This window comes from Streptomyces sp. NPDC104096 (assembly GCF_055584385.1).
In genome coordinates, this window is sequence record NZ_JBVJMD010000022.1 from 1 (window position 1) to 114,376 (window position 114,376).

General features: G+C 72.3%; 104 protein-coding genes and 1 pseudogene (1 of these 105 cut by a window edge). 71 read left to right on the top strand and 34 right to left on the bottom strand.

The genetic code is table 11. From position 1 onward, the window contains the following. The 3 genes from ACZ60B_RS22445 to ACZ60B_RS22455 all read left to right on the top strand — a co-directional run. A partial coding sequence (locus ACZ60B_RS22445; RefSeq protein ID WP_469389592.1) for a site-2 protease family protein occupies positions 1-1,293 on the top strand: 1,293 nt, incomplete at its 5' end. 74 nt (positions 1,294-1,367) lie between these two features. Continuing rightward, positions 1,368-2,273: a tRNA (adenine-N1)-methyltransferase gene (locus ACZ60B_RS22450; RefSeq protein WP_351602679.1), complete on the top strand. Its 906-nt coding sequence runs from the start codon at positions 1,368-1,370 to the stop codon at positions 2,271-2,273. 220 nt (positions 2,274-2,493) lie between these two features. Continuing rightward, positions 2,494-3,084 (top strand): hypothetical protein, encoded by a 591-nt coding sequence (locus ACZ60B_RS22455; RefSeq protein WP_469389788.1) that lies wholly within the window; start codon positions 2,494-2,496, stop codon positions 3,082-3,084. A 58-nt stretch (positions 3,085-3,142) separates the two neighbouring features. Here the strand turns inward: ACZ60B_RS22455 and ACZ60B_RS22460 are convergent, their stop codons facing one another. Beyond that, the gene (locus tag ACZ60B_RS22460; RefSeq protein ID WP_469389594.1) at positions 3,143-3,442 is read right to left on the bottom strand and encodes a ferredoxin; all 300 of its coding nucleotides are present in this window, start codon (positions 3,440-3,442) and stop codon (positions 3,143-3,145) included. Between the two features lie 249 nt (positions 3,443-3,691). Here ACZ60B_RS22460 and arc point away from each other — a divergent pair, with 249 nt between their 5' ends. From arc to prcA, 6 genes are all read left to right on the top strand, one after another. Next, complete coding sequence (gene arc, locus ACZ60B_RS22465) at positions 3,692-5,458, top strand: proteasome ATPase (protein ID WP_450667385.1); 1,767 nt, start codon at positions 3,692-3,694, stop codon at positions 5,456-5,458. A gap of 232 nt (positions 5,459-5,690) precedes the next feature. Beyond that, positions 5,691-7,202 carry a depupylase/deamidase Dop gene (gene dop, locus ACZ60B_RS22470; RefSeq protein WP_469389597.1) on the top strand — a complete coding sequence of 504 codons (1,512 nt, stop codon included), beginning with the start codon at positions 5,691-5,693 and terminating at the stop codon, positions 7,200-7,202. Between the two features lie 188 nt (positions 7,203-7,390). After that, the gene (locus ACZ60B_RS22475) at positions 7,391-7,609 is read left to right on the top strand and encodes a ubiquitin-like protein Pup (RefSeq protein ID WP_469389599.1); all 219 of its coding nucleotides are present in this window, start codon (positions 7,391-7,393) and stop codon (positions 7,607-7,609) included. A gap of 31 nt (positions 7,610-7,640) precedes the next feature. Further along, positions 7,641-8,234, top strand: a complete 594-nt coding sequence (locus tag ACZ60B_RS22480; protein ID WP_469389601.1) for an endonuclease VII domain-containing protein — start codon at positions 7,641-7,643, stop codon at positions 8,232-8,234. Continuing rightward, entirely contained in the window at positions 8,186-9,031 is an 846-nt protein-coding gene (gene prcB, locus ACZ60B_RS22485; protein WP_469389603.1) for a proteasome subunit beta, read from the top strand. The genes ACZ60B_RS22480 and prcB overlap by 49 nt, the downstream gene beginning before the upstream one ends. Before the next feature lie 60 nt (positions 9,032-9,091). Then, positions 9,092-9,862, top strand: a complete 771-nt coding sequence (gene prcA / locus ACZ60B_RS22490) for a proteasome subunit alpha (RefSeq protein WP_469389605.1) — start codon at positions 9,092-9,094, stop codon at positions 9,860-9,862. 91 nt (positions 9,863-9,953) lie between these two features. On the opposite strand, the gene ACZ60B_RS22495 is transcribed toward prcA, so the two are convergent. Next, complete coding sequence (locus ACZ60B_RS22495; protein WP_469389607.1) at positions 9,954-10,973, bottom strand: LacI family DNA-binding transcriptional regulator; 1,020 nt, start codon at positions 10,971-10,973, stop codon at positions 9,954-9,956. A gap of 119 nt (positions 10,974-11,092) precedes the next feature. Here ACZ60B_RS22495 and ACZ60B_RS22500 point away from each other — a divergent pair, with 119 nt between their 5' ends. The 11 genes from ACZ60B_RS22500 to ACZ60B_RS22550 all read left to right on the top strand — a co-directional run bounded on the left by ACZ60B_RS22500 (position 11,093) and on the right by ACZ60B_RS22550 (position 22,717). Beyond that, positions 11,093-12,352 (top strand): MFS transporter, encoded by a 1,260-nt coding sequence (locus ACZ60B_RS22500; RefSeq protein ID WP_469389609.1) that lies wholly within the window; start codon positions 11,093-11,095, stop codon positions 12,350-12,352. Positions 12,353-12,361: 9 nt separating this feature from the next. Then, the gene (gene pafA, locus ACZ60B_RS22505; protein ID WP_067429457.1) at positions 12,362-13,723 is read left to right on the top strand and encodes a Pup--protein ligase; all 1,362 of its coding nucleotides are present in this window, start codon (positions 12,362-12,364) and stop codon (positions 13,721-13,723) included. Positions 13,724-13,850: 127 nt separating this feature from the next. After that, positions 13,851-14,855: an FKBP-type peptidyl-prolyl cis-trans isomerase gene (locus ACZ60B_RS22510; protein ID WP_469389611.1), complete on the top strand. Its 1,005-nt coding sequence runs from the start codon at positions 13,851-13,853 to the stop codon at positions 14,853-14,855. A 58-nt stretch (positions 14,856-14,913) separates the two neighbouring features. Next, positions 14,914-15,285: an FKBP-type peptidyl-prolyl cis-trans isomerase gene (locus ACZ60B_RS22515; protein ID WP_385528523.1), complete on the top strand. Its 372-nt coding sequence runs from the start codon at positions 14,914-14,916 to the stop codon at positions 15,283-15,285. Positions 15,286-15,414: 129 nt separating this feature from the next. Next, positions 15,415-16,368, top strand: a complete 954-nt coding sequence (locus ACZ60B_RS22520; RefSeq protein WP_469389614.1) for a helix-turn-helix transcriptional regulator — start codon at positions 15,415-15,417, stop codon at positions 16,366-16,368. An 18-nt stretch (positions 16,369-16,386) separates the two neighbouring features. After that, entirely contained in the window at positions 16,387-17,385 is a 999-nt protein-coding gene (locus ACZ60B_RS22525) for a helix-turn-helix transcriptional regulator (protein WP_351607771.1), read from the top strand. Between the two features lie 58 nt (positions 17,386-17,443). Beyond that, positions 17,444-17,734 carry a hypothetical protein gene (locus tag ACZ60B_RS22530; protein ID WP_152895484.1) on the top strand — a complete coding sequence of 97 codons (291 nt, stop codon included), beginning with the start codon at positions 17,444-17,446 and terminating at the stop codon, positions 17,732-17,734. Positions 17,735-17,835: 101 nt separating this feature from the next. Continuing rightward, a complete protein-coding gene (locus ACZ60B_RS22535) occupies positions 17,836-18,030 on the top strand; it encodes a hypothetical protein (protein ID WP_469389616.1) in 195 nt (64 codons plus the stop codon). Positions 18,031-18,291: 261 nt separating this feature from the next. Next, positions 18,292-18,567, top strand: coding sequence for a Sec-independent protein translocase subunit TatA (tatA, locus tag ACZ60B_RS22540; RefSeq protein WP_469389618.1), 276 nt, complete (start codon positions 18,292-18,294; stop codon positions 18,565-18,567). 47 nt (positions 18,568-18,614) lie between these two features. Further along, complete coding sequence (tatC, locus tag ACZ60B_RS22545; RefSeq protein WP_469389620.1) at positions 18,615-19,565, top strand: twin-arginine translocase subunit TatC; 951 nt, start codon at positions 18,615-18,617, stop codon at positions 19,563-19,565. Between the two features lie 299 nt (positions 19,566-19,864). Further along, positions 19,865-22,717, top strand: coding sequence for a DEAD/DEAH box helicase (locus ACZ60B_RS22550; RefSeq protein ID WP_469389622.1), 2,853 nt, complete (start codon positions 19,865-19,867; stop codon positions 22,715-22,717). Here the strand turns inward: ACZ60B_RS22550 and atzF are convergent. From atzF to ACZ60B_RS22570, 4 genes are all read right to left on the bottom strand, one after another. Next, positions 22,699-24,435 (bottom strand): allophanate hydrolase, encoded by a 1,737-nt coding sequence (gene atzF / locus ACZ60B_RS22555; protein WP_469389624.1) that lies wholly within the window; start codon positions 24,433-24,435, stop codon positions 22,699-22,701. The two genes, ACZ60B_RS22550 and atzF, sit on opposite strands and share 19 nt — an antisense overlap. Positions 24,436-24,553: 118 nt before the next feature. Next, entirely contained in the window at positions 24,554-28,072 is a 3,519-nt protein-coding gene (locus tag ACZ60B_RS22560) for a 5-oxoprolinase/urea amidolyase family protein (RefSeq protein ID WP_469389626.1), read from the bottom strand. Continuing rightward, positions 28,069-28,674, bottom strand: a complete 606-nt coding sequence (locus ACZ60B_RS22565) for an urea amidolyase associated protein UAAP2 (protein ID WP_469389628.1) — start codon at positions 28,672-28,674, stop codon at positions 28,069-28,071. The genes ACZ60B_RS22560 and ACZ60B_RS22565 overlap by 4 nt, the downstream gene beginning before the upstream one ends. Then, positions 28,671-29,495: an urea amidolyase associated protein UAAP1 gene (locus ACZ60B_RS22570; protein ID WP_469389630.1), complete on the bottom strand. Its 825-nt coding sequence runs from the start codon at positions 29,493-29,495 to the stop codon at positions 28,671-28,673. Before ACZ60B_RS22570 ends, ACZ60B_RS22565 begins: the two co-directional genes overlap by 4 nt. Positions 29,496-29,696: 201 nt before the next feature. On the opposite strand from ACZ60B_RS22570, the gene ACZ60B_RS22575 reads away from it, so the two are divergent. From ACZ60B_RS22575 to ACZ60B_RS22600, 6 genes are all read left to right on the top strand, one after another. Then, positions 29,697-30,323, top strand: a complete 627-nt coding sequence (locus tag ACZ60B_RS22575) for a TetR/AcrR family transcriptional regulator (protein ID WP_469389632.1) — start codon at positions 29,697-29,699, stop codon at positions 30,321-30,323. A 257-nt stretch (positions 30,324-30,580) separates the two neighbouring features. After that, on the top strand, positions 30,581-32,203 hold the full coding sequence (locus ACZ60B_RS22580) for an ATP-binding protein (RefSeq protein ID WP_469389634.1): 1,623 nt from the start codon (positions 30,581-30,583) through the stop codon (positions 32,201-32,203). Then, entirely contained in the window at positions 32,200-32,607 is a 408-nt protein-coding gene (locus ACZ60B_RS22585; protein WP_450667367.1) for a roadblock/LC7 domain-containing protein, read from the top strand. Before ACZ60B_RS22580 ends, ACZ60B_RS22585 begins: the two co-directional genes overlap by 4 nt. Next, the gene (locus tag ACZ60B_RS22590) at positions 32,604-33,038 is read left to right on the top strand and encodes a DUF742 domain-containing protein (RefSeq protein WP_469389637.1); all 435 of its coding nucleotides are present in this window, start codon (positions 32,604-32,606) and stop codon (positions 33,036-33,038) included. The genes ACZ60B_RS22585 and ACZ60B_RS22590 overlap by 4 nt, the downstream gene beginning before the upstream one ends. After that, on the top strand, positions 33,019-33,639 hold the full coding sequence (locus tag ACZ60B_RS22595; RefSeq protein WP_469389639.1) for a GTP-binding protein: 621 nt from the start codon (positions 33,019-33,021) through the stop codon (positions 33,637-33,639). Before ACZ60B_RS22590 ends, ACZ60B_RS22595 begins: the two co-directional genes overlap by 20 nt. Before the next feature lie 56 nt (positions 33,640-33,695). Further along, positions 33,696-35,225, top strand: a complete 1,530-nt coding sequence (locus ACZ60B_RS22600; RefSeq protein WP_469389641.1) for a cytochrome P450 — start codon at positions 33,696-33,698, stop codon at positions 35,223-35,225. Here ACZ60B_RS22600 and ACZ60B_RS22605 read toward each other — a convergent pair. Further along, on the bottom strand, positions 35,219-36,202 hold the full coding sequence (locus ACZ60B_RS22605; protein WP_469389643.1) for an RluA family pseudouridine synthase: 984 nt from the start codon (positions 36,200-36,202) through the stop codon (positions 35,219-35,221). The two genes, ACZ60B_RS22600 and ACZ60B_RS22605, sit on opposite strands and share 7 nt — an antisense overlap. 79 nt (positions 36,203-36,281) lie before the next feature. On the opposite strand from ACZ60B_RS22605, the gene ACZ60B_RS22610 reads away from it, so the two are divergent. Further along, positions 36,282-36,863, top strand: a complete 582-nt coding sequence (locus ACZ60B_RS22610; protein ID WP_469389645.1) for a GNAT family N-acetyltransferase — start codon at positions 36,282-36,284, stop codon at positions 36,861-36,863. 65 nt (positions 36,864-36,928) lie between these two features. On the opposite strand, the gene ACZ60B_RS22615 is transcribed toward ACZ60B_RS22610, so the two are convergent. The 3 genes from ACZ60B_RS22615 to ACZ60B_RS22625 form a co-directional block, all read right to left on the bottom strand. Then, on the bottom strand, positions 36,929-38,485 hold the full coding sequence (locus ACZ60B_RS22615) for an amino acid permease (RefSeq protein WP_469389647.1): 1,557 nt from the start codon (positions 38,483-38,485) through the stop codon (positions 36,929-36,931). A gap of 243 nt (positions 38,486-38,728) precedes the next feature. After that, positions 38,729-39,574 (bottom strand): siderophore-interacting protein, encoded by an 846-nt coding sequence (locus ACZ60B_RS22620; protein ID WP_469389649.1) that lies wholly within the window; start codon positions 39,572-39,574, stop codon positions 38,729-38,731. A gap of 152 nt (positions 39,575-39,726) precedes the next feature. Next, complete coding sequence (locus ACZ60B_RS22625; protein ID WP_469389651.1) at positions 39,727-40,656, bottom strand: 5'-3' exonuclease; 930 nt, start codon at positions 40,654-40,656, stop codon at positions 39,727-39,729. Between the two features lie 213 nt (positions 40,657-40,869). On the opposite strand from ACZ60B_RS22625, the gene ACZ60B_RS22630 reads away from it, so the two are divergent. The 4 genes and pseudogenes from ACZ60B_RS22630 (at position 40,870) to ACZ60B_RS22645 (ending at position 46,054) form a co-directional block, all read left to right on the top strand. After that, positions 40,870-42,033 carry a betaine/proline/choline family ABC transporter ATP-binding protein gene (locus tag ACZ60B_RS22630; protein ID WP_469389652.1) on the top strand — a complete coding sequence of 388 codons (1,164 nt, stop codon included), beginning with the start codon at positions 40,870-40,872 and terminating at the stop codon, positions 42,031-42,033. Further along, a pseudogene (locus tag ACZ60B_RS22635) lies at positions 42,026-43,819 on the top strand (ABC transporter permease/substrate binding protein); the annotation flags it as partial. The gene ACZ60B_RS22630 and the pseudogene ACZ60B_RS22635, both read left to right, overlap by 8 nt. 912 nt (positions 43,820-44,731) lie before the next feature. Further along, the gene (locus tag ACZ60B_RS22640) at positions 44,732-45,307 is read left to right on the top strand and encodes a helix-turn-helix domain-containing protein (RefSeq protein ID WP_469389653.1); all 576 of its coding nucleotides are present in this window, start codon (positions 44,732-44,734) and stop codon (positions 45,305-45,307) included. Between the two features lie 3 nt (positions 45,308-45,310). Next, positions 45,311-46,054: a helical backbone metal receptor gene (locus tag ACZ60B_RS22645; protein WP_469389654.1), complete on the top strand. Its 744-nt coding sequence runs from the start codon at positions 45,311-45,313 to the stop codon at positions 46,052-46,054. Here the strand turns inward: ACZ60B_RS22645 and ACZ60B_RS22650 are convergent. Next, positions 45,966-47,129: a TDT family transporter gene (locus ACZ60B_RS22650; protein ID WP_469389656.1), complete on the bottom strand. Its 1,164-nt coding sequence runs from the start codon at positions 47,127-47,129 to the stop codon at positions 45,966-45,968. The genes ACZ60B_RS22645 and ACZ60B_RS22650 overlap by 89 nt on opposite strands. A gap of 71 nt (positions 47,130-47,200) precedes the next feature. On the opposite strand from ACZ60B_RS22650, the gene ACZ60B_RS22655 reads away from it, so the two are divergent. Further along, positions 47,201-48,169: a LysR substrate-binding domain-containing protein gene (locus tag ACZ60B_RS22655; protein WP_469389658.1), complete on the top strand. Its 969-nt coding sequence runs from the start codon at positions 47,201-47,203 to the stop codon at positions 48,167-48,169. Between the two features lie 33 nt (positions 48,170-48,202). Here the strand turns inward: ACZ60B_RS22655 and ACZ60B_RS22660 are convergent, their stop codons facing one another. Together ACZ60B_RS22660 and ACZ60B_RS22665 are read right to left on the bottom strand one after the other, a co-directional pair. Continuing rightward, positions 48,203-48,889: a gamma-glutamyl-gamma-aminobutyrate hydrolase family protein gene (locus ACZ60B_RS22660; RefSeq protein WP_469389660.1), complete on the bottom strand. Its 687-nt coding sequence runs from the start codon at positions 48,887-48,889 to the stop codon at positions 48,203-48,205. A 198-nt stretch (positions 48,890-49,087) separates the two neighbouring features. Next, complete coding sequence (locus ACZ60B_RS22665) at positions 49,088-49,849, bottom strand: FadR/GntR family transcriptional regulator (RefSeq protein WP_469389662.1); 762 nt, start codon at positions 49,847-49,849, stop codon at positions 49,088-49,090. A gap of 74 nt (positions 49,850-49,923) precedes the next feature. Here ACZ60B_RS22665 and ACZ60B_RS22670 point away from each other — a divergent pair, with 74 nt between their 5' ends. Genes ACZ60B_RS22670 through ACZ60B_RS22680 form a run of 3 tightly spaced genes read left to right on the top strand, consistent with a single transcriptional unit; the run spans position 49,924 to position 53,554 of the window. Next, positions 49,924-51,294, top strand: a complete 1,371-nt coding sequence (locus ACZ60B_RS22670) for a glutamine synthetase family protein (RefSeq protein ID WP_469389664.1) — start codon at positions 49,924-49,926, stop codon at positions 51,292-51,294. Further along, a complete protein-coding gene (locus ACZ60B_RS22675) occupies positions 51,261-52,766 on the top strand; it encodes an aldehyde dehydrogenase family protein (RefSeq protein ID WP_469389790.1) in 1,506 nt (501 codons plus the stop codon). Before ACZ60B_RS22670 ends, ACZ60B_RS22675 begins: the two co-directional genes overlap by 34 nt. 5 nt (positions 52,767-52,771) lie before the next feature. Further along, entirely contained in the window at positions 52,772-53,554 is a 783-nt protein-coding gene (locus ACZ60B_RS22680) for a 3-oxoacyl-ACP reductase (RefSeq protein ID WP_469389792.1), read from the top strand. Positions 53,555-53,614: 60 nt separating this feature from the next. On the opposite strand, the gene ACZ60B_RS22685 is transcribed toward ACZ60B_RS22680, so the two are convergent. Further along, positions 53,615-54,817 carry an amino acid deaminase/aldolase gene (locus ACZ60B_RS22685; protein ID WP_469389666.1) on the bottom strand — a complete coding sequence of 401 codons (1,203 nt, stop codon included), beginning with the start codon at positions 54,815-54,817 and terminating at the stop codon, positions 53,615-53,617. Between the two features lie 1,281 nt (positions 54,818-56,098). On the opposite strand from ACZ60B_RS22685, the gene ACZ60B_RS22690 reads away from it, so the two are divergent. After that, entirely contained in the window at positions 56,099-57,583 is a 1,485-nt protein-coding gene (locus tag ACZ60B_RS22690) for a hypothetical protein (RefSeq protein WP_469389668.1), read from the top strand. Then, positions 57,580-58,773 carry a type VII secretion-associated serine protease mycosin gene (gene mycP / locus ACZ60B_RS22695; protein ID WP_469389670.1) on the top strand — a complete coding sequence of 398 codons (1,194 nt, stop codon included), beginning with the start codon at positions 57,580-57,582 and terminating at the stop codon, positions 58,771-58,773. The genes ACZ60B_RS22690 and mycP overlap by 4 nt, the downstream gene beginning before the upstream one ends. A gap of 45 nt (positions 58,774-58,818) precedes the next feature. On the opposite strand, the gene ACZ60B_RS22700 is transcribed toward mycP, so the two are convergent. Continuing rightward, entirely contained in the window at positions 58,819-59,832 is a 1,014-nt protein-coding gene (locus ACZ60B_RS22700) for a serine hydrolase (RefSeq protein WP_469389672.1), read from the bottom strand. A gap of 150 nt (positions 59,833-59,982) precedes the next feature. On the opposite strand from ACZ60B_RS22700, the gene ACZ60B_RS22705 reads away from it, so the two are divergent. Continuing rightward, the gene (locus ACZ60B_RS22705) at positions 59,983-60,714 is read left to right on the top strand and encodes an SseB family protein (RefSeq protein WP_469389674.1); all 732 of its coding nucleotides are present in this window, start codon (positions 59,983-59,985) and stop codon (positions 60,712-60,714) included. 68 nt (positions 60,715-60,782) lie between these two features. Here ACZ60B_RS22705 and ACZ60B_RS22710 read toward each other — a convergent pair whose 3' ends face one another. Continuing rightward, entirely contained in the window at positions 60,783-61,160 is a 378-nt protein-coding gene (locus ACZ60B_RS22710; protein WP_469389676.1) for a DUF1844 domain-containing protein, read from the bottom strand. 361 nt (positions 61,161-61,521) lie between these two features. Here ACZ60B_RS22710 and infC point away from each other — a divergent pair, with 361 nt between their 5' ends. The 10 genes from infC (at position 61,522) to ACZ60B_RS22760 (ending at position 72,699) form a co-directional block, all read left to right on the top strand. Further along, the gene (gene infC / locus ACZ60B_RS22715) at positions 61,522-62,238 is read left to right on the top strand and encodes a translation initiation factor IF-3 (protein ID WP_450665947.1); all 717 of its coding nucleotides are present in this window, start codon (positions 61,522-61,524) and stop codon (positions 62,236-62,238) included. Between the two features lie 110 nt (positions 62,239-62,348). Beyond that, positions 62,349-62,543 (top strand): 50S ribosomal protein L35, encoded by a 195-nt coding sequence (rpmI, locus tag ACZ60B_RS22720; RefSeq protein ID WP_055528302.1) that lies wholly within the window; start codon positions 62,349-62,351, stop codon positions 62,541-62,543. A gap of 98 nt (positions 62,544-62,641) precedes the next feature. Continuing rightward, on the top strand, positions 62,642-63,025 hold the full coding sequence (gene rplT / locus ACZ60B_RS22725) for a 50S ribosomal protein L20 (protein ID WP_162469411.1): 384 nt from the start codon (positions 62,642-62,644) through the stop codon (positions 63,023-63,025). A gap of 147 nt (positions 63,026-63,172) precedes the next feature. Then, entirely contained in the window at positions 63,173-64,033 is an 861-nt protein-coding gene (locus ACZ60B_RS22730; RefSeq protein ID WP_469389679.1) for a TrmH family RNA methyltransferase, read from the top strand. A gap of 91 nt (positions 64,034-64,124) precedes the next feature. Continuing rightward, positions 64,125-65,261 (top strand): sensor histidine kinase, encoded by a 1,137-nt coding sequence (locus ACZ60B_RS22735; RefSeq protein WP_469389681.1) that lies wholly within the window; start codon positions 64,125-64,127, stop codon positions 65,259-65,261. 132 nt (positions 65,262-65,393) lie between these two features. Further along, complete coding sequence (gene pheS / locus ACZ60B_RS22740; protein ID WP_469389682.1) at positions 65,394-66,515, top strand: phenylalanine--tRNA ligase subunit alpha; 1,122 nt, start codon at positions 65,394-65,396, stop codon at positions 66,513-66,515. After that, positions 66,515-69,031: a phenylalanine--tRNA ligase subunit beta gene (pheT, locus tag ACZ60B_RS22745; RefSeq protein WP_469389685.1), complete on the top strand. Its 2,517-nt coding sequence runs from the start codon at positions 66,515-66,517 to the stop codon at positions 69,029-69,031. The genes pheS and pheT overlap by 1 nt, the downstream gene beginning before the upstream one ends. Before the next feature lie 291 nt (positions 69,032-69,322). Then, complete coding sequence (locus ACZ60B_RS22750; RefSeq protein ID WP_469389687.1) at positions 69,323-70,414, top strand: PP2C family protein-serine/threonine phosphatase; 1,092 nt, start codon at positions 69,323-69,325, stop codon at positions 70,412-70,414. Between the two features lie 260 nt (positions 70,415-70,674). Next, positions 70,675-72,012: a transcriptional regulator gene (locus tag ACZ60B_RS22755; RefSeq protein WP_450665953.1), complete on the top strand. Its 1,338-nt coding sequence runs from the start codon at positions 70,675-70,677 to the stop codon at positions 72,010-72,012. A 141-nt stretch (positions 72,013-72,153) separates the two neighbouring features. Then, positions 72,154-72,699, top strand: coding sequence for an NUDIX domain-containing protein (locus ACZ60B_RS22760; RefSeq protein ID WP_469389689.1), 546 nt, complete (start codon positions 72,154-72,156; stop codon positions 72,697-72,699). Between the two features lie 26 nt (positions 72,700-72,725). Here the strand turns inward: ACZ60B_RS22760 and ACZ60B_RS22765 are convergent, their stop codons facing one another. Both ACZ60B_RS22765 and ACZ60B_RS22770 read right to left on the bottom strand, forming a co-directional pair. After that, a complete protein-coding gene (locus ACZ60B_RS22765) occupies positions 72,726-72,983 on the bottom strand; it encodes a hypothetical protein (protein WP_469389691.1) in 258 nt (85 codons plus the stop codon). A 208-nt stretch (positions 72,984-73,191) separates the two neighbouring features. Then, on the bottom strand, positions 73,192-74,052 hold the full coding sequence (locus ACZ60B_RS22770; protein WP_469389693.1) for a 3-hydroxybutyryl-CoA dehydrogenase: 861 nt from the start codon (positions 74,050-74,052) through the stop codon (positions 73,192-73,194). 173 nt (positions 74,053-74,225) lie between these two features. Here ACZ60B_RS22770 and ACZ60B_RS22775 point away from each other — a divergent pair, with 173 nt between their 5' ends. Beyond that, positions 74,226-75,536, top strand: a complete 1,311-nt coding sequence (locus ACZ60B_RS22775) for a glycoside hydrolase family 10-like protein (RefSeq protein ID WP_469389695.1) — start codon at positions 74,226-74,228, stop codon at positions 75,534-75,536. Between the two features lies 1 nt (position 75,537). Here ACZ60B_RS22775 and ACZ60B_RS22780 read toward each other — a convergent pair whose 3' ends face one another. Together ACZ60B_RS22780 and ACZ60B_RS22785 are read right to left on the bottom strand one after the other, a co-directional pair. Then, positions 75,538-75,732 carry a DUF1918 domain-containing protein gene (locus ACZ60B_RS22780; protein WP_152893464.1) on the bottom strand — a complete coding sequence of 65 codons (195 nt, stop codon included), beginning with the start codon at positions 75,730-75,732 and terminating at the stop codon, positions 75,538-75,540. Between the two features lie 26 nt (positions 75,733-75,758). Further along, on the bottom strand, positions 75,759-76,751 hold the full coding sequence (locus ACZ60B_RS22785) for a DMT family transporter (protein ID WP_469389698.1): 993 nt from the start codon (positions 76,749-76,751) through the stop codon (positions 75,759-75,761). On the opposite strand from ACZ60B_RS22785, the gene ACZ60B_RS22790 reads away from it, so the two are divergent. The 3 genes from ACZ60B_RS22790 (at position 76,750) to ACZ60B_RS22800 (ending at position 79,451) form a co-directional block, all read left to right on the top strand. After that, the gene (locus ACZ60B_RS22790; RefSeq protein ID WP_469389700.1) at positions 76,750-78,216 is read left to right on the top strand and encodes an aminotransferase-like domain-containing protein; all 1,467 of its coding nucleotides are present in this window, start codon (positions 76,750-76,752) and stop codon (positions 78,214-78,216) included. The genes ACZ60B_RS22785 and ACZ60B_RS22790 overlap by 2 nt on opposite strands. Before the next feature lie 17 nt (positions 78,217-78,233). Then, the gene (locus ACZ60B_RS22795) at positions 78,234-78,740 is read left to right on the top strand and encodes a GNAT family N-acetyltransferase (protein ID WP_469389702.1); all 507 of its coding nucleotides are present in this window, start codon (positions 78,234-78,236) and stop codon (positions 78,738-78,740) included. 117 nt (positions 78,741-78,857) lie between these two features. Beyond that, positions 78,858-79,451 carry a histidine phosphatase family protein gene (locus tag ACZ60B_RS22800; protein ID WP_469389705.1) on the top strand — a complete coding sequence of 198 codons (594 nt, stop codon included), beginning with the start codon at positions 78,858-78,860 and terminating at the stop codon, positions 79,449-79,451. Here the strand turns inward: ACZ60B_RS22800 and ACZ60B_RS22805 are convergent. Beyond that, positions 79,433-79,879: a DUF6314 family protein gene (locus ACZ60B_RS22805; RefSeq protein ID WP_469389794.1), complete on the bottom strand. Its 447-nt coding sequence runs from the start codon at positions 79,877-79,879 to the stop codon at positions 79,433-79,435. The two genes, ACZ60B_RS22800 and ACZ60B_RS22805, sit on opposite strands and share 19 nt — an antisense overlap. A gap of 118 nt (positions 79,880-79,997) precedes the next feature. Further along, positions 79,998-80,255, bottom strand: coding sequence for a hypothetical protein (locus ACZ60B_RS22810; protein WP_469389707.1), 258 nt, complete (start codon positions 80,253-80,255; stop codon positions 79,998-80,000). A 185-nt stretch (positions 80,256-80,440) separates the two neighbouring features. On the opposite strand from ACZ60B_RS22810, the gene ACZ60B_RS22815 reads away from it, so the two are divergent. Continuing rightward, positions 80,441-82,924 (top strand): alpha-L-arabinofuranosidase C-terminal domain-containing protein, encoded by a 2,484-nt coding sequence (locus ACZ60B_RS22815; protein WP_469389709.1) that lies wholly within the window; start codon positions 80,441-80,443, stop codon positions 82,922-82,924. Here the strand turns inward: ACZ60B_RS22815 and ACZ60B_RS22820 are convergent. After that, on the bottom strand, positions 82,911-83,348 hold the full coding sequence (locus ACZ60B_RS22820; RefSeq protein ID WP_469389710.1) for a carboxymuconolactone decarboxylase family protein: 438 nt from the start codon (positions 83,346-83,348) through the stop codon (positions 82,911-82,913). The genes ACZ60B_RS22815 and ACZ60B_RS22820 overlap by 14 nt on opposite strands. Before the next feature lie 397 nt (positions 83,349-83,745). On the opposite strand from ACZ60B_RS22820, the gene ACZ60B_RS22825 reads away from it, so the two are divergent. From ACZ60B_RS22825 to ACZ60B_RS22870, 10 genes are all read left to right on the top strand, one after another. Further along, positions 83,746-86,601 carry a YfhO family protein gene (locus ACZ60B_RS22825; RefSeq protein WP_469389713.1) on the top strand — a complete coding sequence of 952 codons (2,856 nt, stop codon included), beginning with the start codon at positions 83,746-83,748 and terminating at the stop codon, positions 86,599-86,601. Between the two features lie 23 nt (positions 86,602-86,624). After that, entirely contained in the window at positions 86,625-87,575 is a 951-nt protein-coding gene (locus ACZ60B_RS22830) for a glycosyltransferase family 2 protein (RefSeq protein ID WP_469389715.1), read from the top strand. Continuing rightward, positions 87,575-88,069 (top strand): GtrA family protein, encoded by a 495-nt coding sequence (locus ACZ60B_RS22835; protein ID WP_469389717.1) that lies wholly within the window; start codon positions 87,575-87,577, stop codon positions 88,067-88,069. The genes ACZ60B_RS22830 and ACZ60B_RS22835 overlap by 1 nt, the downstream gene beginning before the upstream one ends. Positions 88,070-88,114: 45 nt before the next feature. Beyond that, positions 88,115-89,143: an N-acetyl-gamma-glutamyl-phosphate reductase gene (gene argC, locus ACZ60B_RS22840; RefSeq protein WP_469389719.1), complete on the top strand. Its 1,029-nt coding sequence runs from the start codon at positions 88,115-88,117 to the stop codon at positions 89,141-89,143. Continuing rightward, positions 89,140-90,291 carry a bifunctional glutamate N-acetyltransferase/amino-acid acetyltransferase ArgJ gene (gene argJ, locus ACZ60B_RS22845; protein WP_469389721.1) on the top strand — a complete coding sequence of 384 codons (1,152 nt, stop codon included), beginning with the start codon at positions 89,140-89,142 and terminating at the stop codon, positions 90,289-90,291. Before argC ends, argJ begins: the two co-directional genes overlap by 4 nt. Further along, the gene (argB, locus tag ACZ60B_RS22850) at positions 90,288-91,193 is read left to right on the top strand and encodes an acetylglutamate kinase (protein ID WP_450665969.1); all 906 of its coding nucleotides are present in this window, start codon (positions 90,288-90,290) and stop codon (positions 91,191-91,193) included. The genes argJ and argB overlap by 4 nt, the downstream gene beginning before the upstream one ends. Next, positions 91,190-92,377 carry an acetylornithine transaminase gene (locus ACZ60B_RS22855; protein WP_469389723.1) on the top strand — a complete coding sequence of 396 codons (1,188 nt, stop codon included), beginning with the start codon at positions 91,190-91,192 and terminating at the stop codon, positions 92,375-92,377. Before argB ends, ACZ60B_RS22855 begins: the two co-directional genes overlap by 4 nt. 19 nt (positions 92,378-92,396) lie before the next feature. Next, a complete protein-coding gene (locus ACZ60B_RS22860) occupies positions 92,397-92,936 on the top strand; it encodes an arginine repressor (protein ID WP_152887942.1) in 540 nt (179 codons plus the stop codon). A gap of 143 nt (positions 92,937-93,079) precedes the next feature. Further along, positions 93,080-93,667, top strand: a complete 588-nt coding sequence (locus ACZ60B_RS22865) for an RNA polymerase sigma factor (protein WP_469389725.1) — start codon at positions 93,080-93,082, stop codon at positions 93,665-93,667. After that, positions 93,657-94,424, top strand: a complete 768-nt coding sequence (locus ACZ60B_RS22870) for a hypothetical protein (RefSeq protein WP_469389727.1) — start codon at positions 93,657-93,659, stop codon at positions 94,422-94,424. The genes ACZ60B_RS22865 and ACZ60B_RS22870 overlap by 11 nt, the downstream gene beginning before the upstream one ends. Positions 94,425-94,531: 107 nt before the next feature. On the opposite strand, the gene ACZ60B_RS22875 is transcribed toward ACZ60B_RS22870, so the two are convergent. From ACZ60B_RS22875 to ACZ60B_RS22910, 8 genes are all read right to left on the bottom strand, one after another. After that, positions 94,532-95,407, bottom strand: a complete 876-nt coding sequence (locus ACZ60B_RS22875; RefSeq protein WP_469389729.1) for a serine/threonine-protein kinase — start codon at positions 95,405-95,407, stop codon at positions 94,532-94,534. Further along, on the bottom strand, positions 95,404-97,242 hold the full coding sequence (locus ACZ60B_RS22880; RefSeq protein ID WP_469389731.1) for an ABC transporter ATP-binding protein: 1,839 nt from the start codon (positions 97,240-97,242) through the stop codon (positions 95,404-95,406). Before ACZ60B_RS22880 ends, ACZ60B_RS22875 begins: the two co-directional genes overlap by 4 nt. Before the next feature lie 86 nt (positions 97,243-97,328). Further along, positions 97,329-97,526: a hypothetical protein gene (locus ACZ60B_RS22885; protein WP_469389733.1), complete on the bottom strand. Its 198-nt coding sequence runs from the start codon at positions 97,524-97,526 to the stop codon at positions 97,329-97,331. A 110-nt stretch (positions 97,527-97,636) separates the two neighbouring features. After that, a complete protein-coding gene (locus tag ACZ60B_RS22890; RefSeq protein ID WP_469389797.1) occupies positions 97,637-98,377 on the bottom strand; it encodes an FAD:protein FMN transferase in 741 nt (246 codons plus the stop codon). 67 nt (positions 98,378-98,444) lie between these two features. After that, positions 98,445-99,245, bottom strand: a complete 801-nt coding sequence (locus ACZ60B_RS22895) for an FMN-binding protein (RefSeq protein WP_469389735.1) — start codon at positions 99,243-99,245, stop codon at positions 98,445-98,447. Between the two features lie 19 nt (positions 99,246-99,264). After that, the gene (locus tag ACZ60B_RS22900; protein WP_469389737.1) at positions 99,265-100,647 is read right to left on the bottom strand and encodes a ferredoxin reductase family protein; all 1,383 of its coding nucleotides are present in this window, start codon (positions 100,645-100,647) and stop codon (positions 99,265-99,267) included. A 59-nt stretch (positions 100,648-100,706) separates the two neighbouring features. Beyond that, entirely contained in the window at positions 100,707-101,186 is a 480-nt protein-coding gene (locus ACZ60B_RS22905) for an FMN-binding protein (RefSeq protein ID WP_469389739.1), read from the bottom strand. Positions 101,187-101,193: 7 nt separating this feature from the next. Then, complete coding sequence (locus tag ACZ60B_RS22910) at positions 101,194-102,546, bottom strand: ferredoxin reductase family protein (RefSeq protein ID WP_469389742.1); 1,353 nt, start codon at positions 102,544-102,546, stop codon at positions 101,194-101,196. Positions 102,547-102,705: 159 nt separating this feature from the next. Here ACZ60B_RS22910 and ACZ60B_RS22915 point away from each other — a divergent pair, with 159 nt between their 5' ends. Both ACZ60B_RS22915 and ACZ60B_RS22920 read left to right on the top strand, forming a co-directional pair. Continuing rightward, positions 102,706-103,446 (top strand): response regulator transcription factor, encoded by a 741-nt coding sequence (locus ACZ60B_RS22915; protein WP_469389744.1) that lies wholly within the window; start codon positions 102,706-102,708, stop codon positions 103,444-103,446. A gap of 4 nt (positions 103,447-103,450) precedes the next feature. Further along, entirely contained in the window at positions 103,451-105,055 is a 1,605-nt protein-coding gene (locus ACZ60B_RS22920; RefSeq protein ID WP_469389746.1) for a sensor histidine kinase, read from the top strand. On the opposite strand, the gene ACZ60B_RS22925 is transcribed toward ACZ60B_RS22920, so the two are convergent. Continuing rightward, positions 105,042-105,746: a L,D-transpeptidase family protein gene (locus tag ACZ60B_RS22925; protein ID WP_469389748.1), complete on the bottom strand. Its 705-nt coding sequence runs from the start codon at positions 105,744-105,746 to the stop codon at positions 105,042-105,044. The genes ACZ60B_RS22920 and ACZ60B_RS22925 overlap by 14 nt on opposite strands. A 118-nt stretch (positions 105,747-105,864) precedes the next feature. Beyond that, positions 105,865-106,713, bottom strand: coding sequence for a hypothetical protein (locus ACZ60B_RS22930; protein ID WP_469389750.1), 849 nt, complete (start codon positions 106,711-106,713; stop codon positions 105,865-105,867). A 230-nt stretch (positions 106,714-106,943) separates the two neighbouring features. Here ACZ60B_RS22930 and argH point away from each other — a divergent pair, with 230 nt between their 5' ends. The 4 genes from argH (at position 106,944) to ACZ60B_RS22950 (ending at position 111,778) form a co-directional block, all read left to right on the top strand. Then, positions 106,944-108,374 carry an argininosuccinate lyase gene (gene argH, locus ACZ60B_RS22935; protein WP_469389752.1) on the top strand — a complete coding sequence of 477 codons (1,431 nt, stop codon included), beginning with the start codon at positions 106,944-106,946 and terminating at the stop codon, positions 108,372-108,374. Positions 108,375-108,536: 162 nt separating this feature from the next. Next, positions 108,537-109,508 (top strand): aldo/keto reductase, encoded by a 972-nt coding sequence (locus ACZ60B_RS22940; RefSeq protein WP_469389753.1) that lies wholly within the window; start codon positions 108,537-108,539, stop codon positions 109,506-109,508. A gap of 150 nt (positions 109,509-109,658) precedes the next feature. Then, complete coding sequence (locus ACZ60B_RS22945; protein ID WP_469389756.1) at positions 109,659-110,270, top strand: TetR/AcrR family transcriptional regulator; 612 nt, start codon at positions 109,659-109,661, stop codon at positions 110,268-110,270. After that, complete coding sequence (locus ACZ60B_RS22950; RefSeq protein ID WP_469389758.1) at positions 110,267-111,778, top strand: MFS transporter; 1,512 nt, start codon at positions 110,267-110,269, stop codon at positions 111,776-111,778. The genes ACZ60B_RS22945 and ACZ60B_RS22950 overlap by 4 nt, the downstream gene beginning before the upstream one ends. Positions 111,779-111,957: 179 nt before the next feature. On the opposite strand, the gene ACZ60B_RS22955 is transcribed toward ACZ60B_RS22950, so the two are convergent. Then, positions 111,958-112,737: a lysophospholipid acyltransferase family protein gene (locus ACZ60B_RS22955; protein WP_469389799.1), complete on the bottom strand. Its 780-nt coding sequence runs from the start codon at positions 112,735-112,737 to the stop codon at positions 111,958-111,960. Between the two features lie 310 nt (positions 112,738-113,047). Between ACZ60B_RS22955 and ACZ60B_RS22960 the strand changes: the two genes are divergently transcribed. Continuing rightward, positions 113,048-114,250: a glycerophosphodiester phosphodiesterase gene (locus ACZ60B_RS22960; protein ID WP_469389759.1), complete on the top strand. Its 1,203-nt coding sequence runs from the start codon at positions 113,048-113,050 to the stop codon at positions 114,248-114,250. Positions 114,251-114,316: 66 nt separating this feature from the next. Further along, positions 114,317-114,376, top strand: partial view of an RNA polymerase sigma factor gene (locus tag ACZ60B_RS22965; RefSeq protein ID WP_469389761.1) — the beginning only. The gene runs 447 nt beyond the window's last position; 60 of the gene's 507 nt are visible here — the first part of the coding sequence; its start codon is at positions 114,317-114,319; its stop codon lies off the right edge, out of view.

Genomic DNA, 114,376 nt, shown 5'->3' on the forward strand with positions numbered 1-114,376 from the left:
ACCGGACCCGAAGCGCCCGCCCCCGCACCCGGCGTGCCCACACCCCCCACCGGCACCGACCACGACACCCCGGACACCCCCGGCCGACGCACCCTCGCCCACTCACCCACCGGCCACAACCGGCCACCCCGACGCGCCCCCGAACCCCGCGGCGGACTCCTCATGGGACGCCCCTTCGGCGTACCCGTCTACGTCGCACCCAGCTGGTTCCTCGTCGCCGCCCTGATCACCTGGGTCTTCGGCAACCAGCTCGACCGCGTCCTGCCCGAACTCGGAGCCGCCCGCTACCTCGTCTCCCTCTTCTTCGCCGTCGCCTTCTACGCCTCCGTACTCGTCCACGAACTCGCCCACACCGTCGCCGCCCTCCGCTTCAAACTCCCCGTCCGCCGCATCCAGCTCCAGTTCTTCGGCGGCGTCTCCGAGATCGAGAAAGAAGCCGAGACCCCCGGCCGCGAATTCGTCCTCGCCTTCGTCGGCCCCCTGCTCTCCCTGATCCTCGCCGGCGTCTTCTACCTCGCCATGCGACCCGTCCAGCCCGGCACCGTCCCCGGCGTCCTCCTCGCCGGCCTGATGATCTCCAACCTCATCGTCGCCGCCTTCAACCTCCTGCCCGGCCTCCCCCTCGACGGCGGACGCATGCTCCGCGCCGTCGTCTGGAAAATCACCGGCCGCGCCATGAGCGGCACCGTCGCCGCCGCCTGGGTCGGCCGCGCCCTCGCCGTCTCCGTCCTCATCGGCCTGCCCCTGCTCACCCAGTCCGGCGCCCTAGGCTCCACCGCCGAGGACAGCGTCGGCATGGACACCGTCTTCGACGCCCTCCTCGCCGCCATCCTCGCCGCCATCATCTGGACCGGAGCCGGCAACAGCCTGCGCATGGCCCGCCTGCGCGAACACCTCCCCGAACTGCGCGCCCGCAACCTCACCCGCCGCGCCGTCCCCGTCGAGACCACCACCCCCCTCTCCGAAGCCCTCCGCCGCGCCAACGACGCCGGCGCCCGCGCCCTCGTCGTCGTCGACGCCGCCGGCGAACCCCTCTCCCTCGTCCGCGAAGCCGCCATCGTCGGCGTACCCGAACACCGCCGCCCCTGGGTCGCCGTCAGCGGCCTCGCCCAGGACCTCACCGACGGCATGCGCGTCTCCGCCGAACTCTCCGGCGAAGAACTCCTCGACGTCCTGCGCGCCACCCCCGCCACCGAATACCTCGTCGTCGAGGACACCGGAGAGATCTACGGCGTCCTGTCCGCCGCCGACGTCGAGCGCGCCTTCGTCAAAGCCATGGCCCGCCCCAGCTGAGACCCGCCCCACAGCCCCCCCGTCACACCACCCGCATGGTCGGCGACCCCTCCCAGGACCGGTAGGCTGGTCACATGTCCGAACCGACCGGTGCCGCCCGCAGGCGCGGGCCCTTCAAGGTCGGGGACCAGGTTCAGCTGACCGACCCCAAGGGCCGCCACTACACGTTCACGCTCGAAGCCGGGAAGAACTTCCACACCCACAAGGGTTCCTTCCCGCACGACGAACTGATCGGCTCACCCGAGGGCAGCGTTGTCCGCACCACCGGTAACGTCGCCTACCTCGCGCTGCGCCCCCTGCTCCCCGACTACGTCCTGTCCATGCCCCGCGGCGCCGCCGTGGTCTACCCCAAGGACGCGGGGCAGATCCTCGCCTTCGCCGACATCTTCTCCGGCGCACGCGTCGTGGAAGCGGGCGTCGGCTCCGGCTCGCTCAGCAGCTTCCTGCTGCGCGCCATCGGCGACCAGGGCATGCTGCACTCCTACGAGCGCCGCGAGGACTTCGCCGACATCGCCCGGCAGAACGTCGAACGCTACTTCGGCGGCCCCCACCCCGCCTGGCAGCTCACCGTCGGCGACCTCCAGGACAACCTGAGCGACACCGACGTCGACCGCGTCATCCTCGACATGCTCGCCCCCTGGGAATGCCTCGAGGCCGTCTCCAAGGCCCTCGTCCCCGGCGGCATCCTGTGCTGCTACGTCGCCACCACCACCCAGCTCGCCCGGACCGTCGAGTCCATCCGCGAGATCGGCTGCTTCAACGAGCCGACCGCCTGGGAGACGATGATCCGCAACTGGCACATCGAGGGCCTCGCCGTCCGCCCGGACCACCGGATGATCGGCCACACCGGCTTCCTGCTCACCGCCCGCCGCCTCGCCGACGGCGTCGAGCCGCCCATGCGCCGCCGCCGCCCCGCCAAGGGCGCCTACGGCGAGGACTACGCCGGCCCCAACGCCGACGGAGGCGCCGCCGGCCGCTAGCCGACACCTCGAGGCGGCCCGCCCCAACAACACCGCGCCGTGGCCGAGTTCCCGCACCACACCCCGGAACTCGGCCACGGCGCCCTTGCGTTGCCCACCCACCACCGGCCGACGCCGGCCCGCGGAAACCTCCCACCCCGCCGTTCCCCCGCACTGTGACGTGTGGCACGATGCTGGCCACCCCACCCCGGCACAGTCCTCGCAGGAGACGCACCCAGTGCTGCAACAATCCGTCGTCCCGGAACTGGCACCCGACCACACCCGGCCGATCCACTGGGTCGCCACCGCGACCGCCGTCGCCGGCGTCGTCGCCTTCACCTCACTCCTGCAACCCCACCCCGCGACCGCCGCCCAGAGCCCCGGCACCGACCCCACGGGCGCCCCCACCAGCGCCTCCGCGAGCGCCACGCCACCGGCCACCACCGGCGTCGACTTCCCCCTCGACTGCGGCCCCGTCACCGCCGTCGTCCAGCGCAGGGCGAGCGGCGACCTCGACGGCGACGGCCGCCCCGAGACCGTCGCCACCGTCCACTGCGACGCCGGCATGGGCACCCCGCCCGACGCCCTCTACGTCCTCACCCAGGCCGCAGGCGACCAGCACGCCCGCGTCGTCGCCACCCTCGTCGCCCCCAAGGACCGCCTCACCGTCAGCAGCCTCACCGTCACCGACGCGGCCGTGCGCGCCACGGTCCTCGGCTACTCGTCGACCGACATACCCAGTTGCTGCCCCGACGTCACCGAGAGCGTGAAGTGGCAGTGGAAGAACGGCGTGTTCATCCGCTCGACGTCCGCCGGAGCCGACGGCAGCTGAAACGGGCCACCGACGCCTGTGAGAAACCAGACACCCCTCACGCGCCGTGGCCGCACCCTCACTCCGCGTCCGGACCGTACACCTCGACCCTGTCCGAAACCCGACGCACATGAATGCAGTCGCCCGGACACTCCCGCGCCGAGTCCACCACATCCACCAGCAGCGGCAACGGCACCGCAACCGTCGCACCCGGCTCCTGCAACAGCTCCTCGTCGGCACCCTTCACATAGGCCAGACCGTCGATGTCCAGCTCGAACACCTCGGGCGCGTACTGGGCACAGATGCCGTCACCGGTACAGAGATCCTGGTCGATCCAGACCTCCAGGGCCTCACCGTCGACATCGGCCACCTGCTGCACGTCATCTCTCCTGACCGTTTACTACACAGAGCCGCGGGAACGATGCGGACCCTGACGGGTGTTGAACACTTCGACCCTACCCCCGCCCGCTTTCCAATCATGTTCGGTGGGTATTCCCCTGGCGTGAGGGAGAGCGCAAGGGTGAAGATCGGACACACCCCGACAGTCTTTGTGATCTAGGGGTTTCAATCGACACCCACCCAGGTAGGGTCTGGAAGCGTCCAGCTCCCCTTGGAGGAGGTGAGGACCGTGGCAGCCCACGACGACGACATGAACCGCGGCATCCGCCCGGGACGAGGGTCCGACGACCCCGTCGGGCAGATTGCCTACCTTGAGCAGGAGATCGCCGTCCTGCGGCGCAAGCTCGCCGACTCTCCGCGGCACACGAGGATTCTCGAAGAGCGGATCGTCGAGCTCCAGACCAACCTGGCCGGCGTCTCCGCCCAGAACGAACGACTCGCCAACACGCTCCGTGAGGCCCGCGACCAGATCGTGGCCCTCAAGGAAGAAGTCGACCGGCTCGCCCAGCCACCGGCCGGCTTCGGAGTCTTCCTCACGGCGAACGAGGACGGCACCGCCGACATCTTCACCGGAGGCCGCAAACTCCGCGTGAACGTCAGCCCCGGCGTCGAGCTCGACGAGCTCAGGCGCGGCCAGGAAGTGATGCTCAACGAAGCGCTCAACGTGGTCGAAGCCATGGAGTACGAGCGGGTCGGAGACATCGTCACCCTCAAGGAGATCCTCGAGGACGGCGAACGCGCCCTGGTCCTCGGGCACACCGACGAGGAACGGGTGGTGCGGCTCGCCGAGCCGCTGCTGGACGTCACCATCCGCCCCGGCGACGCCCTCCTGCTCGAACCCCGCTCCGGCTACGTCTACGAGGTCGTGCCCAAGAGCGAGGTCGAGGAACTCGTCCTCGAAGAAGTCCCCGACATCGGCTACGAGCAGATCGGCGGCCTCGGCAACCAGATCGAAGCCATCCGCGACGCCGTAGAGCTCCCCTACCTCTACCCGGACCTGTTCAAGGAGCACGAGCTGCGCCCGCCCAAGGGCGTCCTCCTCTACGGACCCCCCGGATGCGGCAAGACACTCATCGCCAAGGCCGTCGCCAACTCACTGGCCAAAAAGGTCGCCGAAGTCACCGGCGCGGCCGCCGGCAAGAGCTTCTTCCTCAACATCAAGGGACCCGAGCTCCTCAACAAGTACGTCGGAGAGACCGAACGCCAGATCCGCCTCGTCTTCCAGCGAGCCCGCGAGAAGGCCAGCGAGGGCACCCCCGTCATCGTCTTCTTCGACGAGATGGAATCCCTCTTCCGCACCCGCGGCTCCGGCGTCAGCTCGGACGTGGAGAACACCATCGTCCCCCAGCTCCTCGCCGAGATCGACGGCGTCGAAGGCCTGGAGAACGTGGTCGTCATCGGCGCCTCCAACCGCGAGGACATGATCGACCCCGCCATCCTGCGCCCCGGCCGCCTCGACGTGAAGATCAAGATCGAACGTCCGGACGCCGAAGCGGCCAAGGACATCTTCGGCAAGTACCTCACCGAGCGCCTCCCGCTGCACTCCGACGACCTCGGCGAGCACGGCGGCAGCAAGGCCACCACCGTCCAGAGCATGATCCAGACGGCAGTGGAACACATGTACGCCGAATCCGAGGAAAACCGCTTCCTGGAAGTCACCTACGCCAACGGCGACAAGGAAGTCCTCTACTTCAAGGACTTCAATTCCGGCGCCATGATCGAAAACATCGTCGGTCGCGCCAAGAAAATGGCGATCAAGGACTTCCTCGACCACAACCAGAAGGGCCTCCGCGTCTCCCACCTCCTCCAGGCATGCGTGGACGAGTTCAAGGAGAACGAAGACCTGCCCAACACCACCAACCCCGACGACTGGGCCCGAATCTCCGGAAAGAAGGGCGAACGGATCGTCTACATCCGCACCCTCATCACCGGAAAGCAGGGCGCGGACACCGGACGCTCCATCGACACCGTGGCAAACACCGGACAGTACCTGTAAAAACAGGGCGGCTGCGGGTGCCCACCACGGGTACCCGCAGCCAACTGTTTTTCCGGCCACAGCAGCAACAAGGCAATGACGCAAATGATCTCCCCACCAGCGCAAAGCCGTTCTAGGCTCTTCCGTACCGCCGGATCGCGCAGTGCGGGGACGGGCACCGCACACGACCGGAGCACCACCGGTACTTGAGCGGCGCCCACGACCGAGGGTGCCGCCGGGCAAGGAGGGCCGCATGACCGTACGGCGAGTAATGGGCATCGAGACGGAGTACGGCATCTCCGTCCCCGGCCACCCCAACGCCAATGCCATGCTCACCTCGTCCCAGATCGTCAACGCCTACGCCGCGGCGATGCACCGGGCCCGCCGGGCCCGCTGGGACTTCGAGGAGGAGAACCCGCTACGGGACGCCCGAGGATTCGACCTCGCCCGGGAAGCCGCCGACTCCAGCCAGCTCACCGACGAGGACATCGGCCTCGCCAACGTGATCCTCACCAACGGCGCCCGCCTCTACGTCGACCACGCCCACCCCGAATACAGCGCCCCCGAGGTCACCAACCCCCGCGACGCCGTCCTCTGGGACAAGGCCGGCGAACGGATCATGGCCGAAGCCGCCGAACGAGCCGCCCAGCTCCCCGGCGCCCAGCCCATCCACCTCTACAAGAACAACACCGACAACAAGGGCGCCTCCTACGGCACGCACGAGAACTACCTGATGAAGCGGGAAACCCCCTTCTCCGACATCGTGCGCCACCTCACCCCGTTCTTCGTCTCCCGCCAGGTCTTCGCCGGAGCCGGCCGCGTCGGCATCGGCCAGGACGGCCACGAACACGGCTTCCAGCTCAGCCAGCGCGCCGACTACTTCGAGGTCGAGGTCGGCCTGGAGACCACCCTCAAACGCCCCATCATCAACACCCGCGACGAACCCCACGCCGACGCCGAGAAGTACCGCCGCCTGCACGTGATCATCGGCGACGCCAACCTCTCCGAGATCTCGACCTACCTGAAACTGGGCACGACCGCCCTGGTCCTGTCCATGATCGAAGACGGCTTCATCGCCGTCGACCTCGCCGTCGACCAGCCCGTACGCACCCTCCACCAGGTCTCCCACGACCCCACCCTCAAGCGACTGGTCACCCTCCGCAGCGGCCGCACACTCACCGCGGTCCAGCTCCAGATGGAGTACTACGAACTCTCGCGCAAATACGTGGAGGAGCGCTACGGCGCCGACGCCGACGCACAGACCAAGGACGTCCTCACCCGTTGGGAGGACACCCTCAACCGGCTCGAACGCGACCCCATGAGCCTGGCCGGCGAACTCGACTGGGTCGCCAAGCGCGAACTCATGGAGGGCTACCGCCGCCGGGACGGCCTGGACTGGGACGCCGCCAAACTGCATCTCCTCGACCTCCAGTACGCGGACGTACGGGCCGAGAAGGGCCTCTACAACCGTCTGGTGGCCCGCGGACGCATCAAACGGCTCCTGGACGAGACCGAGGTCGAGCGGGCCAGGACCGAGCCCCCCGAGGACACCCGGGCCTACTTCCGCGGCCGCTGCCTGGAGCAGTACGCGGACGACGTCGCGGCCGCCTCCTGGGACTCGGTGATCTTCGACCTGCCGGGCCGCGACTCCCTCCAGCGGGTACCGACCCTGGAGCCCCTACGCGGAACGCGAAATCACGTCAAGGAACTCCTGGACCGATGCCGTACCGCGGAAGACCTGGTCAGGGTCCTCTCCGGCGGCTGAACCAATCCTCGGACCGGTCCCCTTGCGCGGGTGGAAAACCCCGCGCGAGGGAATCATCGAGGTGGGCCCCGTGCGTTGTGGCAACTGCGGGGCCGATGTCGGGCCCGGCTTGTAGGGTCTGATCACCACCGATCGGCAGGAATGCCTGCCTGTCGACCATGTCGGGCGAACTGAGCGGGGTGAGGGTTATGGCGACCAAGGACACCGGCGGCGGCCAGCAGAAGGCGACGCACTCCACGGAGGAGGTCGAGGAGCAGGCGCAGGACGCGCAGGAGACCGGCGACCTCAAGGAACGGCACGAGAAGCTGAGCGACGACGTGGACTCGGTCCTTGACGAGATTGACGATGTCCTCGAGGAGAATGCGGAGGACTTCGTTCGAAGTTTCGTTCAGAAAGGCGGCCAATAGCCTTCGAATCGAAGGTCTTCGGGGGGCTGGGTTGTCAAATCAAGAGGAAGTGAAGCGCTGCTCGCGGTGTCAGGAGTCCAAGCCGCGGGCGGCCTTCGCAAGTAACAGGGCAATGCGCGACGGGCTCCAGGCGTACTGCCGGGAGTGCTGGGCGGCCTATCATCAAGCTCGGCAGCTGGCGAAGGGGAAGAACGTCCGGCCCCGTGTGGAGACGCCCGAGGGTCACAAGTTCTGCCGTAGCTGCGGTGAGGTCAAGCCGCACAGTGAATGGCACCGCAACGCCACGGCCACTGATGGCTTGTCGACGAGCTGCAAGTCGTGTCGCGCGGCCAAAGGGCGCGCAGGCCATCTGAAGCGCCACTACGGCATGACCGAAGCCGAACGCGATCAGATGGTCGCCTCTCAAATGGGGCTCTGCGTGATCTGCCTGAAAGCTCCTGCCGTACACGTGGATCACTGCCACAAGACGGGTAGGGTCCGTGGCGTACTGTGCTTCAACTGCAATTCGGCCATCGGCAAGTTGGGAGACGATCCCGACGCTGTTCGTCGGGCAGCTGCCTACCTGGAGGGAACTTCGTGGAAGCCAACACTCGTAGCACCGGGCGTCTACCAGCTGCCTTCCTGACGCCTGGGTCGTCGTCCTTCATGGACTTCCTCTCCGAGCACCAGCCGGAGATGTTGCCCGGCAATCGGCAACTGCCTCCGACGCAGGGTGTGATCGAGGCGCCGCACGGCACGACGATCGTCGCCGTGACCTTCCCGGGCGGTGTCGTGCTGGCCGGTGACCGGCGGGCGACGATGGGCAACATGATCGCGCAGCGGGACATCGAGAAGGTGTTCCCGGCGGACGAGTACTCGGCGGTGGGTATCGCCGGCACGGCCGGTCTGGCGGTGGAGATGGTGAAGCTGTTCCAGCTGGAGCTGGAGCACTTCGAGAAGGTCGAGGGCGCCCAGCTGTCGCTGGAGGGCAAGGCGAACCGGCTGTCGACGATGATCCGTTCCAACCTCGGCATGGCGATGCAGGGGCTGGCGGTGGTGCCGTTGTTCGCCGGGTTCGACGTGGACCGGGCGAAGGGGCGGATCTTCTCGTACGACGTCACGGGTGGCCGTTCCGAGGAGCACGGTTACGCGGCGACGGGGTCGGGTTCGATCTTCGCGCGGGGTGCGATGAAGAAGCTCTACCGTGAGGACCTGACCGAGGACCAGGCCACCACGCTGGTGGTGCAGGCTCTGTACGACGCGGCTGACGACGACTCGGCGACCGGTGGTCCCGATGTCGCGCGCCGGATCTATCCGATCGTCACCGTGATCACCGAGGACGGTTTCCGTCGGCTCACCGAGGGTGAGTCCTCCGAGATCGCCCGTTCGATTCTGGAGCGCCGTCTGGAGCAGCCGGACGGCCCGCGTGCCGCGCTGCTGTAGTCGGCGGTCGTGCTTCCTTCAGGTGATCTTGTGACTTCGACAGAAAGGGACGGATAACCGGTGTCGACGCCGTTCTATGTCTCACCCCAGCAGGCGATGGCCGACCGGGCGGAGTACGCCCGCAAGGGCATCGCACGTGGCCGCAGCCTGGTCGTGATCCAGTATGCCGACGGCATCGTGTTCGTCGGTGAGAACCCGTCCCGTGCGCTGCACAAGTTCAGCGAGATCTACGACCGGATCGGTTTCGCGGCCGCCGGCAAGTACAACGAGTACGAGAATCTGCGGATCGGTGGTGTGCGTTACGCGGATCTGCGGGGTTACACCTATGACCGTGACGACGTGACGGCGCGTGGTCTCGCGAACGTCTACGCCCAGACGCTGGGCACGATCTTCTCCAGTGCGGCCGAGAAGCCGTACGAGGTGGAGCTGGTCGTGGCGGAGGTGGGGGAGACGCCGGAGGGTGACCAGATCTATCGGTTGCCGCACGACGGGTCGATCGTGGACGAGCACGGTTCGGTGGCGGTCGGTGGTAACGCGGAGCAGATCAGTACGTATCTGGATCAGCGCCATGAGGACGGGATGAGCCTGTCGGAGGCGTTGAAGCTGGCGGTGCAGGCGTTGTCGCGGGATACGAACGGTACGCAGCGGGAGATTCCGGCTGAGCGGCTGGAGGTCGCGGTGCTGGATCGTACGCGTCCGCAGGCGCGGAAGTTCAAGCGGATCGTGGGTCCGCAGTTGTCGCGGTTGCTGGCGGCGCAGGGTGCGACGTCGGAGGCGGAGAGCGCCGACGACGGCGCCGACGGTGCTGGGGACGTCGGCAAGGAGTTGTAGTTCGTTCCTGGTTCGTTCCGTGTGTGCCCCCGGCCGGTGACGGCGGTCGGGGGCACGGTGCTGTCCGGGGCGGTTCCGTCCGTGGGGGCCGTCAGGGGGTGCTGGGGGGTGCTGTGGAGCCGCGGACGACGAGTTGGACGGGGATGTCGCCGGCTCGGGGGGTTCTGTCGTCGAGGACGGCGAGGAGGGCTTGCATGCCGCGTTCGCCGAAGAGTTCGGCGTCGAGGCGGACGGTGGTGAGTTCGGGGTCGATGGCGGTGGCGAGGGCGAGGTCGTCGACGCCGGTGACGGAGATGTCGTCGGGGACGCGCAGGCCGAGGCGGCGGATGGCTTTGTAGGCGCCGGCGGCGAGTTTGTCGTCGTCGCAGACGAGGGCGGTGGGGTGGGGGCCGGGGGTGTCGAGGGCCGCGGTCGTGGCTGCCACGGCGTCTTCGATGGAGATGGGTGCGCGGGCGGTGGTGATGGTGGTGCCGGGTACCGCGGTGATGCGGGTGGTGAGTTCGCGGGCGCGGACCTCGAAGGTCCAGGAGGGGATGTCGGCCGCGAGGTGGAGGAAGCGGCGGTGGCCGAGGGTGAGGAGGTGGTCGGCGATCTGGCGGGCGCCGTCGGCGATGTCGAGGTTGACGGTGGCGGCGCCGAGGCTGCCGTGGGGGTCGCTGTCGAGCATGACGAGGGGGAGGCGGTCGCCGCCGCGCAGGGCGGTGAGGGCGTCGGCGGCCATGGAGGAGGCGATGACGCCGTCGAGGGCGCTCTGGGCGGAGGCGAAGGGGTCGCGGGCGGGGCCGATGCCTTGGGGGGAGGGGTAGAGGACGAGGCCGAAGCCGTGGTCGGCGGCGATGCGGGCGGCTCCGGTGTAGACGCCGGCGAAGAATTCGGTGGTGAGGGCGGGGACGACGAGCAGGACGGTGCGGGTGTGGCCGAGGCGGAGGTTGCGGGCGGCGAGGTTGGGGCGGTAGCCGAGGTCGTGTGCGGCCCGGCGGACGCGTTCGGCGGTGGTCTCGGAGACGCGGCCGCGCCATTTGTCGCCGAGTACCAGGGAGACCGCGGCCTGGGAGACGCCGGCGGCTTGGGCGACGTCGCGGCTCGTGGGGCGTGTGCTTCCTGGTGTCACCGCTGGCCTGCTCCTTCGTCTGGACTGGTGAACAGCGCACATGGTACGTATGGGCGAGGGGGTTATACGTAACACGTCGGGGCGGCACACGGCCTCGGCAAGGCGACGGAGGCAGGCGGATGGCCGCGGGTTACCTGGAGATCCTCGGGGCGAGGCATGCCGCCCGGTTGCTGGTGGGCACGTTGGTGGGCCGGTTGCCGAACGCGACGGCGGCCATCGCGATCGTGCTGTTCGTGCGGGCGCAGGGCGGTACGTACAGCCTGGCGGGCGTGCTGGCGGCGGTGTACGGGGTGGCGAACGCGGTGGGGCAGCCGGTGCTGGGGCGTCTGGTCGACCTGTACGGGCAGCCGCGGGTCCAGCTGCCCGCGGCGGTGGCCTCGGCCCTGTCGATGGCGGTGTTCGCTCTCGTGGGCCTCGGCACGCTGCCGGCGGCGTACGCGGCGGTGGCGGCGGCCGGGCTGTTCACGCCGCCGCTGGAGGGCGGTCTGCGGGCGCTGTGGCCGGGGGTGCTGCGCGGGGAGGAGCGGGTGCACACGGCGTACGCGATGGACGCGGTGGCGCAGGAGGTGATGTTCACGGTGGGGCCGCTGCTGGTGACGGTGTGCGTGTCGCTGTGGTCGGAGCGGGCGGCGTTGCTGGTGCTGAACGGGGTGGGTGTGCTGGGGGCGCTGTCGGTGGTGGTGTCGGCGCCTTCGCGTGCGTGGCGTTCGGAGCCGCGGGAGGCGCACTGGCTGGGTGCGCTGCGGTCGCCGGGTCTGCTGGCGCTGCTGGGCGCGTTCTTCTTCGTGGGGATCGCGTTGGGTTCGATCACGGTGGCGTCGGTGCCGTACGCGGACGCGCACGGTGGTGACGTGGTGTACGGGTGGCTGATGGCGGCGATCGGGCTGGGTGCGCTGGTGGGGGGTCTGGTCTACGGGGCGCGGTCGTGGCCGGGGGTGCCGGAGCGGCGGTTGCGGGTGCTGGTGGCGTTTCTGGCGGTGTGTTATCTGCCGTTGATGGTGATGCCGGGTGCGGTGGCGATGGTGGCGCTGACGGCGCTCGCGGGGGTGTTCCTGGCGCCGGCGATCGCGTGTGCGTTCGTGATCGTGGATCGGCATGCGCCGCGGGGGACGGTCACGGAGGCGTTCTCCTGGCTTGTGACGACGTTCACGGTGGGTGCGTCGGTGGGGACGGGGCTTGCGGGGCCGGTCGTCCAGTCGGGTGGTGCGCTGTGGGGTTTCGCGGTTCCGGGGGTGGCGGGGGCGGTGTCGTTGCTGGTTCTGCTGGCCACGGGGAGGGTCCTCGCAGTTCCTGTGGGGGGTGCTGTGGTTGCGGCTTCATCGGAAAATGATCCAAATCGTGCTGTCGAACCCCGTTTCAGCTCGGGGGATCGGGCGTAATGTTCAGTCATGGACCGCCGCATTTTCGGGCTGGAGAACGAGTACGGCGTCACGTGCACGTTCAGGGGACAGCGCCGCCTGTCGCCTGACGAGGTGGCGCGGTACCTCTTCCGCCGTGTCGTGTCATGGGGCCGCAGCAGTAATGTCTTTCTGCGAAACGGTGCCCGCCTGTATCTCGATGTCGGGTCACATCCGGAATACGCGACACCCGAGTGTGACAACGTGACCGAGCTGGTCACTCATGACAAAGCAGGCGAGCGCATTCTCGAGGGACTCCTGGTGGACGCGGAGCGACGCCTGCACGAGGAGGGAATCGCGGGCGACGTCTACCTCTTCAAGAACAACACCGACTCGGCGGGCAACTCATACGGTTGCCACGAGAACTATCTGGTGGCGCGGCACGGGGAGTTCTCCCGGCTCGCGGACATCCTTATTCCGTTCCTGGTCACGCGCCAGTTGCTGTGTGGTGCGGGCAAGGTCCTGCAGACTCCGCGCGGGGCTGTCTACTGCGTGAGTCAGCGGGCGGAGCACATCTGGGAGGGCGTCTCCTCGGCGACGACCCGGTCCCGGCCGATCATCAACACGCGTGACGAGCCGCACGCGGACGCGGAGCGTTACCGGCGGCTGCATGTCATCGTGGGCGACTCGAACATGTCGGAGACGACGATGCTGCTGAAGGTCGGGGCGACCGACCTGGTGCTGCGGATGATCGAGGCGGGCACGGTGATGCGGGATCTGACGCTGGAGAACCCGATCCGGGCGATCCGTGAGGTCAGCCATGACATCACGGGCCGTCGCAAGGTGCGGCTGGCGAGCGGCCGGGAGGCGTCGGCGCTGGAGGTGCAGCGGGAGTACTACGAGAAGGCCGTGGACTTCTGTGAGCGCCGTGGTATCCGCACCGGTACGGTCGAGCAGGTCCTGGAGCTGTGGGGCCGGACGCTGGACGCGATCGAGGCGGAGGATCTGGACCGGATCGGTACCGAGATCGACTGGGTGATGAAGTACCAGTTGATCGAGCGGTACCGGGCGAAGCACAACATGACGATGTCGCATCCTCGGGTGGCGCAGATAGACCTCGCGTATCACGACATCCACCGGCGTCGTGGTCTGTACTACCTGCTGGAGAAGAAGGGTCAGGCCGCTCGTATCTGCAACGACCTGAAGATCTTCGAGGGCAAGTCGGTGCCTCCGCAGACGACCAGGGCGAGGTTGCGCGGTGACTTCATCCGAAGGGCCCAGGAGCAGCGTCGTGACTTCACGGTGGACTGGGTGCATCTGAAGCTGAACGACCAGGCGCAGCGCACGGTGTTGTGCAAGGATCCGTTCCGTTCGGTGGACGACCGGGTGGAGAAGCTGATCGCCGGGATGTGAGCGGGGCGGTCCGGTGCTGTGCCGGAACGCAACGCGGGCGCCGTACGTTTTCCGTACGGCGCCCTTTTGACGTCGTAGAGTTGCGCGCACGCCATCCGCAAGATCGACCGATTACGAGGCTTTCATCGTGCGCCGACGCTCTCTCATCCTTGCCGCTGTTCCCGCTGGACTGGTCACGATCGCCGGGTGCGGTGACGACAAGTCCGACAAGAGCAAGACGAGCGTCAGTGAGTCGCCGTCTGCCGAGGCTCCGTCGTCGGCGCCGCCGCCGAAGATCGTCGATGGTCCGCTGCCGGCGATCACGGCGGGGACGAAGTTCGGTGAGAAGCCGACGGTCGCGAAGGGGACGGGTGAGCCGTCGGACCAGTTGGCGGTGAAGACGGTGATCGCGGGCGGCGGTCAGACGGTCGCGGAGAACGACTACATCCAGGCGAACTACCTGGGGCAGATCTGGGACACGGCGAAGGTGTTCGACAACTCCTGGGACCGTAAGACGCCGTTGGTCATCCAGTTGGCGAAGGGCAGCATCATCGATGGCTGGCGGTATGCGCTGACGGGGAAGAAGGCGGGCAGCCGGGTCGAGTTCTCGGTGCCGCCGACCTGGGGTTACGGCAAGTCCGGGAACTCGCAGGCGGGTATCAAGGGTACGGACACGCTGGTGTTCGTGGTCGATCTGCAGGAGACGTTCAACGCGAAGAGCTCGGCCAAGGGCAAGGCGGTGGCGCAGGACGACGCGGATCTGCCGAAGGTGGGGACGAACACGGACGGCAACGCGCCGTCCATCCAGGTGCCCAAGGTGGATCCGCCGAAGGGGCTGGTGGCGAACTACGTCCTGGAGGGTGACGGTGACCCGGTGGGGGAGCAGGACAGTGTGCTGGTGCAGTACAAGGGTGTGCTGTGGGACAACGGCAAGGAGTTCGATTCGACGTACGGCCGCAAGTCGCTGACGTCGTTCGGTCTTTCGCAGGTCGTCAAGGGGTGGGCGCAGGGGCTGACGGGCAAGAAGGTGGGCAGCCGGGTGCTGATCGTGGTTCCGCCGGACCTGGGCTACGGGGACAACCCGCCGAGCGGCAGCGGCATCGGCAAGGACTCCACGATGGTCTTCTCCGTGGACATCCTCGCGAAGATGTGAGGCCGTGTGATGTAAGACTGTGATCGTTGCTTTATCCAGACAAGCAGGAGCTAGAGACGTGAGCATCGAGAAGCCCGAGATCGACTTTCCGGAGGGCAATCCCCCGGCGGACCTCGAGATCAAGGACATCTGGGAGGGCGACGGTCCGGTGGCCGAGGCGGGGCAGACCGTCACGGTGCACTACGTGGGTGTCGCGTTCAGCACGGGTGAGGAGTTCGACGCGAGCTGGAACCGGGGCAACCCGTTCCGTTTCCCGCTCGGTGGCGGCCGGGTCATCAAGGGCTGGGACCAGGGTGTGCAGGGCATGAAGGTCGGTGGCCGTCGCCAGCTGACCATTCCCGCCCACCTCGCCTACGGCAACCAGAGCCCGACCCCGGCGATCCAGCCGGGTGAGACGCTGATCTTCGTGGTCGACCTGCTCGGAGTCTGATCGTCGAGCGATCGCACCCGATCATCTGGGGCCCATGCCTGTCGGGCATGGGCCCTCGGCTTTTGCCGCGGCACCGCTGGGCGGTACGGTCATCGGTCGGAAGCACCATAAGGAAGGCGAAGGGCGTCGATGGCCATTGCCAAGGCCGAGCGGCTGATGAACCTGGCGCTGTGTCTGCTGGGGACACGGCGGCCGCTCAGCAAGCGTGAGCTGCGTGAATCCATCGAGGCCTATCTGGAGGCCGGGAGCGACGACTCCTTCAACCGCATGTTCGAGCGGGACAAGGACGACCTGCGCGAGCTCGGGCTGGTCATCGAGACGGTCGAGAACCTGGACGGCGAGGTCGGCTATCTGGCCCGTCGTGACAGCAACCGGCTGCCGCCCATCACGCTCGACGCCGAGGAGGCCGCCGCGCTCGGCCTGGCCGCCAAGGTCTGGCAGCAGGCCCGGCTGGCCGGCGCCGCCAGCGGCGCCCTGCAGAAGCTGCGCGCGGCCGGACTGCCCGAGGACGTCGACCCCTACGAGGCGCACGGCGCCCTGGAGCCCCGGATCCCGGTGCACGAGGCCGCCTTCGAGCCGCTGATGCTGGCCTGTCGCGACCGCCGTCCGGTCGTCTTCGACTACCGCAAGGCCACCGCCGCCCGGCCCGAGCCCCGGCAGGTCGAGCCGTGGGCCCTGGAGTGCTGGCGCGGCCACTGGTACCTGGCGGGCTGGGACCGCGACCGGGGGGCCGAGCGGGTGTTCCGGCTGTCCCGGATCACCGGCAAGGTGCGCAGCCGGGGCGGCCGTTTCACGGCCGAGGTCCCCGACGTGGTCACCGTGCGCGAGACGGTGGCGAGCTGGGCGGGGGAGACCGCCGACCGCAGCGCCCTGATCCGGCTGCGCCAGGACGCGGGCTACCCGCTTCGGGCGAAGGCCACCGCGGTGCGGGAACTCGGTGAGGGCTGGGACGAGTTGGAGATTCCGTACGGGCACGGGCTGGACGCGTGGCTGGTGGAGTTCGGGCCGGATGTGGTGGTCCTGGAGCCCGCGGAGCTGCGGGCCGACGTGCTGGAGCGGCTGCGCGCCGTGGCCAAGGGCTGAGGGGGAGCGAGCAACACAGTGGCAGGCAAACCGGTCAGGCCCACGAACGCCATCGACCAGACCCGGCGGATGCTCTCGCTGGTGACGTATCTGCGGGAGCGTCCGGGCGCCCGGATCGAGGACGTGGCGCGGGCCTTCGGCATCACCGAGGACGAGCTGGTCTCGGACCTCGACGTGCTGCCCATGTGCGGCACCAGCTTCCGTGGCGGCGACCTGCTCGACATCGACACCGACGGCGAGCGGATCTGGTGGCACAACCCGGCCGCGCTGGGGGCGGACGCGGCCGAGCCGCTGCGGCTGGCCGCGGACGAGGCGACGGCCCTGCTGGTGGCAGCCCGCGCCGTGTCGACCCTGCCGGGGCTGCGCGAGGGCGACCGGCAGGCGCTGCTGCGGGCGACCGCCAAGGTGGAGGCGGCGGCCGGCGAGGCGGCCGGGGCCAGCTCCCGGCTGTCGGTGACCTTCGAGTCCGAGGGCGGGGTGTTCGCCGACGTCGACCGGGCGATCTCCGAGCGGCGCCGGCTGTGGATCCGCTACTACTCGCCCGCGCGTGACGAGGTCACCGAGCGTGAGATCGACCCCATCCGGCTCGTCAGCGTGGGCCACACCTACGTCGAGGCCTGGTGCTACCGCTCGGAGGGCCGGCGTACCTTCCGGCTCGACCGGGTCGCCGAGATCCGGGTCCTCGACGAGCCGTCCGCGCCGCCCGAGGTCGAGCTCAGGGATCTGTCGGAGGGGCTGGTCCAGCCGGCCGCCGAGGATCCGGAGGTCGTCGTCGAGGTCGGTCCCGGCGGGCGCTGGGTCGCCGAGTACTACCCGCACGACAGTGCCGATGAACTTCCCGACGGCGGTCTGCGTATCACTCTGCGTACGCCCGACCCGGCCTCGCTCAGACGGCTGGCGCTGCGGCTCGGCCCGGACGGGCGGATCGTGTCGCCGCCGGAACTGGCCGACAGCGCGCGCCGGGCGGCCCGCGAGGCGCTGGCGGCGTACGACGGGATCGAGGGAGCCGGCGGGTGAGCGGCGCGGGGGCGCGCGGGGACCATGCCGGGCGGGGCGACAGACGGGAGCGGGGTTCTTGAGCGAGTCGTTGAGGTCCGGAGTCCGGGGCATGTCGGTGGCGGCCGCGTTCGCGGGGATGAGAAGCGTGGGGCCGGTGGTCTTCAGAGCCGGCTGCCCCGACTGCCGGGGCCGCTTCGAACTCGCCGCGAGCGCTCTGCGCCTGGCGATCGGCGCCAGCAGCCGCACCACCTTCTACTCCTTCACCTGCCCCGGCTGCGGTGTGTCCGTCCGCAAGCCGGCCGGCGAGCGCATCGTGGAACTGCTGACCGGAGGCGGGGTCAGCACGTTGCGGCTGCACTCGGCGTAGGGCGCCGGAGGAGTCCCGACACGCCGGGTGTTGCGCCATGGGTGGGGCGGGACCGGGGGCGCGGCTGCGGCGGCCGGTGCGGGACCTACTAGGCTCGGCCCATGTTCTGGCCGATGTTCGCGGTAGCTGTGGGTTTCCTGGGTCTCGCCGTGCTGGGCGTGCTCGCCGTGCGGGTGTTCCTGGAGGCGCAGCGCCTCGGCCGGCAGGTCGCGGACTCGGCACGCCGTATCAACAGGGCGGCCGAGGACCTGGAGAAGGCCGCCGTGAGCACCGCCCGCGCCGTGGATGCGCTGTGAGCGGCGCTGTGGGGGTGCTGTGAGTCCGTGTCGGGCAGCGTTTTGGGGCACTTCGCCCTGTCGTCCGGGTCGTCGGGGCAGGTACCCTGCTGATCGCGGTGCGGAGAACGAGGCCCACACCGCGAACCGGGAGTACGCACGGGGATTGCTTCGCGTTCACCCCTGAGCGTTACGATCGCTGACACACGATCGTTCGGATACGCGTCCGACTGGTCGGACAGCACGTCCCACCCAGCCGCCTCGGTGAGAAGGTAAAGACTTATGTTCGGAAGGCTCGGAGCTCCCGAGATCATTCTCATCCTCGTCGTCATCATCCTGCTGTTCGGCGCGAAGAAGCTTCCGGACATGGCGCGTTCGCTCGGCAAGTCCGCGCGGATCCTCAAGAGCGAGGCCAAGGCGATGAAGGAAGAGGGCGGCACCGCCCCGGCGCCCGCCACCGACGAGCAGCCCCCGGCGCAGCGCACCATCCAGGCCGCCCCCGGCGACGTGACCAGCTCCCGCCCGGTCGCCGAGCCGACGGACACCACCAAGCGCTGACGCGGGGCCGGTGATCCCCGGCCCGCCGTACGAGATGGGAACGTGGGTTGCTGAAGCCTGCCCGCAGTCAGGAGAAGGACCCGGAGGGGCGGATGCCCCTCGCGGATCATCTTCGCGAGCTCCGCAACCGGCTCGCGAAGGCGATGCTCGCCATCGTCGTCGTGACGGTCGTCGCCGCCTTCTTCTACAACGAGATCATCAACTTCCTCACCAAGCCGATCCTGGACTCGGTCGGCTGCGGGAAGTCCTTCGAGGAACTGGCGTCCCAGACCGCGGACGGGGAGCAGTGCGCGCGGATCACGATCAACGGTCTCCTCGCCCCCTTCACGCTGGCCCTCCAGGTCTCCTTGATGGCCGGTGTGGTGTTCGCCTCACCGGTCTGGCTCTACCAGCTCTGGGCGTTCGTCGCGCCCGGCCTGCACCGTAGCGAGAAGAAGTACGCCTACGGCTTCGTGGCGAGCGGCGTGCCGCTGTTCCTCGGCGGCGCGTACTTCGCCTACCGGGTGCTGCCGACCACGGCGCAGGTGCTGATGCAGTTCACGCCGCACGGCGTCGACAACCTGCTGCCGCTGGACGACCTGCTCCAGCTGGTCACGCGCATGGTGGTCGTCTTCGGTCTCTCCTTCGAACTGCCGCTGCTGCTGATCATGCTCAACCTGACCGGTGTCCTCACCGGCACCCGCATGCTCGGCTGGTGGCGCGGCATGATCATGGGCATCACGGTGTTCGCGGCCGTGGCCACGCCCAGCACCGACCCCATCTCCATGCTGGCGCTGGCCGGACCGATCTGGGTGCTGTACTTCGCCGCGGTCGTCTTCTCCCTGCTGAACGACCGGCGCAAGCGTCGCCGCGCCGAAGAGGGCCCCGGCGACGACGAGGCCTCCGAGCTGGACCTCACCCCCGAGGACATCGGCGAGACCGAGACCGTGGCGGCCGGGCGGCAACTGCCGGAGCAGACGACCACGGACCGGGTCAACGGCTACGACGACGTGACCTGACGGGCGGACGGCAGGGGCGGACGGCGCCACACCGGCGGCAGGCGCGAGCCCGGCCGCGGACGGCAAGCCCCCGCCCCGCCGACCCCTCCCGATCCCCTTCGGCTCCACCGCGGAGCGCGGCCGGGGCGCCCACCGGGCGCCGCCGGCCGTTCTGCGTTTCCGGGGCCAGGCCGTGCGCCCACCCCGGGCGAGACCGTGCGCCCACCCCTGTCGAGACCGTGCGCCCGCCCCGGGCGGCAGGCCGCCACCGGAGCCGTGAGCTGGGCGGATCCAAGGTTTCACGGACCTGGATCCGGATAATGATCGTCCTGTTGTCAGCGGCGCCGGGTACGCTCGAAAGCACGATGACAGAGGACCTCTCACCGGCCGAGCGGTACGCCGCCGCACGCAGGCGTGCGGCCGAGCAGGCCACCGCGCTCGCCTCCTTCCGCGAGATGTACGACTTCGGCCTCGACCCGTTCCAGATAGAGGCCTGCCGGGCACTGGAGGCGGGCAAGGGCGTGCTGGTCGCCGCACCCACCGGCTCCGGCAAGACGATCGTGGGCGAGTTCGCCGTCCACCTCGCCCTGCAAGAGGGCAAGAAGTGCTTCTACACGACACCCATCAAGGCGCTGTCGAACCAGAAGTACGCCGACCTGTGCCGCCGTTACGGCGCGGACAAGGTCGGCCTGCTCACCGGCGACAACAGCGTCAACTCCGACGCCCCCGTGGTCGTGATGACCACCGAGGTGCTCAGGAACATGCTGTACGCCGGCTCGCAGACCCTGCGGGGCCTCGGGTACGTGGTCATGGACGAGGTGCACTACCTCTCCGACCGCTTCCGCGGCGCGGTCTGGGAAGAGGTGATCATCCACCTGCCCGAGTCGGTCACCCTCGTGTCGCTGTCGGCGACCGTGTCCAACGCCGAGGAGTTCGGCGACTGGCTCGACACCGTCCGCGGCGACACCGAGGTGATCGTCTCCGAGCACCGGCCGGTCCCGCTGTTCCAGCACGTGCTCGCCGGCCGGCGGATGTACGACCTGTTCGAGGAGGGCGAGGGCCGCAAGCGGGCCGTCAACCCCGACCTCGCCCGGCTGGCCAGGACGGAGGCGAGCCGGCCCTCCTACCAGGACCGCAGACGCGGCCGCGCCATGCGCGAGGCCGACCGGGAGCGCGAGCGCAGGCAGCGCTCGCGGATCTGGACGCCCAGCCGGCCCGAGGTGATCGAACGCCTCGACGCCGAAGGGCTGCTGCCCGCCATCACCTTCATCTTCAGCCGCGCGGCCTGTGAGGCCGCCGTGCAGCAGTGCCTCTACGCGGGCCTGCGGCTCAACGACGACGAGGCGCGGGTCAAGGTGCGCCGGATCGTGGAGGAGCGCACCGCCTCCATCCCCTCCGAGGACCTGCACGTCCTGGGCTACTACGAGTGGCTGGAGGGCCTGGAGCGGGGCATCGCCGCCCACCACGCGGGCATGCTGCCGACGTTCAAGGAGGTCGTCGAGGAGCTCTTCGTCCACGGTCTGGTCAAGGCGGTGTTCGCCACCGAGACCCTCGCCCTCGGCATCAACATGCCCGCCCGCTCGGTGGTGCTGGAGAAGCTCGTCAAGTGGAACGGCGAGCAGCACGCCGACATCACCCCCGGCGAGTACACGCAGCTGACCGGCCGGGCCGGCCGGCGCGGCATCGACGTCGAGGGCCACGCGGTGGTGCTGTGGCAGCGCGCCATGAACCCCGACCACCTGGCCGGACTCGCGGGCACCCGCACGTATCCGCTGCGCTCCAGCTTCAAGCCGTCGTACAACATGGCGGTCAACCTGGTCGAGCAGTTCGGCCGGCACCGCTCGCGCGAGCTGCTGGAGACGTCCTTCGCCCAGTTCCAGGCCGACAAGTCGGTCGTCGGGATCTCCCGTCAGGTGCAGCGCAACGAGGAGGGACTGGAGGGCTACAAGGCCTCCATGACCTGCCACCTCGGCGACTTCGAGGAGTACGCGCAGCTGCGCCGCGAACTGAAGGACCGCGAGACCGAGCTGGCCCGACAGGGCGCGAACCAGCGGCGCGCCGAGGCCGCCGTGGCCCTGGAGAAGCTCAAGCCCGGTGACGTCATCCACGTGCCCACCGGCAAGTACGCCGGTCTGGCCCTGGTCCTGGACCCCGGGCTGCCGGCCGGGCGGTCCAACGGCCACCGAGGCTTCGAGCAGCACGACGGGCCGCGCCCCCTGGTGCTGACCGCCGAACGGCAGGTCAAGCGGCTGGCGTCGATGGACTTCCCGGTGCCCGTCGAGGCGCTGGAGCGGATGCGGATCCCGAAGTCCTTCAACCCGCGGTCCCCGCAGTCCCGCCGGGACCTCGCCTCCGCGCTGCGCACCAAGGCCGGGCACATTCCGCCGGAGCGGGCCCGCAAGCAGCGTTCGCAGGCGGCCGACGACCGGGAGATCGCCCGGCTGCGCACCGCACTGCGCGCCCACCCCTGCCACGGCTGCAACGAGCGGGAGGACCACGCCCGCTGGGCCGAGCGCTACCACCGGCTGCTGCGCGACACCTCGCAGCTGGAGCGCCGTATCGAGGGCCGGACGAACACCATCGCCCGCACCTTCGACCGGATCGTCGCGCTCCTCACCGAGCTGGACTACCTGCGCGGCAACGAGGTGACCGAGCACGGCAAGCGGCTCGCCCGGCTGTACGGCGAACTCGACCTGCTGGCCAGCGAATGCCTGCGCGCCGGCGTCTGGGAGGGGCTCGCCCCGGCCGAACTCGCCGCGTGCGTCTCGGCGCTGGTGTACGAGGCGCGGGTCGGGGACGACGCGATGGCGCCGAAGGTGCCCTCGGGCCAGGCCAAGGCCGCGCTCGGCGAGATGGTCCGCATCTGGGGCCGGCTGGACGCGCTGGAGGAGGACTTCCGGATCAACCAGACCGAGGGCGTCGGCCAGCGCGAGCCCGACCTCGGCTTCGCCTGGGCCGCGTACATGTGGGCGTCCGGGAAGGGCCTCGACGAGGTGCTGCGCGAGGCGGAGATGCCGGCCGGTGACTTCGTGCGCTGGTGCAAGCAGGTCATCGACGTGCTCGGGCAGATCGCGGCGGCCTCCGCCGCCGAGGGCTCGACGGTGGCGAAGAACGCCCGCAAGGCGGTCGACCTGCTGCTGCGGGGCGTGGTCGCCTACTCGTCGGTCGGCTGACGCTCCGATGAGCGGGTACGGGTGGGCCGTGTCTGATCGCGCGGTCCCCCGCCCCCCTTCGGGGAGCCGTCCTGTCCGGCCCTCAGATAGACCTGCCAGCCGCCGTACGACGTGATGTCCTCGGCGTCGGCGAGGGCGCCCGGCTCGCACAGGAAGCCGGGCACCCGGCTGCCGTCCGCCAGTTCCACGCTGCCCAGGGCCATCGGGCGCGGAAGGGCGGCCAGCAGCAGGCCGAGGCCCTCCGCCGGGAGGCTCCAGATCTCCGTCTCGATCCCGGCACCCCCCTCACCCACGTGGACGAGCCCCGGCTTGGGCGGATCGGTCCGCAGGGCGTGCAGCCGGTAGAGCGGCGCCGTCGTGGTCGTCCGGTCGAGCCGGGCGCCCAGCACCAGCAGTTGCGGGTTGAGGGGCTGACCGGACAGGTGCGCCCCCACCACCGCCAGTCGTGCGGGCGGCCTGAGCAGTCCGGCGATCCGGACCAGCCGCTCGTCCGTGTGCGCCGGGCCCACCAGCATCATGCCGAACGGCAGGCCGTTCACCTCCCCGGCCGGGACGGCGACCGCGGCCAGGTCGAACAGGTTGGTGGAGTTGGTGAAGCGGCCCAGGCGGGCGTTGGCGCCCAGCGGGTCGGCGGCGACCTCGGCGAGGGTGGGGTGCCCCGGCGTGGTGGGCAGCAGCAGGGCGTCGGCGTCGGCGAGCTCCGCGAGCGCACGGGTGCGCAGGGTGGCGAGGCGATCCTGGTCGGCGTAGAGCCGGTGCGCCGGGATGTCCCGGGCCCGGGTGATGATGCCGGCCACGGTGGGGTCGAGCCCCTCCCCGTCCTCGGCGAGCAACTTGTCGACGAAGCTGCCGACCGCGGTGTACCGCTCGGCGACGAACGCGCCGTCGTAGAGCATCGCGGCGGCCTCGGTGAACGGAGCGAGGTCGATCGTCCGTACGTCGGCTCCCGCCGCGGCGACCTGGGCGACGGCCGCCGCGCAGGCCTCGGCCCAGTCCGGGTCGAGCTCGCCGAGCTGCTCCGGTGCCGGGACCGCGACCCGCCACGGGCCGGGGGCGCGTGCGGGGACCGCCCGGCCGGGCGGCTCCACCATGTGCGAGAGCGCCTCCTCGGCCTCCGGGAGGGTGCGGGCGAACACCGTCACGCAGTCGATCGAGGCGCAGGCCGGGACCACGCCCGTCGTGGAGACCAGCCCGCGGGTCGGCTTGAGGCCGACGACGCCGTTGAGGGCGGCCGGTACCCGGCCCGAGCCCGCGGTGTCCGTGCCCAGGGCGAGATCGGCGATCCCGAGGGCCACCGCGACGGCCGAGCCGGAGCTGGAGCCGCCGCTGATCCGGTCCGGGGCGTGCGCGTTGCGGACGGCGCCGTAGGGGGAGCGGGTGCCGACCAGGCCGGTCGCGAACTGGTCCAGGTTCGTGGTGCCCAGGACGAGCGCGCCGGCCGCGCGCAGCCGGGCGACGGCCGGGGCGTCGGCCTGCGGGGCGTAGGCGTATCCGGGGCAGCCGGCCGTGGTGGGCAGACCGGCCACGTCGATGTTGCCCTTCACCGCCAGCAGGCGCCCGGCGAGCGGCAGCCGTTCGCCGGCGGCCACGCGCGCGTCGATCGCCTCGGCCTCGGCCTCGACCTCGGCGCGCGGCCGTAGATCGATCCAGATCTCCGGGCGGTCGACGGCCTCGACGCGCCGGTGGGCGGCCCGGACTCGGGACAGGACGGAGGGCATGGGTGCTCCTTCGATCTCGGGGCGGCCCGGGCGGTGGACGGGCCGCCGGGCGGGTCGGGCGGGGCCGGACGACGGGCGGAGCCCGGAGGGTGCGGGCGGGGCGGGGCGTGCTTAAAGGTCAGGGTCGGCCGACCGGGGCCAGGACGACCAGTGCCGTGCCCGCCTCCACCTGGTCGCCGGGCCTGGCCAGGATCTCCGCGACGACACCCGCGGCCGGCGCGTGCACCCTGGACTCCATCTTCATCGCCTCCAGCGCGAGCAGCGGCTGTCCGGCGGCCACCTCGTCGCCCGGCGAGACGTTCACCTGCCAGACGGACGCCGCGAACTCCGCCTCGATCAGCCGGCCGCCGGCCGGGACCGACACCGCGGCCGGGGGAGCCGCGGGCGCGGCGGCCGCCTCCGCCCGGGTGAACTCGCCCGCCGCCGCCCAGGCCTCCCGCTCGGCCGCGAACGCCGACCGCTGGTGTGCCTGGAACTCCCGGATGGAGCCGGTGTGTTCGGCCAGGAACTCCTGGTACGCGGCGAGGGAGAAGGTGCCTTCCTCGATCCGGGGCACGAAGCGTCCGGAGGTGATGTCCGCGCGCAGTTCCAGCAGTTCGTCCGCGTCCACCGGATACCACTTGATCCGGTCGAAGAAGCGCAGCAGCCAGGGCGAGCCCGGCTCGAAGGCGCCGCGCTGCTGCCAGGGCGACCACACCTGGGTCGTACGGCCCACGAACTGGTAGCCGCCGGGTCCCTCCATGCCGTAGACGCACAGATAGGCCCCGCCGATGCCGACCGAGTTCTCGGCGGTCCAGGTGCGAGCCGGGTTGTACTTCGTCGTGACCAGGCGGTGGCGCGGATCCAGCGGTGTGGCCACCGGCGCTCCCAGGTACACATCGCCCAGCCCCAGGACCAGGTACTCCGCGTCGAAGACCGTGCGGTACACGTCCGCGACCGACTCCAGGCCGTTGACCCGGCGGATGAACTCGATGTTCCACGGGCACCAGGGGGAGTCGTCGCGCACGCCCGCCATGTAGCGGGCGATCGCCTCCCGGGTGGCCGGGTCGTCCCAGGACAGCGGCAGGTGGACCGTGCGCGAGGGCACGACGAGCCGGTCGGTGGGCGGCAGCGCGGCGACCGTCTCCCGTACGGAGGCGAGGAGTTCGGGCAGCGCCAGGCGCCGGGGGTCGGTGTGGATCTGGAGCGAGCGGATGCCGGGGGTGAGGTCGGTGACCCCGTGGAGCCCGGCCTGTGCCACCGCCTCCATCAGCGCGTGGACGCGCATGCGCAGCGCCAGGTCCAGCTGCATCGGGCCGAACTCGACCAGCAGGTTGTCGTCGCCGCTGCGCCGGTAGGTCACGTCGCCGTCCCGGGCCAGGATCCCGCCGTCGGTGATCTCGGCGCGCGGCGAGCCGTCGACGTCCACCGGCACGAAGCGCACGGTGTCGCCGGGGCGCAGCTGGCCCAGCTTCCACCGCTCGGTGCTCAGCACGGTCGCCGGGCAGACGAATCCGCCGAGCGAGGGCCCGTCCGGGCCGAGCAGCACCGGCATGTCGCCGGTGTAGTCGACGGCGCCGACGGAGTACGGGGTGTCGTGGATGTTGGACGGGTGCAGGCCCGCCTCGCCGCCGTCGGAGCGCGCCCACCGCGGCTTGGGGCCGATCAGGCGTACCCCGGTGCGCGCCGAGTTGAAGTGGACCTTCCAGTCGGCGGCGTAGAAGGCGCGGATGTCGTCCTCGGTGAAGAACTCCGGTGCCGCGTGCGGGCCTTCGGCCGCGCCCACCTGCCACACCGTGCCGTGCGACGGGCGGTCGGTGGCGGGCACCGGGGTGCCCTCGGCGACCGTGCCGCCGTGCAGCACGTCGCCGGTGCGCAGGGCCCGCCCGCCGTGCCCGCCGAAGCGGCCGAGGGTGAAGGTGCTCGCGCTGCCGAGGAAGGCGGGCACGTCCAGGCCGCCGCCCGCGAACAGGACGTAGGTGCGCAGGCCGTGTTCGGTGGGGGCCCCGATCGCGAGGACGCCGTTCGCCGGTACGGTCAACGGCTCCCACTGCGCGACAGGGGTGCCGTCGACCGTGACCGGTGCCGTGGCGCCGGTCACGCACACGGTGGTGGCGTGACTGAAGCGCAGGGTGGGGCCCTGGAGCGTGCACTCCAGGCCGGGCGCGCCCTCGGGGTTGTGCAGCGCGCGGTTGCCGAGCCGGAAGGACAGGTCGTCCATCGGGCCGCAGGGCGGCACGCCGACCTGCCAGTGGCCGGTGCGCCCCGGCCAGTCCTGCACGGTGGTGAGCGTGCCGCCGGAGACGACCTCGACGCGGGGGGTCGGATCGGTGACCCGGGCGAGGGTGCCGGTGGAGTGGGCCGCGGCCCGGAAGTCCCGGTCCGTCAGCGCGGCGCGCACCAGGCCCAGGTTGGTCTCGATGCCGTCGACCCGGGTGCGGGCGAGGGCCTCGTCGAGGCGCCGCAGGGCGTGTTCCCGGTCGGGGCCGTAGGCGATGACCTTGGCGAGCATCGGGTCGTACGACGTCGTCACCTCGGTGCCGGTCTCCACCCAGCCGTCGACGCGTACGCCGGACGGGAACTCCACCCGGGTCAGCAGGCCCGCGCTGGGCCGGTGTTCGCGGGAGGGGTCCTCGGCGTACAGGCGGGCCTCCACGGCGTGGCCGCGCGGGGCGCCGGGGTCGCGCACGACCTCGCGTTCGCCGCGTGCCAGCCGCAGCATCCAGGCGACCAGGTCGACGCCGTACACCTCCTCGGTGACCGGGTGTTCCACCTGGAGGCGGGTGTTGACCTCCAGGAAGTACGCCTCCTCGCGGGCCGCGTCGTAGACGAACTCGACCGTGCCGGCCGAGCGGTAGCCGACGGATGCGCACAACAGGCGTGCGGAGTCGGTGAGTCGTGCGCGGACGGGGTCGGGGAGTCCGGGGGCGGGCGCCTCCTCCAGGACCTTCTGGTTGCGGCGTTGCAGGGAGCAGTCGCGGTCGCCGAAGGTGACCACCCGGCCCTCGCCGTCGCCGAATACCTGTACCTCGACATGGCGGGCGCGTTCCACGAGCCGTTCCAGGAAGACCCCGGCCGAGGAGAAGGACGCGGCGGCCACGCGCTGGACGCGGTCCCAGGCCTCGGTCAGTTCGTCGGCGGAGCGACATGCCGACATGCCGATGCCGCCGCCACCGCCGGTGGCCTTGAGCATCACGGGGTAGCCGATGCGCGCGGCCGCCTCGACCGCCTCCTCGGGGGAGGCGAGCAGCCCGGTGCCGGGTGCCAGGGCCACGCCGGCCCGCTCGGCCGCCGCCCGCGCGGTGTGCTTGGTGCCGAACAGTTCGAGCTGGTCCGGGGTCGGGCCCACGAACACGATCCCGGCGTCCTCGCAGCGGCGCGCGAAGGCGGCGTCCTCCGAGAGGAAGCCGTAGCCGGGGTGGATCGCGCCGGCGCCGGTGTCCTTGGCGGCCTTCAGCACCAGGTCGGCGTCGAGGTAGGACTCCTTGGCGGGGGCCGGGCCCAGCCGCACCGCCTCGTCGGCGAGCCGCACGTGCGGGGCACCGCGGTCGGGGTCGGAGTACACGGCGACGGTGCGCAGTCCGAGGTCGCGGGCGGTGCGGATGATCCGTACGGCTATCTCGCCGCGGTTGGCGACCAGCAGGGTGTCGAAGGTCATGCGCTCGCTCCGGTGATCGTCATCTCCACGGCGGTCGGTTCGAAGCCGTTGCAGGGGTTGTTGATCTGGGGGCAGTTGGAGACGAGGACCAGTACGTCGCGTTCGGCGCGCAGGGTGAGGGCCAGGCCCGGGGCGGAGCGGCCGTCGACGATGCCGAGGGTACCGTCCTGTTCGACGGGCACGTTCATGTACCAGTTGACGTTGGAGACGAGGTCTCGTTTGCCGAGGCCGTGCCGGGCGCCCTCGGCGAGGAAGTTGTCCACGCAGGCGTGCTGCGACCAGGTGTGGTGGCCGTAGCGCAAGGTGTTGGACTCCTTGGAGCAGGCGCCGCCGACCGTGTCGTGCCGGCCGACGTCGTCGGCGAGCACGGTCATCAGCGGGGTGTGCTCGTTGGACAGCAGCACGCTGCCCGTGGTGAGGAAGATGTTCCCCTGGGCGTGGATCGTGTCGGGCGCGCTGTAGCGGACGGACGTGTCGTGGGCGTCGTAGACGAGGAAGTCGACGGCCTGGTTGCCGTGCAGGTCGGTGATGGTCAGCGTCTCGCCGGCGCGGACGACGGACGACCAGGCCGCGCGGGCCGGGACCACGGTCTTCGTGCTCATGCGAGCCCCCTCGCGGCGAGGAATTCGGCGGTGTTCGAGAAGGCGCGGCGGCCCTCGGGGGTGGCGTCCCACAGGGGGTCGCCGGGCGCGGTCGGCGCCGCGCGCCAGGCGAGTACCTCCAGCGGGGTGCTGAGGTATTCGGGGCGGGGGTCGGCTGGGTGGGGCACGTTGGCGATCAGTACGGTCACGTCCTGTTCGGCGCGCAGGGTGACGCTGCCGCCGGGGCCCGTCGAGCCGGTGAAGTCGAGGGAGCCGTCCTCGAGGACCGCCACGCCCTGGAAGAAGGACAGCGACGGCGGCAGGTCGCGCGGTGCGAGGCCGTTCTTGGCGGCGGCCAGGACGAACAGCTCGCGTCCGGCCGGGGACGCCGAGTGCGCGGTGCCGTCGCCGTAGCGTTCCGTGTTGCGTACGAGGGTGGAGGTGCCGCACAGGGCGTCGTGCCGAACGGAGGTGTCGGCGACGACCGTGGCGAGGACCCGGCCCTGGTCGGAGAGGAGCAACTGCCCCTCGCCCAGGTAGGCGTTCCACTGGACCTTGACCGTGTCGGCGACGTTGAGACGCTCCCAGGGCCGGTCGGCGGCGAACAGCAGCAGATGCGCGCAGGCGTCGCCGTGCAGGTCGGTCAGGCGCAGTTCGGTGCCGCGGGCGAGGACCCGATGGGTGTAGTTGCCGCCGGCCACCGTCTCGGCCCACACCAGCAGGCCCGCCTCGCAGGGTGGGGCGGGCCAGTCTCCGGCCGGCACGACGGGCATGGCGTCGGCGCGCCCGCCCTCCTGGGCGCGCGCATGGGCGCGGGCTTGGTGCGTGGTCGCTGTCGCCATCGCGGGACCTCCGGTTCGGGTTCGCTCGTGCGGCTGGTCTTCGGGGTTCACTCGTGTCGGTGTTCATGCGTGCGGCCCAATTTCTGTCGCCCGACAGAAATTAGGGGTCGGCCGCGTCACCGGCGTTGCCCCCGCGTTGCCGGGCGGTTACCGGGCCCTCACGGAGATCGGCGGCCCGGGGGGTGTGCGAGGATCGAACGCATGGGGACGAGCAGTGGGCGCAGGGTCGGCCGGCCGCGGGCCGCGCAGCGGCCGGACAGCGGTCTGGAACCGCGTGCCGAACTGCTCATCGCCGCCGCGGAGTTGTTCACCACGCGGGGGTATGCGGCCACGACGACACGGGCAGTGGCCGAGCGGGCGGGGATGCGGCAGGCGTCCATGTACCACTACGTCTCCGGCAAGGAGGAACTCCTCGCCGCGCTGCTGGAGTCCACCGTCACGCCGTCCCTGGCGTACGCCCGTGAGCTGCTCGCCGACGACGAGACCCCGGCCGAGGGGCGGCTGTGGCGGCTGTGCCGGACCGACGTGGAGCTGCTGTGCGGCGGGCCGCACAACCTGGGCGGCCTCTACCTGTTGCCCGAGGTGCGCACCGAGCGGTTCGCCGGCTTCCATGCCGTGCGTGCCGAACTCAAGGACGCCTACCGGCAGTTGCTCGCCGCGACCGGTGCGGGCGGCGCGCTCACCAAGGGTGAGCTGGAGCTGCGTACCGATTTGGTGTTCGGGCTGATCGAGGGCGTCATCCTGGTGCACCGCTCCGACCCGGAGCGGCCGGTGTCGGTGTTCGCCGAGGCCACGGCGGACGCGGCGCTGCGGATCGCGGGAGTCTGACCCGACTGCCGCTCCTCACCCCGTCCGGCGGGGGTCTCGCACATCCGGTGCCGGTCACGCGGTGTGTTCGATTGAAGGCCCAGCGTGCAAATGGGGCTGAGCGTACTCCTGTTGCGCGGGCGATTTCAGATGCTTGCTGAATGTGACACTGCGTTGATCCGGTCGGACTAGGCTCGCCCGCAGCGCACCGGCTTGGCATGTATTCGTGCGTTTGTTCCTCCTTGGTGAACAGATCCCGATTCGTTTCGAGGGCCTACATGGTGAGTGTCCAGTCCCCTCCAGACCGCCGCGAACTCCCTTACGCGCGGGTGCTGTTGCTGCCCGCCATACTGATGGCCACGGCGACCGGGGCCGCCGTCGCCCTGGTGGCGCACCCGGCCCGGATCGCCGTCGGCCTGTGCGGCGCCCTCGCCACGGCCCTGGTGACGGCCGCCGGCGCCGAGGCGGTCCGCCGCGGTCGGCGACTGCGCCGGGCGCACGCCGACCACGCCCGTCACTGCGCGTATCTGGAGAGCCAGGTCGCCGCCCACGACGAGGTCAACCGCAGGCTCGCCCAGGAGGTCCTGCCGACCGCGCTGAAGGTGATGCGCGGCGGGAACACGCCCGGCGAGGTGATGCGGAACTTCATCGACCCGGACCCCGCCTACGGCGACCTCTCCGAGGCCCACCGCACCGTCGTGAAGACGGTGCTGGAGATCGTCGACCGCGAGGAGATGATGCGCGACTCCGCGCAGCGCGCCTTCGTCAGCGTCGCCCGGCGGGTCCAGGCCATCGTCCACCAGCAGGCCGGTGAGCTGCGGGAGATGGAGGAGGACCACGGCCGCAACCCCGAGGTCTTCGACGACCTGCTGCGCATCGACCACGGCACCTCGCTGATCGGCCGGCTCGCCGACTCCATCGCCATCATCGGCGGCGGCCGCCCCGGCCGCCAGTGGCCCCAGCCGGTCCCGCTGTACAGCGTGCTGCGCGGCGCCATGTCCCGCATCCTGGAGTACCGCCGCATCAAGCTGGACTCCATCGCGAAGGTCAACATCCGCGGCATCTCCGTCGAGCCGCTCATCCACGCGCTCGCCGAACTCATGGACAACGCCACCCGCTACTCGCCGCCGCAGACCGACGTCCACGTCAACGCCGTCGAGGTGCAGACCGGCATCGCCATCGAGATCGAGGACGCGGGCGTCAGCCTCGGCGAGGAGGCCCGTGCCAGAGCCGAGGGCCTGCTGGAGGCCGCCAAAGCCGGCGTCGACGTCCAGGACCTCAGCGACACCCCGCGCCTGGGCCTCGCGGTCGTCGGCCGGCTGTGCACGTCGTTCAACCTCCAGGTGTCGTTGCGCGCCTCCGCGTACGGCGGGGTGCGCGCCGTCCTCGTCGTGCCCGCCGAGATGATGACCGCCGACCCCGCGCCCGGCTTCGCGCACGGCATCGGCGCCACCGCCGTACCCACGATCGACCTGGGCGCGCTGGAAGGGCCCAAACGGCCGCCGAAGAAGCGCCGCCCCACCAGCCCGCGCATCCCGGACCAGGTCGCCGCGCAGGACGACGTCCCCGAGGTCACGGAGTGGACCGAGAAGGGCCTGCCGCAGCGCCGCAGCCGGATGAAGACCCCGCTCAGCCAGCGCTACGCCGAGGCCGCCGCCTCCGAGCGCGCCGCCCGCGAGGGCACGCCCGACATCTGGACGCAGACCCAGGCCGAACCCGAGCCCGAGCCGAGGAAGGACGAGCGGGAGCCCGGACTGTGGGTCGAGGCCTTCTGGGAGGGCCTGAAGAAGGACAACCCCGGCCCGGACCCGACGGACTTCACGCGCAACCCGACCGCGTACACGCATCTGATCGACAAGCCGGCCCGCTCCGGGGCCGACGACGAGGGGGGCCTCAAGTGATCCAGCAGCGAGCGAACTTCGACTGGATGCTCGCGGAGCTCTACAAGAGCGTTCCGGGCATCGAGATGATCGTGGTGCTCTCGGCCGACGGACTGCGCATCGCCCGCTACGCCGGCGACGAGGACGCCGCCGACCGGGTCGCGGCCGCCTGCGCGGGCCTGCAGAGCCTGGCCGGCGCCGTCGCCCAGGAACTCCCCACCAGCGACGGCGAGATGAAGGTCGTCATCATCGAACTGAACGGCGGCTACTTCTATCTGATGGCCGCCGGAGCCAACGCCTATCTCGCGGTCCTCGCCGACGTGGTCTGCGAACCCGGCAACATGAGTGCCCACATGCGCGACCTCGTCGTGCGCATCGGCTCCCATCTGACCAGTCCGCCCCGGCGCAACGGGCAGACCGTATGACTCCTCCGCAACGCCGGCGGCGACAACCCCCGCAACCGCCCTCCCCGCGACCCCGGCAACCGCCCCCCGCGCAGCCGTCCTCCCCGCAGCCCCCGAAGGAGGGGGAGCGCAAGAACCCCGAACGGCTGTACGTCATCACCGGACCCGACGGCGAGCGCGCGCCCCTGGACCTGGTGTCCCTGATCGTCGCGCGCGCCGAGCCGCCCACGTCCGCCACCCCGGAGCAGGCGGCGGTCCTCCGGCTGTGCGCCGACCCGCTGTCGACGGCCGAGCTGTCCGCCTACCTCAGCCTGCCGTTCAGCGTGGTGACCGTGCTGGTCACCGAGATGCTGGCGGTCGAACTGGTGCAGGTGCGCGCCCCCATCGTCCGCCGGGAGCTCCCCGACCGTTCCCTCCTCGAAGCGGTGATGCATGGACTTCAAAGCCTCTGACGCGATCCCGGGCCCACGGGCCGAGGACCGTCTGCCGCACACGGCGCAGGCCGCGGCCAAGATCGTCATCGTCGGCGGCTTCGGTGTCGGCAAGACCACCATGGTCGGCGCGGTCAGCGAGATCAGGCCGCTGACCACCGAGGAGACCATGACCCAGGCCGGTATCGGGGTCGACGACGACTACGGCTCCGACACCAAGACCGCCACCACCGTGGCCATGGACTTCGGCCGCATCAGGATCACCGACCAGGTCGTCCTGTACCTCTTCGGCACCCCGGGCCAGGAACGCTTCTGGTTCCTGTGGAACGGCCTGTTCGAGGGCGCGCTCGGCGCCGTCGTCCTCGTCGACACCCGCCGGCTCGAGGTCAGCTACGACGTCATGGGGCAGCTGGAGGAGCGCGGTGTGCCGTTCGTGGTCGCCGTCAACTCCTTCCCCGACGGCCCGCGTCACCCGATCGAGGACCTGCGCGAGGCGCTCGACCTGGCCCCCGAGATCCCCATCGTCGAGTGCGACGCGCGCCGGCGCGCCTCCAGCCGCGACGTCCTGCTGACCCTGATGCGCTTCCTGCACTCCATGGCCCTGTCCGGCAGCCTCGTCTGAACCTCCGCCAGCCGGCCCACCCCCGGATCGACCCCAGCTTTCCCGGAGCGACCACCGTGACCTCTGAACACCACTCCCCGACCGGTGCGGACGACCTCGTGACCGGCCCGCCCCCCGGCTGTCCCGCACACGGCCGCGGCCCCGGCGGACTGCACCGGATCTACGGCCCCGAAGCCGCGGACCTGGGCGGCCTCTACGAGCGACTACGCGAGGAATACGGCCCCGTGGCCCCCGTACTGCTCCACGAGGACGTACCGATGTGGGTGGTGCTCGGCCATGCCGAGAACATGCACATGGTGCGCACACCCTCGCAGTACACCCGGGACAGCCGCATCTGGAGCCCGCTGCTGGAGGGCCAGGTCAAGCCCGACCATCCGCTCATGCCGCACATCGCCTGGCAGCCCATCTGCTCCCACGCCGAGGGCGACGAACACCTGCGGCTGCGCGGCGCGGTCATCGGCGCCATGTCGACGATCGACCCCCGCGGCCTGCGCCGCCACATCTACCGCCACACCCAGCGCCTGGTGAACGGCTTCTGCCTCAAGGGACACGCCGACCTGGTCAGCCAGTTCGCCGAGCACCTGCCGATGGCCGTGCTGTGCGAGATCCTCGGCATGCCCGAGGAGTACAACGAGCGGCTGGTGCTCGCCGCCCGCGACGCGCTGAAAGGCACCGAGACGGCCATCGCCAGCCACGGTTACGTCATGGACGCGCTGAGCCGGCTCACCGCACGGCGCCGGGCCCGGCCCGAGGAGGACTTCACCAGCCACCTCGTCAACCATCCGGCGCGCCTCACCGACGACGAGGTCAGGGAACACCTGCGGCTGGTGCTCTTCGCCGCCTACGAGGCCACCACCAACCTGCTCGGCAACGTGCTGCGCCGGGTGCTCACCGACCCGGGCTTCGTGGCCCGGCTCAACGGCGGTCAGATGACGGTGCCCACGGCGGTCGAGCAGTCCCTGTGGGACGAGCCGCCCTTCAGCACCGTCCTGGGCTACTTCGCCAAACAGGACACGGAGTTGGGCGGCCGGCGCATCCGTCGCGGCGACGGGCTGCTGTTCGCCCCGGCCCCGGGCAACGTCGACCCCCGCGTCCGCCCCGACCTGTCCGCCGACATGCAGGGCAACCGCTCCCACCTCGCCTTCGGCGGCGGCTCGCACGAGTGCCCAGGACAGGACGTCGGCCGCGCCATCGCCGACGTCGGCGTCGACGCGCTGCTCAGGCGCCTGCCGGACGTCCAGCTCGACTGCGAGGAGGACGAGTTGCGCTGGACCGCCTCCATCGCCTCACGGCATCTGGCCGAACTGCCGGTGGCGTTCGAACCCAAGCCGGAGCAGGACGTCCTGGTCACCCCGACCCACGGCAACCCGATTCCGCCGCAGCGCTCCAACTGGCAGGTCGGCCTGCCCGAACCGCAGCCCATGCCGGTCATCGCCGCGCAGCCCGGGCCGGTCGCCGAACCGCAGTCCGCGCCGGTCGGTGCCGCGCAACCGGCGGCGGCCGCCCAGCCCGCCCCGACATCACCGGAGCCGGCCCACCGGCCCGGCGCCTGGCAGCGGCTGCTGCGCTGGTGGCGTGGTTACTGACCGGCCGCGGCCCCGGCATGCCCGTCGGCCCACTCCTCGTACGCGGACCACGCGGCCAGCGTCCGCCCGCTGCGGAACCGGTGCGCCACCCCCGTGACCGGATCGGTGAACTCCAGCTCCCGCGCCAGCAGTTGCAGCGGGCGCCGGAAGTCACCGGCCGGCCCGGGAGCGGTCACCACCGGATACAGCGGATCGCCCAGGATCGGCGCGCCCAACCTGCTCAGATGCACCCGCAGTTGATGGGTCTGGCCGGTCGCGGGCAGCAGCCGGTACCGGCCGAGCGCGCCGTGCGGACCGGCCCGCCGCTCCAGCAGTTCGACGCGGCTGACCGCGTTCGGCTCGCCCTCGACCTCCTGCGCGGCCAGCATCCCGCGCTCCTTCACGATCCGGCTGCGCACCGTCCGGGGCAGCACGAGCGCCGGATCGTACGGGGCGACGGCCTCGTACTCCTTGCGCACCAGGCGGTCACGGAACAGCGCCTGGTACGCCCCGCGTTCCTCGGGCCGTACCGTGAACAGCACCAGCCCGGCCGTCAGCCGGTCCAGCCGGTGTGCGGCGGTCAGGGACGGGATGCCGAGCTCGTGCCGCAGCCGGGCCAGCGCGGTCTGGGCGACATGGCCGCCGCGCGGGGTGGTGGCCAGGAAGTGCGGCTTGTCGACGACCACGATGTGCGCGTCGTGGTGGACCACCTCCAGCGGGAACGGCACCGGCACCTCGGCGGGCAGCTCCCGGTGGAACCACACGTACGCCCCCGGTGCGTACACCGCGTCCGACGGCAGGGGCCGCGCGTCCGCGCCCACCACCAGCCCCGCCTCGAACAGTCCGGCGACCGCACCCGAGGGCGCCCCCGACATCCGCTCCACCAGATAGGCGCGCACCGTGGGCCACGGCCCCTGCGGGGGCAGTCGCACCCGTACCGGGTCCACGCCGTCGCGCTGCGGCAGCGGGGAGGGCGGTGGCGGGGTTCGGCGTCTCATCGCCGCCCAGCCTACGAGGCGGGCCGCGCCGTGAGAAAACCGCTGGGCGCGTCCGGGGCGGACGGGCAGGATGCCGACCATGCCCTTCCTGACGACCGACGTACTGCCCGCGGGCACTCTCGCCCGCACCCCCCAGCCCGTCCTGGACACCGGTGACGGTCTGCGGCTGCGCCCCTGGCGGGCGGCGGACGCGCCCGCCGTCCACCGCGCGTTCCAGGACCCGGCCCTGCACCGGTGGCATCTGCGGGCCGCCGACTCCGAGGACGAGGCCGCCGGCTGGATCGAGGAGTGGCGGCTGGCCTGGGCCGGGGAACGCGGCGCTCAGTGGGCCGTCGTGGACGAGGCCACCGACCGGCTGCTCGGCCGGGTCGCGCTGCGCGAGATCGTGCTCGCCGACGGACTGGCGGAGGTCGCCTACTGGACCGTGGCGGACGCGCGCGGCCGGGGAGTGGCCGCGCGGGCCACGGCGGCCCTCGCCGCCTGGGCCCTGGACGGGATCGGCTTCCACCGCCTGGAGCTCACCCACGCCACCGCCAACGAGGCGTCCTGCCGGGTCGCCGTCAGGACCGGCTTCGCCCTGGAGGGCACCAAGCGCAGCGCGGGACTCCACCGGGACGGCTGGCACGACATGCACCTGCACGCGCGGGTGCGGGGCGACTGAGGGCTCCGGACGGTGCGGGGAGCGAGGCCGGGCCGGACCCGTCCGGGCCCGGCCCGCCCGGCCCGTCAGGCCGCCGACGCGGGCACCGTCCCCGGCACGTCCGGCGTGGCCGTCGCCCGCCTGCGGTACGTCCGCCAGGCCGCGCCCGCCGCGACCGTCGCGGCCAGGAACAGCACCGTGAACCACTGGAAGTACCAGTGCCCGCCCGCCGGGTCGTACACCGCGGCGCGCGGCCAGGCGAGGTTGACGGTCATGAACAGGCCGTACACGAGGGCGAGTGCGTTGACGGGGACGCCCCAGCGGCCCAGGGAGAACAGGGGGGTGCCCGTCTCGTCGGTGCCGTGGACGGCGAACTGTCCGCGCAGCCGACGTACCAGCAGGGGGCCGGTGACCATCGCGTAGGCCAGGTAGAGCATCACGATGCAGGTGGTGCCGATGGCCAGGAACGCCTCCGGCGAGGCGAAGTTCAGCAGCAGCAGGATGGCCGCGAGGGCGCCCACCACCAGTGCGGGGCCGCCGGGCATCCCGGTGCGCGGGTTGACCTTCGCCAGGCGGGAGGCGAAGGGGAGCCGGCCGTCGCGGGCCATCGAGAACAGCATCCGGCAGGCCGCCGTCTGGATCGCCAGGGTCGCCACCGCGATCGCCACCACCACGTCGCCCAGCAACAGCTTGCCGACGCCGTCGCCCAGGCTGCTGGTGAGGACGTAGCTGAGACCGTCCACCGCCAGATGTCCGTCGATGAGACTGGGCGCGGCGAGGAGTCCGCCGAGCACGATCAGTCCGCCGAGCAGTCCGGCCGCGCCGAGCGCGGTGAGGATCGTGCGGGGCGCGGTGCGCCGGGGGTGGTGCGTCTCCTCGCTCATCTCGCCCGCGCTGTCGAAGCCGATCATCACGTAGGCGGCCGTGAAAGAGCCCACCAGCAGCGCGCCGAACAGGCCGTCCTGGGCGGCGCCCGCGGTGTGGAGGGTGATGCCGGGGGAGCGTTCGGAGTGGGTGAGGAGAAGGACGACGATGAGCACCGCGCCGATGATCTCGGCGGTCACGCCGACCCGGTTGACCAGGGACATCACCCGGTTGTCCAAGACGTTGACCAGGGTCGTCAGGGCCAGCAGCAGCACGCCGAGCAGCGCGGCGTTGGCCGCGCCGTCCGCGGAGGTCGGAGCCGGGTCGTCGCCGATCAGCTGGAAGCCGGACCAGATCGCGGGCAGCACCATCTGCAGGGCCAGGGCCGCCGCGGCAACCACCACGATCTGCCCGATCACCATGATCCAGCCGGCGAACCAGCCGAAGGTGGCGTTCGACAGGCGTGAGGACCACTGGTAGATGGCACCCGAGATGGGGTAGCGGGCGGCGAGTTCCGCGAAGCAGGCGGCCACCAGCAACTGCCCGACCAGTACGGCCGGCCAGGCCCAGAAGAAGACGGGGCCGCCGAACGCGTACCCGAAGGCGAAGAACTGGAAGACGGTCGTCAGGACGGAGATGAAGGAGAACCCGGCCGCGAACGAGGCGTACCGACCGAGGCTGCGGTGCAGTTCCTGGCGGTAGCCGAACTCCGCGAGGGAGTGGTCGGCGGAGGGCTTCGAGGGGTCGGGACGTACGTCGGAAGCGGCTGTGGTCGTCACGGCGGCACCTGCCTTGGGCACGTAATTCCTGTCGAGCGACAGAAATTAGGGACGGCCTGTTTCGTCCGCGTCACGCCGTCGTGTCCGGGGCGGGCCCAAGTCCTCACGCTCCCGCGGCCCCGGCCACACGCTCCTGCGGCGGCCTCCCGGCCCGCGGTGCCGCACGGGTGCCGGGAGGTCGCGGGTGCCGGGACACGGCGAAGCGGCGGCACCCCGAGAGGTGCCGCCGCTTCGGAAGACGCTTCACGCCGAGGGCGCGGAACCTTCCTGCTCCGCTTCCACCCGCGCGTTCCACTCCCGCTTGGAGGCCTGCCAGCCGTCCTCGTTGTGGCCGAGCCGCCAGTAGCCGGAGATCGACAGGTCCTCGCGCGGGATCTCCCGCTCCACCCGCAGCAGCCGGCGCAGTTCCTTCACGGAACCGGCCTCGCCGTGCACGAAGGCGTGGACGCGGCCCTCCGGGAAGTCCAGGCCGCGCACCGCCTCGACCAGCTTCTCGCCCACCGGCGCATCGCCGCGGTGCAGCCAGACGATCTCCACGTCGGAGTCGACCTTCTGCTCCTCCTCCGGGCCCGAGACCTCCACGAAGGCGTGCACCACGGCGCCGTCGGGCAGGCTCTCCAGCGCGGCCGCGATCGCGGGCAGCGCGCTCTCGTCGCCGGCCAGCAGATGCCAGTCGGCGTCCGCGTCGGGGGCGTAGGCGCCACCGGGGCCCATGAAGTGGACGGTCTCGCCCGGCTGGACGCGGGCCGCCCACGGCCCGGCGAGGCCCTCGTCGCCGTGGACCACGAAGTCCAGGGTCAGTTCGCGGTGCTCGGGGTCCCAGGCGCGCACGGTGTACGTCCGGGTCACCGGCCACTGCTCACGCGGGTACTCGGCCCGGATCCGCTCCACGTCGAAGGGCTCCGGGTAGGTCGCGCCCCCGGCCGGGAAAAGCAGCTTCACATAGTGATCGGTGCTGGTCCCCGCGGTGAATTCGGCCAGCCCCTCGCCGCCCAGCACCACCCGCTGCATGTGCGGGGTCAGCCGTTCGGTGCGAACGACCTGCGCGGAGTGCGGCTTCCGCGGCTTGCGTGCCGGACGCTCTGCCATGACGGCCTCCCAGTCGCTTTCTAGCTTAGGCTTACCTAAGTTAGCATCACTTTCCCTGGCGCAGCCCTCCCGGCGGACAGGTTCATGAATCTCTCAGGCGGATCATGCCTCCTCGTCATCAATGGGGACAGGTCAGCCCGCGGGAACAATGATCACGCGCCCGACGTGTCCAGCGTGGTCAGCAGCCGGTTCAGCGACCCGCCCAGCCCCCAGCGCGCCGCCAGCGCGTCCAGCGCCTGCGGGTCGCGCGCCCGGCGCGGCAGGGCCGTGTCGACGTCCGGCAGCGGGACGTCCTCGGCGACCCGGACGACCTTCGGGGCCACCGCGAGATACGGCCGCGCCTCGTCGAGCCGCCTGCGCTGCGTCGGGGTCAGCCGGGCCGCGGGGTCGTCCACGGCCGCCATGATCCCGGCCAGGTCGCCGAACTCGGCGAGCAGCTTGGCCGCCGTCTTCTCGCCGACCCCGGGCACGCCCGGCAGGCCGTCGCTCGGGTCGCCGCGCAGCAGCGCCAGATCCGCGTACCCGCGTCCGTCGACGCCGTACTTCTCCCGCAGCACCGCCTCGTCGGTCAGCTGGAGCGTGCCGACCCCCTTGAGCGGATACAGCACGCGCACCCCGCGCGCGTCGTCCACGAGCTGGTACAGATCGCGGTCGCCGGTGACGATGTCGACCGGGCCCTTGGCGCGCGCGGTGAACGTGCCGATCACGTCGTCCGCCTCGTACTCCGCGACGCCCACGCGGGCGATGCCCAGCGCGTCCAGGACCTCCTCGATGACCGGCACCTGCGGGGACAGCGTGTCGGGCACCTCCTCCTCGTCCGGTCCGGCCGCGCGCTCCTCGGCGACCCGGTGCGCCTTGTACGACGGGATCAGCTCGACCCGCCAGCGCGGCCGCCAGTCGGCGTCCATGCAGGCCACCAGGTGTTCCGGGTGATGGTCCTTGACCAGGCGGTCGATGAACTCCAGCAGCCCGCGCACCGCGTTCACCGGCGTGCCGTCCGGTGCCTTCACGGAGTCCGGCACGCCGAAGTAGGCGCGGAAGTACAGGGAGGCGGTGTCGAGGAGCATCAGTCGTCCGGTCACGCTCGCATCATGCCGTACGGCACCGACAACCACTCGCCAGGGCGACAGCGGGGCGAGCACGTGGCGGATGTGAACGCACTGTGAACCGGGCCACTGGTGTGTTTGGCAGGTGAGAGCCGGGGCAGGCGCCGCTTCGGAGCGACGGAGATTGCGAATTCAACGTTTGCGGTCGACGGTCCCTCCGCGTCCTGTCCCCGAGAGCAAGAGGCACGCGTGTCAGCCAGACTTGAAGCCGAACATCTCTACAAGGTGTTCGGCAGACGACCGGACCAGGCAGTCGAACGGCTGCGCAACGGAGCCGACCGGGAGGAACTGCGCGCCGACGGCGCCACGGCCGCCGTGATCGACGCCTCCTTCACCGTGGAACCAGGCGAGATCTTCGTCGTCATGGGCCTGTCCGGATCGGGTAAGTCCACGCTGCTGCGCATGCTCAACGGCCTGCTCCCGCCGACGGCCGGGCAGGTCCGCTTCGGCGGCCAGGACCTGACCGGACTCGGCGCCCGCGCCTTGCGCGAGGTCCGCTCCAGGAGGATCAGCATGGTCTTCCAGCACTTCGCGCTCTTCCCGCACCGCAGCGTCCGCGACAACGCCGCCTACGGTCTGGCGGTGCAGGGCGTGCCCCGCGCCGAGCGCGCACGCCGCGCCGACGAGGCGCTCGCCCTGTGCGGCCTGGCCGGCTGGGAGAATTCCTGGCCCGACGAGCTGTCAGGCGGTATGCAGCAGCGCGTCGGTCTGGCCCGCGCTCTCGCCACCGACGCCGAACTGCTCCTCATGGACGAGTCGTTCAGCGCGCTCGACCCGCTGATCCGGCGCGACATGCAGGACCAGCTCCTCGAACTCCAGAAGACGCTGAAGAAGACGATCGTCTTCATCACCCACGACCTCAACGAGGCGATGCGCCTGGGCGACCGCGTCGCGGTGATGCGCGACGGCCGGGTCGCGCAGATCGGCACCGCGCAGGACATCCTCGTGCGCCCCGCCGACGACTACGTCGCCTCCTTCACCCAGGACGTGGACCGCTCCCGGGTGCTGACCGCCGACGCCGTCATGGACCGCGCGGTACGGGGCGACGAGGCCGACTGCTCCTGCGAGACCGCGACGCCGCACACCCCGTTCACCGAACTGTGCGCGATCAGCGCGCGCGTGCCGCATCCCGTCGCCGTGCTCGACGCCCGGCACGACCTCGTCGGGGTCGTGCCACGACAGCGCCTGCTCGGCTTCCTCGGCGACGAGCCGGCCGCCGCGCCGGACCGCTGCGACACGCCGCACGCGAAGGCCACGCCGACGGACGAGCCGACGGACGAACCGACGGACGAGCCGACGGACGGCGCGAAGGCCGCGACGGCGGCCGGCGCCAAGGCGGTGGCCCGTGCCTAGGATTCCGCTCGGCGACTGGGTCAACAGCGCGGTCGACTGGCTGCTCGGCCATGTGTCCTGGCTGTTCGACCTCCTCAAGGCCGTCTTCACCGGCGCCTACGACGGCCTCGACGCCGTACTCCAGGCCCCGCAGCCGCTGCTGCTGGCCGGGATCTTCGCCGTGCTGGCCTTCTGGCTGCGCGGCACCCTCGCCGGTGTCCTCACCTTCGTCGGATTCGCCTTCATCGACTCCCTCGGACTGTGGGAGGACGCGATGGTGACCCTGTCGCTCGTCCTCGTCGCCACGGTCATCGCCCTGGTGATCTCGGTCCCGTTGGGCATCTGGGCGGCCCGCTCCGAGCGGGTCGGCGCACTGGTCCGCCCGGTCCTGGACTTCATGCAGACGCTGCCCGCGATGATCTACCTCATCCCGGCGATCCTCTTCTTCGGCACCGGCGCCTCCGCGGGCATCGTCGCCACCCTGATCTTCGCGCTCGCCCCGGGCGTACGCATGACCGAACTGGGCATCCGGCAGGTCGACAAGGAACTGGTCGAGGCCGCCGAGGCGTTCGGCACCACGCCCCGGGACACCCTGCTGCGCGTCCAGCTCCCGCTGGCCCTGCCCACCGTGATGGCGGGCGTCAACCAGGTCATCATGCTCGGCCTGTCCATGGCCGCGATCGCCGGCATGGTCGGCACCGGAGGCCTCGGCGGCGACGTCAACGAGGCCATCGGCCAGCTCGACGTCGGCCTCGGCTCCGAAGCCGGTGTCGCCATCGTGATCCTCGCGATCTACCTCGACCGGATGACCGGCGCGCTCGGCACCCAGGTCTCCCCGCTCGGCCGCCGAGCCGCCCTCAAGGCGCGCGCCGCCCGGGGGCCGCGGATCTGGTCCTACCGTCCCCGCCCGCAGTTCGCCGTGGTCGGCATCGTCGTCCTCGGCCTGGTGGCCGGCGGCATGGGCGTCCTCGGCGGCGGAGACGGCACGCGGGCCGTCGCCGACGGAAAGGACGTCGGCCGGGGCAAGAAGATCACCATCGGGTACATCCCCTGGGACGAGGGCGTCGCCTCCACCTTCCTGTGGAAGGAGGTCCTCGAACAGCGCGGATTCCAGGTGGACGCGAAGCAGTACGACGCCGGGCCGCTGTACACCTCGCTCGCCCAGGGCGACGTCGACTTCGAGACCGACTCCTGGCTGCCCACCACCCACGCCCAGTACTGGAAGAAGTACGGCGACCGCCTCGACGACCTCGGTTCCTGGTACGGCAGGACGTCCCTGGAGCTGAGCGTGCCCTCGTACCTGAAGGGCGTCGACTCCCTCGACGACCTCAAGGGCCAGGCGTCGCGGTTCGGCGGGAAGATCACCGGCATCGAGTCCAGCGCCGGCGAGACGGCCCTGCTCAAGAGCAAGGTCCTCAAGGAGTACGGCCTGGACCAGGAGTACAAGGTCGTCGACAGCTCCACGCCCGCGATGCTGGCCGAGCTCAAGCGCGCCTACAGCAAGAAGGAACCGATCGTCGTCACGCTCTGGTCGCCGCACTGGGCGTACAACGACTACGACCTGAAGAAGCTGAAGGACCCCAAGGGTGCCTGGGGCACGGGCGACGGCGTGCACACGCTGGCCCGCAAGGGCTTCGCGGCCGACAACCCGGTCGTCGGCACCTGGCTGAAGGACTTCCGGATGACCGAGAAGCAGCTCACCGGCCTGGAGGCGGCGATCAACAAGGCGGGCAAGGGCCGGCAGCAGGAAGCGGTGCGCGCCTGGCTGAAGGACAACCCGGGCGTCGTCGACAAGGCGGCCCCCGTCCCGGACAAGCCCTAGGGCACCACCGGGTCATCAAGCCCGGCACCGGTGGGACGAACCTCCGAGGGGTGGGCCCTTCCGCACGACCTGACAGCGTGCGGAAGGGCCCACCCCTCGGGTCATGTCCGGAAACCGACCGGAGCCCGCGCGCCCGTCGCGCGCCGGGAGATCACTCCCGTGCCTACGGAAAAGATCCGGACAACCACACAAAGCTACGAATCGATCCGGTCCGCGCGCGGACCGGGCCGGGGCGTCCGGCTGCCACGGCCGGTTCGCCCGCAGTTCCCCGGCCGTTCCCCCGGCATCCGCGAGGGTACGGCCCACCCGTGCCGGGCCCGCCGCCCCCTCGCCCGCGTCCCTCGCCCCCGTCCCGGAGGGTGCCGCCTCGACGCCCCTGCCCACCCCGTCCTGACCAGCGGGTTCGGGACCGGGAGACGAACGGGGACATCCCCGGTTAACGGTCGGGAACATCGGGGAGCGCTCGCGCGTTCGACCTAGAAGCACCACGCTCGTGCTGATCGAGGGTCGGTCCGTACGGGAGGAATCCGGCCGTCGGCCGGCGCCGGCCCAGCGGCCCGCGTCCGGACACGCCGACCTCCCGACCGTCCGCGCCCCCGGCGGCAGCCGGGCCTCGGCGGCCCCGTCGGACACGCCCGTCACCGGTCCCGGAGGGCGCCCGACCCTGCCCATCAGCCCGTTCGTCCCGTGCGAGGGGAGTGAGGCTCCGGAAGTCCGGCCGATTGATCCACTGGCGAGAACTGTGAGGTCCGACCCGACGCGATGTGTCGCCGATGTGACGGCCGCCTGAAACGGTTTGCCGAACATGCGTAGGGTGCAGAGAACTCATCAGGAGGAGTGCGCGCGGACCCTCGCGCACCGACGACCGGGCGACGAGCGGAGGAGGCGGCGGGCGCGATGGGCGACCACAAGGAACAGCCCCTGCGGGTGGGCGCGGCCGTGCGGCGGCGCCGTCGCGCGCTGGAGCTCACCCTTGCCGTCGTGGCCGAGCGGAGCGGCCTTTCGGTCCCCTTTCTGAGCCAGGTCGAGAACGACCGGGCGCGCCCCAGCAGAAGCTCCCTGGAGAAGGTCGCCGACGCCCTGCGCACCACCGCCGTCGAACTCCTCGCCGCCGCCGACCCGGCGTGCAGCGTGGACGTCGTGCGCGCCGAGGACACCGTGCCGGGCGCCGGACCCCAGGCCCGGTCTCTGGTCCGCGGACACCACCAGATGCACGCCTCGGAGTTCACCGGCGACCACGAGGCGGGCCGCGAGATCCAGCACCGCAACGACCAGTTGATGTACGTCGCCGACGGCGCGGTGGAGATCGAGGCCGAAGGCCGCGCGTACCGCCTCGGCCGCGGGGACACGCTGTACCTGACCGGCGGGGTGCGCCACCGGTGGCGCGCGACCGTGCCGGACACCCGGGTGGTCGTGGTGGCGGTGGCGGAGCACGTCGAGGCCGTCCAGGACAGGCGCGGCAGGCGGCGGTAGGGCGTGCGGATCGTCTCGCTGGTGCCGTCCCTCACCGAGGCGGTGGCCGTGTCCCTGCCCGGCGCCCTGGTCGGTGTCACCGACTGGTGCACCCACCCCGCCGGCCTCGACGTGGCCCGCGTCGGCGGGACCAAGAACCCGAAGACCGAGCGGATCCTCGCCCTCGCGCCCGACCTGGTGGTCGCCAACGAGGAGGAGAACCGCGCCCCGGACCTGGACGCGCTGCGCTCGGCCGGTGTCGAGGTGCTGGTGACCGAGGTGCGGGACGTACCGCAGGCCTTCCGTGAACTGGACCGGGTGCTGCGGGCCTGCGGGGCGCGGAGCCGGCCGCGCTGGCTGGACGAGGCGGAGGCGGCCTGGGCGGCGCCGACGACCGCGGCTCCGGGACCCGCTGCCGTCGGCACGGGACGTACGACCGCTGTCGTGCCCGTCTGGCGCCGTCCCTGGATGGTCCTGGGCCGTGACACATTCGCCGGTGACGTGCTCGCCCGGCTGGGCGTCGACCACCTGTACGCGTCCCACCCCGAGCGCTACCCGCGCGTCCCCCTGGAGGAGCTGCGCGCCGCCCGGCCGGACCTCGTCGTGCTCCCCGACGAGCCCTACCGCTTCACCCCCGACGACGGCCCCGAGGCCTTCCCCGGCCTGCCCTGCGCTCTCGTCAGCGGACGGCACCTGACGTGGTACGGGCCGTCGCTGGCCGAGGCGCCCCGGGCGCTGGCGTCGGCCCTGCGAGCAGCACACCGCTGAGCAGGCCGCGGACGGTGTGCACGGCCACGGTCGCCCAGGCGCCCACGAGGACGACGTACAGCGCGACCGCGAGCCCGTCGAAGGCGGCAAGGCCGGTGTGCCGGGCGAGCGCCCCGGCGCCGGTGACACAGGTGCCGACCGGGAAGGTGAAGGCCCACCAGGTCATCGTGAAGCCCATCCCGTGCCGACGGGCCCGCAGACACAGGGCGGTGGCCAGACACAGCCAGAGCAGCGCGAAACCCAGGACGGGAACGCCGTACAGGACGGCGAAGCCCGCGAAGGCCTGCTCGTACGGGGCCCGGACGACCCCCGGCGCGGCGTCCGCGACGTTCCCCACGGCGGTCGTGGACTGTCCGAGCGGGCCGAGCACCAGGAACACGGTCGGGGTGAGAGCGAGCGGCAGCGGGCCGCCGGTGAGCAGCCGGGCGAAGATCAGCGGCAGCAGCAGCAGGGTCGCCAGCAGACTCAGCCCGAACAGCGCGAAACAGCCCAGCAGCAGCGTCTCCCTGAGCTGGCCGGCCGGCAGGTGCGGCACCAGCAGCGGTCCGAGCGCGGCCGACACCATGGGCGCGACGACCGGCAGCAGCCACACGGGAGACGCCTGCCCCGGCTCGATCCGATGGCGTACGGCCATGAGGTACGGCACCGCGACGGCTGCCGCCAGGCCCACGACGGTGCCGGCGGTGAAGAGAACCGTGTCGAGGGCGACCGCGGCCCCCGTTCCGATCACGTCCCGGCCGACGGTGACGGCACCCGCGCCCACGGCCAGCAGCGCCATGGCCAGACAGCCGTAGAACGGCGCCGCCGCGGGATCGAGGAGATGGGCGCGCGCCTGGTCCCGGTGGTGGGTCCAGTGCAGGGCACGGGCGGCCAGCAGGGTCACCAGCAGGGCGAGCGACAGGACCCACACGGCGGCGCAGACGGCACGCAGACCGGGAACGTGGACGGGCAGCCCCGCGCCTGCCGTGGCCACGATGGCGGTGCCCATGACGGAGGCGTACCAGTTCGGGCCGAGGTGGCGGACCGCCGCGAGACGGACCGCCGGACGGGACAGGGCAAGGGCATCGGTGACCATGGCTCCACCATCCCCCCGGCCCATGGCCCGCGACCAGGGACGATGTCTCTATGGGGGCATAAGGTGGGCTTATGAGCGAGACGAGCGGACCGGGCGGGGCCCGGGAGCAGGGGGATTCCATCGCCCACCGCGTCCCGGACCTCGGCGCCCTGGAACTGCTGCTGGCGGTGGCACGGCTGGGCAGCCTCGGCGCGGCCGCGCGGGAGCTCGGCATCACCCAGCCCGCCGCCAGCAGCCGGATCCGCTCGATGGAACGCAGGCTGGGCCTGGCGCTGGTGGACCGGTCGCCGCGCGGCTCCCGGCTCACCGACACCGGAGCGCTGGTGACCGACTGGGCGCGCCGGGTGGTGGAGGCGGCGGAGGCCTTCGACGCCGGCACGCAGGCGCTGCGCGATCGCCGCGACTCCCGGCTGAGGGTGGCGGCGAGCATGACGATCGCCGAGTACCTGCTGCCGGGCTGGCTGCTCGCGCTGCGCGCCCAGCGTCCCGACACCGCGGTGTCGCTGCTGGCCGGGAACTCGGCGTCGGTGGCGGAGCGGCTGGTCGCGGGGGAGGCGGACCTCGGCTTCGTGGAGGGGCTGGACGTCCCGCCCGGCCTGGACTCCGCGGTCGTCGCCCACGACCGGCTGATCGTGGTGACGGCGCCCGGCCACCCCTGGGCCCGCCGCAGGCACGCGCTGGCCGCCGAGGAACTGGCCGCGACCCCGCTGATCCTGCGGGAGGAGGGCTCGGGGACCCGGCAGGTCCTTCACGCGGCCCTGGGCGGCCTGGCCCGCCCGCTGATCGAGCTGTCCTCGACGACGGCGGTGAAGGCGGCGGCGGTCGGCGGGGCCGGGCCCGCGGTGCTGAGCGAACTGGCGTTGGGGGAGGAGCTCGCGATGCGCCGCCTGGTGAGCCTCCCGGTGGAGGGCGTCCGGCTGCGGCGGGCTCTGCGGGCCGTGTGGCCGACGGGACACCGGCCGGCGGGACCGGCGCGGGACCTGCTGTCGCTGACCCGAGGCCCGTCCCCGACCCAGACCGCCCCGCCCCCGAACCACTAGTCGTGCGTCGGTCGGGGTCTGCTTCGGCCCGGCTCAGGACGCGGCGGTGACCAGGGCCCGCAGCACGCGCAGGTCCTCGCCCATCTCCGGGTGCCACTGCACGCCCAGCACCCACCCCGCCGAGGCGGGCAGCTCGATCGCCTCGACCGTGCCGTCCGCCGCGTACGCCGACGCGACCAGGTCCGTGCCCAGCCGGTCGACCGCCTGGTGGTGATACGTCGGTACGGCCGTCTCCTCCGGCACGATCCCCGCGTACCGCGTGCCCGGGACCGGCTTCACGGGGTGCAGGCCGAAGGCGCCGACCACCTCCGCGTGCCCGTCGAGATGCTGGACGAGGGTGCCGCCGGCCGCGACGTTCAGCAGTTGCATGCCCCGGCAGATGCCCAGCAGCGGGACACGCGCGGCGAGCGCGGCCTCGATCAGGGCCAGCTCCCAGGCGTCCCGGGCGCGCGCGGGCGGGCCGGTACGGGGGTCGGGTTCGGCTCCGTAGCGCACGGGCTCGACGTCCGGACCGCCCGCGATCACCAGCCCGTCGAGACGTGCCACGGTCGCTGCGGCATGTTCCGGCCCGTCCGGCGGCAGCATCGCCGTCAGCCCGCCGGCCTGCTGGACGAGTCGCGGATACCCGGCCGGCAGCAGCGCCGCCTCCAGCTCCCACACGCCCCAGCGCACCGCGGGCTCCAGATACGTACTGACACCGATCAGCGGTCTGCGCGCCATGCGCCCTCCCACACCGTGCAATGGATTGCCCTCATACCTTTGCCGAGGTCACCCGTGCGCGGCAAGAGGGTCCGGGCCGCCGCTCCGGCGCGCCGTCCCGGCGGCCGCGGGCCCGGGTCCGCACGCCGGGAACCCCCGCCGTCCCCGTGGCCGCGGGCCGGGAATCCCCGCCGTCCCCGCGGCCGCGGGCCCGGGACCTCACGCCAGGAACCCCCGCAGCAGCGCCGCCGTCCCCGCGCAGTGCTCCCGCGCGATCTCCCGTGCCGCGTCCGCGTCCCCGTCCAGGACCGCCTCGACCAGGGCGCTGTGCTGGCGCTGGGAGTGCTCCAGGTTGCGCACGAGCAGCGGGATGCAGTCCAGCAGGTCGTTCACCGTGGCCCGGACGGCCGCGTACCGGGCGGCCAGCGACGCGGAGCCGCACAGCTCGGCCAGGGTGAGGTGGAGCAGCGTGTCCCGGCGGCGGTACTCCGCGAGCGGCGCGTCGTGCGTGCGGGCCAGCGCCTCGCGCAGCCGGGCCGCCTGCTCCTCCGACAGCCCGTGCGCCGCGCACAGCCCCGCCGCGCCGACCTCCAGCACCTCCCGGAAGCGCAGCACGTCCTCGATGTCGACCTCGGCGATCCGGCGGCGCAGCTCGTCCTCGCCGCCGGCGTCCGTGCGCGGCAGCACGAACGTCCCGCCGTACCGGCCCCGGCGGGCCTCGACCAGCCCCTGGTCCTGGAGCACCTTCAGCACCTCGCGCAGCGTCACCCGGCTGATCCCGAGCCGCTCCGCCAGCTCCCGCTCGGCCGGCAGCCGTCCGCCGCCGGGCACCAGGCCCAGCCGGACGACCTGGAGGATCTGCTCCAGCGCCTCCTCGAAGCCGTTGCCCGCCCGGACCGGCCGCAGCACCGGCGCGAGACGGTCGTCCGGCCCGCCGGCGGCCGGTCTCTCCGGGTCCGTGCCGTCCGTGCCTCGCGACATGCGGCCGCACCCCCTTCCCAAGCAATGGTTCCCGGCAATACCTTATGGCTCCCGGCCCGGCGAAGGAGGCCCCCGTGGCAGACCGCACGCCCCCGCTGAGCGTCGAGGAGCTGCGGGCCCTCGTCGCGAGCGGTGAGATCGACACCGTCGTCCTGGCCTTCCCCGACATGCAAGGGCGGCTCCAGGGCAAACGGTTCGCCGCCCGGTTCTTCCTCGACGAGGTCCTGGAGCACGGCACCGAGGGCTGCAACTACCTCCTGGCCGTCGACACCGAGATGAACACCGTCGACGGGTACGCGATGTCCTCCTGGGAGCGCGGCTACGGCGACTTCGCGATGCACCCCGACCTGGCCACGCTGCGCCGGGTGCCCTGGAACGCCGGCACGGCCCTGGTGATCGCCGACCTCGCCTGGGAGGACGGCTCGCCCGTGGTCGCCGCGCCCCGGCAGATCCTGCGCCGGCAACTGGACCGGCTGGCCGAGCACGGGTACACCGCCCAGGTCGGCACCGAGCTGGAGTTCATCGTCTTCAAGGACACCTACGAACAGGCCTGGGACGCGAACTACCGGGGGCTGACCCCGGCCAACCAGTACAACGTCGACTACTCGGTGCTCGGCACCGGCCGGATCGAGCCCCTGCTGCGCCGCATCCGCAACGAGATGGCCGCCGCGGGCCTCACGGTCGAGTCCGCCAAGGGCGAGTGCAACCCCGGCCAGCACGAGATCGCCTTCCGCTACGCCGAAGCCCTGGTCACCTGCGACCAGCACGCCGTCTACAAGACCGGGGCCAAGGAGATCGCCGCCCAGGAGGGCGTCTCGCTCACCTTCATGGCCAAGTACAACGAGCGCGAGGGCAACTCCTGCCACATCCACCTCTCGCTCGCGGCCGCGGACGGCACCAACGCCATGGCGGGCGACGCCGCGGACCCGGGCGGCATGTCCGAGGTCATGCGCCACTTCCTCGCCGGACAGCTCGCCGCGCTCCGCGACTTCTCCCTCCTCTACGCCCCGAACATCAACTCCTACAAGCGCTTCCAGCCCGGCTCCTTCGCGCCGACCGCCGTCGCCTGGGGCCATGACAACCGCACCTGCGCCCTGCGCGTGGTCGGCCACGGCCGCTCGATGCGGTTCGAGAACCGGCTGCCCGGCGGTGACGTCAACCCGCACCTCGCCGTCGCCGGACTGGTCGCGGCCGGGCTGTACGGCATCGAGCACAAGCTGGAGCTGCCCGAGGCCTGCGCGGGCAACGCCTACACCGCCGGATACGCGCAGGTGCCCACCACCCTGCGCGAGGCCGCCGAGATCTGGGCGGACAGCCCGATCGCCCGTGCCGCCTTCGGCGACGAGGTCGTCGCGCACTACCGCAACATGGCCCGCGTCGAGCTGGAGGCCTACGACGCCGCGGTCACCGACTGGGAGCTGCGCCGCTCCTTCGAACGCATGTGAGGCCCTTCTTGTCCCACGAGCACGAGCCCGAGCACCGGCCCGAGCAGGACCGCGACCAGGAACGCGAGCGGGATCGCGAACCCGAGCGGGAGCACGCGCGGGAACACGAACTCCAGGTACGCAACCCCGCCACCGAGGAGCTCGTCGCGACCGTGCCGGCCGCCACCGCGGCCGACGTGCACGCGGCGGTCGTACGAGCCACGCGGGCACAGGAACGCTGGGCCGCCCTCGCACCCGGCGACCGGGCCCGGCTGCTGCGCCGGTTCGCCGCCGCGGTGGACGAACACCTGGAGGAACTGGCCCGGTCGGAGGTCCTGGAGGCCGGACACACGATCGGCAACGCCCGCTGGGAGGCGGGCAACGTACGCGACCTGCTCGACTACGCGGCCGGTGGCGTGGAGCGGCTGACCGGACGTCAGATCCCGGTGGCCGGCGGTCTGGACGTGACGATCCTCGAACCGCTCGGCGTCGTCGGCGTGATCGCGCCCTGGAACTTCCCCATGCCCATCGCGGCCTGGGGCACCGCGCCCGCACTCGCGGCGGGCAACGCGGTGATCCTCAAGCCCGCCGAGACCACCCCGCTGACGGCCCTGCGGCTGGCCGAACTCGCCCTGGAGGCAGGGCTGCCGCGGGACCTCTTCCAGGTGCTGCCCGGACACGGCCCCGTCGCGGGCGCCGCGCTCGTCGAGCACCCCGGCGTCGCGAAGATCGTGTTCACCGGGTCCACGGCCGTCGGCAAGCAGGTGTGGGCCAAGGGCGCGGACCGCCTCAAGCGCGTCACCCTCGAACTCGGCGGCAAGAGCCCGAACATCGTCTTCGCCGACGCCGACCTCGAAGCCGCCGCGGCCGCCGCCCCCATGTCCTTCCTCGACAACTCCGGCCAGGACTGCTGCGCCCGCACCCGCATCCTCGTCCAACGCCCGGTCCACGAACGCTTCCTGGACCTCCTCGCGCCCGCGATCGAGTCCGTCCGCGTCGGCGACCCGGCCGACGAGCGGACCCAGATGGGCCCGCTGATCTCCAGGCCCCAGCTGGAACGCGTACGGTCCTACGTCGACCCGGACGCGCCCGGCATCCGCGGCAAGGCCCCCGAAGGCCCCGGCTACTGGTTCCCGCCCACCGTCCTCACCGGCGTCGACCCGCGTGCCCGGGTGGCCGTCGAGGAGGTCTTCGGGCCGGTCGCCGTCGTCCTCCCCTTCGACGACGAGGAGCACGCCGTGGCGCTCGCCAACGCCACCGACTACGGCCTCGCCGGCTCCCTGTGGACCCGCGACGTCGGCCGCGCCCTGCGGGTCTCGCGGGCCGTGCGGGCCGGCAACCTGTCGGTCAACTCCCACTCCAGCGTCCGTTACTGGACCCCGTTCGGCGGCTTCAAGCAGTCCGGCGTCGGCCGTGAACTCGGCCCCGACGCCCTCACCGCCTTCACCGAGACCAAGAACGTCTTCATCAGCACGGAGGGCCCCGCACAGTGACCGCACTGACCCCTGACGCCGTCTGCCGCCGACTGGTCGGCCGCACCGCCGTCATCACCGGAGCCGGCAGCGGCATCGGCCTCGCCACCGCCCGCCGGCTCGCCTCCGAGGGCGCCCACGTCGTCTGCGCGGACGTCGACGAGACCCGCGGCAAGGCGGCCGCCGAGGAAGTCGGCGGGATCTTCGTCAAGGTCGACGTCACCGACCCCGAGCAGGTCGAGGCCCTGTTCAAGACGGCCTACGACACCTACGGCAGCGTCGACGTCGCCTTCAACAACGCGGGCATCTCGCCGCCCGACGACGACTCCATCCTGGAGACCGGACTCGAGGCCTGGAAGCGCGTCCAGGAGGTCAACCTCACCTCCGTCTATCTGTGCTGCAAGGCCGCCATCCCCTACATGCGCCGCCAGGGCAAGGGCTCCATCATCAACACGGCGTCCTTCGTGGCCCGGATGGGCGCGGCCACCTCCCAGATCTCGTACACCGCGTCCAAGGGCGGTGTCCTGGCGATGTCCCGTGAGCTCGGCGTGCAGTTCGCCCGCGAGGGCATCCGCGTCAACGCCCTGTGCCCCGGGCCGGTCAACACCCCCTTGCTCCAGGAGCTGTTCGCCAAGGACCCGGAGCGGGCCGCCCGCCGTCTCGTGCACATCCCGCTCGGCCGGTTCGCCGAGGCCGAGGAGATCGCCGCCGCCGTCGCGTTCCTGGCGAGCGACGACTCCTCCTTCGTGAACGCCAGCGACTTCCTGGTCGACGGCGGGATCTCGGGCGCGTACGTCACGCCCATGTGACCTGTCCCGCTGAGCTGCCGAAGGGCCGGAGTCCGAGAACTCCGGCCCTGTCCCGGGCACTTACAGGAAGGTGTGCCCCTCGCCGCGGTACGTCGGCACGGTCGCCGTCACCGCGTCGCCCTCGATCAGGTGCAGCACGTCGAACCGCTCGCACAACTCACCGGCCTTCGCGTGCCGGAACCACACCTTGTCGCCGATGAGCAGGTCGTCGGCGGGCGAACCGAGCAGCGGGGTCTGCGCCTCGCCGGGCCCCTCCTGCGGGTCGTAGCGCAGGCCCTCGGGCAGGTACGGCACCGGGAGCCGGTCGTGTCCGGCGGCGCCCGAGGCGGGGTAGCCGCCGCCGAGGACGGTCACCACCCCGACCCCCGGCCGCCGCACCACGGGCTGGGCGAAGAGGGCGGCCGGACGGCCGCTGAAGGACGTGTAGTTGTCGAAGAGCCTCGGCACGTACAACCCGGAACCGGCCGCGACCTCGGTGACCGCGTCCTCGGCCACCGTGTGCTGCACGCTGCCGGTGCCGCCGCCGTTGACGTACTCCAGATCGGGCACGACGGCCCGGACCGCCCGTACGACCGCCGCGCGCCGCTCGGCCAGCTCCCGGCGGGCGGTCGCCTGCATCAGCCGCACCGCGCGCGAGCGCAGCGGCCGGCCGGCCACCGAGTCCCCGACACCGGCTATGTGACCCTCGTACGCCATGATCGCGACGACCTTGAACCCCGGCCGCCGCTGCACCGCGCGCGCCAGGTCGGCGAGCTGCTCGGGGGAGTGCAGCGGGGAGCGGCGGGCGCCGACCCGCACCCGGCCGCCGAACAGCTTCAGCGCGGTGTCCATCTCCAGGCAGACCCGCACCACTTCGCTTCCGCCGGCCCGCGCGGCGTCGATCAGGTCGAGCTGCGCGACGTCGTCGACCATCACGGTCACGGCGGCCGCCAGCTTGGGGTCGTTGGTGAGCTCCGCGTAGGCGGCGCGGTCGACGGAGGGATAGGCGAGCAGGACGTCGTCGAAGCCCGAGCGCGCCAGCCAGAGGGACTCGGCGAGGGTCAGGGACATGATGCCCGCGAAGCCGTCCTTCGCCAGGACGCGTTCGAGCAGGGCCCGGCAGCGGACGGACTTGCTGGCGACCCGGATCGGCTTGCCGGCCGCCCTGCGCACCAAGTCCTCCGCGTTGGCGTCGAAGGCGTCCAGATCGACGATCGCGAGGGGGGCGTCGAGATGGGCGGTGGCCCGGTCGTAACGGGCCCGGTCGGCAGCGCGCGCAGTCATGCACGAAGACTGCCAGACAGGATTACCGCAGGGTAGGGGGACGATCCGGGCAGATGCCCCGGCGTCGCGGACTGGTTCCCGATCGGCCTCGAACAAGCCGTAGAGTGACGCGCACGCACGGAGGATCCGACGCCGGTCGCAGGTCCGCGCCGGGATGACGGCCCGTCCGTGCGGGTATGCGTGCCCGAGGCGAAGCGACTGCGTCGCGGGCAGGCCGGGCGTCGGCCGCACGACGGCCCGCGCACGAGAGCGACGGCCCGGGTACGAGGAAGCGGGGGGTGCATGAGCACGGAAGCGCGCCGCGCCCCCGTTCCACCACGGCCCACCACGCCTCCGTCCTCCGGTTCCGGCGGTGCCCCCGGCTCCACCGGTACGACCGGTTCCTCCGGTGCCGCCGACGAGCCGGTGGACGCGGACACGTCCTCCGGACCCGGACCGGGTCCCCGGCCCGCGCCCTCCACACCCCCCGCCCCCGCGAACGACCCGCCGCCCAGGACACCGCAGCACTCCGCCACGGCCTCGCCGTCGGGTACCGCGCCCGGGGCGCCCGGGGCTTCCGGAGCCTCCAGGGGGTCCACGCCGGGCGGCGCGCCGGGCGCCGCGCCGACGGGCTTCGGGCAGGCCGCCGGGTCGGCACCGACGCGTGGCTCGTCGTCCCCGGCGCGCACCGGTACCGGTGCGCCCGCCCAGGGCGGCGGTGACGCGGCCGGTACTGACCCTTCCGCGGCCGGTCCTCCCCGGGCCGGGGCGGCGCGGTTCCCGAGCTTCCCGTCCGCCTCCTCCGGCCCCCGCGCCGACAGGGCATCGACGACTCCGCCCCCGCCGGCCGCCACGGCACGCTTCCCGGACGCTCCGCCGTCCGCTGCCGCCCGTCGACCGGATGCTCCGCCGTCGGCTGCCCCGCGTCTGCCGGACGCTCCGCCGTCGGCCGCGACGCGTCTGCCGGACGCTCCGCCGTCGGCTGCCCCGCGTCTGCCGGACGCTCCGCCGTCGGCTGCCCCGCGCCGGCCGGACGCTCCGCCGTCGGCTGCCACGCGTCTGCCGGACGCTCCGCCGTCGGCTGCCACGCGTCTGCCGGATGCCCCGCCGTCGGCCGCCCCGCGCCGACCGGATGCCCCGCCGTCTGCTGCCACGCGTCTGCCGGACGCGCCGCCGTCCGCTGCCGCCCGTCGACCGGATGCCCCGCCGTCCGCCGCGACGCGTCTGCCCGACGCTGCGCCGTCCGGTGGTGTGCCGCCGCGGCCCGGACACCGGCCCGCGGCCCCGCCGAGGACCACCGGTGTGCCCGCCGAGGGGCCCTCGGAGACGACCGCCCGGCTGCGCCCGGTCCCCCCGGTCCCGCAGGCCGGGTCGGACACCGGGCGAGGCGCCACTCCCGCCGCCGTGCAGAACCGTCCCGGCACCACCGCCGTGCCGTCGCGCCCGCAGACGCGTCCGGGCACCGGCACACCCACGGACTTCTTCCGGCGTCCCGCCTCGGCCGCGGTCCCGCCGCCTCCGCAGGACCGGCCCCGTGTCCCGTCCCCCGCCGCCGGGCCGGTGCCGCCGCGGCCGGACACCCGGCCCGGTGTCCCGTCGGGCACCGTCCCGCCGACCGCCGTGCCACCGGCCACCGCCTTCGGCGGCTCCGGTGTCGTACCCCCGAAGCGCGCGGGCGCGGCGGAGGCCGCCGTCGGCTTCGGCGCCGTCGCGCCGGGCCGCCCCGGACCTGACGCGGGCCGGACCGGCGAGGCCGAGCCCGAGGCCTGGACGTCTGAGCCCGAAGCCTGGACGCCCCTGACTCCGCCCGCGTCCTTCGCCATGCCGCCGCACCCCGCGCCGCCCGGCGTCCCGGGCATACCTCCGCACCCCGCGCCCCCGCATTCCTCGGGAACCCCCGCCGCCTCCGCGCCCGTGACTCCGGACCCGGCGCTCTCCTGGACCGCGATGACCCCGCCCGCGGACCGTCCCGTCGTGACGTTCGGGGAGCCGGAGGGGTACGACGAGCGGGCGCGGCCGGTGCCCCTCGCGGTGCGCCTGCGCTCCCGTACCACCGTCGCAGCCGTCTGCGTGGTGCTCGGATTCGGGCTCATCGGCGGTGCGGCGACGGGCAGTTGGCTGACCGGCGGGTCCGGGGACGACGGCGCCCGGGACTCCTTCGCGGCAGCCGCCGAACTGTGGCACAGCATCCCCGTGGACCAGCTCTTCCCGCCCACCGTGCAGGGCACCGGAGCGGGCCCGGGCGGCGCCGACCGGACCTGGACGCGGATCGCCGTCGCCCCGGACAGCGGCTGCCGGAACGCGTTCGACCCCTTGCTGCACAAGGTCCTCGCCCCCGCCGGCTGCCGGCGCCTGCTGCGCGCCACCTACACGGACGCGACCCGCAGCTACGTCACCACCGTCGGCCTGCTCTTCACCAAGGCGGACGCGGCGACCATGAGTGCTTTGGACGCCCGGTTCCGCAAGGAGGGGCTCGACCGCCGCGCCGACCTCATGCCCCGCGCCTACGCGCCGAAGGACACCGTCGCCGCCGCCTTCGGCGACAAGCAGCGTGCCTCGTGGACCGTCTCCGTGCTGACGGACACCCCCGTGGTCGTCTTCGCCGTCTCCGGCTGGGCCGACGGCCGCGGCGTCGACACCCCGCAGCCGGCGGCCGACGCCACGCAGTCCAGCGCCACCACGGACCCCGCGCAGGCCGGTCTCGGCAACGAGGCCCAAGGCCTGGCCGACCGCATCGAACGCGCGTTCCGCAAGACCGCCGACGCGGCCACGGAGGAACCGTCATGAACAGCCGTACGACCCGTACGACCTACCGCGCCGGGCTCGTCGGCTCGCTCCTGGCCGCCTCCCTCGCCCTCGCGCCGGCCGTCCCCGCGCACGCCGACGGCATCCGCGCCCAGCAGTGGGCGCTGGACGCCATGCACACCCAGCAGGCCTGGCGGACCACCAAGGGCAAGGGCATCACCGTCGCCGTCCTGGACACCGGCGTCGAGGACGACCACCCCGACCTCGACGGCAACGTCCTGGCCGGCACCGACCTGGTCGGCTTCGGCGCGAAGCCCGGTGACGACTCCTGGGCCCGGCACGGCACCGCGATGGCCGGGATCATCGCCGGTCACGGACACGGCGCCGGGGACGACGCCGGCGTCATGGGCATCGCCCCCGAGGCCAGGATCCTCCCCGTCCGGGTGATCCTGGAGGACGACGACCCCTCCCGGTCCAAGGCCCGCACCACCCGCGGCAACGCCCTCGCCGAGGGCATCCGCTGGGCCGCCGACCACGGCGCCGACGTCATCAACCTCTCGCTCGGCGACGACTCCTCCTCCGCGCACCCGGAGCCCGGCGAGGACGAGGCCATCCAGTACGCCCTGAAGAAGGGCGCCGTCGTCGTCGCCTCGGCGGGCAACGGCGGCGAGAAGGGCGACCACATCTCCTACCCGGCCGCCTACCCGGGCGTGATCGCCGCGACCGCCGTCGACCGCTACGGCACCCGCGCCTCCTTCTCCACCCGCCGCTGGTACGCCACCGTCAGCGCGCCCGGTGTCGACGTCGTCATCGCGGCCCCGGACCACCGTTACTACGAGGGCTGGGGCACCAGCGCGGCCTCCGCCTTCGTCTCCGGCGCGGTGGCCCTCGTCAAGGCGGCCCACCCGGGTCTGAGCCCGGCCCAGATCAAGAAGCTCCTGGAGGACACCGCCCGCAACGCGCCCGACGGCGGGCGCGACGACTCCCGTGGCTTCGGCTTCATCGACCCGGCCGCCGCCCTCAAGGCCGCCGGCCGCCTCGATCCGGAGGGACTCAAGGCCGCCGCGTACGGTCGGAAGTACTTCGGCTCCGGGCCCGACGCCGCCGCGGCGGACGACGACATGTCGAGCTGGGCGGGCCCGCTGGCGGGCAGCGTCGGCGGCGTGCTGCTGGTCGCCGCGGTCGTCATGTGGCGAAGCCGCCGCCCCCACCGTCGCCAGGACGAGTTCTAGGCGCCCGGCCAGGGCCGCTGCCCGGATCGCCGCCGGCCGCCCGGCTCAGCCGGCTGCGGACGACGCCGCCGCCGTCGAGGCGGACGCCGAGGACGACCCGACGTCGCTTCCGGTGAAGCCCGAGACCGCCGCCCGTGCCGCCGCCTCGACCAGCGAGATGCCCCCGGCCTGCGTCGCGTTGCCGTCGGACAGCACGGCCACCAGGTAGTCGTGGCCGTCGGCCGTCACCCGCCCGATGCTGTTGATGTCCCACAGCCCGGTGGTGCTGCGCGCCAGCCAGCCGTTCTTCAGCGCCCACGCGGAACCGGTGGCGGCGGCCGAGACGCCCCAGTGCTGGTCGGCGGCGATCTGCCGCATCAGCCCCTGGACATACGTCTGTGAGGCCGCGCTCAGCTTCGCGTCGTCCCCGAAGACCTGCCGGAGCAGCGTCAACTGGTCCGCGGCCGTCGTCCGGGTCAGTCCCCACAGCATGCCGTCGCCGCCCGCGGTGTCCGTGAGCCCGAACCGCTTGTTCGCGGCGTCGAGGCCCTCCGCCTCGCCGATGATCCTCCACAGCGCCGACGCGGAGGCGTTGTCGCTGTTCTCGATCATCGCGGTGGCGTACGTCTTCTCCGCGGCGGTGAGGTGCCGGCCGGCGTCCTGCGCCTGGAGCAGCAGCGTCGCCAGGATGTCGACCTTGACGATGCTCGCCGTGTCGAAGGCGGCGTCCCCGTACGCGGCGCTCTCGCCGGACTCCAGGTCCAGGACCGCCGCCGACACCCGCGCGCGCTGCGGCACGGTCACCGTCGCCAGCGCGTCGGCCAGCAGCTGTCCGCGGTCCACCGAGGGCTCCGTCACGGGTTCCACCGTTGCCTCTCCGTCGGCCGACGGCGAGGAGGTGGCCGACGGCGACGGCGACGACGATACGGCGCTCGTCCCCGAGTGCGCCTGGGCCTTGACGTACACCGTGCCCAGGGCCGTGCCGCCGACGATCACGACCGAGGCGAGGGCGGTGTGGAGCAGGGGGCGGCGGCGCGAGGGGCGGGCGCGGCGGCCTTGGCGGGCTCTGGAGGACTCCATGCCCGAGATGCTGGACGCGGCGACTGTGCGGGCCGTTAGACCGAAGTTAGAGCTTCGTCAGGGAAATCTGAGAAACCTGTGAGTTCGGTGTCCGCCCGGTTTCAGGGGCCGCACAAGCGCGGCAGCATCCCACCTATAGGGTCGGTGACCGTGGCGAACAAGAACATTCCCGACCCCGGCTTCTCCGACGACGACGGCTCCGCCGATCCCCGGCTCAGCGCCGCGCTGGCCGCCTGGGACACGGACCGCACCGCCGTGGGCCCCGTCCTGGAGGCGCTCAGGGGCGCCCGGCTGCTCGTCCCCGTCGTCGCCGTGCTCGGCGAGGTCGAGGAGGACGAGAACGGGCTGCGCCGCGAGAAGACCAGCGACATGGCCGTGCCGACGCTGAAGGCGGGCTCGCGCACCGCCCTGCCGGCCTTCACGTCCACCGAGTCGCTGGCCCGCTGGGACCCCCAGGCCCGTCCCGTGGCCGTACCCCTGCACCAGGCCCTGAAGGCCGCGGCGCACGAGAAGGCCGACACCGTCGTGCTGGATCTGGCGGGACCGGTGCCCTACGAGCTGACGGGGGCGGCGCTGCGGGCGCTCGCCGAGGGCCGTACGACGACCGAGCCGCTCGCCGATCCGGCCGTCGTCGAGGCGGTGCGCGCCGCGGTGGCCGCCGAGCCCGCCGTGCTGCGTGCCCACCTCGGCCCCGGGCAGGCCGACGGCACCCTCGCCCTGGTCCTGGACCCGGACGCCGCCCCGGCCGAGGCCGCCCGCGCGCTCGCCGGACGGCTGGCCGCCGACGAGACGCTGAGGGCCCGCCTGGTGCGCGGTCTCGACCTGGCGGTGCTGCCGGCCGGGACGACGCCACCGGGCGAGCCCCTGTACGTACGCGACTGAGACCACCGGGCCCCGGCCGCGCACCGGCCGGACGGACCGGCCGTGGATTCGCTTGTGGGGTCCGGGGACTAGCCGTAGACCGGTCCGGTGTACTTCTCGCCGGGGCCCTGGCCGGGCTCGTCCGGGGCGATCGACGCCTCGCGGAAGGCGAGCTGGAGCGACTTCAGACCGTCGCGCAGCGGTGCCGCGTGGAACGAGCTGATCTCGGTGGTGCTCGCGTCCAGCAGACCGGCGAGGGCGTGCACCAGCTTGCGGGCCTCGTCCAGGTCCTTGTACTTGTCGCCCTCGTCGGTCAGGCCGAGCTTCACGGCGGCGGCGCTCATCAGGTTGACGGCGACCGTCACGATCACCTCGACCGCGGGGACCTCGGCGATGTCGCGGGTCATGGCGTCGAAGTCGTTCGTGCCGGGGGTCTCGGGGGTGTCCGAGGGGGAGGTCTCACTCATGCCCCACACGATAGGTCCCGGACGGGAACGGGCCCCACTTGGCCTCAATTAGCCGTTCCGGACCGATGCTGCTAACCTTGTGTAACGACCGGTCGGAGACGTATGCCCACGGCAGACGGATCCGACCTACAAGTGGAGGCTTCGAACTCCCACCTGACCGCCCTCCGGGGCGGCGGGTCACCGGTCAGGCGGCGCCGTTCCTTCGTGACGGCGGTCCGCCCGATAGTGCGCCCCGCGTTCACCGCGGCGGTGTTCCGGTAGTTCGAGGAGCCCCGCCTGTGATCGTTCGGGGCATTTTTTGTGTCTCGGTGCGGTTAGGTCTAACGAACAAAGACGTTACGCGGCTGTCCGCCAGACCGCCGTGTGGTGCTACCGAGGAGGATCCATCAGCACCGAGCCCCGCATCAACGACCGGATTCGCGTTCCCGAAGTGCGACTTGTCGGTCCCAGCGGCGAGCAGGTCGGGATTGTTCCGCTTGCCAAGGCGCTGGAGCTTGCGCAGGAGTACGACCTCGACCTGGTTGAGGTGGCGGCGAGCGCGCGTCCGCCGGTCTGCAAGCTCATGGACTACGGGAAGTTCAAGTACGAGTCGGCCATGAAGGCCCGTGAGGCGCGCAAGAACCAGGCGCACACGGTCATCAAGGAAATGAAGCTCCGGCCGAAGATCGACCCGCACGACTATGACACCAAAAAGGGTCACGTCGTCCGGTTCCTCAAGCAGGGCGACAAGGTCAAGATCACGATCATGTTCCGTGGTCGCGAGCAGTCCCGCCCCGAGCTGGGCTACCGACTGCTGCAGCGCCTCGCGGAAGACGTCCAGGACCTCGGTTTCGTCGAGTCGAACCCGAAGCAGGACGGCCGAAACATGATCATGGTTCTCGGTCCGCACAAGAAGAAGACCGAGGCGATGGCCGAGGCCCGGCAGGCGCAGGAAGCCCGCAAGGCGGAAGCGAAGGCCAACCCCGGCCGCTCGCAGAACCCCGCGGACGCCGACGCCGACTCCGAGGCCGACGCCAAGGTCGACACCGAGGCCGCGGCCGAGGTCGAGGCGCCCGCCGAGGAGCACGCCGAGGCGTGACCCCCGGGACGCGAGTCCCAGGGATGTAACCGATACAAGAGACGACGCTCCACCGTGCCCGGTTTGACGACCGGGCACAGGAGCGCCACCGACGAGGAGATAACGGCGCTATGCCGAAGAACAAGTCGCACAGCGGTGCCAGCAAGCGCTTCAAGATCACCGGCTCCGGCAAGGTGCTCCGTGAGCGCGCCGGCAAGCGCCACCTGCTCGAGCACAAGTCGTCCCGCGTGACGCGCCGCCTCACCGGCACCGCCGAGATGGCTCCCGGCGACACCGCGAAGATCAAGAAGCTTCTCGGCAAGTGACGTACGGGCGCCGCTGAGCGCCGTACGTCTGGACCGGGACCCCATCGATTCCGGGCCGTGTGAAGACAACCACGGCCCCGCTACAAGGAGTTAAACAAGTGGCACGCGTCAAGCGGGCAGTCAACGCCCACAAGAAGCGCCGGGCGATCCTCGAGGCGGCCTCCGGCTACCGCGGTCAGCGTTCGCGCCTGTACCGCAAGGCCAAGGAGCAGGTCACCCACTCGCTGGTCTACAACTACAACGACCGCAAGAAGCGCAAGGGTGACTTCCGCCAGCTCTGGATCCAGCGCATCAACGCTGCGGCCCGCCAGAACGGCATGACGTACAACCGCCTCATCCAGGGTCTGAAGGCCGCGAACGTCGAGGTCGACCGCAAGATCCTGGCCGAGCTGGCCGTCAACGACGCCGGTGCGTTCGCCGCGCTCGTCGAGGTTGCCCAGAAGGCTCTGCCGGCGGACGTGAACGCGCCGAAGGCTGCGTGACGCCGCTCCGGCCCGAGCCGGATGTGACGTGATCGGACCCGCAGGCTGAACCAGCCTGCGGGTCCGACTCTGTCTGCACGCCGTCCCGGACCCGCCCGGCTCCCGGCGGAGCGAACAAGAACCCCTGGACTTCCGAAGGTGAACCCCATGCCTCCCGTCGCCCCCGAGCTGATCTCCCCCCGTTCCCCCCGCGTCTCGGCCGCGCGGCGGCTCGCCCGGCGGAACTTCCGGGGCAAGGAGCGGCTGTTCCTCGCGGAGGGGCCGCAGGCCGTGCGCGAGGCCGCCGGTCACCGCGGCGACGCGGGGTCCACGCTCGTCGAGCTGTTCGCCACCGTCGAGGCCGCCGAGCGCTACGCCGACATCGTCGGGCAGGCCCGCGCCGCCGGCGCCCGGGTCCACCTCGCCGACGAGCAGGTCATCGAGGACATCTCGACCACCGTCACCCCGCAGGGACTCGTCGGGGTCTGCCGGTTCCTCGACACCCCCTTCGAGGAGATCCTCGCCGCCCGCCCCAGGCTCGTCGCCGTCCTCGCCAACGTCCGCGACCCCGGCAACGCCGGCACCGTGCTGCGCTGCGCGGACGCCGCCGGAGCCGAGGCGGTCGTGCTGACCGACGCCTCCGTCGACCTGTACAACCCCAAGGCCGTGCGCGCCTCCGTCGGCTCCCTCTTCCACCTCCCGGTCGCCGTCGGCGTACCCGTCGAGCGGGCCGTGGCCGGACTCAAGGACGCGGGCGTACGCATTCTCGCCGCCGACGGAGCGGGCAGCGACGACCTCGACGACGAACTCGACCAGGGCACCATGGGCGGCCCCACCGCCTGGGTGTTCGGCAACGAGGCCTGGGGGCTCCCGGAGGAGACCCGCGCGCTGGCCGACGCCGTCGTGCGCGTCCCGATCCACGGAAGGGCCGAGAGCCTGAACCTCGCCACCGCGGCCGCCGTATGTCTCTATGCGTCGGCCCGTGCACAGCGCGCCTCCGGAGGGTGCCGCTCCGTCACCGAGAGCTAGTAGGGTGACCGGTCCGGGGTCCATCCCCCGAGCTCTCGGCTGCGCGCCGGCACGGGGGACCCCCATGCCGTCAGAGAGGTGGGGAACCGGGATGAGTGTCGGCACGAGCGGCGCACCGGAAGCGAGCGCGGCGGGTCGGGTGCCCGCCTCCCGCTGCGGTGATCCCGCCGAGTCCGGCATCGACCCCGACGAGCTGCCCGACGGTCTCGTGATCGCCGACGAGCACGGCCACATCGTGTGCTTCAACGCCGCCGCCGCCCGCATCACCGCCACCCCCGCCGCCGACGCCCTGGGACAGCGGCTGGAGAAGGCGCTGCCGCTGGAGGATCTGGAGGGGCGGCGCTGGTGGCAGCTCACCGACCCCTACGGCGGACTGGCCATCCGGGTCCGCCAGCCCGAGCGCAACCTGCTGCTGCCCGGCGGCCGGGAGGTGCTGGTGTCCGCACGCTACGTCCGCACCCGCCCCACCGGCCCGCTCCACCGCCTCGTCGTCACCCTTCGTGACACCGAGGCGCGCCGCCGTACCGAACGCAGTCACGCCGAACTGATCGCGACCGTCGCCCACGAACTGCGCTCGCCGCTGACCTCCGTCAAGGGATTCACCGCCACCCTGCTGGCCAAGTGGGAACGGTTCACCGACGACCAGAAGCGGCTGATGCTGGAGACCGTCGACGCCGACGCCGACCGCGTCACCCGGCTCATCGCCGAACTGCTGGACATCTCGCGCATCGACTCCGGACGGCTGGAGCTGCGCCGTCAGCCCGTCGACATGGGCGCGGCCGTGGGCCGGCACATCCAGGCGTACGTCGCCGCGGGCCAGCCCGCCGACCGCTTCCTGCTGCGGATCGAGCAGCCGCTGCCCGCGCTGTGGGCCGACCCCGACAAGGTCGACCAGGTGCTGAGCAACCTGCTGGAAAATGCGGTGCGCCACGGCGAGGGAACCGTCACGATTGACGTCACGCCCTCGGCGTCCCCCCGCGAAGGGGAGGACACCGGCACGTCCGTCACAGTGAGTGACGAGGGCCCCGGCATTCCGGAGGAGTCCATGAACCGCGTCTTCACCCGCTTCTGGCGGGGCAGCAAGCGCGGCGGCACCGGCCTGGGGCTGTACATCGTCAAGGGCATCGTCGAGGCCCACGGCGGCCTCATCACGGTCGGCCGCGCGCCCGGCGGCGGCGCGGAGTTCCGATTTACGTTGCCCGTGAGCGTGCCGGCCTACCTGGTCTGAGCAGCCCGCGGGCGCATCCGTCTGTCCTCACCCCGTTAGACTCGGCCTTTGGCACCTTTGTGTCCCGGGGCGGCTCTTCGAGCGAGTCGGTGACGGGGACCTTCAGCCAGCCAACCGGAAGCACGGGAAGAGATGTCGGCACCGAATAAGTCGTACGACCCTGTAGAGGTCGAGGCGTTGAAACCGGAAGAGATCGAGCGCATGCGGGACGAGGCGCTCGCCGCCTTCGCCGCCGCGGACTCGCTCGACGCGCTGCAGGAGGCCAAGGTCGCCCACACCGGCGGCACCTCGCCCCTGGCCCTGGCCAACCGCGAGATCGGCGCCCTGCCCCCGCACGCCAAGGCGGCCGCGGGCAAGCTGGTCGGCCAGGCCCGCGGCGCCGTGAACAAGGCCCTCGCCACCCGCCAGACCGAGCTCGAGGCCGAGCGCGACGCCCGGGTGCTGGTGGAGGAGGCGGTGGACGTCACGCTGCCCCACGACCGGGTACCGGCCGGCGCCCGGCATCCGCTGACCACGCTCTCTGAGCGCATCGAGGACGTCTTCGTGGCCATGGGCTACGAGGTCGCCGAGGGCCCGCAGGCCGAGGCCGAGTGGTTCAACTTCGACGCCCTCAACATCGGCCCGGACCACCCCGCCCGCGGCGAGGCCGACACGTTCTTCGTGCAGGGCCCCGACGGCGGCACCGAGTCCGGTGTCGTGCTGCGCACCCACACCTCGCCCGTGCAGATCCGCTCCCTGCTGGGGCGCGAGCTGCCGGTCTACGTGATCTGCCCCGGCCGGGTGTACCGCACCGACGAGCTGGACGCGACCCACACCCCGGTCTTCCATCAGGTCGAGCTGCTCGCCGTGGACGAGGGCCTGACCATGGCCGACCTCAAGGGCACCCTGGACCACATGGTCCAGTCGCTGTTCGGCGAGGGCATGAAGACCCGGCTGCGGCCGAACTTCTTCCCGTTCACCGAGCCGTCCGCCGAGATGGACATGGTGTGCTACGTCTGCCGCGGCGAGTCCGTCGGCAACCCCGACCGCCCCTGCCGCACCTGCTCCTCCGAGGGCTGGATCGAGCTCGGCGGCTGCGGCATGGTCAACCCCAAGGTGCTGACCGCGTGCGGCGTCGACCCGGAGAAGTACAGCGGCTTCGCCTTCGGGTTCGGCATCGAACGGATGCTGATGTTCCGCCACAACGTCGAAGACATGCGAGACATGGTCGAGGGTGACGTCCGGTTCACCCGGCCGTTCGGGATGGAGATCTGATGCGGGTCCCGCTTTCTTGGCTGCGGGAGTACGTCGACCTGCCGGCGACCGAAACCGGCCGTGACGTCCAGGAGAAGCTGGTCTCGGCCGGCCTGGAGGTCGAGACCGTCGAGCAGCTCGGCGCCGACCTCAAGGGTCCGCTGGTGGTGGGCCAGGTGCTGACGATCGAGGAGCTGGAGGGCTTCAAGAAGCCGATCCGCTTCTGCACGGTCGACGTCGGCACCGCCAACGGCACCGGCGAGCCCCAGGAGATCGTCTGCGGCGCCCGCAACTTCGCCGTCGGCGACAAGGTCGTCGTGGTCCTGCCCGGCGCCGTCCTGCCCGGCAACTTCGCGATCGCCGCCCGCAAGACGTACGGCAAGACCTCCCACGGCATGATCTGCTCCGGCGACGAGCTGGGCATGGGCGACGACGGCAGCCACGGCATCATCGTGCTGCCGCCGGAGACCGAGGTCGGCAAGGACGCCATCGAGCTGCTGGAACTGGTCGACGAGGTCCTCGACATCGCCGTCACCGCCAACCGCGGCGACTGCCTGTCGATCCGCGGCGTCGCCCGCGAGACCGCCATCGCCTACGGTCTGCCGCTGCGCGACCCGGCGCTGCTCGACGTCCCGGGCCCCAACGCCTTCGGCTACCCGGTCCAGGTCTCCGACCCGGCCGGCTGCGACCGCTTCACGGCCCGCACCGTCACCGGACTCGACCCGGAGGCCCGCTCCCCGATCTGGCTGCGGCGCCGGCTCCAGAAGGTCGGCATGCGCCCGATCTCGCTCGCCGTCGACGTCACCAACTACGTGATGATGGAGCTCGGCCAGCCCCTGCACGCCTACGACCGCAACCTGGTCCAGGGCACCATCGGCGTACGCCGGGCCGAGGAGGGCGAGAAGATCGTCACCCTCGACGGTGTCACGCGCACCCTGCACGCCGAGGACCTGGTGATCACCGACGAGCGCGGCCCGATCGGCCTCGCGGGCGTCATGGGCGGCGCCGACACCGAGATCGCGGATCACGCGGACGTCGAGAACGCCAGCACCGAGGTCGTCATCGAGGCCGCGCACTTCGACGCGGTGTCGATCGCCCGCACCGCCCGCCGGCACAAGATGTCCTCGGAGGCGTCCAGGCGCTTCGAGCGCGGTGTCGACCCGCAGGCCGCCGCGGCCGCCGCCCAGCGCACGGTGGACCTGCTGGTGCTGCTCGCCGGCGGTACGGCCGAGGCGGGCGTCACCGAGGTCGTCGCGGCGTCCGCGCCGCACACCATCGCCCTGCCGGCCGGCCACCCGGACAAGGTCGCGGGCGTGGACTACGGCCGCGAGACCGTCGTACGCCGGCTCCAGGAGATCGGCTGCGACGTCTACGGCCCGGACGAGCTCCTCGTCACCGTGCCGTCGTGGCGGCCCGACCTCACCGAGCCGAACGACCTGGCCGAAGAGGTCATCCGGCTGGAGGGCTACGAGAACCTGCCCTCCACGCTGCCCAAGCTCCCCTCGGGCCGCGGCCTGACCCACCGGCAGCGGCTGCACCGCCGGGTCGGCCGGGCGCTGGCCGGGGCGGGCTACATCGAGGCGCCGAACTACCCGTTCATCAGCGAGCAGGTCTTCGACCAGCTCGGCCTCGACGCCGCCGACCCGGCCCGCCGGGTCGTGAAGCTGACCAACCCGCTCAACGACGAGGAGCCCGCGCTGCGCACGTCGCTGCTGCCGGGCCTGCTCGGCGCGCTGCGCCGCAACGACGGCCGGGGCTCGCACGACCTGGCGCTCTTCGAGACCGGGCTGGTCTTCCACCCGCGCGAGGAGCAGCGGGTCGCCGTCTCCCCGCCGGTGGACCGGCGTCCCACCGAGGAGGAGATCGCCACGCTCGACGCGGCGCTGCCCGAGCAGCCGCGCCACGCCGCCGTCGTCCTCGCGGGCGCCCGCGAGCAGGCCGGCTGGTGGGGCAAGGGCCGCCCGGCCGACTGGGCCGACGCGATCGAGGCCGCCCGGACCGTCGCCCGTGAGGCCGGCGCCGAGCTGATCGTGCGCGGCGGCAAGTACGGGCCGTGGCACCCGGGCCGCTGCGCCGAGCTGGCCGTCGTCACCGCCGACGGCACGGAGCGGATCGTCGGCCACGCCGGTGAGCTGCACCCGCGCGTCGTCAAGGCCTTCGGTCTGCCGGCCCGCACCAGCGCGGCCGAGCTGAACCTGGACGCGCTGGAGGAGGTCGGCGACGACACCCCGCAGGCGCCGACCATCTCCACGTTCCCGGTCGCCACCCAGGATGTCGCCCTGGTCGTCGACAAGTCGGTCCCGCACGCGGACGTCGAGGCCGCGCTGCGTGACGGCGCGGGCGAACTGCTGGAAGCCATCCGGCTGTTCGACGTCTACGAGAACGACGAGCAGCTCGGCGCGGGCCACAAGTCCCTCGCGTACGCGCTGCGCTTCCGCGCCGCGGACCGGACGCTGACGGTCGACGAGGCGTCGGCCGCGCGGGACGCTGCGGTGGCGCTGGCCGCTGAGCGTACGGGGGCGGCGTTGCGGAGCTAGCGCTCCGGCGGGGAGCTGTGTGACGTCGTCCGCCGACTGCGGGTAGTCGGTGGCCGGTCGCGCAGTTCCCCGCGCCCCTTTTCGGCTGCGGGTCGGTTGTCGGCTGCGAGTTGTGGGGGGCTGGTCGCGCAGTTCCCCGCGCCCCTTTGGGGCGCTTTTTTGCTATCTCACTCGATCGGGTGAGATCTGTCGGGGTTCTGGGTCGGGCGGAGGTGCGGTCGACAGAATCTAACCGGCCATTCGGGGCCGGTTCGGTCTGCGCTGTCAGGGCCTGGATGGGGGGCCATCGACATGTTCCGCATCAGGCTGCCACTGCGTAGCACCCTCTCACTGGGGTTGCCCACGATGTGGGGCGCCGTAGCGATCACATACAAGCTGGCCTGTCCGCTCGCCCAGCAGGACGGGCTGGGCGCACGCGTCGTCAGCAGCGCGGTCTTCTGCGTGGTCGGCGCGGGCCTGGTCCTCCACGTGCGCGGGACCCTGTTGCGCGAGCTCAGACAGGCCCGCCGGATCGCGGGCGCCGCGCAGAGCGTGCTGCTGCGGCCACTGCCCCCGCGACTCGACGGCCTCGGTGTCGCCGCCGCCCAGCTCTCCGCGGACCGAGGCGCCTCGGTCGGCGGCGACCTCTACGAGGCGCTCGCCACCGAGCACGGCGTCCGTCTGGTGATGGGCGACGTCCGCGGGCACGGGATCGGGGCGCTCGGCACCGTCGCCGCCGTCCTCGGCAGCTTCCGCGAAGCCGTGCACGACGAGGCCGAACTCGGCGGCGTACTGCGCCGTCTGGACCGCGCGCTCGCCCGGCACCTGCGCGCGCAGGCCCGTGCCGAGCACCCCTCGGCCGGAGCGCCGCCGGACACCCCGGTCGCCGAGGAGTTCGTCACCGTACTGCTGCTGGAGATCGGCCGTGGTGGCGAGGTACGGGCCCTGAACTGCGGCCACCCGTGGCCGTATCTGGTGGGCGACGGCCGGGTCGAACCCCTGGCCGGTACGGATCCCCTGCCGCCGCTCGGACCGTTCCCCCTGCCGGACGACCTGCCCGCGCAGTGCCTGGGAGATCTGCTGCCGGGCGAGTCGCTCGTGCTGCACACGGACGGGGCACAGGACGCACGCGACGGCCGCGGCCGGTTCTTCCGCCTGCCCGACGCGATCGCCGAGGCGGTCCGCGACCATCCGGCCGCCCCGCAGACGGTCCTGCGCACGGTCCTCACCGCGCTGCGCCGGCATGTCGGCCACCGCCCGACCGACGACGTGGCCCTGCTCGTCCTGCGCAACGAACGGCTGCGCGGACCCACTCGCGCGCAGCGGCGGGGCAGCGACGCGTACGGCTCGGCGGCGCGGGCGGGGCCCGCGCCCACCGACCCTCGGCCGACGAACCACCTGTAGGCCCGAGGCGCCGTGTTCCGCCGCCGTCCGCCCCGCCACGGAGTGTCGGGCAGGCAGCCGGGCGGACGGCGGGGAAGCGGGCCGCCGTACTTTTCGAGGGGGAGCCGACGGCCCGGTCGGCCTCTTGCGAGGTATCTCAGTCAACCGGGCCGGAACTCTCCGCAACAGCGCACGCACAGCGCGGTTTCGCGCACTCCGTTCACACCCCGTGTGAAGCGGTACCCACTACTCTGTCGGCACGGATCCACCGGGGGACACCCATGCAGCCCAACACTCTGCTCGACGCGATCCTGGACGAGGCGGGGATCTCCCATGCCGGACTGGCCGCCCATGTCAACCAGGCGGGGCGGGGACGCGGGCTGGCGCTGCGATACGAACACACCGCCGTGGCCCGGTGGTTGAAGGGCCAGCGGCCGCGCGGCCAGGTGCCCGACCTGATCTGCGAGGTGCTGGCAGGCCGGCTGCACCGCCCGGTCACCCTCGACGACATCGGGCTCGGCGTCCCGGGTGAGCCGTCGGCCCCGCACGGCACCCTCTCCGGCTTCGTGGAGCGGGCCACCGCGCTGTGGCGCTCCGACGAACAGCAGCGCCCGCACGTCCTGGGCGCTCCCGCCGTGACCGGTACGCCCGCCGTGATGCCGGTGTGGGAGTGGGAGAACCCGCCCGAGGACGTCGACGTCTCGCGCGGCGGCCGGCACCGGGTCACCTCGGCCGACATCGAGATGCTGCGCGCCGCCCGTACCCACTACGAGCAGATGTACCGCAAGGCCGGCGGCGTCGCGACCCGCAGCCGGATCGTGGGCTTCCTCAACGCCGAGGCGGCCCCGCTGCTGCGCGGCAGCTACACCGACGCCACCGGCCGCCAACTCCACCGCGCCACCGGCGGGTTGGTGGCGGTCGCCGGGATCTGCGCGTACGACTCCGACGCGCACGGCCTGGCCCAGCGCTACTTCCACCAGGCTCTGCGGCTGGCAAAGGCCAGCGGTGACCGGGGACTTGGCGCCTATGTGATCGCGCTGCTGGTCAACCAGTCGCTGTTCATGCGGGAGTACCGCCAGGCCGTCGCCTTCGCCGAGGCCGCGCTGCGCACCGCAGGACGGCACATCACCCCCGCGCTCGCCTCGGATCTGTACGCGATGCAGGCCAAGGCGTACGCCCACCTGGGCGACGGCACGAGCGCCCTGTCCTGCATCCGGCGGGCCGAGGCGGCCGCCGAGCGCATCCGGCGCGGACACGAGCCCGACGAGACCGGCTATGTCCAGCCGGGCCTCGTCAACGTCCAGGTGGCGGAGGCGCTGCTCTGCCTCGGTGAACTGGCCGCCGCCCGGGAGCACGCGGCGGCCGCCGTGGACAATCCCGCGCACGACCGGGGCCGGGTGCACCGGCTCGCGATGCTCAGCACGATCGAACTGCGCCGGGGCAACGCCGACGAGGCGGTGGCCACCGCGGTGCGGATGGCCGAGCAGGCCCGGGGAATGGAGTCCCAGCGCGTGCGCGACAGGCTGCGCGAGGTGCGCGAACACCTGGTGCGCAGCGGTGTGACCGGTACCGCCGAGGCCGCCGAGCTCATCGACGGGGCACTGCGCGTACCGCTGTAGGCCCCCGCATTTCCGCAGGTAAGACCCGGCCGGGGCCCGCGCCCGCGTCCATGGGGGCGCAGGGAGGCGCTCGTTGTGCGCCTGCTCTCAGACTTCTCCTGCTGCGATATTGCCACTTACTCAGCGGAAGGTGGCAGAACCGTGCAGTGGACGAAACAGAACGAACAAACTGTGTATGAAAACCGCTGGTTCAGGGTCAATCTCGCCGATGTCGAGCTTCCGGACGGCCGGCATCTCGACCACTTCCTCATACGGCTGCGGCCCGTCGCCGTGGCCACGGTGGTGAACGAGGCCAACGAGGTCCTCCTCCTGTGGCGCCACCGTTTCATCACCGACAGCTGGGGGTGGGAACTCGCGGCGGGCGTCGTCGAGGACGGCGAGGGCATCGCCGAGGCGGCCGCCAGGGAACTGGAGGAGGAGACCGGCTGGCGGCCGGGGCCTCTGCACCACCTCATGAGCGTGGAGCCGTCCAACGGGCTCACCGACGCCCGGCACCACGTCTACTGGGCCGACGAAGGGGAGTTCATCGGGCATCCCGTGGACGACTTCGAGTCGGACCGCCGGGAATGGGTCCCCCTCAAGCTCGTCCCCGACCTGGTCGCCCGCGGTGAGGTCCCGGCCGCCAACATGGCGGCCGCGTTACTGCTGCTGCACCATCTCAGGCTCGGGCAGGACGCCGTGCCCTGAATCCCCCGGGGCGTCCCGGCCGACGGCTAATGGCCGAGGGCCTGCCAGACCGTCACGGCCAGTGCGCCGATCGCCGTGACGGCCGCGATCGAGGGCAGGGGCCAGCGCGCGTGTTCCAGCGAGCCGAGCCGGGTGCTCAGCTCGTCGAGTTCCTTGACGGTCTCCTCGGTGCGGTGGGTGAGCAGAGCCAGTCCGCCCTCGACGCGGGCGTACGCCACATCGAGGCGGCGTCGTAACTCTGCGAGTTCTCCATGGACGACGGGATGCTCGGGATCGGCGGTCATGTGTCCGCTCCTTTCCGGGGTCGTCTCACATCCCTTGCATGTGCATGAAGAGTCAACTCGCCTGGTCGGCGCGTGGGGAGAGTGTGCGGGCGGCATATGCGGGCCCGCCGCGCACACGGGGTGTGAATGCCGCGGGCCCGGCACCTTCCCAGGTGCCGGGCCCGCGTGGCGTAGCTCGGTGTAGTCGGCCGCGGGGCCGACTGCCGCATCAGCCGTAGGTGTAGAAGCCCGAGCCGGTCTTGCGGCCGAGGCGGCCGGCGTCGACCATGCGCTGGAGCAGCGGGGGAGCGGCGTACAGCGGCTCCTTGTACTCCGCGTACATGCTGTTCGCGATCGACACGATGGTGTCCAGGCCGATCAGGTCGGACAGCTTCAGCGGGCCCATCGGGTGGGCGCAGCCCAGCTCCATGCCGTTGTCGATGTCCTCGCGGCCGGCGATGCCGGACTCGAACATCCGGATGGCGGAGAGCAGGTACGGCACCAGCAGCGCGTTGACCACGAAGCCGGAGCGGTCCTGGGCGCGGATGGCGTGCTTGCCGAGCACCTTCTCGGCGAAGAGCTGCGCCCGGCTCAGCGTGCCCTCGGAGGTGGTCAGCGCCGGGATCAGCTCGACGAGCTGCTGCACCGGGGCCGGGTTGAAGAAGTGGATGCCGATGACCTGGTCCGGCCGCGAGGTGGCGACGGCCAGCTTCACCAGCGGGATGGAGGAGGTGTTGGACGCCAGGATGGCGTCCGGCCGGGTCATGACCTGGTCCAGGACCTGGAAGATCTCGGTCTTGACCTGCTCGTTCTCGACGACGGCCTCGATGACCAGATCGCGGTCCGCGAACTCGCCGAGGTCGGTGGTGAAGCTCAGGCGTGCCTGGGTCGCCGCCAGCTCCTCCTCGGTGATCTTGCCGCGCTCGGCGGCCTTGGTCAGGGAGGTGAACAGCCGGGTGCGGCCGTACTCCAGGGCTTCGCCGGTGGTCTCGGCGACCTTGACGTCCAGACCGGCGCGGGCGCAGACCTCGGCGATGCCCGCTCCCATCTGGCCGCAGCCCACCACTCCGACGCGTTCGATGTCGGTCACATCGTCCCTTTCGCTGCGCTGATCCACGACGGTGGCAGGTCTGCCGGGTTCGGTGCCTGCTCCGTTCGTGCACGTTACCGCCAAGTATCGATGATCGATCGTCCGGGTGCGGCATCCTTGCCGCCAAGACGTTCCGTGACCGCGCGGTTCCAGCGCGCAGGGGGGTGCTCGACGTGCTGCGACCGACCCGGCGGACGTTCACGCTGGCGGCCCTGACGGCACTGACGACCGGCCCGGAGACGGGCGCGACCGGGACGGAGCCGGCCGGGCGGCGGACCGGGGCCCGGGAGCCCGCGCGGGCGGCCGCTCCGGGGGAGCGGGGCGCCCGGCGCGCGGCCGGCGCGACGGGCGGCGCGGCCGGGGAGATGCGGGGCGTGTGGCTGGCGACGGTGGGCAACCGCGACTGGCCCTCCCGCCCCGGGCTGAGCGCCACCGTCCAGCGCGCGGAGCTGATCGCCCACCTGGACACGGCGGTGCGCAACCGTCTGAACACGGTGATCTTCCAGGTGCGGCCGACGGCGGACGCGCTGTGGCCCTCCCCGTACGAGCCGTGGTCGCGGTGCCTGACCGGCGTCCAGGGCCGCGATCCGGGCTGGGACCCGCTCGGCACGGCCGTGGCGGAGGCGCACGCCCGGGGGCTGGCGCTGCACGCCTGGTTCAACCCGTACCGCATCGCCTTCGACACCGATCCGGCGAAGCTCGTCGCCTCCCATCCGGCCCGGCGGCACCCGGACTGGGTGGTGGCGTACGGCGGGATGCTCCACTACAACCCGGGTCTGCCCCAGGTGCGCGCCTTCGTGCAGGACGCGATGCTCGACGCGGTCGCCCGCTACCCGGTCGACGGGGTGCACTTCGACGACTACTTCTATCCCCGCCCGATGGCGGGCCAGTCCTTCGACGACGACGCCGCCTACGACGCCCACGGCGGGGACTTCCCCAACCGGGCCGCCTGGCGCCGCGACAACGTCGACCGGCTGGTCCGGGGCACCGCGGACCGGATCCGGCGGACCCGGCCCGGCACCCGGTTCGGCATCAGCCCCTTCGGGGTGTGGCGCAACGCCGCGACCGACCCCCTGGGCTCCGACACCAGGGCGGGCGTGCAGACGTACGACGACCTGCACGCGGACACCCGCAGATGGGTCCGCGAGCACTGGATCGACTACCTGGTCCCGCAGCTCTACTGGCACATCGGCCTGCCCGCCGCCGACTACGCGAAGCTGCTGCCCTGGTGGGCGGAGGTCGCCCGGGGGACGGGCACGGACCTGTACGCCGGTGAGGCGCTGTACAAGGCCGGTGACCCGGCGCAGCCCGCGGCCTGGCAGGACCCGGCCGAACTCTCCCGCCACCTCGCGCTCGCCGCGGATGTCCCGCAGGTGCGCGGCCATGTCTTCTTCGCCGCCCGGGAGCTGGCGGCGGATCCGGTCGGCGCGATGGCGCGGGTGGTCGCCGACCACTACCGGCAGCCGGCAGGCCCCCCGCGCTGACTCACCGCTCCTTGTCGGGGTGCCGGACCTCGCAGTCGGGGCCGGGCGACATCACTGCCTCGTGTCCGTCGGGGAAGCGGACGCGGTAGGGCGGGTTGCCTTCCGTGCCCATCACCTCGACGACTTCCGATACCTGATCGTGTTGGCCGACCACCCTGCCGTGCTGGACAAGCCGGTCGCCTTTGGTTGCGCGCATCTACGGGCCTCCTCACCAGTGCGCGCTCAGCCGCGCGCCCGCTGGGTGACGGCGATGCAGACGAGCACGGCGGCGGCCGTCAGCGGGGCGGCCGGCGTGAGGTGCTCGCCGAGCAGCAGCACCGACCACACCAGTGTGAGCAGCGGCTGTGCCAACTGCAACTGGCTGGCCTTCGGGATGCCGATGGCGGCCATCCCCCGGTACCAGACGACCAGGCCCAGGAACTGCGAGCCGGCCGCCACCCACAGCAGTCCGGCCACGCTGTGCACGCTGAACTGCGGCGGCTGGTGGACCAGGGCCGCGACGGCCACGGGCACGGTCAGCGGCAGGCACAGCACCAGCGCCCAGCCGATGACCTGCCAGCCCGGCAGCTCACGGGCCAGCCGGCCGCCCTCGGTGTACCCGGCCGCGCACACCAGCAGCGCCGCGAAGAGGTAGAGGTCGGCGGCGGTCAGGGCGCCTCCGCTCTGCTGCACGGTGAAGGCGACCACGGCGGCGGCGCCCGCCAGCGCCGCCGCCCAGAAGGTGCGCGAGGGCCGGGCGCCGACGCGCAGGGCGGACAGCAGCGCGGTCGTCAGCGGGAGCAGGCCGACCACGACGGCGGCGTGCGCGGTGGTCGAGGTGCGCAGGGCGAGCGTGGTGAGCAGCGGGAAGCCGACGACGACCCCGGCGGCGACGACCGCGAGCCCCGGCCAGTGCCGGCGGGCGGGCGGCGACACGCGGAGGGCGAGCAGGGCGCCGCCCGCGATCAGCGCCGCGAGCACGCTGCGCACGGAGACCAGGGCCCAGGGCCCGAAGCCCTCCAGGCCCCAGACGGTGGCCGGGAAGGTGAGGGAGAAGGCGACGACCCCGAGCGCGGCCTGCGCCAGGCCCGCGGTGGAACCGGGGGAGGAGAGACCGGGGGAAGGGGCGCCCGCGGCGGAGACGTCCGGGGAACCGGTGCCGACGGGGGCGGCGCCAGGGGCGGGGGTGTCGACCGCTATCCGGGTCGATGCAGTAGCGCTACTCTGTGCTCTCATGTATGAGCGTAGCAGTGTAGGAGAACTGGCGGAACAGCTGAGAAGGGAGCTCGACCGCTACTCTCCCGGTGGAAAGCTCCCGTCGAGCCGGGCCCTCGTGGAGCGGTTCCGGGTGAGTCCGGTGACCGTCTCGCGCGCCCTCGCCCAGCTCGCCGCCGAGGGGCTGGTGGTCACCCGGCCCGGCGCGGGCGCGTTCCGCGCGCGCCCGCGCACCGGTGCCGCGCCCGCCGGTGACACCTCCTGGCAGGAGGTCGCCCTCAGCGCCGACGGTGCCGCCGACCTCGTACCGCGCACGGTGGACGCCTCCGGGGTCACCGTCTCGCTGGCCGCGCCACCGCCCGGGGTGATCGAGTTCAACGGCGGCTATCTGCATCCGGCCCTCCAGCCCGAGCGGGCCATGGCCGCGGCCCTGTCGCGCGCCGGGCGCCGCCCCGGGGTGTGGGGGCGGCCGCCCATGGAAGGGCTGCCGGAACTGCGCGAGTGGTTCGCCCGCGACATCGGCGGATCGGTCACGGCCGCCGAGGTGCTGGTCGCCGCGGGAGGCCAGGCGGCGCTGACCACCGCGCTGCGCGCGCTGGCGCCGCCCGGCGCCCCGGTGCTCGTGGAGTCGCCCACCTACCCCGGGATGCTGGCCATCGCCCGCGCGGCGGGACTGCGCCCGGTACCCGTCCCGGTGGACGCGGACGGGGTGCGGCCGGACCTGCTTGCCGACGCCTTCCGGGCCACCGGCGCCCGCGTCCTCGTCTGCCAGCCGCTGTTCCAGAACCCGACCGGCGCCGTGCTCGCCCCGGCCCGCCGCGGCGAGGTGCTGGGCATCGCCCGCAAGGCCGGCGCGTTCGTCGTCGAGGACGACTTCGTGCGCCGGCTCGTGCACGAGGACGCCGGCGAGCTGCCGCGGCCGCTCGCCGCGGACGACCCGGACGGCGTGGTGGTGCACGTCGGCTCGCTCACCAAGGCCACCTCGCCCAGCTTCCGGGTCAGCGCCCTGGCCGCACGCGGCCCGGTCCTGGAACGTCTGCGCGCCATCCAGGTCGTCGACAGCTTCTTCGTCCCCCGGCCGCTCCAGGAAGCCGCCCTGGAACTCGTCGGATCGCCTGCCTGGCCGCGCCATCTCCGCTCGATCTCCTCGGAGTTGAGAGCCCGTCGCGAGGCGGTGACCACCGCACTGCGGCTGACCCTGCCCGAACTCGCCCTGCCGCACGTCCCGTCCGGCGGCTACCACCTCTGGCTGCGCCTTCCCGACGGCACCGACGAGGCCGCCCTGGTCGCCGCGGCCCTGCGCGCGGGCGTCGCGCTGACCCCCGGCCGTCCCTACTTCAGCGCCGAACCCCCGGCCGGACACCTGCGGTTGAGCTTCGCGGCCGTCGCGGGCCCCGGGGAGATCACCGAGGGGGTGCGGCGGCTGCGCACGGCCTGCGACGAGGTGCTCCCGGCCTCCGGAAACCCTTCGACACGCGGCGCCTGAGCTGTGAGGATCCCGCCATGACCGACCTCCGCGACACTCCCGACCCCGCCACCGCCGACACGTCCGAGACCCGCGACGTACCCGTCGCGCCCGACACCCACGGGCTCGTCGAGGGGTACGAGATCTCCACCGACCCGGACCGCGTCGACGTCGGGCGCGTGCACCACTGGCTGTCCACCGACGCGTACTGGGCGATCGGACGGACGCGGGAGAAGCAACAGAGCGCGATCGCCGGATCGCTCAACTTCGGCGTGTACGACACGGTTTCCGGCGAACAGGTGGCTTATGCCCGAGTGATTACCGACCGGGCGACCTTCGCCTGGCTGTGCGACGTGTACGTGCACGCGTCGGTGCGCGGCAAGGGGATCGGCACGGCCCTGGTGGCCGCCGTGCGCGACCGGCTGCGGCCGTACGGACTGCGCCGCATCCTGCTCGCCACCCACGACGCCCACGGGGTCTACGAGAAGGTGGGCTTCCGGCCGCTGGACCGCCCCGACCAGTGGATGATCCACACCTTCGAGTGACGCTTTGGTGTGACTTGCCCGGCAGGTCCTGACGTTCGGGTATAGAGATGATGCACCGTCGGTAACGCACGGCCGGGACCCCTTGACCGGTGGGCCCGGGCGGCTCACGATCGCCGCATGGCACTTCGGGTCACTTTCGTCGCAGCCGCGCACAGTTCCCCGCTGCTCGCCGAGCGCTTCGACGACGACCGGCCGCTGGACCAGGCGGGCTGGCAGGAGGTGCAGCGAGTGGCCGCCGAACTGCTGCCGCTCGCCGCCGCCGAACTGCGCTACTGCTCGCCGAACCCGCGCAGCCGTGCCACCGGGGACGCCCTCGGCTACGCGCCGCTCGTCCAACTCGCCCTGCGGGACTGTGACATGGGCCGCTGGCGCGGGCTGACGATCGGCGAGGCGATGGCCCGGGAACCGCAGTCCGTGGACGCCTGGCTCGCCGACCCGCGCTCCGCCCCGCACGGCGGTGAGCCGCTGCTCGCCTTCATCTCCCGGGTCGGCGGCTGGCTGGACACCCGCCCGGTCGAGGACGGCGGCCGCATCGTCGCCGTCGCCGAGCCCTCCGTGATCCGCGCGGCCCTGGTGTACGCCTTGCAGGCACCGCCGTCGACGTACTGGAACATCGACGTCCGGTCCCTGTCGGCGATCACCGTGAGCGGCCGCGCGGGCCGCTGGCACCTTCGCTTCGACTCCACGTCCGCTCAGCCCTCGCGGACGTAGTCGGTCGTCAGCACGAGGTCCTTCGCGGGGCCGCCGACCCGCCAGACCGTCCGCCAGTGGTCCTCGTCCCGGACGGTGAACTCGCCGCGGTAGAAGTCGGCGGCGCAGGGGTGGTCGGCCACGTACCGCCCGGACGTCAGGTCCAGGTGATGGAAGGGCCGCCCGTCCGCGAACCGCACGTCCGCCGTGCCGGGGGCCGCGCCCGGCAGGAACCGCAGGGTCCGCTCGGCGGGCCGGGCGACGCCCCGCCAGACGAACCGGCCCGTCTCCCGGTGCAGCAGTCCGCCGCCGTCCAACGGGCCGAAGTCGGTGACCCCCTCGAAGCGCCCCTCCTCGTCCCCGGCGAGATCCCGCACGGTGCGCTCCACCCGCCAGCGCCCGGCCAGATGGGCCAGCACGTCGGGCACGGGCCGGAAGCCGCCCGGCACCTCGGGCACGGGCCGGAGACCGTCCGGCACCTCGGGCACGGGCCGGAGACCGTCCGGCACCTCGGGCACGGGCCGGAGACCGTCCGGCACCTCGGGCACGGGCCGGAGACCGTCCATGTCAGCCCCGCCTCGTCGGCCGGCGGCGGCGCCATCCGTCCGGCGAGTCGACGGGCGACCTGCGCCGCGCCTGGGCCTGGATCTCGTGGTACGAGTCATGACCCGTCGCGCGGAACGCCTCCTCGTACGAGGCCAGCGCCGCCACCAGACCCGCACCGGCGGTGCCGCGTCGGCGGATCCGCCGCGCCAGCCAGGTGAAGAGCCCCAGGACGACCGCCAGGCAGCCGGCCGTGGCCAGGTAGGGAAGCAGCACATGCATGGCCTCGACCCTATGTCCTGGCCGCCCGTGCCCGGCATCCCCCCGCCACGGGAGCCGACGCCCGTCCCATTGACGCGCTCATGCCTCCTCCTTAGGGTGCCGTTCGAAGTGCTGACCGACGTTCGTAATGTCGAACGACTTGCACCTCCCACAGCTCACAACTCCTACCGAGTCGCGGAGTGTCCATGTCACGCACCATCCGAACCTGGCGGCGGCCCGTCCTCGCCGCCGTCGCCTTACTGCTCGCCTCGGCCGGGCTTTCCGCGCCCGCGCACGCCGAGGACGTCACCGACTACACGATCACCGTCGACCCGGCCGCCCGGGGCGCGAAGATCGCCGACACGATGTACGGCGTCTTCTTCGAGGACATCAACCGCGCGGCCGACGGCGGCCTGTACGCCGAACTCGTACAGAACCGCTCGTTCGAGTACTCCACCACCGACAACCGGTCCTACACGCCCCTCACGTCCTGGACGGTCACCGGCGGCGCCCAGGTCGTCGACGACGCCGGCCGCCTGGCCGAGCGCAACCGCAACTACCTCTCGATGGACGCCGGTTCGGCGGTCACGAACGCGGGCTACAACACCGGCGTCAGCGTCCGGGAGGGCAGCGGGTACGACTTCTCGGTCTGGGCCCGCAGCACCGGCGGCAGCACGCTCACCGTCACCCTCCAGGACGCCGACGGCACGCTGGCGAACGCCCGCCGGGTGACCGCCCGGGGCGGCTGGGCCAAGTACACCGCCACGTTCACCGCGAGCCGCACCAGCACCACCGGCCGGCTCACCGTGGCCTCCACCGGCGCCGCCGCCCTCGACATGGTGTCGCTGTTCCCGCGCGACACCTACAAGCACGAGCCCAACGGGCTGCGCAAGGACCTCGCCGAGAAGATCGCCGCCCTGCACCCGGGCTTCGTGCGCTTCCCCGGCGGCTGCCTGGTCAACACCGGCTCGATGCAGGACTACAGCGAGGCGTCGGGCTGGCAGCGGGCCCGGTCCTACCAGTGGAAGGACACCGTCGGCCCGGTCGAGCAGCGCGCCACCAACGCCGACTTCTGGGGCTACAACCAGAGTTACGGACTCGGCTACTACGAATACTTCCGTCTCGCCGAGGACGTCGGGGCGATGCCGCTGCCCGTCGTGCCCGCCCTGGTGACCGGTTGCGGTCAGAACCGGGCGGTCGACGACGAGGCCCTGCTCCGGCGGCACATCCAGGACACCCTCGACCTCATCGAGTTCGCCAACGGGCCCGTCACCTCGACCTGGGGCGGGCTGCGTGCCCGGATGGGCCACCCCAGGCCCTTCCGCCTCACCCACATCGAGGTCGGCAACGAGGAGAACCTCCCGGTCGAGTTCTTCGCCCGGTTCCAGGAGTTCCGCGCCGCCATCGCGGCCGCGTACCCGGACATCACCGTCGTCTCCAACTCCGGCCCGGACGACGCCGGTACGACCTTCGACACGGCCTGGCGGCTCAACCGGGAGGCCGGCGTCGCCCTGGTCGACGAGCACTACTACAACAGCCCGCAGTGGTTCCTCCAGAACAACGACCGCTACGACACCTACGACCGCGGCGGCCCGAAGGTGTTCCTCGGCGAGTACGCCTCCGGGGGCAACGCCTTCAAGAACGGCCTCGCCGAAGCCGCCTACATGACCGGCCTGGAACGCAACGCGGACGTCGTGCGACTCGCCTCCTACGCACCGCTGTTCGCCAACGAGGACTACGTCCAGTGGAGCCCGGACATGGTCTGGTTCAACAACCACGCGTCCTGGGGCTCGGCCAACTACGAGGTCCAGAAGCTGTTCATGACCAACGTCGGCGACCGTGTGGTGCCCAGCACCGCCACCACCACCCCGTCCGTCAGCGGCCCGATCACCGGCGCCGTCGGCCTCTCGACCTGGGCGACGACGGCCGCCTACGACGACGTGAAGGTGACCGGCGCGGACGGCACGGTCCTGCTCGACGACGACTTCGGCACGGACGCGTCCCGGTGGACCCACACCGGCGGCGGCAGCTGGAGCGTCGAGGACGGTCGGTACGTCCAGAGCGACGTGGCCGCCGAGAACACCATGGTCTCGGCCGGGGACACCGCCTGGCACGACTACGACCTGAGCGTGAAGGCCGTCAAGAAGTCCGGCAAGGAGGGCTTCCTCGTCGCCTTCGGGGTCCAGGACACCGGCAATTATTACTGGTGGAACCTCGGCGGCTGGAACAACACCACCAGCGCCGTCGAACAGGCCGTGGACGGCGGCAAGTCGACACTGATCGCCAAGCCCGGGACCGTCGAGACGGGCCGCGCCTACGACATCGACATCAAGGTACGCGGCCGCCAGGTGACCCTCTACCTCGACGGCGAGGAGTGGGGGAGCTTCACCGACGACAAGCCGGCCGAGCCGTTCCGGCAGGTCGTCACCGAGGACCGGAAGACCGGTGACCTGATCGTCAAGGTCGTCAACGCCCGCTCCTCGGAAGCCCGTACGGCGATCGATCTGGGCGGCGCCCGGGTCGCGGACAAGGCGCGGGTGACCACGCTGGCCGCCGCCCCGGACGCGGTGAACACCGAGACGCGGACCGAGGTGGCGCCGGTGACGTCGACCTTCACCGGCGTCGCCGACCGGTTCACCTACACCTTCCCCGCGGACTCCGTCACCTTCCTGCGGATCAGGCGGAGGTAGCCGGGACATCGGTGGGCTGCTGCCCGAGCGGCAGCAGCCCACGCTCGGCGAACACCTTCTTCGCGGCGAAGGTCGCGTTCAGCGCCCTCGGCATACCGCAGTAGACGGCCGAGTGCAGCAGCGCCTCGGTGATCTGCTCGGGCGTGAGACCCACGTTCAGGGCCGCGTTCACATGCACGTCGAGCTGCGCCTCGCAGCCGCCGAGCGCGGTCAGGACGCCCAGGGTCACCAACTGGCGGTCCCGCGGGGCGAGTCCGGGCCGGTCGTAGATCTCGCCGAAGGCCCAGGAGACGACCTGGTGGCCGAGCTCGGGGCTGATGTCGTCGAGCGCGTCGACGACCCGCTGCCCGGCCTCGCCGTCGACCCTCTTCAGGACCTCCAGGCCATGGGCGAAACGCTCTTCACGGGTGCTGTTCGGGTTCATGGCGCAGACCGTAGGAGTTGGAGCGCACTCCAGGTCAAGCCGAGCCGCGCACTGCGGTCCTCCGCCCCGGAAATCGCACTGCGGTCCTCCGCCCCGGAAATCACGGCCGCCCGTCCCCGTGATCGCGGTCCAACACCCCGGTAATCGCATGCGGGACGAATTCCATTATCCGAGTGTTCTCCCGGCGTTAACCGGGCTGTTCGTGCGACCCCTGCCCGATTTCTAAAGGACCTTCACCAATTCCCCTCCACGGCACAACCATTCGGAATCCAGACCCGTCTAAGGCGGCGGATCGATAATGCGGGGGAAGTGACGCCCCTGGACGAGACGCCATGTGTGCCACTTCCCCGGGGGGCCTGCGGACAATGGAACGCCCGACTTTGCTCACCGCCTCTCCATGTGGCATTCCTCACAGGAACACGCGGCGCCGTCCGTACCGGAGCAGGGTGTGAAACAGACCGCCTCCCCGGTGCCGCCGAGCGCACCCGCACCGTCCGCCCCGGCGCGGTCCGGCCGGACCCCCCGGTTCCGTCTCCGGCTCCGGCCGCCCCGCCCGGCCGTCCGGCCGGAACAGGCCGCCGCCCTGCTCGCGGCGGCCGTCGCGGTCCTCGTCTCCTGCGTCGCCGACGTCGTGGCGCGCAGCTACCCCTTCGGGCCGCGCAGCCGCAACGTCAGCGACCTGGGAAACCAGTACGTGCCGTTCCACGCGCACCTGTGGGACCTGCTGCACGGCCGGGCCGACGGCGGCCTGCTGATGAACTGGCGGTCCGGGTTCGGCTCCAGCTTCCTGCCCGACCTCGGCACCTATCTGGGCAGCCCGTTCGCCCTGCTCGTGGGGCTCTTCCCGCGGGACGAGATCGACCTCGCGGTGTACGTGATCACCGTGCTGAAGACGGCCTGTGCCGGCGCGGCCATGGCCTGGCTGCTGCTGGCGCTGCGGCCCGGCCGCTGGTGGGCCGCGGGACTGCTCGGCGCCTCCTACGCCCTGTGCGGCTGGAGCGTGCTGATGGCCACGGTCAACCCGATGTGGCTCGACGGACTCATCGCGCTGCCGCTGCTGTGCCTGGTCGGCGAATGGGCGCTGCACGGACGGCGGCCGGTGCTCGGGGCGCTGGTCGTGGCTCTCGCCTGGATCGCCAACTTCTACACGGCGTACATGGCCACCCTCGGCGCCGGTCTGGTGCTGCTGCTGCGGCTGTCGCTGTCCGGCCTCCCGGTGCGGCGACTGCTCGTGGCGGCGGGCCGGGCGGTGCTGAGCGCCGTGCTCGGCATCGGACTGGCCGCGCCGCTGGTGGTCGTCGTGTACTTCGGCACCAGGCACGCCTATCCGGGCCGGGTCACCGAGTTCCGGCCGCTGGCGTTCGAGTACCTGCTGGCCCACCTGCTGCCGACGTCGTACAGCTTCAGCAGCCCGGCCGCCTACGTGGGCACCGCGGCGCTGCTGCTCGCCCTCGCCCTGCCCTTCCACCGGGCCGTTCCCCTGCGGGTGCGCGCCGGGTGGACGCTGCTGGTGGTGGCGATGACCCTGTCGATGCGCTGGGGGCCGACCCATCTGGTCTGGCACGCCTTCGCCACTCCGCAGGGCAGCGCGTACCGGCAGACCTTCGTGCTGTGCGGGATGCTGGTGATCGCCGCCTGGACCTCGCTCTCGTACGGTCCTCCCGGTCCGCGCGCGCTGCTCGCGGTGGCCGGGCTGCTCGGTCTGGTCATGGCCGGGGCGGCGGGCAGCATGCCCGCGCGCCACTCCTTCACCCTGCCGATCGCCCTGCTCGCCGCTCTGGCGGCGCTGACCGGGCTGGCCCTGCTGGGCCGCGCGCAGGCCACGGACGACCCGGGCGACCTGGACGGCCCGGGCGGCACGCCGCGCCCGGACGGCACTGCCCGTCCGGGTGGCGCTCCCCGCCCGGGCGGCCGCCGCCGCGCCGTCCTCGCCGGGACGGCCGCCGTCCTGCTGCTCGGCGGACAGTTCGGCGAGGCCGCCGCCACCTCCGCGGTGGCCGCGCGGTCGCGGGCGGCCGGCATGGACGACCACAGCCCCTGGGGCGCCCGCCGGCAGACCCAGGCGGAGCTGATCGCCGAGGCCGACGGCTGGCCCCGCTACCGCACCGACCCGGGCCGGGAGCAGACCGTCGCCAACGACCCGATGGTGGTGGGCGGCCAGGGCGCCCAGTACTACAGCAGCCTCACCTCCGACGTCCTCAGCCGCACCCTCACCGCGCTCGGGGACGGCTGGACCTCCCGGGGCCGCAACCTGCAGAGCCTGGACAACGCCGTCACGGACGCGATCTTCTCCGTCGGCGCCCGGGTGCACTCCCCGCCGGACCCGGACCAGAAGCGGTTCCCCCAGGACGGCAGCCGGACCACCGTGTCCCGGCAGCCGGTGCCGCCGCTGGTCACGGTGCGGCCGTCCGGCACCGGCGCGGACCTGCCCGCCTTCGGCCCGTCCCCGTACCGCAACCAGGAACTGCTGCTCGGCACCCGCGTCTACACCGTGCCCCGCCTGACCGTGCGCACCGCCGCCGGCACGCCGGCGCGCCGCAGCGCCGACGGGCGCCCCGGCGCGCGCCTCGGCCCGGTCGCCCCCGGGACCACCGGGCGGCCGACGGTCACGGCCCACTGTCGGCCCGGCAGCGAGGTCTACCTGTGGGCACCGCGCTTCGCGGGCACCGCCCGCCTGGCCGGTGCCCCGGAGACGGCCCCGACCGGCCGCTTCCGCTCCGACCGCCTCGCCACCGCGATCGCCTCCATGCAGCGGCTCGGCCGGGTGCCCGCCACCGGACACCTCACGATCGAGCTGTCCCCGGACGGGACGAGCGTCGTCCCGGACGGCGCGGTCGGCTGCCTGGACACCGCCCGGCTGCGCACCGCGGTCGAACACCTCACGGCGACCGGCGCCACCGAGGTGAGCGTCTCCGACGGCACCGTCCGGGCCGTGCTGCCCGCGGGCAGCCGCGGAACCGCGGTCCTGGCGGCCCCGCGGATCGCCGGCTGGCGCTGCGCCACGGGCGCGGCCGCCCCCGTACCCGCCGAGAGCTACCACGGACTGATCGCCGTCCCGCTCGACGGCACCTCGACCAGTCTCACCTGCACCTTCCACCCGCCCGGGCTGCGCCTGGGCGCCACGGTCGGGGGTGTGTCGCTGCTGGCGCTGGCCCTGCTCGGCGCGCTCACCGCCGTCCGCGGACGGCGGGCGAGGACACCCTCGACGACCACCCGACCGACCGACCGAGCCGACGCACGAGTGGCGCTCTGACGCCGCGCCACAGGGGGAGAACCATGCTCATCTCGATCGTCGCACCCTGCTACAACGAGGAAGACGTCATCGAGCGCTTCCACGACCACGTCCAGCGGGTCGCGGAGGAGCTCCTGCCACGCGGTCACGACATGGAGTTCGTGTACGTCGACGACGGCAGCCGCGACCGTACGCTGGCGGTCCTGATGCGGCTGGCGGCCCACGACCCGCGCGTGCGCTACGTCTCCTTCAGCCGGAACTTCGGCAAGGAGGCGGCGCTGCTGGCCGGACTGCACCACGCCTCGGGGGACTGCGTGGTCGTCATGGACTCGGACCTCCAGCACCCGCCCGAACTGATCACCCGCATGGTGGACCTGTGCGAACAGGGCTTCGACCAGGTCATCGCCAAGCGCACCCGGAGCGGCGACCGGATGCTGCGCACCGTCACCGCCCGGCTGTACTACCGGCTCGTCAACCGGCTCGTCGACGTCGAGCTCGTGGACGGGGCGGGGGACTTCCGGCTGCTGTCCCGCCGCGTGGTGGACGCGGTCCTGTCGCTCAGCGAGTACAACCGCTTCTCCAAGGGCCTGTTCGCCTGGGTGGGGTTCGCCGCCACCACCTTCGAGTACGAGAACGCGGTGCGCGAGCACGGCCGCAGCTCGTGGAGCCTGCGGGGTCTGCTCAACTACGGGATCGACGGACTGCTGTCGTTCAACAACCGTCCGCTGCGGGCCGCGCTCTACCTCGGCATGGCCCTGCTGCTGTGCGCCGGGCTGTACACGGCGTGGATCGTGGTCGCCGCACTGGTCAACGGCGTGCAGACGCCCGGCTATGTCACGGTCATCACCGCTGTCACGGCGCTCTGCGGGGTCCAGATGACCATGCTGGGGGTCATCGGGGAGTACACGGGCCGGATCTACTACGAGGTGAAGCGGCGCCCGCACTTCCTGGTGAAGGCGACCAACGTACGACGAGTGGAAGACCTGATTCAGTGATGCCCGCCGAGAGACGGCGCCCCGTGCGCCGGCAGATCCTCACCTTCGCCGTGATCGGTGTGGTCAACACGGCCACGTACTACGGTCTTTACCTTCTGTTTCTCATCTCCTTGCCCTATCTGGCCGCTCATGTGTTTGCATTTTTACTGAGCATGACCGGTTCTTTCTTTCTCAATGCGCGCTTCACCTATCGGACCCGGCCGACCTGGCGGAAATTCCTGCTGTTCCCGCTGACGAATGCGGCCAATTTCCTGATCACCACGGCGGGCGTGTACGTGATCGTCGACGTCCTGCACCAGGGGAGCCGCTTCGCCCCGCTCGCCGCGTCCATGGCGGCGGTCCCGGTGACGTTCGTGGTCTCCCGCTGGGTCATGTCGTCCGAGCGGTCTGCCGTCCGGGATCCCGAGAGGCCCGCCGCCACGGATCCCGGGGCGGATCCCGGGGCGGGTGCCGTCCGGGACGCCGGGAGGGGCGCCGTCCGGGAGATTGCATAAACGTGCAGCGATACGTATAGTCATGCCATCCAGGAGGAGGGTGACATGGCGGTACGAGCAGCGGTGGCCGGAGCGAGCGGATATGCGGGCGGAGAGGTCCTGCGGCTCCTCCTCGCGCACCCCGAGATCGAGATCGGCGCCCTGACCGGCAACACCAACGCGGGCGAGCGGCTCGGCGCGCTCCAGCCGCACCTGCTGCCGCTGGCCGACCGGGTACTGGCCGCGACCACGCCCGAGACGCTCGCCGGGCACGACGTCGTCTTCCTCGCCCTGCCGCACGGACAGTCCGCCGCCGTCGCCGAACAGCTCGGCCCGGACGTCCTCGTGGTCGACATGGGCGCCGACTTCCGGCTCAAGGACGCGGCCGACTGGGAGCGGTTCTACGGCTCCGCGCACGCCGGTACCTGGCCCTACGGCCTCCCCGAACTTCCGGGTGCCCGCGCCGCGCTGGAGGGGTCCAAGCGCATCGCGGTGCCCGGTTGCTACCCGACCGCCGTCACCCTCGCCCTGTTCCCCGCGTACGCCGCCGCACTGGCCGAGACCGAGGCCGTGGTCGTCGCCGCCTCCGGCACCTCCGGCGCGGGCAAGGCACCCAAGGCGCACCTGCTGGGCAGCGAGGTCATGGGCTCCATGACGCCCTACGGCGTCGGCGGCGGCCACCGGCACACCCCCGAGATGATGCAGAACCTGGCCGCGGCCGCGGGTGAGCCGGTCACCGTCTCCTTCACCCCGACCCTCGCGCCGATGCCCCGCGGCATCCTCGCCACGTGCAGCGCCAAGGCCCGGCCGGGCGTCACCGCCGAATCGGTGCGCGCCGCCTACACCAAGGCCTTCGCCGACGAGCCCTTCGTCCATCTGCTCCCCGAGGGCCGCTGGCCCGCCACGGCGTCCGTCTACGGTTCCAACGCCGTTCAGGTGCAGGTCGCGTACGACGAGGCGGCGGGCCGCATCATCGCGATCAGCGCCATCGACAACCTGACCAAGGGCACCGCGGGCGGTGCCGTCCAGAGCATGAACATCGCCCTGGGACTCGACGAGACCACCGGGCTTTCCACGATCGGAGTCGCACCGTGAGCGTCACGGCAGCCAAGGGATTCACGGCGGCGGGCATCGCCGCCGGGATCAAGGAGAACGGCAACCCCGACCTGGCCCTCGTGGTCAACGAGGGGCCCCGCCGCGCCGCCGCCGGCGTCTTCACCTCCAACCGTGTGAAGGCCGCGCCGGTGCTGTGGTCCGAGCAGGTCCTCAAGGGCGGCTCGGTCACCGCGGTCGTCCTCAACTCCGGCGGCGCCAACGCCTGCACCGGGCCGAAGGGCTTCCAGGACACCCACGCCACCGCCGAGAAGGTCGCGGACGTCCTCGGCCACAACGCCGCCGAGGTCGCCGTCGCCTCGACCGGGCTCATCGGCGTCCTGCTGCCCATGGACAAGCTGCTGCCGGGGATCGAGACCGCGGCCGCCGCCCTCGGCGAGCACGGCGGCGAGAAGGCCGCCATCGCCATCAAGACCACCGACACCGTCCACAAGACGTCCGTCGTCACCCGGGACGGCTGGACCGTCGGCGGCATGGCCAAGGGCGCCGGCATGCTCGCCCCCGGCCTGGCCACCATGCTCGTCGTCCTGACCACCGACGCCGACCTCGACAGCGACGTACTGGACCGGGCCCTGCGCGCCGCGACCCGTACGACCTTCGACCGGGTCGACTCCGACGGCTGCATGTCCACCAACGACACCGTGCTGCTGCTCGCCTCCGGCGCCTCCGGCAGCACCCCCGGGTACGCGGAGTTCGCCGAGGCGGTACGGACCGTCTGCGACGACCTCGGCCAGCAGCTCATCCGGGACGCCGAGGGCGCCAGCAAGGACATCAAGGTCGAGGTGGTCAACGCCGCGACCGAGGAGGACGCCGTCGAGGTGGGCCGCTCCATCGCCCGCAACAACCTCCTCAAGTGCGCCATCCACGGCGAGGACCCCAACTGGGGACGCGTGCTGTCCGCGATCGGCACCACCTCCGCCGCCTTCGAGCCCGACCGGCTGAACGTCGCCATCAACGGCGTCTGGGTGTGCAAGGACGGCGGCGTCGGCGAGGACCGCGACAAGGTCGACATGCGCTACCGCGAGGTGCACGTCGTCGCCGACCTCGCGGCCGGCTCCGAGACCGCCACCATCTGGACCAACGACCTCACCGCGGACTACGTCCACGAGAACAGCGCGTACAGCTCATGAGCACCACACGCAGGCACACCGCCCTGCCCAAGGCCGAGATCCTCATCGAGGCGCTGCCCTGGCTGACCCGGCACAACGGCAAGACCGTCGTCGTCAAGTTCGGCGGCAACGCCATGATCGACGACCAGCTCAAGGCCGCGTTCGCGCAGGACATCGTGTTCCTGCACCACGCCGGCCTCAAGCCGGTCGTCGTGCACGGCGGCGGCCCGCAGATCAGCGCGGCCCTCGACCGGCACGGCATCGTCAGCGAGTTCAAGGCGGGCCTGCGGGTCACCACCGAGGACGCCATGGACGTCGTACGCATGGTGCTGGCCGGGCAGGTCCAGCGCGAGCTGGTCGGACTGCTCAACCAGCACGGCCCGCTCGCCGTCGGCCTCACCGGCGAGGACGCGCACACCATCACCGCCACCAAGCACCGGCCCGAGATCGACGGCGAGCCGGTCGACATCGGGCGGGTGGGCGAGATCACCGCGATCGACACGGGCGCCATCGAGGCACTCCTCGCCGACGGCCGCATCCCGGTCGTCTCCTCGATCGCCCGGAGCCAGGACGACGGACATGTCTACAACGTCAATGCTGATACGGCGGCTGCGGCACTCGCTGCTGCACTGGGGGCCGAGACCCTCATGGTCCTCACCGACGTCGAGGGACTGTACGAGGACTGGCCGCACAGCGACGAGGTGATCAGCCGCCTCACCGCCGCCCAGCTGGAGAAGCTCCTGCCGGAGCTGTCGTCCGGCATGGTGCCGAAGATGGAGGGCTGCCTGCACGCCGTACGCAACGGCGTGAACACCGCCCGCGTCATCGACGGCCGGGTCCAGCACTCGATCCTGCTGGAGATCTTCACGGACGAAGGCATCGGCACGATGGTCGTGCCGGACGAGGAGGGGGAGAACGCATGACCGCCAACGAGGACCTCACCCAGCGGTGGCAGGGCGCGCTCATGAACAACTACGGCACCCCGCGGCTGCCCCTCGTACGCGGCGCGGGCACCCGGGTGTGGGACGCCGACGGCAAGGAGTACGTCGACTTCGTCGGCGGCATCGCGGTCAACGCGCTCGGCCACGCCCACCCCGCGGTCGTCGAGGCCGTCAGCCGGCAGATCGCCTCCCTCGGCCATGTCTCCAACCTCTTCGTCGCCGAACCGCCCGTCGCCCTCGCCGAACGGCTGCTCCAGCACTTCGGCCGGGACGGCAAGGTCTACTTCTGCAACTCCGGCGCCGAGGCCAACGAGGCCGCCTTCAAGATCGGCCGGCTGACCGGGCGGACCCACATGGTCGCCACCCAGGGCGGCTTCCACGGCCGCACCATGGGCGCGCTCGCGCTCACCGGCCAGCCCGGCAAGCGGGAGCCGTTCCTGCCGCTGCCCGGTGACGTCACCCACGTGCCCTACGGCGACGCGCAGGCGCTGGCCGCCGCGGTGACCGAGGAGACCGCGCTGGTCGTCATCGAGCCCATCCAGGGCGAGAAGGGTGTCGTCGTCCCGCCCGCGGGCTATCTGAAGGCCGCCCGCGCGATCACCGCCGCCACCGGCGCGCTGCTCGTCCTCGACGAGGTGCAGACCGGTGTCGGCCGCACCGGGCACTGGTTCGAGTACCAGGCCCACGAGGGCGTCCTGCCCGACGTCGTCACGCTCGCCAAGGGCCTCGGCGGCGGGCTGCCGCTCGGCGCGACCGTCGCCTTCGGACGCGCCGCCGAACTGCTGGGCCCCGGCCGGCACGGCACGACCTTCGGCGGCAACCCCGTCGCCTGCGCGGCCGGACTCGCCGTCCTCGACACGATCGCCGCGGACGGTCTCCTCCAGAACGTCAAGAACCAGGGCGAGCGGCTGCGCGCCGGGATCGAGTCGCTCGGCCACCCGTCGATCGACCACGTCAGGGGCGCCGGACTCCTGCTGGGTATCGTGCTCACCGAGCCGCTCGCGCAGCAGGTGCAGCAGGCGGCCCAGGACGCCGGTTTCCTCGTGAACGCGCCCGCACCCGATGTCGTACGGCTGATGCCGGCGCTGAACCTCGGCGACGACGACGTGGACGCGCTGCTCAGGGCGATGCCCGGCATCCTGGACGTGGCCAAGGGGGACGGATGATCCGGGGAATGAGACGACGATGAGCCAGGCGCAGGACCACGACCAGACCGGGGGACCGGCCGTACCGCAGACCCGCACCGCACGCCACCGCCGGATCGTGGACATCCTCAACCGGCAACCGGTGCGCTCCCAGAGCCAGTTGGCGAAGCTCCTCGCCGACGACGGGCTGACCGTCACCCAGGCGACGCTCTCCCGGGACCTGGACGAGCTCAACGCGGTGAAGATCCGCAACAACGACGGCGACCTGATCTACGCGGTCCCCAGCGAGGGCGGCTTCCGCACCCCGCGCGCCCCGCTGGGGGAGTCGGCGAAGGAGGAGCGCATGCGGCGCCTCTCCCAGGAGCTGCTGATCTCCGCGGAGGCCTCCGCCAACCTCGTGGTCCTGCGCACCCCGCCGGGGGCGGCCCAGTTCCTCGCCTCGGCGATCGACCAGGCGGAACTGCACGACATCCTGGGCACCATCGCCGGCGACGACACCCTGATGCTGATCAGCCGGAACCCGACCGGCGGGCAGGCGCTGGCCGACCATCTGCTGCGACTGGCGCAGAACGGCCACTGACCCGGCTGACGGCTGTCCGTCGGCGGCTGTCGGCTGCCGCCGGTCGACGGGTCGTGGCCGCCGGAGGACCGGCGCAGAATGGAAAGGTGATCTTCCGCGGCGGCCGGGCAATCTCCTGCCGGAGGCGGACCGTATACAAGGGTGTGCCGAGTTTCCGGTTCCCCGTGGGCCGTCTCCCGGACGAGGCTCTGCTCGCCGGGCTGGCCACCGGTGACCCGGAACTGGCCGTGACCTTCGTACGGAGGTTCCAGCGCACGGTCTTCGGTGTCGCCATCGCCGTCACCGGGGACCCGCAACTGGCCGAGGACATCGCCCAGCAGACCTTCGAGCGCGCGTGGCGGCACGCCCAGATCTACGACTCCCGCCGGGGCTCGGTCACCACCTGGCTGACGACGATCGCGCACAACCTCGCCATCGACGCCGTCCGCGCCCGGCGCGCCGAGCCGGTGGCACCCGAGGACCTGGACGCCCTCCTCGACGCCGTGACCGACACCCCCGAGGAGTGGGCGCTGGCCGACGAGGCCTCGTCCCGGCTGCGGGCCGCCGTGGCACGGCTGCCCCGGGAACAGGGCCGTGCCCTGGTGATGGCAGGCGTCTACGGCATGACGGCCCGGCAGATCGCCGACCGGGAGCAGATCCCGCTGGGTACCGCCAAGACCCGGATCAGGACCGCGATGGGGAAGCTGCGCGGCACCCTCGCGGCGCCGAATCGAGGGGACCATGTCCAATGACGTGACCTGCGAGAGGCTGCGGGAGATCGGCGCCGAGCTGGCCCTGGGCGTACTGCCCGGCCGGGAACGGGCGGAGGCGGTCGCGCATCTGGACCGGTGCGCCGCCTGCCGGGAGTACGTCGAGCACATGACCCTGGTGGGCGACGGGCTGATCGGTCTGCTGCCGGGCCGCGAGCCGCCGCTCGGCTTCGAGACCCGGGTGGCGCGCGCGCTGGAGAAGGACGCGACGGCGCACGCGGGCGAGACGCGCCCGCGGGCGACCGGCCCCGCCCGCGGTCCGCTCCGGGGCCGGCTGCGGGCCGTCCGACTGCGGACCGCGTCCGCCGTGGCCGCGTTCGCCCTGGCGTCCGGCGTCCTGGGGTGGGCGGTCGGCACCGCCGTCGAGAACGTCACGGCCTCCCCGCCCGCGCACGCCCCCGTGACGGCCGAGGCACGCCTGCTGATGGGAGACCTGATCTCGACCGCCACCGCCCGCCCGGCCGGCGACGTCTACGCCCACCCCGGCGAGCCGGGCTGGATCTACATGTCCGTCGATCTCGCCGCCGCCGGTACCCCGTACTCCGGGCAGGTCCGCTGCGCGCTGGAGCGCTCGGACGGCAGCACGGTCCGGGTGGGCACCTTCGCCCTGCGCAACGGATACGGCGAATGGGGTGCGGCCGCCTCCGTCGACCCGGCGACCCTCACCGGGGCCCGGCTGACCGCACCCGACGGCACGGTCCTCGCCACCGGCCGCTTCACCGGCGGCACGACGACCTGACCTAGGGGGGCGATCCGGCCTCCGGGGCGACCTGTCCCCGGCACCGACCGCCTCCCGGCGACGGCCGTCCCCAGCGACGACATGCGCCTCCGCGGCCGGTCGACGGCTCAGTCGCGGCGGGCCCGGCGGCGGGCGGGGCCGGGCAGGGTCGCGTCGAGCACGGCGGCCAGTTCGCCGACCGAGGGCCGGGTCGAGGGATCGGCGCGCAGACAGCCGTCGACGGCCGCCGCGAGCGCGCCGGGCAGCCGCCGCCGGACGGCGACCGGCGGGACCGGGCACGCGTCGTACCCGCCGGACGCGCCCCGGCCGCCCGCCTGCGCCGTGCCCGCGCTGCCGCCGTCGGCCGGTACGTCGTAGGCCGGTACGTCGCCGGTGGCGAGTTCGTACAGGGTGATGCCGATGCCCCACACGTCGGCGGCCGTCGACAGCGGGCCGCCGCGGGTCTGCTCCGGCGCACGATAGCGGGGGGTGCCCACCCTCGGGGGCGCGGGACCGGGCGGCCGGGCGGAACTCAGGTCCAGCACCTTGGCACGGCCGAGCTCCACCACGACGTTCGACGGCTTGAGGTCCAGGTGCAGCAGCCCCCGGCCGTGCAGATAGCGGACCGCGGAGCACAACTGCACCCCGAGCAGCGCCACGTCGGCGGCGGACGGCCGGCGCCGCAGACGGTGCACGAGGTGGGACAGCGTCTCGCCGGTCAGGGTCTCCAGCACCACCAACGGCTGCGGCGAATCGAACGTCTCGTACGCGCGGACCAGATGCGGATGGCTGAAGTCCCGCAGCCACCGGCCCTCCCGCAGCAGCCGTTCACCCAGGGCGGCCGGGTCGCGGCAGTCGGGACGCAGGGCCTTGAGCACACAGCGGCAGTCCCGTTCCTCGCTCCAGACGTCGTAGACGTCGAGCCAGCCGGTGCGGGCCAGCGGGGCCAGGACCTCGTACCCCAAGACCGGCCGGGCACCGGGCGCCAGCGGCGGGACGCTCATGGCAGCACCGCCCCCGGGGTCGTGGTACCGGCCAGGGCGTGCAGCCGGTGCAGCCGGGCGTACGGGCCGCCGCGGGCGAGCAGACCGGCATGGGTGCCGCTCTCGACGACGCGGCCGTGGTCGAGCACCACGACGCGGGTGGCGTCCCGGACGGTCAGCAGATTGTGGGAGATCACGACGGTCGTCCGGCCCGCCATGAGCCGGCGCAGCGGGTCCATGATCCGTAGGCTCGAGCGCACGTCGAGGCCCGTGGTCGGCTCGTCGAGGAGGAGCACCGGCGCGTCCCTGATCATCGCGCGGGCGATGGCCAGCCGCTGGCGCTGCCCCCCGGAGAGCGCGCGGCCGCGCTGGCCGACCGGAGTGTCGTAGCCCTGGGGCAGCGCCTCGACGAACTCGTGCGCGTCGGCGGCGCGGGCCGCCGCGACGATCTCCGCCTCGGTCGCCCCCGGCCGCCCGTAGGCGATGTTCTCCCGTACGGTGCCGTGCAGCACGAGCGTCTCCTGGAGGACCACCGCGACGCTGTCCCGCACGTCGGCCAGGCACAGCTCGCGCAGATCCGTGCCGTCGAGGCGGACGCTTCCCCGGTCGGGGTCGTAGAAGCGCAGCAGCAGCCGGGCGGCCGTCGACTTCCCGGCCCCGCTGGCCCCGACCAGCGCCAGCGTCTCGCCGGGCGCCACGTGGAACGACACCTCCGACAGCGCCCGGGACGGCGTTCCGGGATAGCGGAAGCAGACACCGTCGAACTCCACCTCGCCCCGGGCCCGGCCGAGCCGCCGGGCCCGGGCCCGCTCGACCACCTGAGGCCGCTGGTCGAGGAGTTCGATGATCCGTTCCGCCGAGGCGGACGCCGCGTAGAACGTGGTGCCGAGCCGGGACAGGCCGCGGACCGGGCCGTAGAGCTTGCCGATCAGCGCCAGGAAGACCAGCAGGCCGCCCAGCGTGAGCTGCCCCTGGGCCAGCTTCCAGGTACCCAGACCCAGGACCGAGAGGACGCCGCACACCTCGATGAGCTCGACGACGGGCGCGTAGACGGCGTGGATCCGCGCCGAGGCCATCGCGGCCCGGAACCGGCCGGTGTTCTCCCGCTCGAACCGGCGCTGCTCCCAGTCCTGCCGGTTGTACGCCTGCACCAGGGCGACATTGCCCAGCGTCTCCTCGGCGACCGCGCCGAGCGAGCCGCTGCGCAGCCGGCGCTCCCGGGCCGCGTCCTTGACCAGCCCGGAGAAGTGCCGGGCCGCGGCCCAGAACAGCGGGACGAGGACGAGGGCGAGCAGGGTCAGATCCCACTGGAGGACGAACAGCAGGCCGAGGAAGACGCCCAGGCGCACCAGACAGGCGAGGGCGTCCGTCACCCCCGACAGCAGGAAGGTCTCCACGGCGTCGACGTCGCCGGTCAGACGCGACAGCACGTCCCCGAGCCGACGGCGTTCGAAGAAGCCGAGCGACAGACCCTGGACGTGCCGGAACACATCGGAGCGCAGGGTCAGCAGGAAGTGTTCGCCGACCCAGGTGGACGTCACGTCGTCGGCGAACCCGAGCACGCCGGAGCCGACGACGAGTGCCAGGTACATCGGCGCGATCCACCGCAGCGGTCCGACCGCCCGGGGTACGAGCACGTCGTCCACCAGGATCTTGAAGAGCCAGAGCTCGGCGGCGTCGAGGCCGGGGCCGACCAGGGTGAAGAGCACGACGGGAACGAACCAGCGCCGTCCGCCGCGGGTGTAGGGCCAGAACCGGCGGAACACCGCGAGCGGAGGCACCGGGGGCGCGGCCGCCACCACGTCGGAGGTCTCGCCCGCCGACATGAGCCGTCGCAGTCGTGAGGCATGCGCCATGAGGGAGGTCCCGCGGGGTCCTGCGGGGGAATCACCCGGCGGACCGGGGCCCTGGGGTCCCCGGTCCGTCCGGTGCGCGGCCGCGGTCAGTAGCCGCCGTGGCCGTGGCCGTGGCCGTGACCGTGGTCGTGGTCGTGACCGAAGCCGTGGCCGTGACGGTGGCCGTGGTCCTCGAAGTCGCCGTGGTCGTGACCGTGTCCGTGCATCGAGCTGTCGTCACCGTGCGAGCTGAAGTCGCCGTGGTCGCGGCGCACGGCGGGGATGAGATTGCGGAAGATGGACATGACGTTCCTCCTGGAACTTGCTGCACAGGAGATACGTTCCAGAACCGGCGGGGGATGGCGTTCCGGGGCAAAAGCCTGGAAACGGCCGACGGGCGGGACCTGAGCGGTGCTCAGCCCAGCCGGGCCCCGAGCCCTCCGGTGCACCGCACCTCGTCGCCGGCCGTGATCAGCAGCGCCTCCACCTCCGGCAGCTCCTCCAGCCAGTCGAGCGCCTGGCGCGAGCCCATCGCGAAGGCGGCCGTGGCCCAGCAGTCGGCCCAGGTCAGCGAGGGGCCGACCACGGTCACGGCCACCAGGTCGGTCACCGCCGAACGCCCGGTGCGCGGATCCACGATGTGCGCGCCCCGCTCCGCCGTGCCGGAGGTGGCCACCGCCAGCCGGTCCGTCCCGGCGGCCGAGATCACCGCCGCGAGCCCGCCCGGCCGGAGCGGGTCGGACACCCCCACGCGCCACGGCCGCTGCGGCCCCGGGGTGCCCGACAGCTGGACGTCGCCGCCACCGTTCACGCTCACCCCAATCACCCCGGGGACGGCCGCCAGCCGCCGGGCGGCCCGCTCGGCCGCCCAGCCCTTGACGATCCCGGTCGGGTCCAGACGCCCCTGGTACGTGGTGCTGAACCAGCCCTCGCTCAGCCGTTCCGCCTGCGCGCCCAGCTCCAGCACCTCGGCCACCTCGGGAGCGCACTCCTCGACGGACAGTTCGCCCCGGGCCAGCCGGGAGAGCTCGCTGTTCTCGCGGTAGGTGCTGAACACGTCGTCGGCCCGGTGCAGTTCGGCGACGGCCGCGTCGAGCGCGGCCCGCACGGCGCCGGGCTCCCCGCCCCGGACGTCGAAGGAGAAGACGGTCCCCATGACCTCCTCCGCGTGCCGTACCGGGGCGGGATCCTGCGCGGAACCGGTCTCCGACTCGGCCACCGACTCAGCCACCGACCTGGTCCAGGGCGGACTGGAGGGACTGCTTGTAGCCGGTGCTGGTGTAGGTCGCCCCCGACACCGCGTCGATGTCCGCGCTGCCGGCCGCCACCGCCTCCTGGTTGAGCTTCGGTACGGACAGTTCGGTCTTCTGGCTGCTGGTGCCGCCGCTGGGCGCCTGCACCGCCTCCGCCTTGGTGATCTTGCCGCCGCTGACCGTGATCCGGACCTGGACCGGGCCGTACTGGGTCTGCGCCACGCTGCCGGTGACGGTACGGGCCTGCGCGGCCGGGGCCGAGGCCTTGCCGCCGCCGTTGCCGCTCCCCGTGTTGCCCCCCGTCGAGGAGCCGCCCGCGGCCTTCGCCTGGTCCAGCGCGGACTGGAGGGACTGCTTGTAGCCGGCGCTGGTGTACGTGGCGCCGGAGACGGCGTCGATGTCCGCGCTCTGCGCGGCGACCGCCTCCTGGTTGAGCTTGGGCACGGACAGTTCGGTCTTCTGGCTGCTGGTGCCGCCGCTGGGCGCCTGCACCGCCTCCGCCTTGGTGATCTTGCCGCCGCTCATGGTCAGGCGCACCTGGACGGGACCGTACTGGGTCTGGGCCACGCGTCCGGTGACGGTGCCGGACCCGGCGGCCGCGGCGCCGCCCTGGGCCGACTCCTGTGCCGCGGCCGTCTGCTGCGGGATCGCGCCGGCGGCCTGCGCGGCGTTCGGGTCGGTCGTCGGCTTCAGCGACAGCAGCAGCACGATTCCGGACACGGTGGCGGCGGTCGCGAGCACGATACGCCGCAGGGGGTGGCTCTTCTTCATCGCTCCTGGCTCCCGTCGCTCACATCTCGAACGACTCGTGATGGATGCGCCGGGCGGGGACCCCCGCGCCGCGCAGTGCCTCGTACACCTGCTGGGCGAAGCCGGGCGGCCCGCACATGAAGACGTCGTGGCGCTCGATGTCCCCGATCTTGCGGCGCAGCGTCTCGGCGGAGATGTCGGGGCGCTCGCCCTCGGGGCTGTTGACCGCGTACATCAGCCGGGCGCCACGCTCGGCGGCGATCTTGGACAGCTCGTCCCACAGCGCCAGGTCCTGGGTGGTGTTGGCGCGGTAGAGCAGGGTGATGTCACCGGCCGCGCCGGGCAGCGTCTCGAACAGCGCCCGCATCGGGGTGATGCCGACCCCTCCCGCGACCAGCAGCACCTTGCCCTGGCTGCGCCGGGAGGCGGTCATCGCCCCGTACGGGCCCTCGGCCCACACCCGGGTGCCGGGCTGCAACTTGCGCAGCGCGGCGCTGTGGTCGCCGATCGCCTTGACGGTGATCCGCAGCATGTCCGGGCGGGGCGCCGCCGACAGCGAGTACGGGTGCGAGCTGAAGCGCATGCCCGGGGCCAGGAACCGCCAGCGGAAGAAGTGACCCGCCTCCGCGCCCATCCGGTGCAGCCTGCGTCCGCCGATCAGCACCGACACGATGCCGGGCGTCTCCTCGATGACCGCCTCGACCCGCATCCGGTGCCGCAGGTTCAGCCGGATCGGGGTGAGGATGCGGTACCAGAGGACCAGCGCGGTGACCGAGCCGTACAGCGCGTACCACGCGGTCTTCGCGACCGGCTCCACGGCGAAGTCGTTGCCGGTGGTGATCTGGTGCCAGAACGTCAGGAACACGGCCGCGTACGTCATCAGATGGATGTGGTACCAGGTGTCGTACGGCATCAGCCTGCGGATGCCGCCGACCGACACCAGTCCGATGACGACCAGCAGGCCCGTGCCGATGGCGGCCTTGCCCATGTCCGGGAGCTGGTTGATGGAGTCGATCGTCTGCTGGACGATGTCGCCCAGCGTCCTGCCGCCCTGGAGCGCGTAGCCCCACATGGTGAGGAAGACGTGCGCGATGACCAGGGACAGCGTGTAGCGGCCGCTCATCGCGTGCCAGCGGGCCACCCGGTCGGAGCCCACCCGCCGCTCCAGCGCGGGGACCCGGGCCATCTGCAGGACGACGAGCGCCATCAGGTACCCGGCCAGCAGACCGGTGATCCGGCCCGCGTTGAGGATCTTGCTGTTGTCGTCGGCGATCGACGGTGTGTTGTGCCACCACAGCCACAGGACCCCCATCGCGCCCGCCCATACGGCGAGCAGCAGGGGGACGGCAGGGGAGCGGCGCGGACGGATGCGGCGCATCGTCTGGCGTCGGGCGGCACGGCCGCCCGCGAGCGTGGTGGTCACGGTTCCTCCGTGGAGACTTGACCCTTGGCCCACACATACGTGCGGAGTCTCCCGAGTGTTCAGCTTTCCGCCGAGTCGAGTGCGGACTGGAGTGACCGGCGGTAACCGTCGCTCGTGTACGTCGCCCCCGAGACGGTGTCGATGTCCGCGCTCTGCGCCGCCAGCGCCTCCCGTCGCAGCTCGGGGACGGCGTAGCTGTTGATCTCCTGGTCCCGCGGGTTCTCCTGCGGGTAGGTGACCGCGGTGACCTCGGTCAGCCTGCCGTCCTTCAGGGTGATCCGCACCTGGACGGGGCCCCAACGGGTCTGGACGGTCTCCCCGGTGACGGTCCTGGTGCCCGACGAACCGGACGAACCCGAGCCGGTGGAACCGGAGGAGCCGGCCGCGCCCGACCCGGCCGAGGCGGCGGGCGGGACGGCCACCGCCACGGCCGTGCTCGTGTGCGGCTTCAACGACAGCAGCAGGACCGTTCCGCAGACGGTGGCGGCTCCGGACAGCACGATCCGGCGCAGGGGACGGTTCTTCCTCAACGGGTGCACGACGGCCTCACAGTTCGAACGACTCGTGGTGGATACGGCGGTCCGGCACGCCGGCGGCGCGCAGCTCCCGGTACACGTCCTGGGCGAAGGAGTGCGGACCGCACAGGTACACGTCGTGCCCGGCCAGACCGGTGACGGCCGAGCGCAGCGCACCGGCGGAGAGGTCGGGGCGCTCCCCCCGGGGGCCGTTGAGCGCGTAGAGCACCTTCGCGCCGCGTCGGCGCGCCAGCGCCTCCAGTTCCTGGCCCAGCGCGAGGTCCTCGGCGGTGCGCGCCCGGTACAGCAGGGTCACCTCGCCCGGCAGCGTCTCGAACAGCGCGCGCAACGGGGTGATCCCGACCCCGCCCGCGATCAGCAGCGACCGGGCGGCGGTGCGCCGGTCGGCGGTCATCGACCCGTACGGCCCCTCCGCCCACACCCGGGTGCCCGGCCGCAGCAGGGACACCGCCGCGCTGTGCCCGCCGAGCGCCTTGACCGTGATGCGCATCAGGTCCGGGCGGGGCGGCGCGGACAGGGAGTACGGCGTCGACGTCCAGCCCATGCCCTCCCCGAGGAACCGCCACCGGAAGAACTGGCCCGCCCGGGCGCCCGTCTCGTCCAGCCGCTCACCGCGCACCACGACCGAGTACACGCCCGGCGCCTCCCGCTGCACGGACTCGACCCGCATCCGGTGGCGCCGGTTGAACCGCACCGGTTCCAGGACCCGGAACCAGAGCACCAGGGCCGCGACGCCGAGGTACAGCACGTACCAGGCCGCCGTGGCGACCGCGTCGCCGTTGAAGTCGTCGCCGAGCGTCAGCTGGTGGCCGAAGGCGAGGAACACCGCGGCGTACGTGAGCAGGTGGACGTAGTACCAGAACTCGTAGCTGGTCCGGCGGCGCGCGGCACGGGCCGAGGTGACGCCGACCGCGAACAGGATCACGGTGGCCGCGGTGGCCTTCAGCATGTCCGGGTAGTCCAGGACCACGGTCACCGTCTCGTGCAGGACCGACTGGCGGTCCTGGGCGGCGTACCCGGCGAGGATCAGCACGAGGTGCGCCACCAGCAGACAGACGGTGTACCGACCCGCCATGGCGTGCCAGCGGGCCACCCGGTCCGAGCCGATCCGCCGCTCCAGCAGCGGCACCCGCGCCATCAGGCCCACCAGCACCGCGCACGCGTACCCGCACAGCAGCCCGGCGATCCGGCCGGCGCCGGTCAGCCAGCCCGCCGCGCCGATCACGGAACCGGTGTCCGACCACCACAGCGCGAGCACGGCGAACGCCCCCGCCCACAGCAGCGCGAGCACCGGACCCGCGGGGGAGCGCCGGGCGGCCGGTGGTCGGGCGGTCGCCGCCCGACGCTCGTCCACGGTGGTCATATGTGCGTCCTTCCGTCCTGCCGTCCGTTCCGTCCGCCACTGTGCGGGTCGAACCTCTGAGATCGCTCTGAGCGGGCGCCCCGCACTGCGGACTCAGAGGAAACTCACAGTGGCCACGGGCGCCGGGCGCCGTCCCGAGGGGTGATGCTGGTGAGAGCCATGAACACCACCCGCTCCGGCCATCCGGCCGTGACCCGTCCCGACGGCACACCGCTGCGCGTCCTCGTCGTCGACGACGACCCCGACCTCGCCGAGGTGCTGTCCGGCGCGCTGCGCTACGAGGGCTGGCGGGTGCGTACGGCCGGCGACGGCGCGACCGCGCTCGCCGAGGCCCGCGAACTGATGCCCGACGCCGTCGTCCTCGACGTGATGCTCCCCGACACCGACGGCTTCGCCGTGCTGCGCGCCCTGCACGAGGTGACGCCGGACGTCTGTGTGCTCTTCCTCACCGCCCGCGACGCGGTCGAGGACCGCATCGCGGGCATCACGGCGGGTGGCGACGACTACGTCACCAAGCCCTTCAGCCTGGAGGAGGTCGTCGCCCGGGTCCGGGGACTGCTGCGCCGCGCCGGGATCGCCCGCCGGCAGGACGACGGTCCCCGCCTGACCGTCGGCGAGCTGGTGATGGACGAGGAGGCCCGCGAGGTCACCCGCGCGGGAGAGCTGATCGAGTTGTCGCCGACCGAGTTCGAGCTGCTGCGCCTGCTGATGCGCAACCCGCGGCGGGTGCTCAGCAAGGCGCAGATCCTCGACCGCGTCTGGTCGTACGACTTCGGCGGCCGCGCCCACGTCGTCGAGCTGTACATCTCGTACCTGCGCAAGAAGGTGGACGCGGGCCGCGAGCCGATGATCCACACGGTGCGCGGGGCGGGGTACGTCCTCAAGCCGGTGGTCCGGTGAGCCGATGACACCGCGACCGCGCCCGGGATCCCGCCCGCGCCTGCGCCTGAACCTGCCCCCGCGCCTGCGCCTGCGCCTGCGTCCGCGCTCGGCCGCGGGCCGGGCCGCGCGGTCGGGGGCGCGTCCGCTGCTGGGTCGGCTGCCCGGGCCGCGCACGCTGCGGGCCCGGCTCACCCTCGGCCTGGTGGTGCTGCTGGCGATCAGCTGCGCCGCGGTCGGCGTGGCCGCCGTCGTCGGGCTGAACGGCTTCCTCACCAGCCGCCTCGACGAGCAGCTCGGCGGCGTCGGGACCCGGTTCCCGGCGAGCCTGGAGCACCCGGGCCGACTGCGCGACGACCACGACGGCGACGAGTACGGCGACACCCGCCGGCAGGTCACGGGCACCTTCGGCGCCCGTCTGGTCGGCGGCACGGTCACCAACGCGGCCGTCGTCCCCGGCGGCGAGGCCACCACCATCCTGGACGTGCCCCTGACCGCCGGGGACCGCGGGCGGCTCGCCGCGGTCCCGGCCGACGGCAGGGGCCACACGGTCGCGCTCTCCGCCCTCGACGACTACCGGCTCATGGCGGCCCGGGGCCTCGACGGCGACGTACTGGTCACCGGGCTGCCGCTGGAGCCGGTCCAGGCCACCGTCCACCGGCTGGAACTGGTCGCCGGGATCGTCTTCGCCCTCGCCCTGGCCGCCACCGGTGTGGCCGGCGCCCTCTGGGTGCGCTGGTCGCTGCGCCCGCTCAGCAGGGTCGCGGCCACCGCGACCAGGGTCGCCGAACTGTCGCTGGCCAGCGGCGAGGTCGCGCTGCCGCCACGGGCCCCCGAGTCCGACCCGCGCGGCGAGGTGGGCCGGCTCGCCGCCGCCTTCAACCGGATGCTCGGCCATGTCGAGGACGCGCTGACCAAGCGCCACGCCAGCGAGGAACGGCTGCGCAGCTTCGCGGCCGACGCCAGCCACGAACTGCGCACCCCGGTGGCCTCGGTACGCGGGCACGCCGAGCTCGCCCTGCTGCACCCGGGGCCCGTGCCGGCGCAGATCACCCATGCCCTGGAACGCATCGCCGCCGAGTCGTCCCGGATGGGCGAGATGGTCGACGACCTGCTCCTGCTGGCCCGGCTGGACGCCGGACGCCCCCTCGAACGCCTGCCGGTCGACCTCACCCGCCTGGTCCTGGACGCGGTCACCGACGCCCGGGTGGCCGGCCCCGGCCATCGCTGGACCCTGGAGCTCCCGGAGAACCCGGTCACGGTGACCGGCGACGCCCACCGGCTGCACCAGGTGCTGGCCAACCTGCTGGCCAACGCGCGGCTGCACACCCCCGCGGGCACCGAGGCCACGGTGACCCTGGAGGCCGACGCCGAGGCGGCCGTCCTCGCGGTCCACGACAACGGCCCCGGCGTCCCCGACGACATCAGGCCGGGCGTCTTCGAACGCTTCACCCGCGCCGACCGCCGCCGTACGGAGGCCTCCGGCGGCGGCGCCGGACTCGGCCTGTCGATCGTGGCGGCCGTGGTGGACGCGCACGCCGGGAACGTGGACCTGACGAGCCGCCCGGGAGCGACGACCTTCACGGTACGGCTGCCCCGGCAGCGCCCGCCGGACGTCAGTACCGCGTGATCGCCGTCGCCCCGCTGCGCGTACCGATCGCGATGTGCGGGCGCAGCGCCGGGTCGGCCCAGCGCAGCAGCGCGCGCATCGCGTCCACCGGGACCGACACGCAACCCGCCGTCGCCCCGGCCCCGTTGACGTGCAGGAAGATCCCGGCGCCACGCCCGCGCACCGGCTGGGCGTAGTTGAAGCCGACGACGAGCGCGTACGCGTACTGCTTCGTGTAGGCGATCAGGTGCTCGGACTCGGCGGCCCGGCAGTCGGCCGGGCGGGGCTCGGTGAAGCGGTTGTAGGACCGGGAGTCGTTGTCCTGGCACCACCACGAGGTCTCCCGGACCGGCCGGTAGGCGACCTCGGTCCCGGCCGGGGCCGGCTCGATCCCGAAGCCGAACGGCAGGTCGTACAGCCCCGTCGGGGTCGTGTTCGTCCCCTGGGAGCGCGAGGCGCCCTCCGCCAGTCCCCTCGCCCCGAACCGGGCCGGTGCGGAACCGGCCCGCACCCACCGCCCGTCGCGCAGGTCCCACCAGGCGAGCGTGCCCGACGTGGCGTCGGTCGAGGGGGCCTGAGCGGTGATCAGCTGACGGCCGCCGCCGGTGTCCGCCAACTGCGCGGGCAGCGGCGGGTCCGCACCGGGGGCGGCGGCGCCCAGCAGCAGGAAGGACAGCGAGACGAGCGAGGCGGCGACGGCACCAGGGCGCATGATCAGAAGCTAGACGGCACCACCGGCGGCGGCAGCCCGGGTGGTCCGTCCGGGCCCCGGCGTGCCGCGGCCGCCCCGGTCGGCGTGCTCCCGGGGCGGCCGCGGCGTGTCCGTCACCTCACTTGTTCAGGGTGCAGGCGGCGAGGGCGTCGAGGCCCTGGGGCTTGGCGGCGGTGCGGCCGATGGAGATGGCGATGCGGTCGATGGTGGAGACGCGCTTGTCCTTGAGGGGGCCGAGGATGGCGTTCTGGACGAAGTTGGGTCCGCCCTGGCCGACGGTGTTGACGAGGCGGGTGTTGGCCTCGTTGATCTGGGTCTGGAGCAGGGCGAGGTTGCGGTCGACCTCGGCCTTGGCCGTGGCCGGGATCGCGGGCAGCTCGGAGGCGACGTCCGGGCAGCTGATGGTCCCGACGCCGCTCGCGCCGGCGTTGCCCGCCGGGGCGGTCGCGGCCGCGGTGGCGGTCGCGCCGGACGTGGCTCCGGCGTTCGCTCCGGCGTTCGCCCCGGTGCCCGCCGCACCGCCCGCGTTGAGGGTGCAGGCGGCGAGGGCGTCGAGGCCCTGGGGCTTGGCGGCGGTGCGGCCGATGGAGATGGCGATGCGGTCGATGGTGGAGACGCGCTTGTCCTTGAGGGGGCCGAGGATGGCGTTCTGGACGAAGTTGGGTCCGCCCTGGCCGACGGTGTTGACGAGGCGGGTGTTGGCCTCGTTGATCTGGGTCTGGAGCAGGGCGAGGTTGCGGTCGACCTCGGCCTTGGCCGTGGCCGGGATCGCGGGCAGCTCGGAGGCGACGTCCGGGCAGCTGATGGTGCCCGGATCGGCCAGCGTCCGGGCGTTGGTGCCGCCGTTGCCGGACGACGGGCCGGCCAAGGCGGAACCGGCGATGACCGCGCCGGACAGCGCCACGGCCGCGGCGCCGCCGATGATCGCGACACGGCGCTTGTTGTACTTCGGAAGTGCCCTGGACATGCGATGGCCTCACTCGGTTCGGGGGTGTCTTCGTCTGGCAACGCGGCGCCTGCGTTCGGGCAGAGATACGTGAAAGCGTTTTCCCGCGTTCAACAGGTCGGGGAAAAGTCCGCCGGGAATCCCCGCGACCCCCGGAGATTGACGAATCATGCAGAGTTCCGCATAATCATGCAGGCAAGGTCGCGCACGCGGAGCCGGCCGCACATCACCACTTACGAGGAGCAACGCGAGTGAGCAGCAACAGCGGTGACGTACGGCTCTGGGGCGGCCGTTTCGCCGACGGTCCCGCCGAGGCCCTGGCAAAGCTGTCCGCGTCCGTCCACTTCGACTGGCGGCTCGCGCCGTACGACATCGCGGGTTCGCGTGCCCACGCGCGCGTGCTGCACAAGGCGGGGCTCCTCACGGACGACGAACTGACCCGGATGCTGGCGGGCCTCGACCGCCTGGAGGCGGACGTCGCGGACGGCTCCTTCGTCGGCACGGTCGCCGACGAGGACGTCCACACCGCCCTCGAACGGGGTCTGCTGGAGCGCCTCGGCCCCGACCTCGGCGGCAAACTGCGCGCGGGCCGGTCCCGCAACGACCAGGTGGCCACCCTCTTCCGGATGTACCTGCGCGACCACGCCCGGATCGTCGGCGGCCTGATCGCCGACCTCCAGGACGCGCTGATCGGTCTGGCCGAGGCCCACCCGGACGTGGCGATGCCCGGCCGCACCCACCTCCAGCACGCCCAGCCGGTGCTCTTCGCCCACCATGTGCTCGCCCACGTCCAGTCGCTGTCGCGGGACGCCGAACGCCTGCGCCAGTGGGACGAGCGGACCGCCGTGTCGCCGTACGGCGCGGGCGCGCTCGCCGGCAGCAGCCTCGGCCTGGACCCGGAGGCGGTCGCCGCGGACCTCGGCTTCGAGCGCGGCAGCGTCGGCAACTCCATCGACGGCACGGCCTCCCGCGACTTCGCCGCCGAGTTCGCCTTCATCACCGCGATGATCGGGGTCAACCTCTCCCGGATCGCCGAGGAGATCATCATCTGGAACACGAAGGAGTTCTCCTTCGTGACCCTGCACGACGCGTTCTCCACGGGTTCGTCGATCATGCCGCAGAAGAAGAACCCCGACATCGCCGAGCTGGCGCGCGGCAAGTCGGGCCGGCTGATCGGCAACCTGACCGGCCTCATGGCCACGCTCAAGGCCCTCCCGCTCGCGTACAACCGCGACCTCCAGGAGGACAAGGAGCCGGTCTTCGACTCCTGCGACCAGCTCGAGGTCCTGCTCCCGGCCTTCACCGGCATGATCGCCACCCTCACCGTCCACCGCGAGCGGATGGAGGAGCTGGCCCCGGCGGGCTTCTCCCTCGCGACCGACATCGCGGAGTGGCTGGTCAAGCAGGGTGTGCCGTTCCGGGTGGCGCACGAGGTGGCCGGCGAGTGCGTGAAGGCCGCCGAGGCCGAGGGCAAGGAGCTCGACGAACTGACGGACGAGCAGTTCGCGAAGATCTCCGTCCACCTCACCCCCGAGGTGCGCTCGGTCCTCAACGTCCCCGGAGCCCTGGCCTCCCGCAACGGCCGCGGCGGTACGGCGCCGGAGGCGGTCGCCGTCCAGCTCGCCGAGGTGCAGGCGGACGTGGCGGCCCAGCACGCCTGGGCGGACGCCGGGAAGCGGTGACGGTCCGACGGCCGATCCCCCGTCCCGCGGCTCCACGCGGGGCCGGGGGACACGGAGAACACCGCGCCGCCGGACCACCCGGCGGCGCGCTCACGTTTCACCGTCACCAGGGCGGTTAGGTTTGGTTCCAGCCGCAAGGAGCCGACCGAACCGGAGCCAGCGATGCCGTTCACCCGCCTCGCCACCGCCACGACGCCCACCTGTCATCTCGGCCTCGGTCTCGCCGCCGTCGGCCGACCCGGTTACATCAACCTCGGCCGGGAGCAGGACCTGCCGTCCGTGCGCAGTGTCGACGCCCTGCGCGAGCGGACCCACGAACTGCTGGACGCCGCCTACGCCCAGGGTGTGCGCTACTTCGACGCCGCCCGCTCCTACGGCCGCGCGGAGGAGTTCCTCGCCGAGTGGCTGACCGCGCACCCCGAGGCCGACGACGTCGTCGTCGGCAGCAAGTGGGGCTACACGTACACCGCCGACTGGTCCGTCGAGGCCGAGCGGCACGAGGTCAAGGACCACGGTCTCGCGACGTACGAGCGGCAGCGCGCCGAGACCGACGCCCTGCTCGGCGACCGGCTCGACCTCCACCAGATCCACTCGGTGACCCCGGACAGCCCGGCCCTCACCGACAAGGAACTGCACGCGAAGCTCGCGGAGTCGGCCGCCCGGGGCGTCACCGTCGGCTTCTCCACCAGCGGCCCGGACCAGGCCGAGGCCATCCGGGCCGCGCTCGCCGTCACGGTCGAGGGCGAGCCCCTCTTCCGTACCGTCCAGGCGACGTACAACGCCCTGGAGACCTCCGCCGCCCCGGCCCTCGCCGAGGCGCACGACGCCGGGCTCACGGTGATCGTCAAGGAGGGCGTGGCCAACGGACGGCTCGCGGAGCCGTACGCGCCGCGGGTGCTGAAGGAGGTGGCGGCGGAGGTCTCCCTCGGCTGCGACGCGGTCGCCCTCGCCCTGGTGCTGCGCCGGCCCTGGGCCGGGGTCGTCCTGTCCGGTGCCGCGACCGTCGGCCAGCTCGCCTCCAACCTGCACGCGGCCGTCGTGGACCTCGACGAGGACCGCCTGGCCCGGCTGGCCACGCTGGTGGAGGAGCCGCACGCGTACTGGGAGCGGCGCGGGCAGCTGCGCTGGCACTGAGCGCTTCGAACAGAAGTGGGGCCCGCCGCCCCCGACCGCCGCGGTCCAGGACCCGCCACGGTGGGTCACGCATGCCGTCGACGAGACACGCGGTGAGTCACTCACGCCTTTGGTGAGACATGACTGTCTCATATGGTCTATCCTTGTCTCATGGCTGTCGACCGTGACCACGTGCTGCGCAGCGCAGCCGCCCTGCTGACCCGCAGGGCCACCGCGACCATGGACGAGGTCGCCAGGGCCGCCGGGATCAGCCGGGCCACCCTGCACCGCCAGTTCGCCGGGCGCGACGCGCTCGTACGGGCGCTGGAGTCGCTCGGCATCGCCGAGTGCGAGGCGGCGCTGGACGCGGCCCGCCTGGACGAGGGGCCGGCGCGGGACGCCGTGCACCGGCTGGTGCGCGCGATCGAACCCGCCGCCGGGCTGCTCGCCTTCCTCTACACCGAGAACCAGCTCTTCGAGGGCGACGGCCAGAACACCGGCTGGACCCGGATCGACGACCGCATCGCGGCCCTGTTCCGGCGCGGCCAGGAGAGCGGTGAATTCCGCATCGACCTCACCCCCGCCTGGCTGACCGAGGCGCTCTACGGGCTGCTCGCCTCCGCCGCCTGGGCGGTCTCGGAAGGCCGGGTCGCGGCCAAGGACTTCACCCGCATGACCGTCGAACTGCTCCTCGGCGGCGCGCTGAGACGCGACGAGCCGTCCCGCGACGAACCACGACGCGACGAACCACGACATGACGAACCACGGAGAGAGGAATCATGAGCAGCACCCTGCGGCCGGCCGCGACGACGGAGGCGGTGCGCCGCCCGGGCCGCTGGCTCGCACTGTCCGTCCTCGTGCTCGCCGTGCTGCTGGTGGCCGTCGACGCGACCGTCCTCGGCCTCGCCACCCCCTACATCAGCGAGGACCTGGAGCCCACCGGCACCCAGCTCCTGTGGATCGGTGACGTCTACTCCTTCGTCATCGCCGGTCTGCTCGTCTCCATGGGCAGCCTCGGCGACCGCATCGGGCGCAAGCGGATCCTGCTCTGCGGAGCCACCGCGTTCGGCGCGATCTCCGTCCTGAACGCCTACGCGACCACGCCCGAGACGATGATCCTGGCCAGGGCCCTGCTCGGGGTCGCCGGTGCCACCCTGATGCCGGCCACGCTCGCCCTGATCCGCAACCTCTTCCACGACCCGCGCGAACGCAGCCTCGCCATCGGCATCTGGGGCGCCGTCGCCTCGGCGGGCACGGCCGTCGGCCCGGTCGTCGGCGGCTTCCTGCTGGAGCACTTCTGGTGGGGCTCGGTCTTCCTGATCAACCTGCCCGTGATGGCCGTCCTCGTCCTCGTCGGCAGCAGGCTGCTGCCGGAGTCGCGCAACCCGAGCCCCGGACCCTGGGACCTGATCAGCGTGGTGCTGTCCCTGGTCGGCATGATCGGTGTCGTCTACGCGGTCAAGGAGGCCGCCACCCACGGACCCACCTGGGAGACGGCGGCCGCGGGCGCGCTGGGCGCGGCCGCTCTGTACGGGTTCGTCCGGCGTCAGCTCACCCTGCCGGCCCCGCTGCTGGACATGCGGCTGTTCCGCAGCCGCGGGTTCAGCGGCGCCGTCATCGCCGACCTGCTGACCGTGCTGGGCCTGTCCGGCCTGGTGTTCTTCCTCTCCCAGTACCTGCAACTCGTCCAGGGCCGGGGCCCGTTCGAGGCGGGTCTGGCCGAGCTGCCCGCCGCGGTCGGTGCGGTGGCGGCCGGTCTGGTGGCGGGCCACGCGGCCCGGCGGTTCTCGGTACGGGCCGTGGTCTCGGGCGGTCTCGCCGCCGTGGGCCTCGCGCTCGCGGCGCTCACCGTGCTGGACCGGTCGACGGACTACCTGTTCCTCGGCACCGCCCTGCTGGTCGTCGGAGTCGGCGCCGGGTTCTCCTTCACCGTCACCGCCGACGTGATCCTGTCCAGCGTGCCCAAGGAACAGGCCGGCGCCGCGTCGGCGGTCTCCGAGACGGCGTACGAACTGGGCGCGGCCCTCGGCATCGCCGTGCTCGGCTCCATCATGACCGGCGTCTACCACGGCTTCACCGCCCCGGCGGGCACCCCGGCCGCGGCGCACGAGTCGCTCGGCGGCGCGGTCGAGGCGGCGGGACACCTGCCCCCGGACACGGCGCGGCAACTGCTGTCCTCGGCCCGCGAGGCGTTCGTGGACGGCCTGGGCCTGGCGGCGGGAGCGGGCGCCGTGGTCCTGCTCGCGACGGCGGTGGCGGCGTGGTTCCTGCTGCGAGACCAGCGACTGTAGAGCCGACCGGGCCCGGCCGACGCCACCACGGCACAACCGCGCCCGAGCCCGCACGCGAACCGCGCCCGAGCCCGCACGCGGACCGCGTCGGCGCCCGCACGCGAACCGCGGCCGTCCGTCGAAGGCTTGCGCCGACGACGGACGGCCGCGGGAGGCTCTGGGCTCCGACCGCCGGAGGCTTACGCGGCCTTCGCCTTGGTTGCGTACATGTCCACGTACTCCTGACCGGACAGTCGCATGACCTCGGTCATCACCGAGTCGGTCACGGCCCGCAGCACATAGCGGTCCCGGTCCATCCCCTCGTACCGGGAGAACTCCATCGCCTCGCCGAAGCGGACCGTGACCTTGCTCGGCCGCGGCATCCCGGAGCCACCCGGCTGGATCTTGTCCGTGCCGATCATGGCGAACGGGACGACGGGCGCCCCGGTCATCAGGGTCAGCCGCGCGATACCGGTACGGCCGCGGTACAGCCGGCCGTCGGGGGAGCGGGTGCCCTCGGGGTAGATGCCGAAGACCCGGCCCTCCTCCAGGATCCGGCGGCCCGTCATCAGCGCCGCGACCCCGCCCTTGCCGCCGTCCCGGTCGACCGGGATCATGCCGACGCCCGTGAAGAACCACGCCATCAGCCGGCCCTTGAGGCCCTTGCCGGTCACGTACTCGTCCTTGCCGATGAAGCAGACCTGACGGTCGCAGACGAGCGGCAGGATCATCGAGTCGATGAACGTGACGTGGTTGCCGGCGAGGATGACCGGGCCGTCGCCCGGAATATGCTCCACGCCCTCCACCTGGGGGCGGAACATCAGGCGCATGACCGGTCCGAGCACTGCCTTGATGAGCGTGAAGCGGGACAACGGACCCTCCGGAGTCGAAAGACGGCCGAGCGAAGTGCGACGAGTCTGTGTGTGCGATGTGTCTGTGCAGGTGAGGACGATACTCGCGGGTCCCCGGGTGGCGCACATCGGGTTCACCGGAGTCTTACGCATTGTTGACGCATGTTTACCTGCGGTGCAGCTTCGGGACCTGTGCGCAACGCGGATGTCACGAGACGGGACAGGGTGACGGACGACACACGCCGCCCGCCGGCCGACTGCTCCGAGCGGGTGCCGCCCGGGTACCCCGGCCGTCCGCGCCCAAGCCGACATACCGTCACCACTCGCCGTCGAGGCGCCATCCGGTGTCATCCGCGCGTTCCCTCCGAGGCCTCTCTTCCGCCATGTCCACGCCCCTACCATCGGCCCGCACGCACGAGCCGACGGCAGGAGGGTGCTCATGGGCACGCACGGGTCACAGCAGTCGCAGGGGTCGGACGAGGAACAGGCGGTCACCGGACGCCGGGCACTGCTCGGCGCCGCGGTCCTCGGCGCGAGCGGAGCGGTCCTCGGGCTGGCCGGCCCGGCGAGAGCCGACGCCCGGCACACGGCGGGAGCCGACGCCCGGCACACGGGAGGCCTGAAGAGCCTGCCGAAGCCCACGGTCATCGGCCACCGGGGGGCCAGCGGCTACCGGCCCGAGCACACCTTCGGCTCGTACCAGCTCGCCCTCGACCTCGACGCCGACGTCGTCGAGGCCGGTGACCTGGTGGTCACCCGGGACGGTCACCTCGTCTGCCGCCACGAGCCGGAGATCGGCGGCACCACGGACGTCGCCGACCACCCGGAGTTCGCCGCCCGCAGGACCACCAAGGTCCTCGACGGCGTCTCCACCACCGGCTGGTTCACCGAGGACTTCACGCTCGCCGAGCTGAAGACCCTGCGCGCGATCGAGCGGATCCCGGCCAACCGCCCGCACAACACCCTCTACAACGGCCGCTGGGAGATCCCCACCTTCGAAGAGGTGCTCCGCTGGCAGGACGAGCAGACCCGCAAGCGGGGCAAGCAGGTCTGGATCTACCCGGAGACCAAGCACCCCACCTACTTCCGCAAGCTGGGCCTGGGCCTTGAGGAGCGGGTCGCCAAGCTGCTGCGCAAGCACGGCAAGGACAAGTGGAACTCGCCGGTCATCCTCCAGTCCTTCGAGCCGACCAGCATCCAGCGTCTGAACACGCTCGTGGACAACCCCCTCGTCGTGCTGCTCTCCTCGGCCGCGAGCCGCCCCTGGGACTTCGTCGAGACGGGCGACCCGCGCACGGTCGCCGACCTCGTCACGCCCGCGGGCCTCAGGGAGATGGCCGGCTACGCCCAGGGCATCGGACCGACCCTCGACCTGGTCGTCCCGAAGGACGCGAGCGGCAACCTCACCACCCCGACCGCCCTGGTCAAGGACGCCCATGCGGTGGGCCTGGTGCTGCACCCCTACACCATGCGCAACGAGAACCCCTTCCTGCCCACGAGCTTCCGCAAGGGCACCGACGCCGACGCCTACGGAGACGCCTTCGGCGCCTTCAAGGCCTACTTCGCGACCGGTATCGACGGCGTCTTCACCGACAACGCCGACACCGCGGTGCTGGCCCGCGCGGACTTCGTCAACGGCTGATTCCCCTTTGGAGTGACACTCGGCCGCCCGGCGAACCCGCGTCCGGGCGGCCGCGTCGTGCCGTACATGACGCACGAGATGCTCACCGCCCTGCGCCCGTTGCTCGCCGCCGAGGCCCTGGCCGAG

Excerpts from the sequence above, each read along its gene's own strand:
- ACZ60B_RS22605 (WP_469389643.1), bottom strand. The coding sequence starts at position 36,202 with ATGAGACGCCGAACCCCGCCACCGCCCTCCCCGCTGCCGCAGCGCGAC.
- ACZ60B_RS22500 (WP_469389609.1), top strand. The coding sequence starts at position 11,093 with ATGGCCGCGGGTTACCTGGAGATCCTCGGGGCGAGGCATGCCGCCCGG.
- ACZ60B_RS22660 (WP_469389660.1), bottom strand. The coding sequence starts at position 48,889 with ATGGCGCGCAGACCGCTGATCGGTGTCAGTACGTATCTGGAGCCCGCG.
- ACZ60B_RS22795 (WP_469389702.1), top strand. The coding sequence starts at position 78,234 with ATGACCGACCTCCGCGACACTCCCGACCCCGCCACCGCCGACACGTCC.
- ACZ60B_RS22955 (WP_469389799.1), bottom strand. The coding sequence starts at position 112,737 with ATGTGCGCCACCCGGGGACCCGCGAGTATCGTCCTCACCTGCACAGAC.
- ACZ60B_RS22855 (WP_469389723.1), top strand. The coding sequence starts at position 91,190 with ATGACCGCCAACGAGGACCTCACCCAGCGGTGGCAGGGCGCGCTCATG.
- dop (WP_469389597.1), top strand. The coding sequence starts at position 5,691 with ATGACCGTACGGCGAGTAATGGGCATCGAGACGGAGTACGGCATCTCC.
- ACZ60B_RS22960 (WP_469389759.1), top strand. The coding sequence starts at position 113,048 with ATGGGCACGCACGGGTCACAGCAGTCGCAGGGGTCGGACGAGGAACAG.
- ACZ60B_RS22945 (WP_469389756.1), top strand. The coding sequence starts at position 109,659 with ATGGCTGTCGACCGTGACCACGTGCTGCGCAGCGCAGCCGCCCTGCTG.
- ACZ60B_RS22835 (WP_469389717.1), top strand. The coding sequence starts at position 87,575 with ATGCCCGCCGAGAGACGGCGCCCCGTGCGCCGGCAGATCCTCACCTTC.
- ACZ60B_RS22765 (WP_469389691.1), bottom strand. The coding sequence starts at position 72,983 with ATGACCGCCGATCCCGAGCATCCCGTCGTCCATGGAGAACTCGCAGAG.
- ACZ60B_RS22940 (WP_469389753.1), top strand. The coding sequence starts at position 108,537 with ATGCCGTTCACCCGCCTCGCCACCGCCACGACGCCCACCTGTCATCTC.
- ACZ60B_RS22875 (WP_469389729.1), bottom strand. The coding sequence starts at position 95,407 with ATGAGCGTCCCGCCGCTGGCGCCCGGTGCCCGGCCGGTCTTGGGGTAC.
- ACZ60B_RS22535 (WP_469389616.1), top strand. The coding sequence starts at position 17,836 with ATGTTCTGGCCGATGTTCGCGGTAGCTGTGGGTTTCCTGGGTCTCGCC.
- ACZ60B_RS22890 (WP_469389797.1), bottom strand. The coding sequence starts at position 98,377 with ATGGGGACCGTCTTCTCCTTCGACGTCCGGGGCGGGGAGCCCGGCGCC.
- ACZ60B_RS22860 (WP_152887942.1), top strand. The coding sequence starts at position 92,397 with ATGAGCCAGGCGCAGGACCACGACCAGACCGGGGGACCGGCCGTACCG.
- ACZ60B_RS22785 (WP_469389698.1), bottom strand. The coding sequence starts at position 76,751 with ATGAGAGCACAGAGTAGCGCTACTGCATCGACCCGGATAGCGGTCGAC.
- ACZ60B_RS22870 (WP_469389727.1), top strand. The coding sequence starts at position 93,657 with ATGTCCAATGACGTGACCTGCGAGAGGCTGCGGGAGATCGGCGCCGAG.
- ACZ60B_RS22590 (WP_469389637.1), top strand. The coding sequence starts at position 32,604 with ATGACTCCTCCGCAACGCCGGCGGCGACAACCCCCGCAACCGCCCTCC.
- argB (WP_450665969.1), top strand. The coding sequence starts at position 90,288 with ATGAGCACCACACGCAGGCACACCGCCCTGCCCAAGGCCGAGATCCTC.
- ACZ60B_RS22620 (WP_469389649.1), bottom strand. The coding sequence starts at position 39,574 with ATGGCAGAGCGTCCGGCACGCAAGCCGCGGAAGCCGCACTCCGCGCAG.
- ACZ60B_RS22790 (WP_469389700.1), top strand. The coding sequence starts at position 76,750 with ATGTATGAGCGTAGCAGTGTAGGAGAACTGGCGGAACAGCTGAGAAGG.
- pafA (WP_067429457.1), top strand. The coding sequence starts at position 12,362 with ATGGACCGCCGCATTTTCGGGCTGGAGAACGAGTACGGCGTCACGTGC.
- ACZ60B_RS22895 (WP_469389735.1), bottom strand. The coding sequence starts at position 99,245 with ATGAAGAAGAGCCACCCCCTGCGGCGTATCGTGCTCGCGACCGCCGCC.
- ACZ60B_RS22560 (WP_469389626.1), bottom strand. The coding sequence starts at position 28,072 with ATGACCTTCGACACCCTGCTGGTCGCCAACCGCGGCGAGATAGCCGTA.
- ACZ60B_RS22885 (WP_469389733.1), bottom strand. The coding sequence starts at position 97,526 with ATGTCCATCTTCCGCAATCTCATCCCCGCCGTGCGCCGCGACCACGGC.
- ACZ60B_RS22915 (WP_469389744.1), top strand. The coding sequence starts at position 102,706 with ATGAACACCACCCGCTCCGGCCATCCGGCCGTGACCCGTCCCGACGGC.
- ACZ60B_RS22685 (WP_469389666.1), bottom strand. The coding sequence starts at position 54,817 with ATGACTGCGCGCGCTGCCGACCGGGCCCGTTACGACCGGGCCACCGCC.
- ACZ60B_RS22580 (WP_469389634.1), top strand. The coding sequence starts at position 30,581 with ATGGTGAGTGTCCAGTCCCCTCCAGACCGCCGCGAACTCCCTTACGCG.
- pheS (WP_469389682.1), top strand. The coding sequence starts at position 65,394 with ATGTCGGCACCGAATAAGTCGTACGACCCTGTAGAGGTCGAGGCGTTG.
- ACZ60B_RS22815 (WP_469389709.1), top strand. The coding sequence starts at position 80,441 with ATGTCACGCACCATCCGAACCTGGCGGCGGCCCGTCCTCGCCGCCGTC.
- pheT (WP_469389685.1), top strand. The coding sequence starts at position 66,515 with ATGCGGGTCCCGCTTTCTTGGCTGCGGGAGTACGTCGACCTGCCGGCG.
- ACZ60B_RS22830 (WP_469389715.1), top strand. The coding sequence starts at position 86,625 with ATGCTCATCTCGATCGTCGCACCCTGCTACAACGAGGAAGACGTCATC.
- ACZ60B_RS22570 (WP_469389630.1), bottom strand. The coding sequence starts at position 29,495 with ATGGCGACAGCGACCACGCACCAAGCCCGCGCCCATGCGCGCGCCCAG.
- ACZ60B_RS22520 (WP_469389614.1), top strand. The coding sequence starts at position 15,415 with ATGGCCATTGCCAAGGCCGAGCGGCTGATGAACCTGGCGCTGTGTCTG.
- atzF (WP_469389624.1), bottom strand. The coding sequence starts at position 24,435 with ATGCCCTCCGTCCTGTCCCGAGTCCGGGCCGCCCACCGGCGCGTCGAG.
- ACZ60B_RS22610 (WP_469389645.1), top strand. The coding sequence starts at position 36,282 with ATGCCCTTCCTGACGACCGACGTACTGCCCGCGGGCACTCTCGCCCGC.
- ACZ60B_RS22880 (WP_469389731.1), bottom strand. The coding sequence starts at position 97,242 with ATGGCGCATGCCTCACGACTGCGACGGCTCATGTCGGCGGGCGAGACC.
- ACZ60B_RS22710 (WP_469389676.1), bottom strand. The coding sequence starts at position 61,160 with ATGAGTGAGACCTCCCCCTCGGACACCCCCGAGACCCCCGGCACGAAC.
- ACZ60B_RS22595 (WP_469389639.1), top strand. The coding sequence starts at position 33,019 with ATGGACTTCAAAGCCTCTGACGCGATCCCGGGCCCACGGGCCGAGGAC.
- ACZ60B_RS22450 (WP_351602679.1), top strand. The coding sequence starts at position 1,368 with ATGTCCGAACCGACCGGTGCCGCCCGCAGGCGCGGGCCCTTCAAGGTC.
- ACZ60B_RS22665 (WP_469389662.1), bottom strand. The coding sequence starts at position 49,849 with ATGTCGCGAGGCACGGACGGCACGGACCCGGAGAGACCGGCCGCCGGC.
- ACZ60B_RS22735 (WP_469389681.1), top strand. The coding sequence starts at position 64,125 with ATGAGTGTCGGCACGAGCGGCGCACCGGAAGCGAGCGCGGCGGGTCGG.
- argC (WP_469389719.1), top strand. The coding sequence starts at position 88,115 with ATGGCGGTACGAGCAGCGGTGGCCGGAGCGAGCGGATATGCGGGCGGA.
- rpmI (WP_055528302.1), top strand. The coding sequence starts at position 62,349 with ATGCCGAAGAACAAGTCGCACAGCGGTGCCAGCAAGCGCTTCAAGATC.
- ACZ60B_RS22755 (WP_450665953.1), top strand. The coding sequence starts at position 70,675 with ATGCAGCCCAACACTCTGCTCGACGCGATCCTGGACGAGGCGGGGATC.
- ACZ60B_RS22475 (WP_469389599.1), top strand. The coding sequence starts at position 7,391 with ATGGCGACCAAGGACACCGGCGGCGGCCAGCAGAAGGCGACGCACTCC.
- ACZ60B_RS22820 (WP_469389710.1), bottom strand. The coding sequence starts at position 83,348 with ATGAACCCGAACAGCACCCGTGAAGAGCGTTTCGCCCATGGCCTGGAG.
- ACZ60B_RS22780 (WP_152893464.1), bottom strand. The coding sequence starts at position 75,732 with ATGCGCGCAACCAAAGGCGACCGGCTTGTCCAGCACGGCAGGGTGGTC.
- ACZ60B_RS22565 (WP_469389628.1), bottom strand. The coding sequence starts at position 28,674 with ATGAGCACGAAGACCGTGGTCCCGGCCCGCGCGGCCTGGTCGTCCGTC.
- ACZ60B_RS22650 (WP_469389656.1), bottom strand. The coding sequence starts at position 47,129 with ATGGTCACCGATGCCCTTGCCCTGTCCCGTCCGGCGGTCCGTCTCGCG.
- ACZ60B_RS22750 (WP_469389687.1), top strand. The coding sequence starts at position 69,323 with ATGTTCCGCATCAGGCTGCCACTGCGTAGCACCCTCTCACTGGGGTTG.
- ACZ60B_RS22640 (WP_469389653.1), top strand. The coding sequence starts at position 44,732 with ATGGGCGACCACAAGGAACAGCCCCTGCGGGTGGGCGCGGCCGTGCGG.
- ACZ60B_RS22930 (WP_469389750.1), bottom strand. The coding sequence starts at position 106,713 with ATGTCCAGGGCACTTCCGAAGTACAACAAGCGCCGTGTCGCGATCATC.
- ACZ60B_RS22655 (WP_469389658.1), top strand. The coding sequence starts at position 47,201 with ATGAGCGAGACGAGCGGACCGGGCGGGGCCCGGGAGCAGGGGGATTCC.
- ACZ60B_RS22730 (WP_469389679.1), top strand. The coding sequence starts at position 63,173 with ATGCCTCCCGTCGCCCCCGAGCTGATCTCCCCCCGTTCCCCCCGCGTC.
- ACZ60B_RS22925 (WP_469389748.1), bottom strand. The coding sequence starts at position 105,746 with ATGCGCCCTGGTGCCGTCGCCGCCTCGCTCGTCTCGCTGTCCTTCCTG.
- tatA (WP_469389618.1), top strand. The coding sequence starts at position 18,292 with ATGTTCGGAAGGCTCGGAGCTCCCGAGATCATTCTCATCCTCGTCGTC.
- mycP (WP_469389670.1), top strand. The coding sequence starts at position 57,580 with ATGAACAGCCGTACGACCCGTACGACCTACCGCGCCGGGCTCGTCGGC.
- ACZ60B_RS22575 (WP_469389632.1), top strand. The coding sequence starts at position 29,697 with ATGGGGACGAGCAGTGGGCGCAGGGTCGGCCGGCCGCGGGCCGCGCAG.
- ACZ60B_RS22550 (WP_469389622.1), top strand. The coding sequence starts at position 19,865 with ATGATCGTCCTGTTGTCAGCGGCGCCGGGTACGCTCGAAAGCACGATG.
- ACZ60B_RS22920 (WP_469389746.1), top strand. The coding sequence starts at position 103,451 with ATGACACCGCGACCGCGCCCGGGATCCCGCCCGCGCCTGCGCCTGAAC.
- ACZ60B_RS22700 (WP_469389672.1), bottom strand. The coding sequence starts at position 59,832 with ATGGAGTCCTCCAGAGCCCGCCAAGGCCGCCGCGCCCGCCCCTCGCGC.
- ACZ60B_RS22950 (WP_469389758.1), top strand. The coding sequence starts at position 110,267 with ATGAGCAGCACCCTGCGGCCGGCCGCGACGACGGAGGCGGTGCGCCGC.
- ACZ60B_RS22910 (WP_469389742.1), bottom strand. The coding sequence starts at position 102,546 with ATGACCACCGTGGACGAGCGTCGGGCGGCGACCGCCCGACCACCGGCC.
- ACZ60B_RS22800 (WP_469389705.1), top strand. The coding sequence starts at position 78,858 with ATGGCACTTCGGGTCACTTTCGTCGCAGCCGCGCACAGTTCCCCGCTG.
- ACZ60B_RS22810 (WP_469389707.1), bottom strand. The coding sequence starts at position 80,255 with ATGCATGTGCTGCTTCCCTACCTGGCCACGGCCGGCTGCCTGGCGGTC.
- ACZ60B_RS22825 (WP_469389713.1), top strand. The coding sequence starts at position 83,746 with ATGTGGCATTCCTCACAGGAACACGCGGCGCCGTCCGTACCGGAGCAG.